Source organism: Candidatus Defluviilinea proxima (assembly GCA_016721115.1).
GTDB classification, from domain to species: Bacteria; Chloroflexota; Anaerolineae; order Anaerolineales; family Villigracilaceae; genus Defluviilinea; species Defluviilinea proxima.
The window spans coordinates 3,594,306-3,709,648 of sequence record JADKIW010000001.1; the positions used below are offsets into that span (position 1 = coordinate 3,594,306).

Sequence of the window (115,343 nt, forward strand, 5' to 3'; positions counted from 1 at the left end):
CTCTGCGGAGAAGTGCGCCATCAATCAGGTCATCATGAACCAATGTTGCGGTGTGGAGCAGTTCTACGGAGGCACCAAGGGTGATAAGTTTCTCCTCGGGAGCACCAAGCATGTTTCCAACGAGCAGGCCAAGGGTCGGTCTGACGCGTTTTCCTCCAGCGGCAAGTAAATGTTCAAGGGCAGAGCGAAGGTCGGGGTGTTGTTCCTCCCCGGCTTGGTCGCGAATCCGTTGTTCTACAAATTTAAGTTGGTCTTGTACTGATGTAAAGAATGTAACCGTGGTCAAACGTCAGCCTCCCCAACCGAACAGGGCGTTGGCATTGTCACTTGTAATTTGGGCGACCTGTTCGCGGGTTGTCATGTGGATTTCTGCAATTTTATCAGCAATATGCGCCACTAATGCAGGCTCGTTGCGCTTGCCGCGATGTGGGACCGGGGTAAGAAAAGGGGAATCGGTTTCGATGAGAATCCGCTCCAGCGGAAGTTGTCGGATGACTTGACGCTTTTCCTCAGCATTTTTATACGTTACCGGGCCCGTGACGCCGATATAAAAATTGAGTTGTATTGCCTTTTGTGCGGTTTCAAGATTGCCATTGAAGGAGTGAAGCACACCGGGTTTTTCTTTTAAAGGATGATTTTGCGCATTGAGTTCCTGATGCCATTCACTAAGTATTGATAATAGGTCAACCGATGCCTGACCAAACCACGTGTCATTTTCTTCACGCATGTGGATGATAACGGGCAGATTGACTTCCTGTGCAAGTTTAAGTTGTTGTCGCAATACTTCGCGTTGTCTCTCTTGCTTTTCAGGTTCTTTGACCCAGTAATAGTCGAGCCCAATCTCACCGATCGCTAAAACTTTATTGTTTGGGGTTGCTAGATTTCGAAGTTCAGAAATTGACAAATCATTCCATTTATCCAGATCGGTGGGGTGGAAGCCGACTGCCGCAAAGAGGTTGGGGTGTGATTTGGCAAGTTTGATGGCGGCCTTGCAGGATTCCAATTCAAGCGAAGGAATCATTATTCGTTGCACGCCAGTTTCAAGGGCGCGTTGAATTACCGCATCGCGGTCTTCATCAAATTTGTTGAAATCAAGGTGGCAGTGCGTGTCTGTAAGCATAATCGGACAAAGATTGTGAAAATTATAACAGAGAATGATCTGCAGAGACCATTGTGCGAGTCTATGCAACAATGAATGATGGTGATTACGAAATAATAGTCCCTCCGATGGGGAGGGACTATTGTGATTTATGTCTTTCTGAATCTGACGTGGGGATTTATTTTATCCCTGCAACCTTTAAGCCATCATCTAAAATTGCTTTGACCTTATCTTTGTGCATGGTCTCGCAATACACGCGCATGATCGGCTCGGTACCGCTAAAGCGGATGAGCAACCAACCACCATCTTCGAGTTTGAATTGGAAACCGTCCACTGTGACAAGCTCGGTGACTTTCAAGCCACCGAGTGTTTGAGGCTTGGCGTCCAGAATCATCTGCTCGCGAGTTTGGCGGTCACCGCTGAACGGTGTATCCACGCGGTCGTAGAAGTGTTCGCCAACTTTATCGAACAACATCTTCAAGAGTTCGGTCGGTTTCTTGCCGGTTTGGACCATAAAATCGAGGAAGTACAGCCCAGCGAGAATGCCATCACGTTCTGGAACATTGCCACGGAAGGCATAACCACCACTTTCCTCACCACCGATGAGCGCATCAGTTTCCATCATTTTGGGCGCAACGAATTTGAAGCCCACACCGGTTTCATGGACGGGCACATCGTAGAGTTTGCCGAGTTTGTTGAGCATTGTGGTTGTTGAAAGTGTCTTCACAATGGCACCACGCTCACCGCGTGCTTCAAGCAGATACAACGCCAGCAACGCATATACCCGCAACTGATTGATGAATTCGCCGTTCTCATCGCCAATACCACAGCGGTCTGCATCACCGTCGGTGATGAGCAACACGTCTGCTTTGTTGTCAACGGTGGCTTTCAAACCAACGTCAATGTTCGGGCGGATCGGCTCGGGGCGTTTCATTTCAGGGAACGAAGGATTCCGTTCGTTGTGGATCTCAATGATCTTGGTCTTGCCGCCGCCGATCAGGTTTGTGAACCATCCCGCGCCGTTGCCCCACATCGCATCCACCATTACGGTAAAGCCAGCGTCCTTGATCTTTTGTACATCTACCAATTTCAGGATGTTCGCCGTATATCCTTCCGATGCATCGAAGTAGACGACTTTCTTATCTCGTAACGCATTCTGGAAATCCACACGCTTCACTGCCTCGACCGAGTCTGGGATCAGCGCTTCGATCCTTTTCAAACCTTCAGGGTCTATCGCGCCACCATTCGAGTCGCGGACTTTGAATCCGTTATCAGTGGGTGGGTTGTGTGATGCAGTAATGTTGACAGCACCACAAGCTTTTTTGTCAACAACAGCAAACGCAATGACGGGGGTTGGTGTTGCTCCATCGGTGAGATACACATTCAAGCCGTTGGCAACTAATACTTCAGCAGTTGCCGCAGCAAAATTCTCTGAATGAAAACGCTTGTCATGTCCCACCACGACCCATCTCCCGGCATATCCCTTTTCGACCAAATAGGATGCGAAGCCTTGTGCGGCACGTCGAAGATTTTCGAAGGTATAGTCATCAGCGATCACGCCGCGCCAGCCGTCTGTACCAAATTTAATTTTGAATGCCATGATTCAAACTCCTGTTAATAGATGATGATGTGATTATACCCAGTGCCATGATAAAAAGAACCCCGAACTTTCACTCGGGGTTTTGATCCTTATTCTTCAGTCAGCCACTTTTTGGCGAGGTCGATATCGTCAAAATATTTTAATTGTTGGCCTGTCAACGAAATGAGCAGGTCCGCAAGTTTGCGCTTCATGCCAGTGACGCCCAATACTGCCGTTTTGTGAACATGCGCCTTGGTGGCGGAAGATGCCGCATTCATGGACGGGAGTAATTCACTGCCGATATTTGTATCGCGCATATCGGTCAAGATGAGCACAGAGTCTTTCGGCTGTGCTTTGACGATCTCTTGTACTTCCGCGAGCTCTGCTTTGACAGCGGCGGCGTTAAAGAAAAGTTTGGAGAAATCCTGGTAAAAGATCTTCTTTCCGTTGTGTTCGATCCATTGTGAGCGCATAATACTCTCCTATTTTTTTGCGTCGCTTTGTAGGGCGATGCCAGTAGCGATTGCTCCGACCAGTTCCCATATACCAACACCAAGGAATTTAACTGGGGCCAAACCGGTGATTACGGCCAGCGTAAAAACGGTAAATGTGACACATCGGAACGGAACGGTCCATTTATAGAATTGTTTTACATCATTCAACGCGGCAAGAATGTAATATATGCCCATATTGACAGAAGCCATGGACGAGGCCGTCATAAAGACAAGTGTGTAATCTCCAGCGGCTCTTGCGGTACGGTCTAGCACGGTAAAGCCAAGGAGTGATAAAAGGATCTCGGGGCGGATCAGGCCTAAAATTCCAAGAAGAAGCGCGAGAATACCGAAGATGAGCATTGTCCACCCTGAGGCGTCTTTGATGTTGAGTTTGGCTGTCATGTAGTCTCCTAAGTGTTAAATTATACTCTCAATTAGCGAAGAAGTCTCGACAAATTGATTTGATACGCCTATACTAGCTTCATCTTTTTAACATTGTGAGGCCGATATGACCAAACATCTTGTGGTGGTTGCGGGGAATATAGGTGTGGGAAAAACTTCATTAACCGAGCGTATTGGTTCGAGGTTGGGGTGGTGGACGGGTTACGAGTCTGTTGCCGATAACCCATATTTGGCGGACTTTTATGGCGATATGCGCACCTGGTCTTTCCATTTACAGGTGTTTTTTCTAGGGCACCGTGCTGAGCAATACATGGATGCGGCACGTGATTCACGTTCGGCGATTTTGGACCGCAGTATTTTCGAGGATTTTCATATTTTTGCGCGGGCATTACACCACATGGGTGATCTTGCAGAACGCGATTATCTTGCCTATCGTCGTCTATTCGAGCTGGTTGTGCAATCCATGCCGCGCCCTCATTTGTTGATCTATCTCAAAGCGCCTGTAAATGTTTTGATGGACCGCATTCGCCGCCGCGCGCGTAACATGGAGACTGGCATTTCGCCCGATTATTTATCCCTGCTCGATTCTTTTTATGACGAGTGGTTGGGTTCTTTCGACCTTTGCCCTGTTCTCACGATTAGAAGTGATGATCTGGATTTTGTGCATCAACAAAACCATCTGGATACTGTAATCGAACGTATTCAAGATAAATTGGCCGGTAAAGAGACTGTTGAGTTCTAATTGTGACTCTAGGACTGGTGGGGGCCAAGGTTGATGTATTTATTTAAAGTGATTAGGAGAGAATTTTCATGAGTATTTTGAATCGAGGTGCGGTAGCTTTGCGGGGCAAACCCGCAAAACGCACCCGAATGCAACAAAGAGAAGCGACACTCGGGTGGATGTTCCTTGCCCCGTGGGTCATTGGCTTTGTTTTGTTAAAGGCGTTGCCGATCCTTGCGGCATTTGTTATTTCGTTGACCGATTTTCAGATGTTATCGCCACAAGCAGCAAGGTTTATCGGCCTTACCAATTACCGTCAGTTCTTTAGTGACATCGAGGCAGGAGCGAGTTTGTCTGGCTCGCTCAGCTACTTTCTATTGACGGTTCCTCTGGAATTGGTGTTTGCGCTTTTGCTGGCGGCACTCTTTACCAGTGAACGATTGCTCAATAAACGCCTTTCACGGACGCTGGTCTTTATGACCAGTATTATCCCAGCGACCTCGATTGCCTTTATATTTTTTGGCTCTCAGGGATATTTGAATCGTCTGGTTACGACCCCGTTACATCTTCCTCCCATTGATGGGTTTGGTTTGTTCCTGCCGTTTATGACCTTGTGGAGCATTGGCCCAGGCTTCCTTATCATGTATGGTGCCATGGAAAGCGTACCTAACGAAGTCTATGAAGCGGCTCGTGTGGATGGAGCGGGCCCTTTGGCCCGGTTTATTTACATTACTTTGCCCATGATTTCTCCGGCCATCTTCTTCACATTGGTGATCAACTTGACCGGTGCCTTTGGTGGCGCAGTATTACTGGACCGTGGGTATATTCTCAACTTTAGTCTTTCTCCAATCGAGGGCTATATCAATACTTTGATGTTCACTCGCCTTGACCTTGGATATGCCAGCGCTGTAGCTTGGATAACCTTCATTGTCATGATGACATTGACTGTCTTTCTGTTCCGATCATCGAAGCGCTGGGTGTATTTCCCCGAGGATGATGAAGATGAAAATATTTAAACCTCGCCGCAAAAGCGACATGTCCACGCTCACATTCAAGTTGTGGGACTTTACTGGGACCGCATTACTGAATCTATTCGTGTTCCTGTTTATTCTGCTTTATCTTTCTCCGTTGTCGTTCATGGTGATCGCGTCTCTCACCCCAAGCGAACAATTTTTGGATTCGCGTGCGCCGATCCTGCCTTCTGAACGCGTAAAGTTCAACTACGAGGGCACGGACTTGACCGTATACAAAGTGCCGACTGATGATGGTGTAAAGGAGTGGGCGTTGTATAAGCCTACCCGTACGGTGAGTCAGTTTGTTGACCCGAAAAACCCTGAAGCAGGTTTGATTGAATGGACGGGCAATTGGCGTTCTCTTGAAGCGGTCTATCACTTCAAGCTTGCGTTCAACAACTTCACAGACTTTTTTGCCATAACACCGGTCTGGTTGTATCTCAAGAATACGATGATCATTGCCGTGATCAGTGGAATTGGGGTATTGCTCTCCTCGATTGCTGTGGCATATGGCTTCTCGCGCTTCCGTATTCCGGGCCTCAAATATATTTTCTTCCTCTTGATTGCCACCATTATGATCCCAAGCAACATCACGCTTGTGCCCACGTACTTTCTCTTTAGTGGGAATGCGTTGAATTGGATCGGGACATGGTTGCCATTGATCGTTCCGCATTTCTTTGGGAACGCGATCCTCATCTTTTTACTTCGCCAGAACTTCCGTAGCATTCCCCGTGATTTGGACGAAGCCGCCATGCTGGATGGGGCCAGTCCTTTGCGTATCCTCATTTCGGTTATATTGCCGCAGTCGGTACCTGTGGTGACCACCGTGGGTCTGCTTCACTTCTTCTATGTATGGAACGAGACCCGCTTGATAAGTCTCTACCTTGGCATTGCCCCTGACCTTCAAACTATCTCATTCGGGATACAACGCACACAGACTTATGCCTTCACGCCAGAAGTCCTCATGGTGGGTGCGTTCGCGGCCATGATCGTTCCAGTGGTCGTGTTGTTATTCTCCCAGCGGTTCTTTATGCAAGATATGATCGTTACACAGATCGAGAAATAAACAATGACGAAATCAACTCGTACAATTATTTTTATTTGGCTGGCCTGGGCGCTGATCGTGATCGCTTTTCAGGCATTGGCCGTTGCACGTTTCGTGCCACAATTCCCAGATCGCGCACAGGAATGGACAGAAGAGTCGGCGAACAGGCCGGGCTATCAGACCGGGCATATCTATCTGCTTGAACCATTCATGAACAATCAAGTCGCTTGGGATTCGGAATACTACCTCGCCATTGCCATTGGCGGATACGATAATCCCTACTCTCCGCATCTCACACAAACGGGAGTTGTAACAGGTACGCCTCTGTATCCTGTGCCGGCTGAGTCCGATTTTAGCAAAAGCATTTCTTTGAGCTATGCGTTCTTTCCCTTTTACCCACTGATGATACGGGTCTTTGCCTTTCCGCTTCAGATATTTGGGCTGAATCCCATCGCCACTGCTACGCTGGCCGGGGTCATTGTCTCTGCATTGGGAGCTTTGTTTGGGATGCTGGCGCTGTTCGATATGACCAAAGACAGCCTCGGGGAAGACGGAGCGCTTCGTGCTTCCTTTTATCTGATCATATTTCCGACCGGCTTTTTCCTCACTCAGGTCTATACGGAGGGCCTGTTCGTCGGGCTTGCATTTTCGTGTCTTGCGATGCTCAAACGAAATAATTGGCTGGCGGCGGCAATCCTTGGTGTGCTTGCCACGCTGACACGTGCTGTAGGAGTGACTTTGATCGTGCCTATGATCATCGTGTGGATTCGTACCGGCGAATGGATGGACCTCGACCTTGAGTGGCGGCAGATCTTTCATCAGGGTGTACCTCTGCGTCCGTTCTATAAAGCCTTATTGGCCTTTGCGCCCGTGATCGCTTTCCTGATTTGGAAGTTCTCTCGCTACGGGTTGGCATTTGATTACGTTGAAACGCATTTCTTTGGGCGGGCCTTTGTCGATTTTGGATATGCTTATTATGCTTGGGCAACTGCCTTCAAAGAAATGATCTCAGGGGCGAATCCTCAACATACCGCCTATTACATTACCGAATTCTTGGGTCTCATCATCAGTGTTGTATCCTGCATTGTCTGTATCAAAAAATATCCAGAGATTGGCTGGTTCAGCATGATGGTATTGGTAATCTCGTGGGGTAGTGGGGCGCCACAGGGTATTCATCGGTACATCCTTGCGGCCCCTGCGGTGTTTATTACATTGTCAAGCTGGGGCAAGAATCCCGTCTTTGACCGGGCTTGGACGATCCTAAGCGTTCTCTTGATGGGTTTGCTTGCCATGCTGTACGCTTTCAATATGTGGGTTGCGTAGCATGCACATATTCATCGTGTACAATAAATTATTACTAAGCTAAGAGGCCAAAATTTCGATGTCCGCTAACCTTCTTGCGCGAATTCCGTTTTTTACTGGTTTACCTGATACTGAGTTGGATCGTCTCACCTCTGAGATGGGCGTAGTCAACATCAAGCCGGGGGAAATCCTTTTTCGCGAAGGGGACCCGGGCGAACATCTCTATGTGGTGGTCAAAGGTGACCTTGATATTCTCAAAGCGCCGGATACTCCAGAAGAAATGCTCCTGAATACCATCCATGAAGGGGAATATATCGGTGAGATGAGTCTGGCCACGGGGGCACCTCGAACAGCCAGTGTGCGTGGACGTGGTGAATCTGTGTTGTTGAGCATGAGTCGTCAACAATTCAATGATTTGCTTCACCGTCATCCTCAACTAGCCAGCACACTGGTCAGTGTGTTGAGCCATCGATTGGATAGTACAAACGTTTCGACATTCCGTGACCTCACTGAGAAAAACCGCCAACTTCAAAAAGCATATGATGAACTTAAAGCCGCGCAAGAGCAATTGATCGAAAAAGAACGCCTCGAACGTGAACTGGAAGTTGCCGCCGACATTCAAATGTCGATCCTGCCCGACGTTTTGCCGTCGCCGGATGGATATGATTTCGGAGGCCGAATCCTGCCCGCCCGTCAGGTGGGAGGCGATTTTTATGATGTCTTCAAACTTGGTGAGAATAAGTATGGCATATTGATCGGTGATGTCGCGGATAAGGGAGTCCCCTCTGCTATTTTTATGGCGCGGGCTCATGCGCTCATCATCGCGGAAGCGGACGATGTCATTTCGCCGGGAGATGTTCTTCGCATGGCGAATGAACATATTACTCGTTTTGAAAAGTTCACGCAGTTTGTGACAGCGTTGTTTGGTGTCCTCGATACGAGCACTGGCCATTTTTCGTATGCACGCGCTGGGCACGAACCTCCTTTGTTATTAACATCGGATGGCGAAGTAACACGACTCCCGCATAAACCCGGCATGGCGTTGGGATTATGGGAAGATATTACGCTGGATGAGAATGAGTTGACCCTGCCAAAGGATTCGCTTCTCATCATGTTCACAGATGGCATGACGGATTGTCGTAACCCCAAAGGTGAACCGTTTGGGTTAGACCGAATCAAGACTGCAATGGGGAATCTAAAGAAGATCAACGCGCAGGCTGGTTGTGACGAGCTGTTCGAGAAACTGATGAAATATCAGGATGGTTCGAAACAAGACGATGATGTAACGCTGGTCGCAATTCATACGAAATAATAAAAGAGACCGAGTTCAAAACTCGGTCTCTTGCTTTTATACCTATTATCCTAATGCTTGTTTCAAGTCTTCGATCAGATCTTCTTTGTTCTCAATGCCAACTGATAATCTAATAAGCGATGGGTCTACATCCAGTTGTGAGCCAGCGACGGAGAGATGGGTCATGGCGGCAGGGACTTCGATCAGCGACTCGACGCCCCCCAATGATTCGGCGAGGGTGAATATCTTTGTGGCTTCGACCATTTTGATCGCGGCATCTTTTCCGCCTTTGATAAGGAAGGAGATCATGCCTCCGCCGTTCTTCATTTGTTGCTTGGCTACTTTGTATTGCGGATGACTCTCGTAGAACGGATAGATGAGCTTTTCCACTTTTGGGTGATTGGATAAAAACTCAACGATTGCGGTTGCATTTTCAAAGTGACGATCCATGCGGAGGGGGAGAGTCTTGATGCCGCGCAATACGAGAAATGCATCCATCGGTCCGAGCACGGCGCCGACAGCGTTTTGTAAAAAGTAAAGCTTATCGGCGAGTTCTTTATCCTTAACGACCACAGCACCGCCGACCACATCCGAATGACCGCCGAGATATTTGGTCATCGAGTGGACGACGATATCCGCGCCCAAGTCAAGCGGACGTTGCAGATACGGCGTGGCGAAGGTGTTATCTACGACGAGCAAGGGATTGTTCGGATGTGCGTGGACGATCTCAGCGACGGCGCGAATATCTGTAATGCGGAGCATGGGATTTGTGGGCGTCTCAAGCCACACGAGGCGTGTGGACGGAGTCAAAGCTTCAGCGACAGATTCAGGATCGGTGGTGTCAGCAAACGTAAAGTCGAGAGAGAAGCGGCGGAGAACTTTATCAAAGAGACGGAATGTGCCGCCGTAGACGTCATTCCCGGCCAGTACATGTGAGTCCGAATTTAATAAACGCAGAACGGTATCGGTAGCGGCAAGGCCGGAGGCGAAGGCCAATCCGAACTGTCCGCCTTCGAGCGCGGCGAGACAATCCTGCAATGCCTTGCGCGTGGGATTCATCGTGCGCGAATATTCATATCCCTGACGTGGTTTCCCGACACCATCCTGCATGTACGTGGACGTGAGATACACAGGCGTCATCACAGCGCCGTTGTTGGGGTCTGGTTCCTGACCTGCGTGAATGGCGAGCGTTTCAAATTTCATTCGTGCTCCTTGTAAAGTTTGAGGGGGATGCGTTGTCTGGTAAGAGGTTGTAAATTAGATTATATAATACCCACAGTATAAGAGGAAACATGACAAAAACGATTTTGGCAGTGCTGGCTCACCCTGACGATGAAACATTTGGTTTGGGCGGTACGCTTGCCTTCTATGCACAAAAGGGTTACGACGTATATTACGTTTGCGCCACGCGCGGTGAAGTTGGTTCAGCAGACGAAGAATTTATGAAGGGCTACAAAGACACCGCTGAAATGCGAACTGCTGAGTTGATGCGCGCCGCAAAGATTTTGGGTCTCAAAGAAGTGTTCTTTTTAGGCTATCGCGATTCGGGCATGCCAGGCTCCGCAGATAATAAACATCCTGATGCGCAAGTGGCGCACCCGATCGATGAAGTGGCAGGACGTGTTGTCAAATATATCCGTGAGCTCAAGCCTGAGATCGTTTTGACATTTGACCCGATCGGCGGATATCGACATCCTGATCACATCCATATTCAACGTGCGGCGACGCTCGCCTTTGAAAAAGCGGATGACGCCTCCTTCCACCCCGAGGCTGGTGCGCCTTTCAAACCGCTTGCTCTCTACTATCAGGTTTTTCCTCGTTGGTTTCTCAAATGGACGGTGCGCCTCATGCCGTTGTTCGGCAAGGACCCGCATAAGTTCGGCCGTAACGGTGACATTGACCTGACCGACCTGATCGTAGATTATCCGATCCATGTCCGTATCAATACCCGTTCCGTGAGCGAGATCAAAAGCCATGCCAGCGCACAACATGCCTCACAGGGAGGTGGTCAAATGCGGCGTGGACTTATGGGATTTATCACCAGATTCTTTGGCGAGAGTGAAGACTATATGCGCGCATATCCGCCCGTGAACGGGAGCTTCCGCAGAGGACGTGATCTGTTCGATGGAATATAATCTGTTGTCATGACAGAGATCGAATATTCTCAAGCATCTGAAGCGACTGAATTATGCAAAGCCTGTGGGCTTTGTTGCACGGGACATTTATTTTCCTGGGTTCGATTGAAGGCGGTCGAGTTAACGCCCCTGGAAAAACTGGGGTTAAATGTCATTCGGTCAGACCCACGTCAGCGTGGGTTTACTCAACCCTGCCCGATGTGGAATGGAATTTGTACTATTTATGAATCGCCTCAATATCCACGTGGCTGTGATTCGTATAAGTGCAAACTGCTCAGGGAATTGCTTGATGAAAGCGTTTCACTTCCCAAAGCGTTGCGAGTTGTAAAGCAGGCGAAGGCAAAGATCCAAGTTGTTGAGAACCTGTTGCCTGCTTCATCTCATAGTAGTTTTCGTGATCGATTTGTTGATCAACTTGAGTTCTTGAATAAATCTCGTGAGAATGATACAGAAGAGTCTGAACTTCGAATTCGGGCGGGCGAGTTGTTGGATTGTTTTGAAAACCAGTTTGGGGTAAAAGACCTTCTTGATTTACCAGAAATAGAGTAAGTCTTGCTTTATGCAGGACCTACTCTATTAATTGCATAGATAAAAGTGGGAAAGTTATCTCCTGCAATACCGTCCACTTTTCTTTCAAGCGTCATGCCGATCCGTTTGGCAACATTTTGTGAAGCGATATTGTCAGGGTCCATGAGGCATATGATGCGGGATAAGTTCAGTGTGTTGAATGCGTACGTCAAGATGCCTTTTGCGGCTTCTGTTGCCAGACCTTGATGCCAGAAATTCTTATTCAACAAATAAGCGACCTCGATCTCCAACTTGCCGTCGATCTCCCATGGAAGCAAGCCACAGCGACCTATGAACCTGCCTGTCCTTTTATGAACCGTTGCCCAGAGTCCCAGCTCGGGATGTTCAGGATGCCCGTTGAGAAACCATTCCAGTTCTTCTTTGGTTTCTTCGTAATTCTTTGTGCCATCAGGGAAATAACGACGAATCTCAGGATCTTGATAGAGCTGGAACAACTCATTGAGGTCGTCCGGCACAAGATGCCTGAGAAGGAGACGGTCCGTTTCGAGGATGATTGCCATATCAGAATGATTTGTAGATCTCTTGCTCTATCAGCTTGGAATTGTATTCTGTTCAATGCCTAATATTTTCTGATTTAGAAAATATTAGGAGAAGCTTGGTAGAGTTTACACCTGTTTTATAAAACAAAATAGTGGGAACAAACGTAATATGTTTTTCGTTAATATGCGTAATTGTGAAGAGTGATAGAATCCAATTCGTCTATACCTATGACAACAACTACAACTTCAAATCCTGTTCGACGTTTTGACCTACCGCGAGTTTTTGCGGTATTGTTTAATCCACGCGCTGTGTTCGCAGAGATGACATCTGAATCACGCGCCACCTGGTTAACGCCCATGCTTATTTTGAGTGTCACGGCTATCCTTGCTGTGCTTACAGCTGGCTACTTGAATACCCGCGCCGCAGCGATGGGCGAGATATCACTTCCTCAAGATTGGCAATACTGGACGCCTGAAATGCAGGACAACTACATGCAGGCACAACAGGCTACACAAGGACCTGTGTTCATGTATGTAATGCCATTGATCAGTTCCCTGACCAAATTGTGGTTGGGATGGTTTGTGTTTGCCGGTCTCTTGCACCTTGGCTCAACCCTTTCTGGTGGACGCGGCTCCATGCTAGGTTCATTGAACACTGTTGGATGGGCAAATCTTCCATACGCAATACGTGATATTCTGCGTGTTGCATATATGTTCCTCGCGCAACATTCCATTACCAGCCCAAGCCTTTCGGGGTTTGCCTCCGGTCCGGGCTTTGCCTTCAACATGCTCGCCGGTGTTGATATCTTTTTGTTTTGGGTCATACTTCTTTTGACCATCGGTCTCTCAAACACAGATGGATTGACGAAGGGCAAGTCTCTTGTTATTGTGGCTTTGATCATGTTGCTTATTCTTAGCATAGGGGCTGGGGTGGTTACTCTAGCTGCAAAACTTAGTGGGGCAGGTCTATAGCACTTGAACGTTTTACACTTTTATGACCAAGCCTTTCATTCGTATTTATAACCTGAAGAAACATTACCAGATGGGCGGCACAACAGTCCGTGCTTTGGATGGTGTTGACCTTGAAATTATGCCCAACACTTTTACTGTAGTGATGGGCCCTTCTGGTTCTGGCAAGAGCACATTGCTCTATCTACTCGGAGGTTTGGATCGTGCCACCTCCGGCGAAATTTGGGTGGGGGATCAGTCCATGACAGATATGGATGAAAATTCACTCGCGCTCTTTCGCCGCCGAAGTATGGGATTTGTCTTCCAATCTTTTAATCTCATCCCCAGCATGACTGCATTACAAAACGTAGCCTTCCCCATGCAGTTTGCCGGAGCCAAACCAGCTCAACGCGAAGCACAAGCACGCACTCTCCTCGATCAGGTTGGTCTTGGCGACCGGTCTGACCATCGCCCTACAGAACTTTCCGGCGGACAACAACAACGCGTCGCCATTGCCCGTGCACTGGTCAACAATCCGAGCCTGATCCTCGCTGACGAACCGACCGGCAACCTCGATACATCCAGTGGTGTGATTGTGATGCAAATGCTTGCAGACCTACACGCCTCCGGGCGGACGGTTTTGGTCGTTACACACGATCCTCGCATGGTCCGTTTTGCTACGCAGACAATTTATCTGCTCGATGGACACATTGTCAGCGATGCAGAGTACCAGTCCGCTGCACTGGAAGCATCGTAAAAACAATGACCTCTGAAATTTGGAGAACCATGAATAAAAAATTCTCACGAATTATTTCTTTTTCCACACTCTTTGCTCTGTTGATGGCAGTTGTGCCGTTTAGTCCCGTATATGCGGCTGACCTTCTTTCTATTACACCCAGCGGTGTTATCAACAATGTTGACTCTGTTATCACTGTCTCTGGTACGGGGTTTGATAGTAGCGCGGCAGTTCTTTTGGATGGCGGGGCACTCAGTACGAATTTCCTCAATGACCAAACTCTGACTGCTACAGTCCCCTCTGGGCTTTCTGTTGGAGATCATACGATTACAGTTTCCATGACAGGTGGTTTGGCCAATAATTCAGCTACATTAAGTGTGACTGCTCCTGTTCCTACTTTAACACCTGAGCCTCCCACAGCCACGCCGACTCTGGCGCCTTTCAATCGCCCCCAATTTGTAGTTGTGTCTTCAAAGGTGAACGGTGGATTGCAGACCGGTAACAATGTCACTTTAAAGGTGGTGGTTGAAAATGTTGGACAGGCTACGGCTTATAGCGCACAAGCAGCATATACGTCTGCCGACCTCGTGCCTACAAAAACGGGCGGTGTTGTGGCGCTTGGCAATGTCCCATTTGATGATCAAAAAGACGTCAGTCAGACGTTTTACGTTTCGGCGGAAATTTATGGCAAAGGAATTATTGTCACAGATTTGACAGTGACCTATTACGATGAAAAAGGATCATCCTACGCGGATAAGTTCACGATCTCCATTCCGGTCAATGGTACTGTGTATAGTGGTGTAGCCGCCGCTACTTCAACGCCCACGGGAGTTAAAAGCTCACAGTTGGTGATCACAGAATACTCAAGTAGTGTGGATCCACTTCAGCCGGGTGAACAATTTGCCCTGAAGCTGACCGTTCAGAACTTGGGTAACGTCAAAGCACAGCGTATCACCATGATCGTTGGTGGTGGTTCCAGCGGCACAAGCGGAGGGACTCCTCAGCCGGGTGGCGTTTCTGGTGGTAGCGGCGATTTCGCTAATTTTGCGCCGGTGGGGTCGTCCAATGTGCAGTCGCTTGGTGATCTTGCGGCAGGCGATAAGATCCAAGTGGCGCAGAATTTAATTGTCAATGTATCTACCAACCCGGGCGCTTACCCTGTGAAGATCACGTTTTCTTATTTAAATGATAAGAGCGAAGTGATCAATGATGAGCAAGTCATTACATTATTGATCTATAGTTTGCCCAATGTGGACGTGAGTTTTTATCGCCCGCCAGACCCGTTCTATACAGGACAACCCGGTGCATTGCCGATCCAGGTTGTGAATTTGGCGAAACGGACTGCTGTGTTGGGGAACATTAAGTTGTCAGCGAGTAGCGGGCTGATCGAAAACGGAAGCAGCCTTGTCGGGCAACTGGATGCGGGCGGTTATTTTACGCTTGACTCGATGTTTACCCCGGAGCAAGTCGGTTCGCAGAGTCTTGATGTAGTCATCGAATATGTAGATGATTTCAATCAGCCACGTACGATCACAAAGAAATTGGAAGTTGAAGTGGAAGAAGCTTTTATCGAGCCTACACCTGATCCATCCATGAACGGTGGCGGTGGCGGAGGAGGGGCGGGCGGGGAAAAAAAAAAAAAAAGGGGGGGGGGGGGGGGGGGGGGGGGGGGGCGGGGGGGGGGGGGGGGGGGGGGGGGGGGGGGGGGGGGGGGGGGGGGGGGGGGGGGGGGGGGGGGGGGGGGGGGGGGGGGGGGGGGGGGGGGGGGAAGGGAAGAAAAGAGGGGGGGGGGGGGGGGGGGGGGGGGGCGGGGGGGGGGATTTTGGGTTTGGGGGGGGGGGGGGGGGGGGGGGGGGGGGGGGGGGGGGGGGGGGGGGGGGGGGAGGGGGGAAAAGAGGGGGGGAAAGAAAAGAAAAGGGAGGGGGAGGGGGGGGGCGGTGGGCAAGGACAGATTCTGCTCACGAATTTCGCATTGAACGATCTTCGCGCAATTCCCGGTGTTGAGGCTGTTATCCCGCGGGAATACTTAATGACGGGTATCTTACTCAAATATCAGAAGCTTGAAGGTTCGATGAGTATCACAGGTGTGGCAGTGAAGGACCTCAGCGAACTGGGCTTGGAAGCCATTGAAGGTTCTACTGCCTTGGGGCGTGGCGCGATTGTTGTTGGCCCGATGGTCGCCAGTAATTTTTACGATCCTCGTCTCAGGCCCGGACAGGAACCTCCGCCTCCACCTCAACTGTTCGATCAACAGGTTCAAATGATTGCATCCAAGTGGGATGCACAGGGAACGGAGATACGTAAGAACTTTAGCGTGCGTGTGACGGGTGTCCTCAAGGAAACGCGCGGCGAGTCAGACTGGACCATTTACATGCCTCTCGATCAAGTTAAGTCACTGAACGAGTGGGCGCAGAATCGCCGCATCAACTACAACAAGGAAAGTTACGGCCAAGTTATTGTAAAAGTAACCAACGTGGATGAAGTGATCGATATTACCGATCAGATCACAGAGATGGGATTTCAGGCATACACGCCACAATCTTTTGTTCAAGGAATCAATAACTTCTTTGTAGTCTTGCAAGTCATCTTTGGTGGCGTTGGTGCGATTGCCTTGTTGGTTGCCGCCATCGGCATTGCGAACACCATGGCCATGTCTATTCTGGAACGCACGCGCGAGATCGGTTTAATGAAAGCCGTCGGTGCAACCAATCGTGATGTGCTCGCCATCTTTTTAGGGGAAGCTTCAGGCATTGGCTTTCTTGGTGGCCTCGGTGGTGTGCTCATCGGTTGGCTCGCCGGACAGGGCATCAACGTCCTGGCGATTGTATACCTTGCCAATCAAGCTACACAGCAGGGTGGTGCGCCTCCCAGCGTAGCCGTGTACACGCCGTTATGGCTCCCATTATTTGCACTTCTCTTTTCTACTTTGATTGGAATGCTTTCAGGGCTGTATCCCGCTCTGCGTGCCGCGACAATGATTCCTGTGCTGGCTCTCAAATACGAGTAGCGCCTCTTTCTTCCCCCATATCTGCCGCCTCTTTCAAAGACCTTTCCACATCTGACGCTTGACTATTTAGAACGAGTGTTCTAAAATTGGATTGTTGTTATCTAATTTAGTCCAAGAGGAGAATACAATGTCCAAGCGAAATATTGTCCATGTTGAAATACCATCTGTGAATGTGGAGGCGGCAGGGAAGTTTTATCAGGGATTGTTTGGTTGGAAACTTAATCCCATGCCTGAGATGAACTACACGATGTGGGAAGATGGCAGCGGCTCTGGCGGCGGCTTTCCGCAGGTATCGGACGTGAACCCTGCAGGGCAGGTGCTGGTCTATATCGATAGCGACAATATCGAAACCGACCTGAAGAATGTAGAGAAACTTGGAGGGAAAGTTCTCTACAAGAAGACCGAGATCCCTGGGATGGGGTGGTTTGCTATCTTTCAAGATCCCACCGGCAATGTACTGGGACTTTACACAAGCATGAATCCTGATGCCACCACATAGGCGGCAAAATGGTCGGAACAACATATGCCACTTACCTCGACCTGTCCGATCAGGTCGTATGTATCGATAAAGGCAAATACAACCGCATGCGTGCCACCATTCTCAAACACCTCGTTGTGTATGGCCCGATGGCTTTGATCGAATTATATGCAGTTGTAGAGAGACGCCTTTATAGAAGTTTCCAAGATTCGATTTCACATTACTTCAACATTGTTGAACTCGATCTCGAAACGTGTGGAGAGATTCGACGTGTTCCTAATTCTGAACGAGAATTTGTCGAAATTTCGTAGAACGATCAAATCGTCAAACATCGGGATAGGAAGAGAGCCTATCCCGATGTTGCGTTAAAATGAGGGTATGTCTCTTCACCCTGATTTCGTCAACGAACTACGCAAACATTTCACGGGGCATATTCGCCTCGACACCGCCTCTAAAATTTTATACAGCACCGACGCCTCGATGTACCAGATCGAGCCGCTTGGTGTTGCTATTTCCAAAACGCAAGATGACCTGCAATCGGCTGTAGAACTGGCCGCCAAATATAAAGTCCCTATTTTGCCGCGTGGTGCAGGTTCATCGTTGGGCGGGCAGGCGATCGGGCAAGCTCTGATTTTGGATTGCTCACGTTGGTTGGATTCCATCCTAAATATTGATCCTAACTCTCGAACCGCTATTGTCGAACCAGGCGTCGTTCTCGCGGACCTGAACTCTGCGGCCGCCAAACATGACTTGATGTTTGGCCCCGACCCTGCCTCTGCTGAACGCGCGACGATGGGTGGCGTGATCGGTAACAATGCCACAGGTGCACATTCCATTCTTTACGGCATGAGCGCGGACCATTTGCTTTCGGCTGATGTCATCCTTGCAGACGGTACGCTGGAAACATGGGATGAAAGTATCAGATCAAAACTTGCTTCAACAGTAGAGACTATTCGAGAGAAATACGTTGATTTAGTTAAACAACATTACCCTAAAACATGGCGCAATTCCGCTGGCTATCGTTTGAATTATCTTCTGCCTTGGAGCCCAGTTGCACCTCCTCGCTGGATAGGAGATACCTATCCAGCGAACTTGAAACCTGGCACTTGGAACCTGGCACCCTTGCTTGCTGGTTCTGAAGGGACTCTCGCCGTGATGCGCCACGCGAAGGTCAACCTTGTGCCGAAGCCGAAGCATACAATATTGGGTGTGTTGGCATATCAAAGCATCGCAGATGCTTGTGACGATGTGCCTCGCTTGTTGACATTTGAACCAAGTGCTATCGAATTAATTCCGCGTATGATCTTGCAGTTGGCGAGAAGCGTCCCTGCATATGCGAGGCAGATGGGGTGGATCTTTGGCGATCCTGCCGCAGTGTTGGTTGTTGAGTTTAGTGGTGACCAACCATCGGCTTTGAAAGATGCGGTTCGTCGCATTGGCGCTGTATTGGCAATTGCGGAATCCAAAGAAGAACAGACCAAAGTGTGGAACATCCGTAAGATGGGCTTGGGGATATTGGATTCGCGTCCGCAAGCGGCAAGGCCTGTAGCATTCATTGAAGATTGCGCGATCCCTGTGGAGAGGTTGGGTGAGTTTGTGCGCGAAGTAGAGAGGATCATGTCTGCGCACAGCACAGAGGGCGGCATCTACGCTCATGCTTCTGCGGGGTGCCTGCACATTCGTCCTGTTTTGAATTTGCAAAGTGGCGAAGGTGTGCGCGCCATGCGAAGCATTAGCGAGCAAGTCTTCAAGTTGACGATGAGCCTCGGCGGTTCCATGAGCAGTGAGCATGGTGATGGGATCGTTTCGGGGGAGTGGATCGAGAAGACCTATGGCAAAGAAATGACCGACGCGATGCGTGCGTTGAAGTATGCCGCTGACCCCGACAACTTATTGAACCCGAACAAACTATTCGATGCCCCGCCGATGGATACACATTTACGTTTTGACGAGAGTTATCAAGTGAAGGCATGGAACTCTTCTTTGCATTTCGGTCACGAACGCGGAATAGCTGGCGCGATCGAGCATTGTAATGGGCAGGGTGTGTGCAGAAAAACAAATGGCGTTATGTGTCCATCGTATCAGGCGACGCGCGAGGAGCAGAACTCAACACGTGGACGTGCAAACCTTTTACGAGCAATGATAGCTTTTAGCGATGAACAGTTATCTGTCAGTAGATCGCGCGAAGAATTGATGAATGCAACATATCAGGCGCTTGACCTGTGCCTCGCCTGCAAGGGATGTAAAGCGGAATGTCCGAGCGGCGTGGATATGGCGAAGTTGAAATATGCATTCGAGAATGAGTATTACAAGTCGCATCGCCGTCCGTTGCGGGATTATGCGTTTGGATATTTTGATGTGACTGCCAAATTGGCGGCTTCGATTGCACCGCTATCGAATGCGGTGATGAGTATTCCATTGCTCAAGAATATTTTGGCGAAAGTTTTGGGCGTGACAGAGAAACGTCCGTTCCCGAAGTTTGCAACTCGAAGAGCAAAGACGCTAACCACGGAGCCACGAAGTCACGGAGAAAAAATTATTTTCATGTCTGATGCTTTTGCGCGGTATATCGAACCCGATGTGGAACAGGCCGCATTTGATGTGTTGGCGGCATGCGGATACGATGTGCAGGTCGTGCCTGTGATCGGTGCGGGTGCGGCCTTGCTTTCCAAGGGATTTATCGAAGCGGCAAAACGTCACGCCGGGAAAATGCTGGATGCGCTGAATCAGCTTGATCCGAAGAATGAAGCGGTGATTGTCGGGATCGAACCTCCTGAAGTGTATTGTCTCAAAAATGATTATGTCGATCTGTTGCCGCATCGCAGGGACGAGATCGCCTCACGCACCGCTCGAACCTGGTTACTCGACGAATACCTTTTGCGTTCTGATGGTTTTTCTAATTTGCGTGTAGGCAGGATAGTGCAGAAAAATAATGGAAAAGAGGAAGCTTTGATGGATGTGGTTTCGATACGCCGCAAAGAGCAAGAGCGCGGCTACTCAACCACCAGCAATACGAAAACTCTTTTTCAACCTCACTGTCACCAACGTGCAGAGGGCCTTGCGGACGATGGCCTGCCGAGCGGGACGAATGCGACCGTGGAGTTATTGCGTGCGTGCGGCTATGAGGTGGAGGTGTTGGATACAGGCTGTTGCGGCATGGCAGGGACGTTCGGCTATGAGGCCGAGCATTATGAACTTTCGATGCAGGTGGGGGAGTTGAAGTTGTTTCCATTGCTTGCCCCCTCCCAGCCTCCCCCAAATCCGAAAGAGAGAGTTGATGTAATAGATGATGTATCGATTTCGGATTTGGGGGAGGTGCCCGTTAGGGCGGTGGGGGTTGTGGCCTCGGGTGCGGCGTGCAGGATGCAGATCGAGCAGGGAGCGGATGTGAAGGCGGTGCATCCGATCATGTTGGTAAGGGATAGGTTGATGAAATGAAAAAGTGCGGAGGTCAACGACCTCCGCACTTTTTTTATTGCTGGCTATGAACTAGTTACCGCAGGGGGCTACATTGCGCCAGTTGCCTACTATATCATTCACTGTCTGGTTGCCAGTTGCGCCGTAGGTGAGTGTAAGTTGACGGTTGGCAATTTCGCCACAGCCTCCATCCTTTTCTACAAAGTCCCATGAGCCCAGTGCGTACTTATATTCGATCTGGGTTGATTCTTTGCCGGTCAGGGTGATCGTCCAGTGGGTGGCATCGACGTGGGTAAGCACAACACCGCTTGGATCCCATTGTGGCAGGCCGCCATCCAGGCGATCGAGGAAGCCTGCGATATATGCCGAGCGGCCTGTGCCATCTGTCGAGGCAGGGACAGTGACATTGAAGGTCACTGTGACCGTTCTCGGAGTGGCAGTAGCAGTTACAGTGTTCGATGCTGTTGAGTGGTTGAAGCTGGTGTCGATGGCTACGATGTAGTATTCGTAACTTGCATTCTCTACAACAGCCAGATCTGTATAGCTTGTGACCGATGCACCCAATACGGTAGCTAACAACACGCCATCCCGATAGACCTCAAAGCCAGCGAGGTCACCGTCAGTATTCGGGTGTGCGTCCCAAGTGAGGGAGATCGCGGCAGGGCTTGCGCTGGCAACGGTCAACCCAGTAGGCGCGGATGGGGGAGTTGTGTCACTGCTTGCGTTCACGGTCAATTTGCCGGGGTTGGCTGGTGAGTTTCCGGTGGGGATTGGGCCGTTCAAGTCTGCATACAGCCAGTCGCGGCCGTTGGTGGTGGAGTAGCGATAGACGTAATCGAACGTGCCGGTGCTTGTGGGTAGAAGGCTGGCGACAAACTCATCGTTATTGCCAGCGGTTCCATTGAATGTGGTATCCACCCAGATCCAATTGGCATTGTCACTCGGGTTACTACCTTCGGGGCCAAAGCCCAATTGGGCGATCAAGCCGGGCGTGGCGCCGGGTTGATTGGTGATGCCGTCGATCCACACTTGTCCGTAGACGTTTGCCGTGCGGTTGGTGGGGCTGATAGTGTGGGTGAGCGTTGGCGGCCATTGCAAGTTTGCCCAACCGATATTGATGTGAGGCAACGCGGAGACTTCATTGGAGTAGCCGCTTTCGTTTCCAATCGAATCCGAAGCAGTGACTACGTAGTAGTAATTCTTCCCGTTGACTACGCTGGTGTCGGTATAGGATGTGCCCGTGAGATCGGATGCAATAGCAACCCAACCGCCGCCACTGACGGGACTGCGATAGAGGGTGTATTTGCTCGCACCAGCGACTGCGTCCCAGGCGAGGCTTACGGTTTCACTGCCTTCATTCGTGACATGGAGATTGGTCGGCGGGGTCGGGGCTTTGAGGTCGACGAACTTGCTAATGAGCAATACCGCGCTCATCGGGCCGACACTCCCGTTGATACTGCCGTTCGTCACGGTGACCTTGTGCATGCCCGCGTTGCCGACTGTATAGAGCTTGCCTAATTCGATGCCGTTTGGCAGGTAACCAGCCACAGGGATCGTGAAATTCTGTGTACTGTTGTTACGATTGACGATCACGAGCGCGGCTTGTTTGGTGGTTTTGCGGCCATAGGCAATGACCTGTGACGCATCATCAGCCAGCAACATTTTGAAATCGCCGTTGACCAACACGGGCTGGGTCTTGCGGAAGGCGTTCAGTGCCGTGTAATGGAAGAACATCGAATAATCCGGCGAGCCACCTCGATCACCCCACGGATAGGTGCGGCGGTCATCGGGGTCATCATCGCCGGTCATGCCGACTTCATCGCCGTAGAAAACGGTGGGAGCGCCGGGCACGGTGAACTGGATGAACGAAGCAAGCTTTTGGCGGAGCTTCCCTTCGGCAACGCTGGTTGGGTTCAATTCCTTGTTGGCCTTGGTCTCTTCGCCGGGGGTCAACGTCCAGCGCAGGCGTTCGGTGTCGTGGCTATCGAGCAGGTTCATGAGCGAGTAATACGCGGCATCAGGATAATCCTCGCGCATCGATTGCATGCGGGCCGAAAACTCAGACGGGGCAATGATGCGTCCGCTATCGGCAAAGCCTTTTGAGTCGAAGCCTTGCGGCGCAAGCAAACCGATCACTGCATCGCGCAAGCGATAGTTCATAGTGGTATCGGCGCGGTCGCCGCGTACCATACGCAGGAGCGTGCCATCTTTTTGCCAGGTCTCACTGATGATGAAGGCCTGCGGATCGGTGGTCTTTACTTCAGTGCGGAAGCTTTCCCAATAGCCAGCAGGAAAGGATGCATCGCCCATCACATCCATGCGCCAGCCGCTGGAGCCAGCGTTGAGCCAATGGTTGGTGACGCTATCATTGTTGGTGATGAAGTATTGCTGAACCGCGGGTAGGGTCTTGTTGATGACGGGGATCGAATCGAAACCGAACCAGCCGGTGTAGTTGGCTGAGGCGGCACTTCCATCACTGCCCACACAAGTCCCAGTGCCGGGAGTCACATCTTGAAAGTAGAACCAGCTTCGATATGGGGAAAGAGGCGATTCACAGGCTCCAAGAGTGCCGTAGTGGTGGTAACGGTCAAAGAGCGGACTATCCGATGACATGTGATTGAAAACGCCATCTAAAACGATGCGCATGCCACGTTGGTCTGCGTGCTTGACGAGATTCTCCCAATCCTTTTGTGTGCCAAAGTAGGGATCGACCTGATAGTAGTTCTGCGTATCGTACGAGTGATTGGAGCCCGCATCAAAAATGGGATTGAAGTAGAGCGTGTTGACGCCAAGCACTTGCAGGTAATCGAGATATTGATCGACGCCTTTCAGATCGCCGCCGAAGTAATCACGTCCGCGCGGCTGTTCTTTGAGGGGACTATCAGCAGGGGGCGTCGCGTCAAACCTCCAGGGACAGTTGGTCGCAGCATCCGAATAGTTTCGGCAAAAGCCCTCGGGCAATACGTTCCACGGAAGCTTGAGGACCGGGTCATCGTAACGGACATCGTTCGTATGCGGGTTGTTGCTCACGCGTCCGTCGCGGAAGCGATCGGGGAATATCTGATAAATGCTGGCGCTCTTGGCCCAGGCAGGTGCAGTGAAGGCGGGATCATAGAACATGAGCGCATAACTGTTATCCACTACGTTATCGCTGACACTCCCGAGACCGCCATCGAGCGCGGCTGTGTTATCGGCATAGTAATTGGTATCTGTTCCATCGGTGACGATGAAGCGATACCACAAGTTGTTCGGTGAGGCCTGCGTGATAGATGCCTGCCAGAAATCACACGTGGAAGCTTCGAGTCCGCTTTGGTAACAAGAGACATCGGTAGCGGCAGGGTTCATGGGGATGAGTTGCTGGCCACTGGTGTTAAGATCGTAGACGCGCAGTGTGACAGCCGTCACATCGTTGTGGAACGTTCGAAAGCGGATCAGGACGTTCGTCCCGGCAGGAACCGCGCCGCCGGGCGTGCGGTAGAGATTGTCGCGTGAGTCATGGCGCAGGCCGTCCCATTCCACATTGTTATCCAGTTTGGGGCCTGTGCTTGTGACGGTTACGCTGGGGGTATTAGTGGCAGAGTGGAACGAGAAGGTGACGAGGAAACCAGCGCCGGGCACGGTGAACGGAATGTTGTTCCCGCCGCCATCGCCGTAGCTCTCATCCCAGCCTTCATTGATCGCCGCTTTGAATTCGTAATTGCCCGCTGGAATATCGGCCGTGGAGAAGGAATACATGCCATCGCCATCGGGGTCTTGTAACCACGAGTGCAGACAGCTGGGGTCCCAGTCACCGGGGCAACCGATCTCGCTTTGGTAACTGCCCGGGGCTGTGACGATGCGCGAATTCTTGCTATCGGTGGCCCAATGGGATTTGTGATCGTAATAGAACTTGACCGATGTATCTGCGCCAAGGTTGAGCGGGATGTTGGCTCCGCCGGGCGCGGCATTGGCGCCGTAATTCTCATCCCAACTGTTATTGAGCGCAGCTTTGTATTCGTAACTTCCGGCGGGCACTGTCCAGGTGCCTTGCCAGACGTCATCGCTCGCATCATAGGCCAGATGCGAGGTGGCACAAGCGGGGTCCCAATCGCCCGCGCATCCCATCTCCGATTGCAGAGACCCGGCAACCGTGACACTGGCCGGGCTGGGGGTGTGATCTGCAAGAACGGGTAGGGGGGAAACGACCTGGGTCAATACGACGAGCAGGCTGACCCCCATGGAAAAGAAACGACGAACGTGAACAGCAGTGCTATACATAGAGTCTCTCCTCAGGATCTAGTATCGTTGTTACATTCTGTTTCATTGTACAACAAATGGAGGTGGGGTTTCAATGTGCAAAATCTGTAACGAATGTTACCTTGCGAACGAAGAGATTTGGCTGTATCCTTAACCTATCGTCGAGTCGGGAAGCAGGTGATCGTTTGGGAAAAGGACTATGCCCCGAAAAATTTTTGAAGACCAAACCCGCAAGCAAATAATCGACCCGCAGTTGGAACAGGCGGGTTGGTGTTTGCATTCCTTTTCGAGGAAAGAAATTATGGGATGTACAATAAACACTCACCGTAACTACAACGCTGACCAGATTCGCTTTTTGCGCGCGGTGCAAAGTGTGTTCTTGCAGAAGCGCCATCTCGAAACCGCTGATTTGTATGATGCGCCATTGGATATGTTTGGTGCCGATGCGGTGGAGCGGTGGTTTACGGAGAAGGAAGAGGAAGAAGTAGTTGAGTTTGCAAACCGAATGGCAGTTTAATTTCAATAGTTAACAGGAGAAAAGAAAAATGGACTTTTTAAGCAAATATCTAGCGTTGGTCGGGGAGCGCCCAGAGCTATTTCGGAATACGGGCGAGGTGGGTGAAGTTAAAGTTATTACAGACCCCGATCGAATTCGCATTGAGCATGAACGTCTGCGAGAAAAATTCCGCGACACAGGAAAACCTGAAAACTGGATCGACATTGGCGTTTTGGCAGAGGATGAGTGGGAATATGTAGTGCGCGATTTAGTGGAATTTGCGGATGGAAGAATTGGTGGATGGCGGCGAAGTATTAACCGAATTGTTACTCAGGGCGGGATAGGCTCGGTGGTTATGCCTGTTCAAGGTGATAAAGTTATCTTGCTTAAACACTTCCGCCATGAAGACAGGGCATGGTTTTGGGAGTTTCCTAGAGGCTGGGGAACTCCAGGACTTACAGCCGAGGAGAATGCAATAAAGGAACTGAAGGAAGAGATAAGCCTAGCACCTCAAAAGATTCTTCAAGTATGGCGGGAGCCTACTGCCGCTTTCTTTTACGCTGATATGGAAGATGGCGAACCTCGTACTCAGGATGGAGAGCCTGTGCAAAAAATTGAGTTAATTGGACTTAAAGAGCTGGAGGTAAGGATTATGGATGGCGATATAACCGACTGGTTCACAGTACTAGCGTTTCTAATGGCGCAGAAAAGAGGATGCTTTGTTATATAAGCCAAAGAATATTTAGACAGCGATTGGTTTTCGCTGTGGGTGTATGCGTTGGCTTATAACAAATGGATGATGTATGAGTGATACGTCAAAATGGATCGAAAAGGTGTTTGACAATAAGAATTTAATTATCCATTTAATAATTGATTCAATTTTCTTCTTGTTTGGGATACTACTGATTATTTCGGGATTGGTAAAGTTTTTCCCGCCCATAAACCCTTATGGATATACAGTGTCTGGCGGAGCAGGAAATGTCTTATTAATTACGGGGGGTGTTTTAATAATTTTCTCTATAGTTATATACATACTTGGGACTAGGAACACGCAAGAATCTGTTCAACAAATTAAAGGAGGGGTTAGCTATTTATATTTGCGGCAATATTTATCATCCAGAGTTGATGCAAAATTTGATGTCGCTAATAAATCAGATGTTATTCCTACTCCAAAATCTGTAGCAAATATTCCTTATTTATTAAGTGAGACAAGTTCTGAAATTGCGTTATTAAGAATATTGGGTCCACATCTAATTTTATTGCTAGAAGAGGAATCTGACGACAGAATTGCAACAGAGATCGTTGAGATAATAGGGAAAATAAAAATCTCAAATTCGGAAAAAATGTTGATTGACAACTACAAAAGAGATTATCTTGACTTGAAAATAGCCTGTGTTATGGCCTTGGGTGAACTTGGAACAATAAAGTCTAGAAAGTCTCTGGAAAAATGGCTGAAAAATCCATATAAGTTAGATGGTAGATTACTCAATGCAATGAATGTTTCTCTAAAAAAACTTGTTATTCCATATGAATATTTTACGGCTTTAAAAGACCAGCTGTTTGACGGAAAAATTCCGAAAAATATTAGAGAATCATATATTCAATCCGCATTGATAGAGTTAGATACAGATGACGCGATTGATGTAGTTGAAGCTTACCAGCTGTCTAAGATGGAAAGCTTAGATATAAACTTTGCATACCAACAAATAATAGCCAAGAAAGGACGTTAAAACAAATGAGCGCTTATTTTGAAAAACTCACGCCTAGCAAACTTGCTAAAGCCGCTATCGTTCCTCAAGTACTGGATAATCAATGGGTCCCAAATACCCTCCTTGATAGTATGATCAAGGAAGGTAGGTCTTTGAAAGATGTACAAAAGGAACGCTCAAAACATGTCATCAAAGAATGGAGACGCGCTCTAGTTTATGGAGAGCAGGTTGTTGTAAACCGAGCGTTTATGTTTAACAATGAAGTGGTCGTAGATGACTATGATGATTCTGAGAGTCGCGAACAATTGAAAACACTTCTCAATACAAATGTCATAATTCCATACCTTGTGTTTGAGGACTCACCAGATCAAAAGCCTACCTTTGACACAAAAGACAGTCTTTGGAATGCCTGGATAGATATTGTTCATGATACTCATATGTCGTGCGTTAAACTGGATTGGGGCGATCAGAATGATGACTTCAAAAGACTTTCGGGGATATATCATAATTATGTTCAAACCTTGAATACTGAACAGCGGGCTGAACATCTTGCGGGATATTTAAAAATACCTAAAGATGAATTTCCTGAATTCCGCAAACGGCTTAAGGACGTTGCCTCTTATGCATTCAATTTGGCAGATACCCGACTCATTACAAGAAACGACCTATATAAAGAGTTCGTAGTGACTGATGGTACCAATATTGCTGAAGGATATTACAGCAAGAAACCTTATGCAGCAAAAATCAAACAAATCGTTGATCTGAAATATAACGTAAATTTGCCTGATGCAATGGGTAGATATTCCCTTACTCCAGAAGGATCTCCGCCGCGTGCAGCGCTTGGTGACCTTGAGGAAACAATTCAAGCGAACATTATTAGCCCTGAAAATGTAAAAGATATATTACAAGCGTTACGTGGTCTTGCATTTGATCAAATTACGCAAGGGATGTATCTTAAAAACCTTGGTGATCTAAAGTTGGCTGATGTAATCAGGACGCGCGAGACCGAAGAGTGGGAGATGTATAGAAAAGCTATGTTGGATTTGTTGGCAAATCCATTGCAATTTCCTCATTTAAGTGCCGTGTTCTATGCAAAATTTGAAAAACTGAATACAGCCATAACTCGTATTCGCATTGAACGCGAACAAGCAAAATGGGAGCCTTGGGTGAAACTCTTGATCTCGGTTGGGGCAAAAGCAATCGAAATTGCCATTAACCCTGCTGATCCGTCTCAGAAAATATTAACAACACTAGGGACGGGGACACTTTCTACTGGGGTTACACCATTCTTAATGAGATTTACTGTTGGAGCAAGAACTTTCACAGACGCTGATTTGGATGTGAGCCTTGATTTTATGCGCGGCAATGTGCAATCTGGGCGCGAAGTTTGGAACGATATGCTCGGACAGTTGCGATCTACGCCAGGTTTTAAAGAGTTAACCGATGAAATAAAATCTGAAAATGATTCGAACTTAAGTCAACCTGAAGACCTTGGTGTAAATTATTACGGATATTAAGGATTTTGGTAAATACAATGAAATATTCTTCGTTAGCGAGCTCTCACCCTAAATTGTTTGATAATGAAAACGCCTTGATAAAAATAATATCTGATGAAAATGTGATTTCCAACTGGCAGGAACAAAGACGAATCGACTTGCAAAAGCAGGGAGTTTCGCAAGATAGGGCGGATATTGGTATTCTTCTTGAAGATTACAGCCTGTTGGTGTTACGCGATCTTGTGGAATTCCCAGGTGGATATAGAAATGGATATATCCTAATTTATAACCGTGCCTACTTGGAAGGAGGTGCTGCAGGTGTAGTTGTGTTGCCTGAAAAGGATGGAAAACTGCTTCTTTTTCGACACTATCGCCATGCCACCCGCATGTATCATTGGGAAATTCCAAGAGGTTTTGGGGAATCAGGTGTTGACGCAAAATCCCAAGCAATAGTTGAAGTAAAAGAAGAAATCAGTGGAGATGTCTCTGAGATATTTGAGCTTGGAGTTGTTTACAACAACACAGGCCTTGAAGGGAATCCAATTAATCTCTTTTTTGCGCGGATGGCTTCGGTTGGCGAAATGCAATTAGAAGAAGGTATTGAAAAACCAATTTGGGTCTCTGTCCCCGAACTTGAAAAAATGATTGCTGATAGCGAAATCACTGACGGATTCACCATTGCTGCGTACACCAAAGCCAAACTCAAAGGATTGATCTGATTTGCTCACCGACCCTAAACTCCGCAGCCAAGTAGATGCCATCTCAAGCACAAGACTTCGGAGTTCTCTAAGAATTCCGAAGTCTGAATCTCACGAGCCGCCGCTGGATATGTTTGGCGCGGATACGGTGGAATGGTGGGTTACGGAGAAGGAAATTAATGATCTTGTTCAACTGTTGGACAAAATAAAAATATAAGATGGGAGATATATTATGAATAGATGGCACAAGGTTGCATTAATAGTTATTGTAATTGCGCTACTTTCCCCTGTTGCCGTGGTAGAGATTCTTTACGGTGACCAAATGGAGTTTATAAGTTATCAGTTTGCTGGAGATTATTTGAAGTTTATTGGTAGTTTGGTCTCGATTTCTTTTAGTTTTTATCTAGTCAATATTTTCTGGAAAAACAAGGAAAACAATGATGCAATCAACCATGCAAAAAGCATGTTTATTAATTTCACATTTCGAGCGAGCAATATAGCTGATAAAAGTTTAGAACTATTAAATAAATCGTTCAATGAGTCAGAGTATTCCGAGAGTCAAAAAAGAGACAACGAAGTTGCTCGTTTGATAGAAAAAATGCATAAAGTAGGATTGGCTATTGAAAATACGCCTGTTGACAGTAGGGCATTAAAAGATGATGTGTTTATGTCTGTATATATCGACTTGGTTTGGAGAGATTTGTTTTCGGCTGTCGAAAGACTCTCGTTGTTGAAAAACTTTAGGAATAACTATGATGATTTCTTGTCCGCTCTTGTAGAAATAAAAACTATTGCGAAAAAGATTCTGCAATGAATTAAGCTAAACATAACTGGAGGGTATTATGACTGAACTTAGGCGTCTTGGAGAAGTAGTAGATTTCGAATCGGAGTTTGTAGTTGGTGACAAGCGAATTATTCGAGGGCTCGATAATTTAGGCGGAACAATATTATTTCCAGATGAACGGCATGTTATTAAAGATTTTTACATGACCACTACGAATAAAAAGAAGGTCTACATTTCGGATGGGCTTGGAGAGATAGAGATTGGTGATTATGAAGGTTCGATATTAGATAAGCTATTAAAGCCAATAGACCCTGTGCTTTGTATTAAAGGAAGAATGGGGTCTGGTAAGACAACAACCATGAAATACATCATGGAAAATTTTATGGATAGAGTCGTGTGTGAATGCCAGGGATTTGACTATCCACCTAAGAGACTAACGGCTTGGGTGGATTTTAAAGAATTAATCACTGAAATAAAAGCTACAGTTCCAGACTTGATCGACAAAATTTGCACTCAACTTTGGAATAAGTGTGTGTACTATTTAGATGACGACTTTGAGTATCGTCAATTTTGGGACCATTTGCTACAAATAAATGAATTTGGAAGCGATAGCTTTGTTGAGCAAGTTGTTGGGAATATTCACTCTGAATATCCCGATGTGCGAAAAGTTAAAGTGTTTAGCGAAAAAGAAATTAGCAACCGCAAAATCATAAAAGCAAAATTAAAAGACAAAAGTGTTATCTGGTATCTTAGATATCTAATCTTACTTTATCGTTTTATCATTCAAGTTAGGTTTTCGAATCATAGAGAGTGCGCGATCATTATCCTGGACAATGTCGACTCTTTGTCGACTGAACTCCAAAGGAGTTTGGTTAAAATCATTATTGGATGTGCACATTATCATGGACCGTTGTTTGTAATTCTTGTTCGCCCCGAAACTTTTGAACGTCACGGGTTGAATGATATCTTGCGTGACATCATTGTTCATCAAAGTCCTGATCCACATCAAGTGATAATAAGTCGTCTTGAGCGATTCTTAAATGAGCCTGATGCGTATTTTAAAGCAGCGCAAACGCTTACTGATGAAGAAAAAAGATTAGCAACCTCTTATCTGCGAAAGATATACCCAAAATTGAAGAACGGGAGTGCATTTAGAGAATTTATTATTAGCGTTTCAGGGAAAAGCATTAGAAACTCGCTTGTATTAGCGCAAAGTATTTTCCAGTTGACAGCTGGAGAGATGAAAAGAAGAGATTTAACTGTGCATTACTTAATTCGCGCAATCGTTCGATTTGGGTACCCACAATTTCGTGGATATCAAAATCCTAGAGTAGTAAATCCATTTGATGTTGAAGGTGTAACAGATGGTAGATATTTAACTAAGGTGCGTTTGTTAAAATACATAGCTGGTAGAGGGGGAGCATGTCATACACCCACAATTCTTAGCACGTTTGCACCATTTAATACTTTAAATCTTGCTCCTAATCATGATGTCACAGCGAAAGCTTTAGAAGAATTGTTAAGTAATGATTGTCAATTATTAACCTCTAATGGCTATGACGCGTTTCACATTACGCCCGAAAATGATCAAGACGAAATTTCAATTACAGAAATTGGGAGAGGTTATATTGATCACCTTATTCATAATATTCATTTTATACAAGAGGTTATGTTAGACGCTCGGGTTGAATCTGATTTTCGTGTTCCAGGACAGCACACAGATAAACTTGCTGAAAAATTAAGCGTGATGATAAGGTTCTTGGATAAGGTGCATTTATCTGATGTCGCTGAAGTTCAAGCTTTTAATGAAAAAGGTATAGTAAGCTACGCAAAAGTATTTCAGCCTCATTTAATTTCTTTTGAGATAATTCAAAGTGTGTATGAACACACAAAAAGACTTATTGTGTCAATAGAGCAAAATGCCCTAAAAAACATAGTCGAAGAATATGAAGATGTCTTAGATGAGTTTCAAGAACTTCTTTATAAGGCAAAAGCTAATAACAATAGATTATTTGGAGTAACCTATGGTACAAGACCTGAACCAGAGTAGCGAATTTATTTTACGCAGCCTTAATTGTTAACCGACCCTAAACTTCGTTCGCAAGTAGATGCCCTTTGGGATAAGTTCTGGACGGGGGGGGACTGTCTAACCCGCTCGATGCGATTGAGCAGTTTTCGTATTTGTTGTTCTTGGAGCGGCTGGGTGATCGTGAGAATGCGGCTGAGATGCAGGCAAAACACAAGGGGACTTCGGCAGGGCGTATTTTTACAGGAGAGTTGTGAAATCCCTATGGAAGGCAAATATGACTGAAAACAAAATAGAAGCCTTGAAAATGCAATATCAAGCTTTGCTCGCAGAGTATCAGGTGATGCGGCAAAGCGTGCAAGATTATCGGTCCATGCAAGGGCAGTTAGACAGCATTACACTTGCCGCGTTGGGCATTTCCATTCCAATCATACTCACCATCCTTGATCGCTCTTTGCTATATGCGGGCGTTATTTTATTGATCCCTATTCTCTTTTTCGCTGTTGCCTTTACTCAATTGCGATATGAAAGAATGATTACGATTGCCGCCATGTATGTCGATAGCACTTTGCGCCCTCAAATCGAGCAACTCCTTTCCAAGTTATCAAAGGAGAAAGTGTCCGTTTTTCAGTGGGAAGGGTATCTGGCTGGGCAGAACCCGACCAACAACCTGTTTGTTGGATGGGTGGTGCTGTGTCTACGGTCCATTTTGTCTTTTGGCACGGGCCTTGGGGTCATTGGGATCTATGTGTTTATCCGCGTTTCTCAACCCCAGACGATGCAATTGTTTGAAGTGTGGTTGCTCATTATCGATGGGGTCCTATTCGTAGGTGATCTTGTCTTTGCCCTGAGTATTGCCCGCCAGCGCGGCGCCTACAATAAAAAGAACTCCTATGGGAAGTAGTGTCGATGAGTTGTCCCCTGAAGGGGATGCTTCGCAATTTGAGAGTCTGTTGAGTGAGAGTTTTGGAAAATAAATATTGAGAAAAGGGAAGTGAAATGAAATTTCTAAATACAATTTGGCAAGATATACGACAAGGTGAAAATATTGACTCGTATATAGCAATTATTGTGGCTTTGGGTTTGTCTATAGCTAATGTTTTTGGGCTTGCCCCACAAGCTCTGCTTGGATCCATAACCCTTGCTGTATTGGCGTTGTTGGCGATAACCAATTTGGGTAATCGTCATCGTTTGGATATGGTACTAAATCAAAGGGATAGTGAGTTTTTCATGAAAAAACTTCCCGAATCTGTTCAGGGAGATATAGAGAAAGCAAAAGAAACCTGGCTGTTTGGATATAATTTAACTAGGACAATTGTAAATTATTCAACGTTGCTTGACGAAAAATTAGAACGGGGTGAAAAAGTAAAGATACTTTTACTTGACCCAAATGGGAACAGTTTAACTTACGCAAACAAGACGCTTTATTATCCTATGACAGATGAACAACATCGAGAACGTATTCATACTACACTAAGTAACCTGCAACAAATTTCCAGGTCTAATAAATCTAATTTAGAAATTCGTCTTGTCGATTTCCCTTTTGCTTTTGGCGTTTATGCTATGGATATGATGTCGTCAGGTGGAAAAATTTATATCAAGACTTATGAATATAAGACAAAGGCTGATGGTCCTCGAATTTTGCTAACGCCAAGGGATGAGTATTGGTATGAATATTATAAAAATCAAATACTTGCACTGTGGAATGATGCAAAACCTTATGAACCGTAACAGCGGGAACATAACGGCTAAAGCCCCACAAGAAGAGTTTACTCCTTATTGGGGACAGGCGGGTGTAGTGGCGTGGGTCGAGTCCCTGCGGGGGAGGCAGGTCGAGGGGTTATTTGAGTCCCTGTTGAGCGAAAGTTTTGGATGGCAACAATGAATTGGTCAGATATTCTTGGATCGATAATTAGTGGTGTAATAAGTGGTATTACTGTTGGTTTAGTAGTTTTTAGACTTGATTTGATCCGTGCAAAACGTGAGCGGCGCTTAGCAGATTTTCGTATTGTTTCCAGTTGGGAGACATCGAAGCCGAAAATTAGCCTAAGAAATTATGATTTAACTGACGCAAATCTTTCTGACTACGATTTTTCCTCAGCAAATTTTGAGCGTGCGATATTTCAAAAAGCCTATTTACGCCTGACCAAATTTAAAGATGCAGACTTGAAATTTACAGATTTTAGAAATGCAGAAATTGCCGCAACAGATTTTACAAATGCTATCGTTTTCTATTCGAATTTCTCAAAAGCGGTGATACGGTCGCGATCTGACGAAAGCAAAAAAGAATATCCTGATTTTACAAATGCTCATTTTCGGGGTGTCAACTTTCGGAATGCAAAGATATCTGACGCCATATTTCATAATACAATTTTGAAGGACGCCGATTTTTCAGGTGCTGTAGTTAGAAACAGCGATTTCACAGATGCCGATTTGACCGATTCGAAGTGGAAAAAAGTCGGGCGTGTGGAAAACTGTATTTGGAAAGATGTGAAAATTGATGATACAAAAAACTTCCCCAACTGGTTACTAGAAGAGATTCAAGCGCAAAATGTCAAACAGAAAAAGAAAAGACAAAATGAAAAATAATCTATTTACGGGTGTAGTGGCGCGGGTCGAGTCCCTGCGGGGGAGGATGTCCGAGTCCACGCGGCAGGTGGAAGGGTTGTTTGAGAGTCTGTTACATGAGGCATTCAATGCGTAGGGGCGACTCTTCAATGCCATCGGTCGTTATGTCAAGCAAGGAAGTTTTGCTAGACAAGGCGCGAGTCAGTCCCAGGCGAGTCGCCCCTACGGTTGCGTTTGCGGGTGTGGTGGCGCGGCACCACACTGACTGCCCGAAGGGCGTGTCGAAGCGTCGAGGGGTTGTTTGAGTCATTGTTGAGTGAGAGTTTCGCGTGAAAAGACCTGACAGGTCTACGAAGGAATAAAATTTGAGTAAAATCGCATTTACTATCTTCGTATTTGGTTTATATCTCGTGGGACTTGGCATCGTGTTGCTTGTGGTACCCAATCTTTGGCTTGGCATTTTTCAAATCCCTGCCACGCATGATATCTGGATTCGTATCTTGGGAATGCTGCTTTTCTACCTGGGTATCTACTATATCCTGGCGGCGCGCAAGGAAATGACTGATTTCTTCCGCTGGACCGTCTACCTCCGCTCAACGGTTATCCTTTTCCTCATTACCTTTGTCCTGTTGGGTTTCGGTAAACCTATTATTATTCTGATCGGGATAATAGATTTCATGGGCGCCGTTTGGACGTGGTTAGCATTACGAGTCTCAAAATGAGTCGATTTGCGGGCGTGGTGGCGCGGCGCCACACTGACTGCCCGAAGGGCGTGTCGAAGTGGTCGAGTCGCTGTTGGCGGAGAGTTTTGGAGGATAATTAATGGCTACGAAAAAAGAAAATCAAAGAGAAGCGTTACTTGCAGAATTGGAATTGCATAAAATGGAATTCTCTGTGCTTAAACAAGAGGTATTGCAATTAATAGAATCGCAAAGGCAATACCTTAATTTATGTCTTGTGGCAATTGGCGCAGGTCTTGGGTTGTCTTCATATGTTGCCAAGGAGGATTTGCTTATTGTTCTCTTGCTGTTTCCTTTTGTCTTTCACATTCTTTTATGGGAGATGCTAAAAGCATGGAGGTCTATAAACTGGATATCAAGATATTTGTTGGAGACTTTGATTCCACGAATGAATTACATCGTAAATGAAATAGGAAGCTCTGAGAAACAAATTCGGGTACTTGGGTGGGAAGCTCATATCTCCTCTTTTAGTTTTTTAACTAGAGAGGAGCGTGTTTTAGCGGTTTTAGCACCGAGTAGCCATTTCATACCAGTCTTCGCAGTAGGAGTATTGTTGATAGCCTTTTTACTGATTTCAAATTCATATGGACACGTGCTCAGTCGCACTGAATTGGGATTGATCATTGCTAATCTCGTTATGCTTGTCTTTGCATCAATACAAATCATTTCGAATAATCGAAGTGATGCGCGTAAGGCAAAAATCGTGGAATAGAAGATTTTCAGAACATCGTCTTTCAGTCCACAATATGTGAATTTTGATGGAAAGTTTGCGGGCGTGGTGGCGTGACGCCGCACTGACTGCCCGAAGGGCGTGTCGAGGGGTTGTTGAGTGAGGCGTTCAATGCCGTCGGTTGTTATATCAAGCAACAGAGTCTCGCCAGACAAGGCGCCAGGCAATCCCTGGCGAGTCGCCCCTACGGTTGCGTTTTTGAAAGTCTGGGGAAGTCAAAAAAGGTAATCGTCCGCAAGCGGGAGTAAAATGTGCAGTAATGCGTCTGATAGCCGTGAAAGGAGATTCCCATGACTCGCCAGGCAAATATAGAGATCCTATCCACTGGCCTCAAACAGCCTGTACCGTCCTCTTTTTATGTCAGTTGGATCGTTCTCACGTCCTTGTGTGTTCCCATCGCTTATCTCCTTAGCATTATCATTCTGAAAATCATCACCAATATTGTTGGGGATTATGTCTTTGTAAATGGGATACGCCATATTACTGAAGACTATCTGGCGATGTACATTCTCGTCCCAAGTGTGAGCGCATTGACGGGATTGATGCAATACGGGTTGTTGCGCAAGTATCTGGATCATATGGGGTGGTGGATACTTGTCACCGTTGCGGGCTGGTCTCTCGGATTTCTCTTGATCTTGCTCCCCAGTTGGCTGAATTGGACAGACGCGCCTCTGAGCAATCTGGATTTGATCTTTCTCCTGATGGGATTGGGCATTGGTACATCACAATGGCTGTTACTGCGACATCGGTTCACTCGGGCAGGTTGGTGGGTTGCGGCCAATATAGTGGGTTGGGGGTTGCTTGCCTTGGTAACTCCCAATAATGCTTTGGGACAAATCGGCATATTGATCTTGGGCTTTTTACCCGCCTGTGCAACCGCCGTCACGTTGGCGTTTCTTATGAATATGGTCGCGCCAATCGAACCGAAAATGTGATGCTTGAAGAGACTAAATAAGGAAAGCTATGAAAAAATTATTCTTATATGTATTGACACTGCTCTCGGTGATGTCCCTTGCTTGTTCTGCATGGACGCGCCTCCTGCCTACGACATCGACGCCAGAACCAGAACCCAACTTTGAGCCAGTGACGACGCGGTTGTTGATTACCCCCGAGTCCCTGCCCGAGGCGCAAGTCGGTGTGGCGTATGAAGTCGAAATGAAGATCACACAGAATGTGACGCCCGTTGGTGATATGACAATTCAAGAAGGGACGTTACCAGCTGGCTTGGAGTTTATCTTCTTAAATGGGGAAGATGCCGCGCAAATTAAAGGCACCCCAGAAGAGGCGGGCGTGTTTGAAATTACAGTCTTTGCATGGTGCTATGGAACGCAGGTCAGTGGCCAGACGTTGATGAAGAAATACGAAATTGTCGTCAAGGAGTAGTTTGTGCAGGCGTAGCAGTCTACAGACTATCGTCCACTGTCTGCATTAATCATCAAAGATATCTTCGTAATCCATGCGGTCTTTTTCTTTCCAAGACATATCTTTCTTGGTGGGGTGAGGCGCTGATTCGTTGACCTTGAGATCACGCCCGTGGAACTTGGTCCCATGCAGGGCTTCAATGACGGCCCGAGCGGCGTTATCGGGCACTTCTACAAAGCCAAAGCCACGGCTCTTGTAGGTTTTCTTATCCAGCCCGATGCGGGCACTGATCACCTCGCCGAACGGTTTCACCAGCTTGGTCAGGTCCGCGGCGGTGGTGGTAAACGGCAGATTGCCAAAATACAATATTTTGCTCATAGTTGTTGGGTATCCATGCAGGCAGTGTACTCAGTTTACGCCGTATGCGCAAGCCGTTATACTTGTCGCAAAACGAGATCAACCCATTGGGAAATAGAATAGGAGATACGATGGTACAACAATTCAAGAACATGAATGAACTGGTCGAATATCTGGGGACGATGGAACAACGCATAAAATTCCTCGAGGAGGAAAACCATCGATTGCGTTCCGCTCCTGCGCCAACGGCTGGCACAGGCAATGTAGATGAACGTACGATTGCGAAATATGTCGCCACCTTTTTGCCTCTTACGAACATTGTGCATCCTAGCTTTCTCAAGCGGGCCTTCGCAGTATGGGGTCACTATTTTGTGGCGCAACTGATTATTAGCCTGCCGTTTACGATTATCTATTTTTGTTTGGTCGCAACATTACTGAATGGGACCTACCCAAGACCTTAGATGTTACGATCTTCCAGTATAAGCAATGGCCCGTATTTTCTGCTGTAGCCATATCTCAATTGTCAGATCATGTGATATAGGAGTTATATTTTTATGAAGCTCTCGTCTCGTTTTATCAGTTTGGTGCTTGTGTCCATTATGTTGGTAGGATGTGGCGCTCCGCAAGTTTTGCCCACTGCAACTGCCTTGCCGCCTACGAGCACATCTACATCCACACCGCTTCCCACCGCAACACCGACCGATACACCGACGCCTACAGCGGTCCCTCCCACGCCCACGATCATCCCTACCAGTGAAGTCTCTTTGCGTGAACTCGCGTCCCAGCGTGGACTTTTGTTCGGCGCTGGCGTATCGGCGCAACAACTCGCGGAGGACAATTACGGTGCGCTTGTAGCCCGTGAGTTCAATCAGATCACGGCCGATAATGCGATGAAGTTCAAGTCGCTTCACCCGCTTCAGAAGGTCTATGATTTCAAGGTGGCTGACAAACTGATCGCCTTTGCCCAACAAAATAACATGGTGGTTCGTGGTCATACGTTGGTGTGGCACAGTCAACTATCGAGTTGGGTCGAGAACGGGAATTTCACACGCGATGAAATGATCGCCATTCTCAAAGATCATGTGACTACAGTGGTCAGCCATTATCGTGGACAAGTTGAGTATTGGGATGTGGTCAATGAAGCCGTGGCCGACGAAGACGGGTCTCTGCGTGATACGGTCTGGCTCAGAACGATTGGCCCTGAATACATCGACATGGCGTTCCAATTCGCGCACGAAGCCGACCCAAAGGCCAAGCTGTTCTACAACGATTACAACAACGAAGATATGGGTATGAAATCGAATGCCGTCTACGATCTCGTAAAGGGAATGGTGGAACGCGGTGTTCCCATTGATGGCGTTGGATTACAAATGCACCTTATCCTTGAGTCTCCTCCTCAAACGGCAGACGTGATCGAGAACATGAAACGCTTGGACGATCTTGGGTTGGAGGTCAACATCACTGAATTGGATGTCCGTATGAAGGTCCCGGCCAGTGATGCGGATTTGTCCGCTCAGGCAACGGTTTACGGCGATATGATGCAGGCATGCCTGTCCGTTCCCAATTGCAAGGTCTTCACGATCTGGGGTTTCAGCGATCGGCATTCCTGGATCCCAGGGTTTTTCGATGGCTACGGCTCCGCTTTGATCTTTGACGATGCCATGAACCCCAAGCCTGCCTATCTGGCATTGCTGAACGCTCTGATGCAAAAATAAATGACGGACGATGGATCACAATGACGAATGACCCATCGTCCGCATTTCGTTTAGAGACTGTGTATGTCATAAGGGACAAATATGGTAACGAATTTTCTGCTTTGCTTTGTTGGAACTTTCCTTCTTGGGAGTATGGTTTTTCTTGCATTAGCCATTCGCGTTGTGCGGGAAGATACGCGCCTGACCGTGTATCGTCTTGGGCGCAACATTGGCGATAAAGGTCCCGGGTTGGTTTTTCTCACTCCGTTCATCGATAGAGGCGTGATCAAGAAACTGGGAGACCCCGATGAGGCTCCCAGTCGCCAGTATGTGGGCGGTGTCGGAGAAACGATCACATCCGTGTTTCGTGATGGCAAAGTTTTGTTCTCAAGCGGGGAGTGGGATGCCGTCAGTCAGATGCCCATCTCTTCGGGCAAACGTGTGCGTGTGGTTCGAATGATCTTGGAAGTGGAAGAAGAATAGAAGAACTGTCAGCGAGACGCACGGGAATGCAGATATGAATTCTTTTGACAAGGAGATGACAGCATGAACATACGACTGGGTGTGTACGAGATCTTTTCACGTATTGTCCCAGGTGGGTTTTATCTAGCCGCCATCTTGCAACTACTGGTCGTTATGGGAGTACTTCAACTGGATTGGCAATCTGTTGATAATGTCTCGCTCTTGATGTCTCTTGGGTTGGTCGTTGTTTGCTACATCTTGGGAGAAGCCTTTGATATGTTCGCTCTGGCATGGTTTCGACTGTTCAAGAGATCTGGCTATAGCGCTCGCACCTTTGCACTCTTCAAACAAAGGCATCAAGACCGTTGGGAGATCGATTTCAAAGAGAACGATTGGCCTATTCTATTGGCTTTCATTCGTACAAAGAATTTAGAATTGGCTGGTGAGATCGAGCGTCATAACGCCTTGTCCATTATGTTACGGAATGCCAGCCTTGCGCTGTTGCTCATGGCAATTAATAGCTTTATACAATTCCTACTGGTACGAAGCGAAATTTATATCGGGGTTGCATTGATCTTTCTGGTGATATCCCTGCTTATCATTTACGAGTCCATTAAGTTCCGTGGCTGGTTCTATGGCAGTATCTTTGAAACAATGCTTGCTTATCGCATCGATATCGAGGATTCCATCAAGCCGCTGAAAAAGCCTGCGAAACCAAGCAAAGGTAATAAATGAAGAATGCTCAATAAAAAGCTCAGGGGTATCATTCAAATCTTTCGGCCCGAATTGCCTTTTTCTGCTGGTGTCTGTGTTGTTCTCGGCGAAATTGTTGCGCTTGGAAAATTCCCGTCTCTGCGTGAAATGGCCTTGGGATTTATCTGCGGTTTTTTTATCTCGGGTTCCGCCATCGTTTTGAACGATTACTTTGATCTCGAAGTGGACAAGGTCAACGCTCCGACTCGTCCCTTGCCCGCAGGGATTGTCTCACCCTTTGAAGCGATACTCGTCACTGTAATCGCGTCTTTCATCGGGTTGTCTGCTTCTTTTCTAATTAGCGTCCCTGCCTTTGTGCTTTGTCTTCTTTTTTGGCTGATCGGTTTCCTGTACAACTGGAAGTTCAAAGAAGCTGGGTTGCTTGGGAACTTGATGGTAAGCTCATCTGTGGCGATCACCTTTATCCTTGGTGGCATGGCAGTGGGTGACGCATGGAACAAGATCGTCTGGTGTTTTGCGTTGATCGGTTTCTGCATCGACCTTGGCGAGGAAATTGCTGGTGATGCCATGGATATGGAAGGGGATAAGAAGCGTGGCTCAAAGTCCATTGCCCTTATGAAAGGGAAGCGCTTTGCCCTTTCTATCTCAAGTTCGCTTTTTGGCCTTGTGATATTGGTTAGCTTGCTTCCTGTCCTTTTTGGCTGGTTGGGTGTAAGTTATCTGGTGATGATCTCCATCATGGATGTGTTGATCATTGTATTCACGGTTAGGCTCCTGAAAAGTAAAACATCTGCAGAAGGCGTGCAATCCATGCGCGGAATTTATCTAGGTGCACTGATTGGAATGCTCGCGTTTATCATTGGAAATGTTTTCAATAAACTATAGTCTTGGAGAAATTAAATGTCTGATATCAAATACGAAATTGTGCAAAAGATCAGTGTGCTTTCCACATCCGCCTCTGGCTGGGCGAAGGAACTGAACCTGATCAGTTGGAATGATCGTGATCCGAAATATGACCTGCGCGATTGGTCTGCGGATCACGAAAAGATGGGCAAAGGTGTTACGCTCACACGAGAAGAATTGACCGCGTTGCGAGATGTGCTGAATGGGATGGAGTTATGATACCTGATAATAAGTACGGTCCGCTTGAGAAATATTTGCGCAGTCTTCCTATCAGTCAGGAAGAGGTCACGATGGGCTTTGAGTTTATCGAGCAAGTGTTGAATAGTGAATTGCCGCCATCTGCCTATGAGGATCGCTCCTGGTGGGGAAATCAACGACAGGGCACCTATGTCGAAGCCATTGCATGGATGGATGCGGGCTGGATGGTGGATACTGTTGATCTTATAGGGAAACAGGTCCACTTCGTGAGGCAATAGCTGTCGCCTATATTGTGCCATCGGTTACAATACCAATATGGATAAGATAAAACCTGTTGAAAAGATTGCGTCTTTGTATGGGATTTCGCTCGAAAGTGCCAAGTATTTTTTAGGTCGCGTACAGAAGAGCTTTAAAATAGAGAAACCGCCTCATACCCTGATTTGGGAGTTCATCGAGGCGCAGGGCATAGATTACCTCCCTGAGCCCTACGATATTGCCTCCTTGATGTATGAAGGCGGTATTTGGGTTGTCCCCTTGAACTCCCCGCCCCCGCTCCTAGTGGACGAGGAAGAACTGGACTTTGAAGAGGATGAATAGAGCGATAGTTTCAAATTTGTTGTAGAACTTGCAACTTTTCTCACCAAACGCATGGAAAGGGATAAAATAACGCCATGACCACAGAACAAGGCTACTTACTCGTTGTTGAAGATGTGCCAGATATTCTGGAATTGTTGGATGAAACTCTCAAATTCAAGGGCTACCGTGTGGTTACTGCCACCAATGGGGAAGCGGCCATGGAACAGATCGAGAAAGAACGCCCTTCGCTGATCATTACCGACATCCTAATGCCCAAAATGGACGGCTTTAGCCTTGTTCATCGCTTACGCCTTGATCTTGCCACGCGCAATATCCCAGTCATGTTCCTCTCCGCCACGTATATTGCCCCCGAAGATAAGGAATTTGCCCTCACCATCGGCGTGACCCGCTTCATGGAGAAGCCAGTCAACCTCGAAGAGTTCTTCCCATTGGTCGAAGAATTGTTGAAAGAAGGCGCTCCCGATGCGAAGTCGTTGAATGAGATCGAGTTCTATGAGGGATACCGCAAACGTCTTGAGATCAAGCTGAAGCATAAGAACACTCAGATCGCCCGCGATCAGCACTTGCTTGAAACGCTTCAAGAGGCACAAAAGCAGTCCTTCAAGGCATCCATGCACGTCACCCTGCGTGAGAAAGACGAGATCCAGAAATTGCTCGATCAGATCCGTGAAAAGATCGATGAACTTTCTGAGAAGGAAGAACTCTCTGAGAAAAAGGACGAATAGTCTTTATCTCAACGCGTACGCCGCAACACTGAATGCGATTGCTACATTGAACGACTTTTTCTCCCCACGCATTGGGATGTAATAAATTTTGTCACACAGGTCAAGCAGTTCGGGGTCAACACCTGTTACTTCGTTACCAACGATCAATATTTCACGCTGAGTGGAACGGCGTGCAGATGAAGCGCCATTGAGTGAAATGGCCTTTTCGTCCTCCTCCAACGCATACACTTTCCAACCTTCTTTTTTCAAACCTTTGACAAGTTTCACGGCATCCTTGTGATAGGACCATGTGACTGAATCTTCTGCGCCGAGCGATGTCTTGGTCACCGCCTCATTCTCAGGGGTGGGGCTGATGCCACACAAATAAGCATGGTCAAACCCGAATCCATCTGCTGAACGAAAGATCGAACCCACATTCCACGCCGACCGAACATTATCCATGAGGACAGAAAATTCCCTTCTCTTAACGGGAGATGGAGCGGGGCGATCAGGCTCGGGTTCAAGGATCAACTGTCGGGTAAGGATGACGCGTGTGCTTCCCATGCAGATCGGGCAACGTGTGCCGTGAGTATTTCCCTGCACAAGTGGATAGCGAAGTCCGCATGAATCACACACTCTGATTTCAAAGGAGTTATTTGGCATGGCAGGATTATATAATACCTGCTCGTGAAATCAATAATTTGCGATGTGGCAGGAAGGCGTGCTACAATCTACCCATGCATCGAGTGGTCCCTGAGATAATTGTTGAAAATTACAAGGCCGGGCATTTTAGGGGAGAGTTCCCTGCAGTAGGCATGTTCCTTGATCTTTCTGGCTTTTCGGCCATGACCGATACGCTCATGCAACATGGGCAACATGGTGCCGAGGTGCTGGCGGGTTTGATGCACGGTGTGTTTGACCCGCTCGTGGAGAGCATTTTTGAATATGGTGGCAAGATCGTCAGTTTTGCGGGGGATGGCATCATGGCGCTATACCCGATTGATGCGGATGAAAAAACGCTGGCATTGCGTGCGCTTACTTCGGCATGGTTGATCCAGCAACGCATGAAAGAACATCCCGATCGGCAGACGGTGTATGGTAAGTTCACTTTTTCCATCAAGATCGGCTTATCGATTGGTGCAGTATCGTGGGGGATTTTGCGGGCAGAAGATGGCAAGCAGGCCACTTATTATTTTCGTGGCACGGCTGTGGATGGTTCCGCAGATGCCGAGCACAGGGCGAATGCGGGTGAGATCATTCTGACGGATACATTCAGAGAGCTCTTGAATGATGCGTTGGAGACATCGCCTCTCGATTCTTTCCACCGATTTGATGGGCTTCGCGCCAAATTGCCTGATCCTCGCTCGGATATTTTTCTGCCAGTTGACCCTGGCACTTCCAGCATCTTTATGCCGGAAGAAGTGGTGGTTCATGATGTGCGCGGTGAATTTCGCCAGATCGTGAACTTGTTCATGCGCGTTCCAGACCTTCCCGATACCAAACTGGAGCAATTTGTCCGCATCATTTTTGAACTACGTGAGGAATACGGTGGTTTGTTATCGCGCGTGGACTTTGGGGACAAGGGATGTAATGTGTTGATCCTGTGGGGGGCGCCGGTCGCATATGAAAACGATATCGGACGTGCCCTCGATTTTATTCTTGACTTGCAAGCGCGTGTGGATTTTCCCATCACTACCGGTATCACCTATTACATTGCTCACGCCGGGTATCTCGGAAGCGAAAAATGCGAGGAATATACTTGCTATGGATGGGGTGTGAACCTTGCATCCCGTTTTATGATGGGCGCGCCTCTTGGTGCCACCTGGGTGGACGAACGCATTGCGCGCAGACTTTCAACTCGTTTCAATGCGGAATATGTGGGGTCTCAAAAATTCAAAGGCTTTTCGGCGAAACAAAAAGTGTTTGAATTGAAAAGCCGTAGTGACGTCGAAGATGTGATCTATCATGGTGCGCTGGTCGGCCGTGAAGAGGAACTGGAAGCGCTAAAGAAGTTTGCCGAACCCTTGTGGCAAGGGACATTTGCCGGGGTTCTGCTCGTCATGGGAGATGCAGGTATCGGTAAGGGCCGCCTTGTGCATGAATTTCAGTTCTCTGAATTGTTTGAAGTACATAGGGCACTTTGGGCAGTTTGTCAGTCCGATCAGATATTCCGTAAATCCTTCAACCCTTTGCGCCGTTGGTTATTCCGTTATTTTGGATTTTCAACGAGTCATTCCCCTGAACAACGCAAGGATCTGTTCGATGCCAAGATTGGGGCGTTATTGGCTTCGATCCTCATCCAGACCTGCAACAAGAATTGGAACGGACACAATCCTTCCTTGGCGCGCTTGTAGATGTGTACTGGCAAGATTCGCTCCATGCACAACTGGATGCTGAGGGACGCTATAACAACACATTCCTCGCTTTGATCGCCTTTTTCAAAGCTGAGAGTTTACGTCAGCCCGTTGTCCTGTTTTTGGAAGACCTTCAATTTACCGATGAAGATACGAGAAGCTTTTTACCCCGCTTGCGGCGTTCGTTAATGGCTGGGACTGTTTCATATCCGGTCGCTGTGATTGTCTCCTCGCGGCCCGGAGGGGAGCCCCTGGCCAATGACATTATCCATGCTCGCATTGACTTGCGTGGTTTATCGAAAAAAGCGGCGGACGCCCTGACTGAAGATGTTCTGGGTGGCACTGCTTCACCCGAACTGAAAAAGTTTGTTGCGAAAAAGTCCGAGGGGAACCCCTATTTTATCGAGCAGATCGTCCGTTATTTTCAGGAAGAGGATGTGCTTGAGATGAGCAAGGAAGGGTGGAGTCTGATCGGAAAGCCGCGTGATACGATTGTGCCGGGAGATATAAGCGCAGTTTTGATTGCTAGACTCGACCAGTTGACGCGTGCTGTGCGTGAGACGATCCAAACTGCCGCTGTGTTGGGGCGTGAGTTTGAAGTGCAGGTCCTTTCGCAGATGTTGCGAAATGAAGAGTGGGTTTTTGACCATGTCGCAAAGGCAGAGAAAGCGGCAGTCTGGCAAAAGCTTACAGATATTCGCTACCTCTTTTCGCATGGACTTTTACGTGATGCGGCGTATACAATGCAAATGCGTGCCCGGCGTCATGAACTCCACACCCTTGCCATGAGCGCTTTAGAAACACTGTATGCTGACAATTTGAGAGGGCACTATGTCGAATTGGCATACCATGCTGAGTGTGCCGACATTATCCAAAAGGCGCGTACTTATTACACACTTGCCGGGAAAGAAGCGTCGGAGTTGTATCAAAACTCGCAGGCAGTGGATTATTTTTCTCGGGCACTTTTGTTCATATCCACTACTGATCTGGTGACGCGTTACGACTTGGTGTTCGAACGTGCAGGGGTTTACTCTCGTATTGGTAAGCGTGACCTGCAACTAAAAGACATTGAACTTCTCACGAAATGGGCAAGTCAACTGAATGATCGAGATCGTATTGCAAAGGCGATGATGTCTCGTTCGGCGCATGCCTATTTTACAGGGAATTTTTTAGCGGCCATTAATGCCGCAAAACAGGCACAAGATTGTTCCGACGAATTGGCCGATACCGAACAAGCACTGTATACACATGTCGTTTGGGCTGTTTGTCTGCTTCGCATTGGGCAGATGGATGAAGCCATGCAACATGCCAAAGAGGCGCTGAAACGGGACCGACGGGTTGGCAATAAACGAGAGATCAGCCGCATGCTCAGTGCCATGGGTTGGATTGCGTTGGATCAAAATCAACCCACTGAAGCGCATGCTTACTTGGTGGAAGCATTGGAGCTTGCCCGTGAAATTAAAGACCCAGCCTTGGAGGCGCGAGCACTCAATCAACTCGCATTACTGGAAAGTTCAGTTAATGGAAATTATGCTCTTGCCCAGACCTACCTGGATGTTTGCCGTTTACTTGCGCATAAAGTTGGAGATCGGTATATGGAATCAGGGGCTCTCGGCAACCTTGGCTTTGTGATGGGAGCGCAGGGCGATTTAGATCTTGCCCGCTCCTGCCATGAACAGTCTTTGATTCTTGTCCGTGAAAGTGAAGATATTAATCAAGAGGCATTTACTCTTGTAAACTTGAGCGCTATTCATGCCATTCAGGGCGATGTTGATCTGGCATTGCAAACTGCCAGGCGAGCAGTAGAAATATCAAAGGCGATCTCGGAGCGATCTGGACAAGCCTGGGCAGAGTTGTATATGGGGCATGCCTATTTGTTGTTGGGTGATGTTGAAAACGCTCGTGTTGCTTATCAGACTTCTATCACGATTCGTGAAGAGTTAAAGCAACAGTCTCTTTTGATGGAGCCTCTCGCCGGTTTGGTCGAATCCTATCTACAAGAAAATAACTTCGACGCGGCCTCGCAGATTGTGGAACAGATCCTCGCTTTTCTTGAAACAGGTTCAGGTCTGGACGGAACGGATGAACCTTTGAGAATCTATTATGCATGCTATATCCTCCTCAAGAAAAAACAGGATCCACGTGCAACGCAGATCCTGCAAACAGCAAAGAAAATGATAGAGGCTCATCTAGCTCGCTTGCAAGATGAAATTGCACGCAAGCGCTATGTTGAAAACATCCCCTGGCGCCGAGCCATATATAAGCTTTCGGGCTAAGGGGCTTTTCCTACCCCTGGATCGCCATCGGTCATTTCAAAGGTGTCATTGTCAATCTTGCCGGTGTAATAGTATGGATCTCCGTTCCCATCGAAGATCACCAGCCTTCCTTTTCCCATATTCGAAAGGCCAGGAATTGTTATCTTATATCTTTGGTTGATATGTTGTCCATTCTTTTTGATGGAAAAATTATTGAACCAAGTGATCGGGTGCCCATCGTGCATGTGAGTTGGCAAATCATCTATGCTGAGTTTCTCAACCTCGTAGTCGCCATCCTCTTCGATCTCAATATCGACTTCAACCTCATTGTCTTTGTGCTTATTGATTCTGAATTTCTTCCTTAACTTGCCGTCTTTGTGAACTTTCCCAGCAATAACAACTTTTTTTTGATTAGCCATTTTTACTCCTCGCTTCGATATTTGTCATTATAATCCCGAAATGCGAACCATCCTTTTCAACAAACCTTACGGTATCATTTCGCAATTTACTGATGAGGGCACAGGCCATCCAACGTTGAAGCAATTTATCGATGTGCCTGATGTTTACGCCGCTGGTCGCCTCGATCGAGACAGTGAGGGCCTGTTATTACTTACTGATGATGGTTCCCTCATCAAACGTCTGACCGACCCAAAGCATCACATCGAAAAAACTTACTGGGTAATGATCGAAGGCGACCCGACACAGGACAAATTGGCACGTCTCGAACGTGGGATTCAGCTCAAAGATTATAGGACACTCCCTGCCAAAGCCCGCCTCATACCGGACCCGAACCTGCCTCCTCGACCCAAGCCTGTTACGCCACATGGGCCTACTTCATGGATCGAGATCAAACTCCGCGAGGGGAAGAAGCGACAGATCCGACATATGACTGCGGCTGTTGGGTTGCCTACTCTGCGCCTTTTTCGTGTTGCCATTGGTGGGATTTTCCTCGGTGATATGGAAGTTGGTACATGGCGCGACTTAACTCAAACCGAAATGAAGTTGTTGAAACGGTAAAAACTGTATAATCGTCTTGTGAAGCGACGATCAATTTTCCCTATCCTTGCCGTACTTTGGGCGCTCTTGGCCGCAGTCTTATTTCCTTCGTCTTCTCATGCAGAAGTGAATGATGCGCCTCAATATGCTGGCTCTGCATTTGACCTGATTAACGCCGTCAATGCCTTGCGCAGTTCTAATGGTTTGCCAGCGTATAGTATCAGTCCCATTCTGATGTATACCGCTCAATCGCAAGCAGATTTTATGGCCGCTACCGGGGATGTGACTCATACTGGGGCAGGCGGTTCAACTGTGACTAGTCGTTTGCTTGCCGCAGGTTATCCATTGGCTGGCGATTTATCATTAGGTGGCTTTCGTTCAGAGAACATCATTGGTGGATTGGAGAGCATGTCCGCACAGGATGCTGTAACTGCATGGACGGGGGATGCTCCACATCTGACAACGATGCTTTCCTCAGACCTTTCAGAGATCGGTGCCGGTGTAACGGTCACTGGCGGACGAGTATATTATGTGATCGATACGGCGCTCCCCAAGAGTGGTGGGGAAGGGGCGTCAGCGGTGACACCGGTAGTTGTGGATGGAACAGTTGTCCCTGCGATAGGAGGCGCGGTCATTCCCGTTGCGATCAGCACTCCAAATGCAGATGGGGATGTCTTCCATGAAGTGAAGGCTGGTCAAAGTCTCTGGCAGATCGCGATTGACTACAAGGTCAAGATCGATGACATCAAGCGTTTAAATAACTTGTCGAATAATGACATTTACCCCGGTGAAAAGCTTTTGATCAAAGATAATGTTCTCTTGGTGACTGAAACCCCAACTGAAACCATGACCGCCGAAGTGACTACGTCATTCGCGCCGACGGCTACGCTAATACCTGTGACAGTGCCAGCTACATTGACGGCCATTGCTCCGACCCACGTCCCTCAACCTGCTACAAGTAATAATCGCAGTATCACAGGGGCGGTTCTCGGCATTATCGCTTTGGCCTTGGTGGGCGGATGGCTATTTATCTGGCTGGGCGATTCAAAAGAAAAATGATATTTGGCTAAGACGTTGTAAATCAACAACAGGCGATGAGTAACACTCATCGCCTGTTGTTGATTTATCTATATTTGATTTACGGCAATCTGTACCGCAGAATGCGGTTGTTTCCGGCATCTGATACCCAGACAAAGCCGAACGTATCAACCGTCACACCCGAGGCCAGCCCGATCTCTTCCGGCCCGCTCCCGAAATCTCCCCACGTGCGCACGAACTGTCCATCGGATGTAAATTCAATGATGCGATACCCTTCCGGATCGTTGATGAAGACATGTTCGTTCGCATCTACTGCGATGAAGGGTTTATTGTCCAGTGACTGACCGAACCATGCATTGACATCCCATTGGCGTGATGGAAAATAGGCTGTCCCATCTTCTGAAGGAGTGAACGCCTGAATGCGTTGATTCCATGTGTCGGCTACATAGACTGTTCCACTCGGGCCAACCGCTACGCCAACTGGTTCATCGAATTGGCCGGGGTCAAAGCCTGCCGTTCCGAACTCAGTAATGTAATTACCATCCGAGTCGAAGACCACGATCCGTTTATTGCCTGTATCGGCAACAAGTACATGACCGGAGCTGTTAACCGCAATGCCGCGCGGACCCCAGAACGCAGTTGATGCATTGGGAGCTTCCGGTGATGATTGGCCGAGTTCTCCCCACATTTTGATGGGTCGCCCGGTTTTATCAAATTTCTGAATACGGTGATTCCATGTATCGCTCACGTAGACGGAACCATCGGGCCCAACCGCTATGCCCCACGGTTCATTAAAGGTGCTAATGGGCGCAGCACCGGTTGCAATATCAGCAAAAGAGCCCCATTCTTGTAAGACACTTCCATCTGACCCAATGTGCAGAATACGATGGTTGCGTGAGTCAGCGATGTACATATCTCCATCCAGCCCAGCCGCAAGAGCACGTGGAGCGTTCAAGCCGGGAGGAAACTTCTCGCTGTCAAAGATCTGGTCGGCAGGTAGAGCAATCGTACCCTGCTCATACGGGTCCACAGTGGTAGTTGCATCTGATGGGCCTACACCGTAATTCCAGATCTTCGATGCCACATCCTTGCGGATAAAGAGTTTCATCTTATCTGCTGGTTGCCAGGTGGTCAGGGTCATGGTTGAGCTTCCCGTGGCCTGTGCATATTTTGTGTAATCACGGTCAAACCAGATATCGAAGATTCCTTCACGAACGGCTGGATCGGTAATGGCATCCAAAACACGAGTCTGATCGAGATTGAAGTAATCCTGATTTGGCCACCACATGCGGATGTAATCGAACTCATAGAATTCGTTTCCGAGCGCAGGATGGATCTTGTCAAAGTTCTTTTCGTCTACGACAACAGCCACTGCTTCACGTAGGGAGCGGGTGGGAGCATCGAAGGACCGCTGGGCTGTGTAATCGCGCAAGTACCAAACGAACGGCCATGAGACACCAGTGTCTGGTGCGCTTGCGTCATATGCCACAACGGCGTTGAGACCGCCAGCCGTGCGTTCTGAAATTTCGGCCAACTGCGCCATCACTTCTTTGATGCCAGTGGCACCATGTGCGTACACAAGATATTCCGTGGCATTATCATAGTTGATGTAACTTGCACGGAAGGCTGTTCGCCCGGTTTGTATGGCGAGTAAGCCAAAGACAGCCAAAGCCGCGAAACTTACAAAAGGAGTGGTGCGCGGCAGGCGTGCGAGATAGATAACGCCCGCAATGCTTGCCAACAAAGCTCCCAAAGCGGCTGCAAAACGCAAAGTCTCTGGCGTTATGCCTGTAGCAGTCGGAGTGGTAAGTGACATTATGAAGGATGCGCCACTGATCACGCTTGAGAAGATCGTAACGATCACAAGTGCAAACAATGAAACGATTGCAAGACTGATAAAATCATTTTTCATCAAATAAGCAACCAGTGCTCCTGATAGCAACATGGAGATGAACGGGAGCAGGAATGCGGAAGTGGCTTGTAACTGATCCAGATTTGTGCCCTGAAACGGAGGGTTCGCACCGTACAATGCCCATATCGTATCGAACGCCGCCAGAACAAATACAGAGATCACTGCCAGTGATATAACAGGGCGCCACCAGGGTGTTTCACCTTCCAACTTCTCAATGGCCGACTCGATGATCTGCCCAATGGCCCAACCTGTTAGCAAGACCATTGGCCAAGCCATATGATATGTGAGCCATGGCATTCGTTCGCCCGCTATCGTGAATGCGATAACACTTGTGATGACCCAATATACAAGCAGACTAAAGAACACTGCAAAAATATTTACGGTTGCAGGCGTTGACTCGACTGGACTCTCCGCTTCATTCTCAGGGGTGGCTGGGTTCTGTCCGAAAAGCTTTTTCAAGCCCAAGCCAATTGCAACAAGTGTCCCGATAGCCCCAAGATATTCATACATCGGTATTTGCACAAGGATGTAATAATACTCCGGCTGACTTCCACGCTCTACGCCTTGTTGCACAAGCCAATACCCAAGTGAGCCAAGTAGACCTGTGAAGAAACCGGGACCATTGGTGAAGATCGTCGTGTACAAGAGTATGAATGGTCCCCAGAAGACCACAGCGTACTTCCACCAGTCACGACTCCAGAGCAACCCAACAAGGATCGCGACGGCAAAGAAAAGTGCTGTGAGAATTCCAATAGTACGTATTGCTTCTGGTGTCAAAGATGTGACGGAAGCTGCATCGGTTGGAATAGCCACATGTAAAAACTTTTCGAACCACTTAAGGGGAAAGGGTACAAGCATTGGTAGAACGAAAGTCATTACCAAGAGAATCATGTCGAAGCTACGCTCTTTTAGTAGATTTGCCCATCCATACCCGATGATAAGGGCAACACCTGCTACCACCAGAAATATCACTGCAACGGCAAATAGGATCGTCGAAATAGAAGCAGTTGTCGGGGCAGTGGGAAGCGTTGTTTCCGTGTTGGGGTCGGCTGGGGCGGCTGTCTCAGTACTGCTCAGTGTATTGCTGTGGTGGTTGATATACCCAACCCCGGCCCCAATACCAGCGAACAGAATAAAGGCCGCGAGCGCCATAATGAAGATGTTGTAGAGATTTTGCTTATCTTCCCACTTTTGACCTGTGATGCGAATGATGAAGTAAACGCCCAAAAAGATGAGGGCCTGAGCAGTGTAGATGAACGCTGTCTCTTTTGATGTAAAGTGTAGTACGGTAGCGGCCGTGATGAAATACAGATACCGTTTTTCGCCACTTTCTAGATATCTCAATATGGAATACAGCAAAACGATACCTGAAAGACCTACAAATGCTTCGTTTCGAACGTAGCGTCCGTAATACAACATATACGGAGAGATGACCATAAGAACACCGGCTACGATGGCTCCCCAATTGCCGAGATACCTGCGCCAGTACCAAACCATCCATACAGTGGCGATGCTGAACAATACGGCTGGGATGCGGGCCGTGAAATCAGACACACCGAATAGGAAGTAAGTCAACGCTATGATGTGGAATTGGAACGGTCCGTGCATCATGGGCGTATGTTGATAGCCCTGACCTCGATACAAAAGCCACGAGAAATATGTATGAAGGCTTTCGTCGTGACTCATTACACGTGGTTCCAGGTTATAGAATCTCGTGACGATTGCGAGCAACATTACACCTGCAAATAACGCAATTTCATTCGTGATGGCTGGTAGGGCAGAGTGGATGGGTTTTTGAAGCCAGGAAGTTTTTTCAGTGGTCATATAGTTTTTTTACCGTAAGTGGGATGGGGTGACTTATACTTCAATCTCAATGTTCTGACAAGTTTATAGTCTTAAGTTTACATTAACTCTTTACCCGGGTGTATAGGTAATAGTCTCTGTAAATGGAGTGATTGTGAATGTGGGTGGATGGGTAGTGCCAATGGGTGTTTGATTACACAGGAGGATGGTTAGCTCGGTTTGTCCGCTGATGGATCCAGCTTGAAGATTATTGGTGTCTATGATCTCTTGTGGCGATATTGCGAACTGACGTGCGATATTTTCCAAGGTGTCTCCTTGACGGACGTGGTATTGGATGCTTTCACAAATCATCTCTTTTTGCTGTGTACTGGTCAGCTGAAGGGACGGCGTTGGAATGGGAGGGGCGCTAAGAAATATTGAGTTCGACGGGCTGGACATTGGTGATCTAAATTGCCAGATGGCGAAGCCAATAACGATCATTAAAACGCTTGCAATCAAGGAGCGTGTAGCCAGTAAATAGCGTGCACTTTGGATGAAACCTATTTTTCCTTTGATGATACTGGATTGGAGGGGAGGGGCAGGGCGATTCCAGTGTTTCTGCATTGTTGAGCGTAAAATACTTTCAACACTTTCTATTGCATGCGCATGCGCCGTACATTCTGAGCAGGTGCTTAAATGCTGTTCAAGCATTTCCTGTCTGTTAACTGTGAGAGCGTTATCAGCTTTAAGGTGGATGAGGTTGTACGCCTCTTCATGTGAGATCTGCATTTATTCTCCGTACATGGGTTGCAAGACTTTTCTCAAACGTTCCCGCGCGGTGTGCAGTCGGGAGTGAATTGTTCCTTCGTTGATATTGAGCACCTCTGCGATTTCAGCAATGGATAACTCTTGAAAGTACCTTAAGATGACTACAATCCTGTGCATCTCATCCATCTTGTTTAGTTCATTCCATACAACAGCTTCTTTTTCTGTTTGAATTACAGTCTCTTCTGGTGATGATTGTCTCTGCAATTCGTTTCGAAAAAGTAAAGTTGTTGTTGCTTGTAATTTCTCAAGGACTTTTCTCTTACGCAGAAGGCTACGGCTATGATTGAGCGCAATTGTATACAACCACGCATTGAACGATTTTTTTTCCTGGTACGTATGGAGCGACCGCAAAGCAGCTATAAATGTTTCTTGTGTAACCTCGTGTGCGTCTGCTTGATTGCCAACAATGGATAACGCGAACCTGAACACTCCTGCTTCATATTGGTGGATGAGCGTTTCTATGGCGGCATCATTTTGGGCGAGGCATTCTGTGATCAACCACATTACTTCAGCAGAGTTCATATATGCTATATATATTTAACGCGCGAGATGGAAAATATCTTCACCCAATGATGAAACTGATTTATTTTGCGCGTAGTCAATAAATCACAATAATTTTTATACAAGCAATAAATTTTTTCAAAGAAGAGCTGACCCCGCAAGTTGACCGCACCCTGCTTGTATATCTATGCCTCTTCTCATGCGTATCGTACACGGAATCCCCGCCTGCTCCAGCGTTTCTTTGAACAGTATCGCACGCTGACGGTCTGTCGCTTTGCCGTTGTAACCTGCAGTGGGGTTAAGGGGGATGGCATTGACATGACACATCAGGCCTTTGAGCTTCGATGCCAACTTTTTCGCGACCTCTGGCGTGTCATTGACTCCGGAGATCAGCGCCCATTCAAAAGTGACGCGACGTCCAGTTTGGTCAACATAGTATCTGCAAGCGTCAATAACATCTTTCACCTTATGCTTCTTGTTGACCGGCATGATCTGTAAACGCTCATCATCGTCCGCCGCGTGGAGGGAGATGGCAAGGTTGACTTGTCGTCTTTCGTCTGCAAAGCGTATGATCTGTGGAACCAGCCCAACGGTCGAAATCGTGAAGCGACGCGCTCCAAAGTTGTAGCCATCTGCATCGTTGAGACGGTCAATAGCGGCCATGGTGTTATCGTAGTTATGGAAGGGTTCACCCATACCCATAAAGACGACATTCGTCACCGATTCGTTCACGTCTTTCAACATCCGTGCATAGTACATGACCTGGGCCACGATCTCGCCACTCGAGAGATGACGTTTGAATCCCATCTGACCTGTCGCACAAAAGACACATCCCATCGCACAACCGGCCTGCGTGGAGATGCAAAGCGTGCGGCGATTCTTCGCGCCGCGACTTTCGCTATTCGGCGCAGAAGCAGTGATCTGCGGATTATCCGCCGGGTCACCGTAACGCATGAGCACAGCTTCGATCAAATTCCCATCGGGTAATTCGAATAAAGTCTTACGCGTGAAGCCATCGGATGAATCTTGATACACCTTCACCTTGAAAGGAATGAAGGTAGTATGTTCTGTTAATTTCTCTCGCAATGATTTTGGCAAGTTAGAGAATTGTTCGGGGGAGTTGTAAAGGTGTTGATACAGTCCCTGCCAGATCTGTTTGGCGCGGTAGGTGGGTTCATTCCATTCGCCAAGAAGGCTGGTTAAATCTTGCAAATTCAAGTCATATATAAGCATACTGTAATTGTAAAGGATGAACATCAATTGTTGAAGGTTGACTATTTTTTAAGTACAGCCCCTTGCAAACACTGCAAGGGGCTGCTTACCTCATATATATTCAAAATGTTTTATCCAACTAGGCTTGCAAGGTCATCAGCGATCACATCAATCTTTGGCTTCCACGCATCTGCCTGTTCTTTCGTAGATACACCGCTCAGCACCAACGCCGTCGGACATCCCACTCCCTGTCCTGCGGCAATGTCTGTCTCAAGCCTGTCGCCAACAACAAGTGCATCTTCCTTCTTGACGCCCAGTTTTTCAAGGGACAAGTCCATCAAAAACGGAAATGGCTTTCCTGCAATGACGGGTTGGACATCGGTCGCTGTAGTGATGACTGAAACCCATGAGCCTGCCCCAGGGATCTCTCCGCGTGGGGTGGGGAAGGTTTTGTCTGTGTTGGTGACGTAGAAAGGGATACCACTTCTGATGAGCAAGGTCGCTTCGGAAATTTTTTGAAAGTTAACTCCGCGGTCAATACCCATGACAACGGCCTGGGCCTGTGCGGCATTTTCGATAGAGACGATCTCGAATCCCTTTTCTTCCAATGCCATTTGAACACCATCTTCCCCAATGATGAAGATCTTCGTACCAGGAGCAAATTTCTTTGCCACAGCATGGGCCGCGGCTTGTGAGGAGGTGATCACCTGCCAAGGCTCTACATCCACCCCAAACTTTGCCAGTCGCTGTACATATTGTTCAGAGGTCTTTGTACTGTTATTTGTTGCGAATACGAACTTCAACCCGCGTTCCCGTATGCGATTAAAAATTGCGGCCAGATCACCGATCGGTGTGTCGCCCTTCCAGACGACTCCGTCCATGTCAATGATGAGGGCCTTTATATGAGAAGGTATCATGTTGCTCCAAAAATTAAGAGTTTTATACCCAGCGCGGTCGCAAATTGCGCTTTTTCAAAAGCAGGGAAGCCCAACTTGCGACCGTGGGCATATATATTACGGTGGGGCATTATATCGTAATTGAGCGTCCTCCAATTTGCGTCAACAAAAAAGCCTGCCGAGTATTCGGCAGGCTTTAGTAAATCTTTTATCCTATTTGGCGGTCTTTTCAGGAACTTCGAGCACCTGATCGATCAGGCCATAGTCAACAGCCTGTTGTGCTTCGAGGTAGTAATCGCGGTCGCTGTCGCGTTCGATCACCTCAAGCGGCTGACCAGTGTGCTTCGACATGACGCCGAGCAACAAACTCTTCAAGCGCAAGATCTGCTTGGCTTGAATTTCGATGTCCGTTGCCTGTCCTTGTGCGCCACCAAGCGGTTGGTGCATGTGAATGGTCGCATTGGGCAGGGCGTAGCGTCGGCCTTTCGTGCCAGCAGTCAGCAACACGGTCCCGAATGAAGCGGTGACGCCAACGGCCACTGTGCTGATCGGGTTCGAGATCATCTGCATTGTGTCATAGATCGCGAGACCGGCATAAATCTGTCCGCCTGGCGAGTTGATGTACATCTTGATCTCTCGTTCGGGGTCTTCGTGATTCAAATGTAATAGTTGTGCCACGATCACATTCGCCACCTGATCATCAATGCCGGTGCCGAGGAAGATAATGCGTTCTTTCATTAGGCGGGTAAAGACATCGATGGAGCGTTCGCCATAACTGGTTGATTCGATCACATACGGTGTGACATTTTTGAAGTCTGGAATCATAGGTTCTCCTTTAATATTTCGACAATCTTATCCGCCGAGTGTTGGATTTGCGTTAATTCTTTATCAGGGATTTCTACCTGAATTAAGAAGCCGCTTCACCTTCGGACCCTGTGCCTGCTTCGGCCTCGGGAGCTTCTGTTTCAGCTGAAACCTTTTCTGCTTCGAGCTTTGCGGCCGCTTCACGCTCTTCGGGTGATTTGTATTCGCCCACAGCAATGGACTTCAACATATCCAAGGCACGACGTGTAAGGACACGATTGGCAGATTCCATTGCAACGGCCTGAGCCAATTGTTGCTGGCCTTTCTTACCGCCACGGACTTTGTTGATATCAAGGCCTTGCATAACGAGGTTATTCAAAGTCTGGTTGAATTCCATGTCCAATGCAATATTATCTACTTCCAGCTTTTCCAAACGGACAATTTCATCAAGGATAAGAGAGCGCTCAAAGCGTTTCTTGGCTACAGGCTTGACCTCTTCTTCAATGAATTGTTCACGCGTAGTGTTGCGCATCTTGAAATACGTATCAAGATCCATGCCTTGTTGGGAAAGGCGTTGGCCGAGGTCTTCAAGCACATGTTCACCTTCGTGTTCCAACGAATGCTGGTGATACTTGAAGGTGGCGCCTTCCTTGATCTTTTCGATCAAGTCAACAAAATACTTATCGTCATAATCGGCCTTGGAACGAGCTTCCACGTCTTTTTTGACAGCTTCTTTTAATTCATCGAGTGTTTCGCCGGCGCCGACGGTTTTGGCAAGTTCATCATCCAGGGCAGGTAATGTCACCGCGCGAATGGTCTTGACAGTCGCTTCAATCTCAACATCCTTGCCTTTTAGTGTTTCCACATCCCAATCTTCAGGGAATGTATATTTGACAGTCTTTGTATCGCCAGACTTCATTCCTACAAGTTCTTTTGCGAAACCATTGTAGGGCCATTCGGTGTCACGCTCTTCCTTACGGACAAATGCGGCAAAACCTGTGCGGTTCAATTCTTCGGTCTCAGACTTCAAATCGACAAGCACATAGTCGCCTTCCTGCACTTCGCGCTCGACGTTTTCGGTCGTGGCGTACATTTGGCGAAGGTCTTCTAAAGCTTTGTCCACTTCTGCTTGGTCAGGATCAGACCACTCGTACGGCAAACGAATCGAGTGGTAGTCGCCCAGATCCACTTCAGGGGCGAGGGGAACGCGGAAGGTCAACTTCGGCGGTTCAAGGGAGTCAATCGACTCAAGCGAACCAGATGCGCCAGGGTTGACGTCCGCTTCTTTGAGGATGTTGGAGTACTCGGCGTCGATCAGGTAGTCCACGGCCTGTTCGATGATGGCTTGTTCGCCATAATTACGAACAACCATATCGTAAGGAGCCTTACCCGGGCGGAAGCCCGCGATCTTGCCGCGCTCAGAGATCTTGCGCGCCGCACGGCGTTTGAATTGCTCCATCTTTTCTGCATCAACTTCAACCACTAATTTAGCTTCGTGGTTCTCTTCGATTGTTTTTTCGATTTTCAATGTATTTCTCCATATATTTTTTGCCCCGTCTCCTTTGGGAGTGGGCTGATGTGAGGGGTAGTGGGGACGGAGGGGGTCGAACCCTCACGCCTTGCGGCACGGGATCCTAAGTCCCGCGCGTCTGCCAGTTCCGACACGTCCCCGCGTGTATTTTGATTTTATCGCTTTATGCGACACTGAACTGCCGTTGGGCGGGCAAAATTATACCGCAAAGGTATACATTTTCACGGATGTTCCTTTGGTATAATCCCGCACTTGAACCCAATCACTGGAGCACACCATTGAGCCGCTTAATCAAGACAGATACCGTTGGAAAAGACCGAACCCGATTAACAAAGGGTATTGTATTAGCTATTCGCGAACTCGCAAAGCAACAAGATATAACAACAGAAACCAAAGATCTTGCCGCCTTTATCACGCTGGCGTTGCAAACCATATCAGAAGGCATTGACGAGTCTGTGGCCGCGTGGGAAAAGCGCGATTACTGGGTCAAAGCCGACCGCTTTCGCATGGAATGGATGTGGACCGGCCAATATGCTGACAAGATGAAAGTAGCAATCTTTACCAATGACTGGGCGACCATCGCTATGATGATGCCGCAAATTGGACAGAAATTCAGCAAGATCGAAGTTTCAGATAATCACCGCCTGGGCAAGCCGTGGGTGGGTGCATATAAACAATTGACCACCCGACAGTAAAAAACGAGCTTGCGAATTTAACGAAGCATCCCGAAGATATAGTCTTCGGGATGCTTCGTTTGTACATACACGTATGAATTTAGCGAATGATCTTGGAGAGATATGCTTCTGTGTTGTTCAACAACTCAGCTACATTTTCACGAATGTGCTTGCTCAAGTAGTGATTTCCTAAAGTGGAAAGTGGCAGGAAGCGCGCACCTGCAACGACGTGGATACAGTTCGATGCACCACATAAGCAAACGAACGGCGCGTCCATTTCCCATTCAGTGGAAGGATAGAAGAAAGAAAGCTCCTCGCCTTTTTCAATATCCTTGCAAGCATAGACCAGCAAGTGTTCAGTATCGAGGATCACATTGGGATTGCATGAGTGATTCAATGCGGCTAACTTGCCGACATCAGTGTGCTTATCGCGATCGATCTGAACTGTGTAGCGATTCGGTTTGTCTACCACTTTGTCAGTGGGGATCTCGCATATTAACTCACCCTTTGCATATGCTCGTTTAGTGACCAGACTTCTAAATTTATTTTCTGTCTTGATGGTCAGTGTTTCCATTGTAGGCATTACTTTATTCCTTTCTCTTCATATCTAATAATTTTGTATCAGTATAATGATAATGAAGAGAAAAGCAAGTGTTTTCGAATTGTTTTCTAAAATTTTAAGCTTGAACTTTATATATTATTTTTGTTATTTGACGTGAATACATATACAATCGCGTAAAAAATAATTGTATTCGCAGACGTTTCCATGTTTGCCATGCAATATGTGCATCCTGCTTTTGTGTTTGATGTGACACAAACAATGATGAGTGATACAGCTCTGTCAGTAAATTTGCATTGACAATAGTTTTCTCGAACGATCTAACAAATCGAGAGCGCGTTCCAAGTTCAGTTATTGTGTTACTGAGTTTACGTAGAAACTCTGATGACGTCTCTGCATGGATCCATTGACCTGCAAGCGGACGTCCGGCACGATAAAACCTTTGATAGATACGGTCAATGGTGATGGCCGGAGCAAGTCGCAGATACAGCCATCTTTCAACAAGAATAAAATAAAGAAGAACCAAGATCACGACACCTGCAAAGGGAGCAATCCACGTCAGGATTTTTTCAAACCTGAATAATGTCAGCAGACCTAATGCCGATCTTCGAGTGTCTTGGCCTTCTGCTTGAGGTGTTCCACCTCCGGCACGGTCAATTTCGCTGATGGAGGCAGTTGGTTCGAACTCAACCCAGCCGATGCCGGGGAAATAAATTTCCACCCATGAATGTGCGTCCAATTCACGGACAACGTATTGTGCATTCGGAGCGTCATAGTACCCCGGTGCGTACCCAGAGACAAAACGCGCAGGGAGTCCGTTATATCGCGCAAGGACGACCATAGTGGTGGCGTAATAATCGCAATATCCTCTTTTCAGGTCGAATAGAAAATAGTCTGCGACATCGCCTCCTTCTGGCGGGCCAGGGACTTCGAGGTCGTAGGGATAATTTTCACGCAGATAGGCTTCGATTGCTTTCGCTTTATCGTATGGATTCGATATTCCGTTTGTAATATCTCGGGCGAGTGAACGAACACGTCTGGGAATGGACAAAGGCAAAACCAGATAACGGTCACGTATTTCGGGAGGATATTGATCTGGTGCGTTGCGCAATTGTTCAGCAGTTGCTGTAGGGACATATACATCTGCTTGATAGGCTGTTGCCTGACTGATGGCGGCAAACATGTCAGATTGAAGAAGGGCCGTTTGATCAGCAAACAGGTCTGATGGAGGTTTGACGCGCCAATTGACTGAGACAGGAACGTCCGCGTTGAATAAAATCCCACTCCAGAATATTCTGCCTTCCGCCTCAGTCATTTCCACATTCATGTGTACAACGCGATATCCATTGAGGAGACCGGGGATAAGTGGCGTTTTTGCAGGAACAGTTTGAGTGATGACCCCACTCGTTACCCAACCGGAACCAACGTAATTGTCGAAGACAGTACTACGCCAGTAATAACGCGGTGCAGTGATGGCAGCCTGATAGGGGACCGCAGGAAGCTCGCCAGTTTTGATCGTCATTACGACCTTTTCAGAATTTGCGAACCCGCCAGTTAACAAGTGATCGCGTGGCAAAGATGGCCTTTGTACGTTCGATGGTTTGCCTGTGGGTTTTGGCTTTTGCAAGCCAAGCATTTCGGCTGTCTGGTTGGCTCGTATTTCACGGATGGTATCAACGATATCCTGCCACGAAACAGATGGCGTGATGAAGGCCAGCGCGCCAATGGCGATAGTGACGAGTAAGACTGCCTGACTGTTATCGTAACGGATGCTGTCCGAATAATCTATTCGACTCTTTTCCCACTGTTGCGTGTGTTTACGATAATTCCAAACACCCATCAGCATTAACAGCGTGACTACCAACCCCCACAAGCTTTCAACTTTATATTCACTATAAGATGTAACCAGCGTCAACACTACCAGTGAAGGCAAAAGTGCTGTCACTGCAATTCGTCGCTTTGCGAACCATCCCATCCATGCAGAACACAGCCACAGGGTCAATACCCAGATCATACTGCGGATGAGAGAGTCATTGACTTTCAAGCCTTGATCAAGGCCGATCGTCCACGATTGAAAACGGGTCAGCAATGCCAATGATGCTTCTGAAACAACTTTCCACGTTTCGAGGATGGCAGATGTATCGATAAGTTGTTTATATCGAAGTGCGGCATAAACATCCGGGAACGTGGATAAGACCGCACTGCCAAATGCAAGCAATGGCTGAGCGAGACGCGCACCCAATATCCATGTGACTGTAAAACCAAGCGCGGCAATCAGTACCGACGACCTGAGTCCATTGACCTGGGCCTTTCCCAACCCCAAGCCAATGACAAGAGCCGCAAGCCCAATTGCGAAGAAACGATTCGTATCTGTATCCTGCAACGAGACAGAGACACCGTATGTCAGGATCTGTACTGCGACAACCATGAGCATCATGCTCATGGCCTCCGCCTTCAACAGCACTCGCAGGATGCGCCCGATCATTCCAGCCCCTTCCAGTCTGTGACAGGTTTGTTCATGGCAATGGCTTTGCCAGTGGCAGAGACACGCCACTCCCATTCACCTTCATGGCCCGGCCGTGCTTGAGGTTTGTCAAGCATTTCTTTTGGAATGATATGACAGGGAATACCCAATGATTGCAGTACACCAGATACTTCATTGATCTTCGCATTTCCGCCAAATGTATTGACATCGAAAAGGAACACATGTGGCAAAATGCCGCGCCACGTCAACGGCATAAGCGCTTGTATCCATTCGATGTCGGCGCAAGGTGTGACGATCAACAGACTGCAACGACTGCTGAATGCCTTATTTGCCCTGTGCAGGAAATCCTTCAGACCCATATCCGATGGGGATGCAACCGCCAATGATTTCAACAACGAACGTTCTTGATTTTCGTTACGACGTGGTATATGCCAGGCTGGCTCGTTGCCATTGATCGCCAAGCCGACAGGGTGATCCTCGCGCAGTCCTTGCGAGATGAGAGACGATGTCAGTATGACGCCATGCTCCTCGGTTGAATCCCAGCCTGTACCTACCTGCGAGTCTTTATGCAGATCGAGCAGAACCCACCAATCACCGGCATGCGTGCCATCCGATTGGCGGACGTAAAATTTGTTACGGCGTGCGGATGTCTTCCAATGAATGGATTTCATGGGGTCGCCGGGGACCATTTCACGCGTGTGTGAGGCGTTGGTCGTTTCCTCCAGAGAGCGCGGACTGATCTTCCCATCCCCGGCCCATCCGCTAGAGAGAATGTTGAACCGTGGAAGGGAAACAATTGGCGGCATGACTGCCAATGTGGAGGATGTTGTGTCTTCTATTATGACTGTGTAGATGCCAAATGGGTCACCAGTTTCGAGTGTTGTTCCCCCAAGTGTGAATACACCACGTTGTGTGCACTGATTGAGCTTTTTCCACTGGGAAGTGCTCATACGGTCTACGCCCGTGGCGACCGATACACGATGATTGGGAAGTGTGGAATGATCCTGCACAGAGACCCACGTGGCCGGCAGTGCAAAATCGTTTGTCAGTGTGAAGCGCTCTTCCAGCCTGTCGCCGACCTGTGCCCAGCCATAGCGCATTTCTCGTTTGAATTGGAGTGATCTTGCCAGCCCGCGCGCCCACCACCAACAGACCAGCCATATTCCCCCGATGCCGGTGATCAGGATAATCCACACCCGCGAAGGGTCAATGAATTGCATGACCAAAGCGAGAAGACCAATGACAGGAAGCATCTTCGCATTGAGTCGCAATGTGGACTTCATATGCTTATTATATGCGAAACACACCTAGCCAAAAGACTAGTATTGTTTTAGTCATTCTCCTGATGTATTTGAGTTTCATATACGCTACACTCTCATCACTAGGTTCAACGGAACCACCATGTTATAAGGAGACAATATGACGAACCCTCTTACTGATTTTTCGAATGGACTGACCTCTGCTGTGGAAAAAGGCGGCGCAAGCACTATTCTTGTGAATGCCCGCAAACGATACCCAGCAAGTGGCATTGTGTATGCAGAAGACCTTGTGCTCACAGCCGACCATGTTGTGACACGGGAAGAAGACATCAAGGTGATTCTCCCAGATGGGAAGGAACTCAAGGCAACTCTTGCCGGCCGCGACCCTGGTTCTGACCTTGCTTTATTGCGCCTCGCAGAAAACGCATTAACACCTGCGAAGACTTCGAACGATGTCAAAGTTGGTCAACTTGTGTTGGCATTGGGACGCCCCAGTGGGGCAGGGGTACAAGCCTCGTGGGGAATTGTGACCGCCATCAGCGGACCTGCCCGCACGCATCGTGGTGGATTGCTCGATGAATACATCCAAACCGAGACAACCCCGTATCCCGGTTTCTCCGGTGGGCCTCTCATCAACACTGAAGGCGATGTGCTGGGCCTCAACACCTCTGGCCTGACGCATGGCTCTGCCTTGACCATCCCGGCCAAAGTAGCATGGCGGATCGCCGATGCACTCGCCAAACATGGAACCGTCAAACGCGGATATTTGGGAGTCCGCACACAGCCGGTAGCGAATGGATTGCTGGTATTGTGGTTGGAAGAAGGCGGCCCCGCTGAAAAAGGCGGTTTACTGGTCGGCGATATCCTCGTCTCTGTTGGCGGGCAATCGGTCAGCGACCCAGACCATCTGTTCTCTGCGCTTCATAGCGATACGGTTGGAAAATCCGTCGCTGTGGGTGTGTTGCGCGGCGGCAAACCTGAAACGATCAATGTAATGGTAGGCGAACGGAAGTGATCCGCGTTTTGTTGAACGTCTCGTCACCGGCATTGCGCGCAGGGTTGCGCTCTCTGCTTTCATCTGACAAAGCGATCAGGGTGATGAGCGATTCTCTGAATGAAGACGAAGCGGACGTGATGATCACGTCCGCTTCGATGGTCTCTATTGCTGAAAAAGATTCAGCTGCGATCCTCTTCCTAAGCGATGACCAACTCAACGTCGAGGAAATGAAGCGTGCGTATCGCGTGTGGGGAGTTTTGCCGACGGAGTCGTCGGCTGAGGAGTTGATCGCCGCGATCCACGCATTGTCACAGGGACTTATCGTTGGCACGCCGACGCTGTTATTTGAATCAGAAAACGAGCCGCTTGAGCGCGGCCCGTTGACCGAGAGGGAATCCGAAGTCATTGGTTTATTGGCAAGGGGATTGGCAAACAAACAAATCGCGGTGGCGCTGGGGATCAGCGAGCACACCGTGAAATTTCATGTTTCATCGATCTACACAAAATTGAACGTGACCAACCGCACCGAGGCCGTGCGCGAAGGCTTGCGCGGCGGATGGATCGCTTTATAATTTTATGCGGGTTCGAAAATTTCTATGGGGTTTCCTGATGGATCTTCAGCCAAAATTTGTTTCCCGCCGGGGCCGCTGATGATCTCATTGCGAAACGATATGCCTGCGCTTTTCATCGAAGCGACCAACATTTCAATATCTTCCACCTCGATCACAAATCGATTCCAACCTCCTGCCTCAGGCTGACGGCCATCAGGCATGGACCTTGCCGCAGAAGTTTGAGGGCCGCTCAACCATAACTCTAAATCCCCTTTGGCAACGATGGCGAAGGCGGGTCCCATTTGGTTGACAAGCTCAAAGCCAAGGTGCTTGGTATAAAACTCGATGGAGGCCTTGACCTCCTTTACCAGATAACGAATGGTTGCCATGATTGCATCTCCTTTATTTTGTAGGGATCAAGCCATGCCCGCCGATAGGGCTTGTTTCAAATCGTTCGCCAAACCCTGCGATCAGCGGCCTGCCGCGCGAGATTGCATTTTGCACCGAAGGTAACGATAAAGAATTTCGGTGGTTTTCTTGATCTTCCCATACTTCTGTAACCCATAACGCATCAGCGTCGGCCGGGTCTTTTGCTACGATATAGCTCAAGCAACCGGGCATATCAGTAGCGCTTTCCAATAAGATGGACATCAGCGCATCACGTTCGCCGGCGTTCGCTTTTATCTTTCCGATCAATCCGTACATTTTTTAGGATCCCTTTCTAAAACATTACCAGTTGAGTCTCTGCCCGCCTGCCATTCAACAACAGGAATGGAGCGGCGCGTGCGACAACGATGCCCAATTTGCGGAGCGAGGTCAGGTCACTTAATTTTCCTGTTCGCCGTGCGGACAAAATCGCCTCTGCTCCTTTCAACCCGATGCCTGGTACGCGCAACAATTGACTTTTCTCTGCTCGATTAATTTCTATCGGGCGCTCGATAAGATTCATCTGCGCCCATGCCAGCTTGGGGTCGGTGGGGAGGGGGAGATTACCGTTATTTGTGAATGGCATTTCTTCGAGGTCAAATCCATAATCGCGCAACAGAAATGACGCTTGATACAAGCGATGTTCGCGCAATGGATCAACGGCGGCTTTGTTCTCGAGTGGCGTATCGTGGATGGGATGGAACGCAGAGAAGTAGGCACGTTTGAGTCGTACGTTTTTCATCAACCAATCGGTTGTTGTGAGTAATTCCAAGTCACTTTCATCCGCGCCGCCCGCCACGAACTGAGTCACCGTGGATGGGTATTTTCCATTCCAGAATTTGTAGGCGGGTTGTGAACGGCGAATCTCTTCAACCCACTTCAAAGGCTGTAACAACTCTTCGAGAAATGTCTTATGCGGAGCAAGCCTTGCAAGCCGCTCAGTGTTCGGCGCTTCCAAATTGACCGAGACTCGGTCGGCGAGTTGCATGGCGCGTTCCACTTGTCCGCGCTCGGAGCCGGGCATGATCTTGAGATGCATGTACCCGCGATAGCCAAGCCGCTTGCGGAGGATCTCGGCTGTATCGAGAATCTTGTTTTGTGTGTTGGCTCCGCCGGCCGCAATGCCCGAACTGAGGAAGATGCCTTCGGCCATATTGGCTGTGTTCAACTTCATGAACAACTCGGCAAATTCCTGCGGCTTGAACGTGGCGCGGCGGAAGTCACGTCCCGCACGGAAGGGACAGTAATAACAGTCCCGCTCACAAGCGGACGAGAGCAGGGTTTTTAATAATTTGATCTGTTTGCCGTTGGGGAGTTGTGCCGGATGAACGAACGCGGCGTCTTTTTCTTTCGGGGTGAAATAGGTAGGCTTGGCGCCGGTCTGAGCGGAGCCGTTAGGCGAAGTCGAAGACAGCGCTTCGTCTGCGGACGATGCTCCGCTCGTCCTCCGCTCAGCGCGGGTTTCTTCCGCATGTTCCAATTCCATCTGACTGGAAAGCATCTTAAGCGTACCGATTGCGTCCATAAATCGATTATAGAACATATTTTCTGTTTTATCAAGATACTTTTCCGATGTTCAGATGAAAGTTCGGACATTTTCTTTTTGCCGCAGGTCGACGATGTGAGCGGCTAGCGACCGAAGGGTTTCCTGTGCTACTGAATCTGGGGTGGGGGAGCTACAGCAGGGGCGGGTGGTTTGACGATGACAAAACGATTCTTCTTTTTATCGCGGATGGCTTGTTCATATACACCGAGCAGTTTATTTGTCAAATACTCGATGTTGAAGGACAGCGCTTTTTTATACGCCGCCTCCGCGAACTTCTGCATTCTATCTGGATTTGAGAGAAGTTTTATGATCCCGGCGGCCAATGCCTCAGCATTATTCTCAACAAGATAGCCCTGTTGCCCGTGTTTGAGGATATCGCGTGTGCCGCTCGCATCCACTGCTACAACAGGCAGACCAGCCGCCATGGCTTCAAGTGTTGCAAGTCCCTGGGTTTCTGTGATGGACGCAAAGCCAAATAAGTTGGCGGCTTTCATGTAGGAGGGGATTTCGGAAAATGAAAGCGCGCCGGTAAATGTCACCCGTCTGCGAATTCCAAGTTCCTTTGCCAGACCTTCAAGGGTGTTTCTATCCTGCCCATCGCCGATCAAGACAAGGCGGAACTGGGGGAAATCCTTTAGAACCAGGGCAGTAGCCTGCAATAAAAGCGGCCAGTTCTTTTCCGGCGCGAGTCTGCCGACAGAAATCATCACTGTATCGTTTTCCCAATTCCGTTTCTTGCGGATCTTTTCCCCGCTGGCTGTGCGATAGGCTTCAAGATCAATACCTGTAGGAATAACAGTAAAGTTGTTTTTTAAACCATAATCATTGACCAGTATTTCGCGCATACTCTCCGAAGGGATAATGATATGTTGACAACGTCGCATGAAATCCTGCAACCAACGATCCATGGCGTTCTTTATAAAATTCTGGACTGCTTCCATTGGAAAGGGGATGTAGTGTGTGTACTCACGATACTGAGTATGGAAGGTAAATACCAGGGGCAGGTTAAGTTCCTGCGCTTTTGTTGCAGCGGTTTGCCCAAGCAGGAAGGGATGATGCGTGTGGATCACATCCAGTTTGACAGCGGGTAGGAGGTGGTCTATAAAAGAGGAGATGGGGATCACAGCTGAAACATCAACTTCTGTCGGCAGGCTCAGGCTTGGATAGCGAAAGATGAACGGGTCTTTGTCCACATAGTCCGCGTGTTCCTGCGCAAAGATGAATACATTGTGACCCTGGCGGGTAAGTTCATCTCGAAACGAACGTATGGAGCGGACGACCCCGCTGATCACCGGAAGATAGGTGTTCGTGAAATTGGCGATGTGCATGGTTACTCCTTTTCATCCTTGCTAACAGAGGAGACGATATCGGTTTTTGGTTTCATAAAATATTCAAGTACATAATAGGCATACACAACCATGCCGGCATTCCACGAGAGCGGCGACTCAGACTTATACCAGAAGCTGGATAATGGCTTCCCGTCCGGGCCATACACCTCGTGTACCTGTTGATCACGCACAATGACCCCTGCGATGCGTGACAGGATGGCATGTGCCTCCTCGGGGCGTCCCACGCGGGCAAGCGCAATAACATGCCACGCTCCGATCCAAAGCCAGGCGGCATCTGTGTGATAATTTGCCACGCCACCCAGACGGTTTTCAAGCGCGATCAAGTGACGTGGATAAGGTGGGTAAGCGACTTTGGTTGGGACCGGGTTCGCCATACCAGTAATGATCAGCGCATCCACAATGGAGTTTGCCTGCTCCGTGGATGCCAATCCCCAGGCAATTGCCAGTAGATTCCCACTGCTGGTTAATTGGTCGAGCGCGTCACTGGCGGCGAAGTACCCCAATTCAGGACGCCAAAGATGCTGTTGAATTGCGTCTGCGACCCGTTCCGCTTTTTTTGCGTAAAAGGATATTTGATCTTTCAACTCAAAATGTGACGCGGCTTCAGACATCTCCTGCAACGCTTTCCAGTAAATCACATTTGTATACAGTACGCGCCCGTTGCGGGCAATGCTGTCTGCCCAATCTGCGAAGGCTCCCTGAGTGAGCAGGCCATCTGTAATATCCTGGATGGAGGCCTCCGTCCAGGATATGGCTTTGCAGAGAGCCTCCCAGTGCGTTTTTAGAAATTCGTGGTCCTCTGTCTGAAAGCTGTAGTGGATGGCCGCGATCACCATCAGGCATTGACCATCCAACGAGGGGGTACCGTGTCCACTCAGATATTTGGGGCGCAGGGGGATTTCGGTGGATTGTTCTCTTTCAAGAAGGGAGTGCATAAAACGAGTCACCACGCCCATGGAATGTAGTTTGACCGGGAATTGCCCTTCGGGTGTTTGGTGATCGAGAAACGCCTCCAGGGTGTCTTTTACCACCTTGAATTCCTTCAAAGCCAGCAAGCCGTAGGATGCGAAACTAAAATCACGTGCCCAACTCTCGCGGAAGTTGCGATAGCCGGCATCCAGGATCTCTCTTATCTTTCTTTTCCCAAAGCGGCGTATTTCAATTGCTGAACGGAGGTTATCTGCCGCGATGAACAAGGCATGCGCTTCGACTGTATCGAAATCATCGGCTTTGGATAACACGGCACGCGATATGAGCCTTGGCTGTTTGAGGATGGTGCGCATATATTGATACGCGATCAGGGATGCGATCCCTGCGGTTGCCCCAATGACCACGCCCTTGATAAAGCTGGGAAGGTCGACACTTTTTTTAGAATGCATAAATACATTATAGTCTCGTAAGTTAAGTAAACATTTAAGAGCAATGTCACTTGGGCAGAGGAAGCCAACTGGCTATACTGATTGACAATAACTCGTCCGGAACGAAATAATGCGGCCGAGGGACAAAACAGGAGATCTTATGTGTGAATTCTGCACCCAACACGGAGAGGGGAAGAAGTGGTATCTGACGATGGAGAACTATTCCATCGAATTGCTGAATCAGGATAACCGTCGGAAATACGCGGCGGAGTTCCTGAACGGATTCCACAAACGAGTCCCGCCCAGCATCCAGCAATTGGACAAGATCCGCAAGACGCCGTTGATGAAGCTGGCGAAGCCCATCCTGACGATGAACCAAAAAGCGGACCACTACGGACAGGTGGTGCCGATGGAAGATGTGGAAAAGATCTTCGGCATGGTGCAGGGAGCGGTGCGCCTGCCGTGCGTGTGCCGGCGCGTGACCACGGGCAATATGAACGCGCGCTATTGCTACGGCCTGACGTTGGATAAGGAACTGTACAACACGCTCGATGACTCGTTCAGCCTTGAAACGTTGACGAGGGATGAAGCGCTCGACTCAATTCGCAAATTGGACAAGGAAGGACTCGTCCATTCGGTGTGGACGTTCAAGACGCCGTTCATCGGCGGCCTGTGCAACTGCGACCAGGATTGCATGGCCTATCGCATCACGCATGCTCGCAAAGATTACCCCGTGCTGTTCCGCGCGGAATGGGTGGCCGAAGTTTCAGTGGATGCATGCAACGGATGCCGACTGTGTATGCGTCAATGCCAGTATGGGGCGATACGATATTCCTCGAACAACAAGAAAGTGACCATCGACCCGACCGCCTGTTACGGATGCGGCGCCTGCCGCGCCAGTTGCAACAAGGATGCGATCACGCTTTCACCGCGCGAGAGTGTGAGAGGGGCGGCAGGGGTGTGGTAACGTAAAGACCTCGGAGATTTTTAAAATCTCCGAGGTCTGACAGGTTTATAATTTGGATACCCCATCACAGCAGGGGAGAGGTGATAAATGGCAAATGCGGAAAAGGTTGTTGATTATGTTTCAAGTGTACTTTCAAACTTAATTCCGAAACCAGCGGATGCAGTTCTCAAACCGCTTATCAAACCTGTAGGGGACAATCTCAAGGCGTGGCTTGCCGACAAAGAGACACAGAAAGCCTTGCTTAAGGCCGCTGAAGGCGCGGAAAGTGATTTTCGTGAACAGGCAAAAGAGAAATTTGGGAATGACGATCTAACTCAAGTTGTAGCAAGTTTTCCAATCCACAACGGGGATTTGTTTCAAGCCATTCTTCAGAGCCTACCGTTACATTTCAATGAAACATTTTTAGCAAGCCATATCAGCGATGACCTTTCAAAATATTGGTCGGGTGAATTTTCTGCAGATCAAATCAAAGAAGCAGCCGCCCTTTATATTGATTGTCTACGTGTAAGACTCTTGCATGTCAACGGCTTTGCGGATATCGTCACGCGCTTAGCCATTCTTCGCACGGACAGACGAACAGAAGATATTCTGGAGATCGTAAAAGAAATTCTTTCCTTGCTTTCCGAGTTAATGCAAAAAAGAAGTAAGGAAACTATCTTCCGTTCCCTTCACCAACTCCCTCAACCGCCCGCGGACTTTACAGGGCGCGAAGAACTCATCGAGCAACTCACCAGCGATTTCACATCACACAAAGGCGCCACCATCAGCGGGCTGACAGGCATGGGCGGGATCGGCAAAACTGTGCTAGGACTTGAAGTTGCGCACAAAATAGCTGACAACTTTCCCGATGCGCAGATTTTCCTTGACCTGAAAGGCACAACTACACCTTTGAGTGCTTTGGATATTGTCCGCCACGTTATTCTCTCCTTCGAGCCGACCGCAGACTTGCGCGGACTGGATGAAACAAATATGCAGGGCGCGTATCAATCTGTTTTGCATGGCAAGAAAGCTCTACTATTCTTCGACAACGCCCGTTCTGCGGACCAGATCGCGTCCCTGCGCTCGTCAGAGACTTGTGCCATGTTCGTTACTTCGCGTTGGACATTCAGTGTACCAGGCTTGGAAAACCGTCGTGTTGATTTGATGGGGGAGGGTGAAGCTGAAGATTTTTTATTCGAACTATGCCCACGAATCGGCGATAAGGCTGCAGAACTTGCAAAAGCATGCTCTTATTTACCTTTGGCATTGCGTATTGCAGGAAGCTTTTTGAGTGTAAACAGCGATTGGCTCATTGAAAAATACTTGGCCGAACTTAATGACCGCAAAAAACGACTTCAAGTGCTCAAGCAGAGCCACGATGATGCAGAATTAACAGCCGAGCCTGATTTGCTTGCCACATTCGAGTTGAGTTACAACCAGCTCTCAGAAGAAAATCAAAAACACTGGCGTGCATTGGGAATATTTCCGACCACATTTACTCAAAAAGATGCCAAAACTATTTGTAGCTTGGATGAAACTGGAGCAATTAAGTCTCTTAGTTTGTTTAGGCGATACAGTATTCTTGATTATGATGAATTTTCACGACGATACAAAATGCATGATTTGTTTGTAGATTTCGCTTTTGGAAAAATGAATGAGAAAGAATTTTACAACGTTCATATTATGCATGCATTTTATGCTGTCGCTATTTTGCGAGAAGCAAACAGACTTTATTCGCTCGGCGGCAATGGAATATTTGAAGGTTTACAGTTGTTCGACAATGAATTTCAGCAAATTCAATCTGCTCACAGATGGATAGTTGAAAACATGAGTGGAAATCGACTAGTCACAGAACTAGTTATGCATTTTACGAATGATGGTGGCCCCTGTATAAGCTTACGCTTATTGCCTAGGCAAAGAATTGAGTGGTCAGAAGTTAGTGCTCTTGCGGCTCGACACTTGGGGAACCGTGATGCAGAGGCGGCTGAGTTTGTGGCTTTAACTGTTGCCTATGTAGATTCAGGGGATTTTTATAAGGCAATCGAAATAGGTGAGCAAGCATTAAATATCACAAGAAAGCTTGCAAATCCACAAAGCATCGGTCACGCGCTTGGCAATTTAGGGATTGCACATATTGAATTAAATCATGTTGAAAAAGCAATTGCTTACCATGAAGAATCGCTGGCGATTTTCCGCAAAATCAATGATCTTCGCGGTCAAGGTAATGCATTGGGCAATTTAGGAAAGGCATACTCACACATTCAAGAATATCAAAAAGGCCTTGATTGTTATAAACAAGCATTGGTAATTGCAAGCCAGTTAGGTGACCGTCGGATGGAACGTGGTGCATCCAGTGGAATTGGCTGGGCGTCGTTAGCAATGGGAGATCCACATACTGCCCAGATTCATGCGGAAGACGCATTGTCAATCGGTCGCGTACTTCAGGACTATAGCGGTGAAGCTGAAGCGCTTGGCATTTTGGGAAGAGTTAATGTCGCTTTGGGCAATCCTGATGAAGGAGTTGCTTGCTTTAGACAACAGTTTGATGCTTACCAAAAAAGCGAAAATGGAATGGGACAAGTAAAAGCACTCGGTAATATAGCTAAAACTTATTCTGAAATGGGAATTTCTGAAAACGCAATCGTTTCATGGGAAAAACAATATACTATTGCAACTCAGATAAATTACCGCGAAGGAGAGGCTGAGGCTCTTGGCAACATCGCCAGGGAGTATTCAATTCGTGGTAATCACCACATGGTTATAAAGTATTATGAACAAGCTTTGGTGATTATTCGAGAAATAAATGATGTTGATTATGAATGCAAAATATTAGGCTATCTTGGTTTTGCATATCGGAGCGTTGGTAATCCTGAACAGGCGATTGAAAAATACGAACAACAATTGGTAATTTTGCGTAAGATGCAAGATTTTTCAGAAGAAGGTTATGCCCTTGGTGACTTAGGGAGTGCGTACTATGAGGCGGGTAACAAGGAAAAGGGCATTCATATTATGAAACAGGCGTTGGAAATTCTTGAGAAACGTGAATTACCTGAGGCATCTCGTGCGCGGGAAATATTGCGCGAATGGGGTGGTTAGAAGAGTAGGGCAGGGGAGGGATTCGGATGGATGAATGGTGAGCGTGGAATGATGCATTGGGTTCAACGTGCAAACCTTCTAACCTACAACTTTTCCTGCATTCATCTTTCATCATTCTAGCTTCTTCATTTCACAATGGGGGAGGTTCTTTGCCCTCGCTTTAGGCAGGTGTCCTAAAATCTCTCTTATGGTTTCGATAAGTATTATTATCAAAAGCATTGACAAGAACGGTCAAATTCGTATAATGAAGGCCATGACAGCCCCTGAGCCGCAGTCCCTGACGATCTCTGATGCAATGAGCAAGTATTTGGATATGGTGAAGCTCTCTCGCAGTAGGCACACAATGCTTGCGTATAAAAATGCGTTACAGATCTTCCGCAGTGTGCTTGTGGAACGATGGCTGGAACCTGATACCACCCCCATTGCAAAACTCACAGAGGATCTGATCTCACCGCTGGCCGATTATCTGAAGACCTACTCATCTGCCACAGAACGCATGTACCTGCAGGCCGTGAAAGGTTTCTATCTCTACATCGATTCAGAACGCCTGGCAGAGATCAATCAGTCACGTGTGATCGTGCTTATACGACAACGTTCACGACCTGCCGGTGTGCGCCTTCCCCAGTTCCCTGCTGAGGATATTGAACGGCTTTTAGCGCAAGTGGAAAATGTTGTGAACCTGAACATCCCTGTGACCGAGGATGGCGACCTCGAAAACGCTAAACTACGCGCATACCGAGACCGGGCCTTTTTACTCACTTTGGCCGATACAGGCTTCCGCGTTCACGAGGCTTGCAATCTCAGGCGCGGCGATGTTGACTGGAACGAAGGGCGAGCGATCATCATCGGTAAAGGCAACAAACAGGCTGTTGTCCGTTTTACGGCGCGTTCGATGCAAGCCATCAAAGAATATCTATCACAACGCGCCGCACTCGATGGCAATTCGGGAAAACAATTAACGTCCCTGCCCCTCTTTGCCCGTCACGATAAAGGTGCAGGCAAAAAGATCAAGCCCATTACTCCCACCACCGGGCGCAATATCGTCAGCGAACGTGTTGAACAATTTCTAGGCAAAGAGATGGTTGGCAAGATCACCCCGCATTCGTTTCGGCATTACTTCGTCACCTCGGTCCTACGCGGGACTGGCAATCTGAGATACGCACAAGCATTGGCCCGCCATGAAAATATCGAGACAACGAAACGATATACCCACCTGACCGACGATGAATTGGATAAAGCCTACTACGAGGTCTTTGAGAGAAAAACGAAGGATAAATAACTCCGCCTCATTCCAACCTTGGGGCTGTTTTAACAACAAGAAAGTTTGATCTACCCTGCCTCCCCTCCCCCACTAACGTCACCCTGTATTTCCCTGCGACTCGCTTATAATTTCATTCTCTTTGCAAAATGCCAAGACGCCTGCGCTGTCACTTTATAATACTCCAAATGATTTCGTCTGCATCACAGGGAACATCACCAGCGCCCTATCCGTCTTCATTTGCATGTGTGTCTGCAACATGACCATCATGGATCAATAACATCGCCTTACAACAAGTGGAACCTATCTCATGAACTCAAGATTACGTTACGACCGCGCAACCAAGGAAACCGCCGAAAACCTTCAGGTGGTGGCAAAGTCTCTGGCTGTGCAAAAGTTGACCAAGCTGTCACTGCCTCAAATGGAAGCTGTCGTTGATCTTGTCGCAAAGGTCATCCCTGCCGGGAATGTACCCGGTATGATCTTAAGCGGTCTCACAAACATCTCGGGGAAAAATGTCCAACCGCAAAAGGCACGCCAGGATATCAATGTTCTCTTCAAAGAAGTATCTGTCTTTGCAGAGAAAGCCAAGTATGGCGCTCTTTTTGTCGGTCCCGCCGCGATCATCTGGGGATATCAAAACTTATTGAAACTTGCCGGCAAAGATCCCGAGTCCGCGTTCCCGGAGGGTGTTTGGCAATTCTATGTAGATTACGCCCTGCGCGAAGATACGGCTCGTCATGCCAACGAAACAAATGGCTTCGATCTCCTTCTTGAAAAAAATAATATTCGCCTGAGCGATGTAGATCGTTTGACTGCCTGGGCAATGGCATCCATCAATGGCTTGCATCAGTATCATTCCCTGCTAGCCAGTGAATGGTTCGAGCGGACCGCTCTCTGGTTATTGCAGGAAGCGACAGGTGATACACATCTCTATCGCATTTGGGATGCCAAGAAACCATATGTCCGTGATGCAGAGGGCGCCAATTATGATTACCCCGGCTATCGCCGCCTCAAATTTGAGCAATACCTGAAAAGCATCACCGATACCCTTTCCCGCCCTGCACGCCTGAACTGGGAACGGGACATGAAGTTTGCGGCCGAGTCGTTACCGGCATATCAAAGGCAGATGTCCATCCTCGCCTACCTCGACCCGAATCCCTTTGGCGAGACGCGCGTCCCGATTTCATTGGAAGAAGCCAACATTGGCATCATTCACAATGGAAATTACTTCCTCCTGCCAGTTTGCGAGCCAGGCACATCTCACCCTGCAGATGTACTCACTGTGCGCGCACAAATTTCCATGATGTTATCCATCTCTCAAAAAGAGACTGCCAATCTGGCCGACGTCGCTCGCATAAAACGGGCAAGCTTATTGTCCCTGCGCAAAAAGCTCAATCCCACGCTTCAAACTGAACTTGAGAAGTTGCGCTACGCTCCGATCCTGCTCAACAGCGATAGCTGTGACCCGTCCATGTTGTTATCTGAGATCAGGCAGGGTGAACGCGGCGTCGGCGACCATGCATTGACCATCTTTGATACGGGTAAAAGTTTTGTATTCGACCAATCCCATATCTTTTTCGATGGAGGCTGGGGCGCAGTACTGGCAGAGATCATGACAAATGAGGCGCTTTCATGGGCGGTATACCTGAATATGCTTGGCCCTGCCATACAAACGAGACCTTCGATCTACACCGAACTCAATCTGGCAATGACCGTTACTGACAAACAACAGATCGCGCAATCGGCACGCATCTCTCCAGAAGCCGGCGCAGAGAATTCCAAGGTCAACACCAAGGCCTGTGTCAACTTCCGTCATTACTTCCAACAGCGCAGTGATTTCCCCGGACTGACCATCAATGACCTTCTTGTGTTGTATCGTGCCATCCATGCCTTCACCTATCAGCCAGGTGCAAGTTTGCGCACAGAGATCGATGCTCTCGGGAAACAAAACTCCGAAGCCGCTGATCAAGTCCGTAAGGTGCTAAAAGACTTTGGCCAAATCAATCCTTCCATTCTCATCCCTGTAGATGCCAGCAAACGCATTCCACGGGACCGTATCTATCCGATGAATATGGAAGTGCCGCTGGTTGAATTGGACTTGTTGAAACTGCATAACGAAATGCTGGGCTTATTAACCGAATTCGAATCGACAAAAGGACGCAACCCAGCACTGTACGAGCGGTTCTATGATCGACAAATTCAATACCTCGCTACATTGGGCGGTTTTGGTACAATACTTGCAAAAGCCAAGGAAATCGCGGTAAAGGGCGAGAGTGCAAGTGTTGGAGCCATCAAATTACTGGCTCATCTCCCCCTCCCTCTCAAGCAATTGCTGGATAAAGTCCCAGCGCGTTATGAGAAGTTGAACAACATTTTGAAAGGAACAGAAGTCCTTTCAAACCTTGGTGCAGTAGCAAAGAACAGTTCACTCACCCGCTTCATCACCGCCAAGGATGATAACGAGCAGAAACAGATGGCTTGGGGTGTGATGACTGATGCAAAGGGTGTGATGCACATCACCCTTCGAGATTTTCGTCCGCATGTGGCTGTGCTTCATGAGATTGGGCGAAAAGATCTTGCGAACCAGATCGCACAGGATTATCTCGATACATATGTGCAAGGCTTGAACCAGTTCGTCAATGAAATCACGAGAATCGCAGTTGCACAACCACGCAGATTGCTGAACAGCTGAACAAAGGAAAATCGAATCCATCGTGAAAAACAATTCCCTGATCGGCCGTAAACTGGCAAACTTTCAGATCAAGAGTCTCCTTGCACGCGGCGGTATGGCCGATGTGTACGTAGGCATTGACACGAAATTGCACCGCCAGGTCGCGATCAAGGTTTTTGAAGTGGCCAACCGTTCTCAGATGGCGCAGGCCAATCGCTTTATTCAAGAAGCGCGTGTAATGGCCAACTGGCGTCACGACAACATCATCCCCATTTACTACGCCGGCGATGAAACTGGTCTCTTCTACTATGTGATGGAACTGATCGAAGGCTATGATCTTGCCGCCATCATGGCCGTCTATGTTGAAAAAGGGGAATTGATGTCCAATGCCGATATTCTACGCATCGGTGATTGTATTGCCAGTGCATTGGACTATGCCCACGCAAAAGGAGTCATCCATCGTGACGTAAAGCCTGCCAATGTGATGATCGCCAATGATGGGCGCGTCGTTCTTGGGGACTTTGGGCTGGCTCTCGACCTAAAGGCCGTTACGCAGGGAGAGGTTTTCGGGAGTCCACACTATATTTCGCCGGAACAGGCTCGTCGGTCGTCTGATGCGGTTCCACAATCCGATCTTTATTCATTGGGAGTGATCCTCTTCGAAATGTTGACTGGTTCAACCCCGTTCAACGATCCATCCCCCGCCAGCCTTGCACTTCAACACATTACAGATGCGCCGCCGTTGCCTCGCAGTATTAACCCAAACCTTTCTGAAAAAGTGGAAGAGGTTCTACTAAAGGCGCTTGAGAAAAATCCGAAAGAGCGTTACCAAAGCGGCAAAAGTTTGATGGACGCGTTACGTAAAGCGCTCTCTACAAAAGCCGCTCCTGCCCCGATCGATGCGCCGCCGCTCCCACCCATCCCTGTCAATGCGCCAACTATTCACCGGAGCAACCTTTCGCTCAACTCTTTCACCAAACGTGGTGACGTGATCACCGCTCTCGAAAAACATTCCACAACCATGCGGCGTGGAATGGCCGAAGATTTGGTGAGCCCCAAACCCAAGAAACGGCGAGGATTTGGGTTGGTCATTCTCCTTGGGCTTTTATTAGCCGCTTTGGCATTAGGAATGGTATTTCGCCCTGAGCTTTTTGCCCCATTAAATTCGCTCCTTGCGAAGATATCACCATCACCGGTCATCGTGCCTACCAATACGATCGTCGTTCAGACCGTGGTCGCACAACCTTCTGTTACTGATACCTTTACCCCAGAGCCGACCGCCACAAACACAACTGCTCCCACAGCAACTCTCACATCGACAGTCACCACCGAACCTACTCTTGAGCCGTCTGCCACGATCACGCAAACCGAGACACCCGCTTCCACAACGACCATAACACCGATACCAGTGACACCGTCGGCATCATCTACACCGCAGATCTATCCCAATGGATATCTGATGACGGCCTTTTACAGCGAGAATAGTTTTTATCTCCTTGATCGAGGTAAAGCATCGCGAAGCCTTTCAGGCTTTGTGTTCGAGCGCGTTAACAATGACGAGACCTTCCAGAATCGTTTCGAAGGCTGGACGTGGGAAACCTTCTACGTCAAAACCATTCAAATGAATCGTTGCGTGAGCTTGGAAGTGGAAAAATCTCCGCTTGCATATTTGAGTCCCGCTGAGTGCACAAACAGGGTTCTGAGCAGATTATCACCCGCGGCAGATGCCAATGAAATCTTCTGGACGCAGAACGACACCAGCCATGAATTTAGAGTGCTTTGGGAGAATCAGGAAATTGCCCGTTGTGAAATTTCTGCAGGCACTTGTGATTTCCGCGTTCCGTAACAATCAAATTTTCTCAGCCGCTTTCAAAACATTTTCTTCGTAGGCAGAGATCAACATCTGCGTAATTTCCCCAGGCATCCCCTGCCCTACCAACACATCATCAATTTGGATAACTGGCACAATCCCACGCGAACTGGATGTGATGAACGCTTCTTTCACATCCGATAGTTGATTCAGTTTCAATGGGCTGTATCGCACCTCAAGCCCTCTGCCCCGCGCCACACGGATCACGGTCCGGCGTGTGACGCCAAGGAGAATGTCACGTTGGGCGGTATAAACGATTCCATGCTGAGCGGAGCGAGGAGCGATTTTTGCGACGGACGTAGTCGAAGCATGCTTCCGAAGTCCCGATGCATTTTCGGGAGCGCGAAGAACATAAAAGAAATTACTCGTCATTCCTTCCAGAATTTTCCCACTCTTTACCAACAAGGCTTCAAAGATCCCGATCTTTGCAATGTGCTTTCGGTCTTCTTCGCTTCGAGCAATGAATGAAGTGGATTTTATACGCGGGTCCTTGCGTTGAGTGGCTGTTGTCTCCACACGGACGCCTTTTTCGTACACTTCGCGCGACAACAACTTAAGTGGTTCAATGGAGATATGGACTTGTCCATCGAAGGTCATCATCACCCTCACGCGGGCTTCGTCAGGACGATAAGGCTCGAGTAACTGAATCAGGTTTCGGCGTAAGAGGGAAGCGTCCAAGTTGGGCAAGCGTTGTAAATGTGCCTTGAGTCCCAAAACGCGAGTGCATCCACCGTAAGTGCGGAACGTCGAATAATACCCATCAGGGAGTTGACGTGTAATGACATCCAATGAAGATTGATCGGAGAAATAGACTTCTTCGACTTTGTCTGACATCATTTTCCATGTGTGTATCATTTTTTTATTATAAGCGAAGCAATCCTATGGATAAGCGAAGTGATTTGAGAAAAATCCTTGACACATTTCGGCTGTGAGGGGTAAACTCGAATTCGTTGTGCAAAGTAAGTCTGCATAGCAAAATCTACTGAAAGGAGCGCACTGCATGAGCATGTTTATCTTCACCAAACTCTTCATCTCACCCGTTGATGCTGGGTTATTACCTATTCGTAGTGCGCCTATTGACCGCTAGGTCAATCACCTTCACTGTCTTCACAGGCTGTGGCGCACCCGCCACAGCCTTTTTGTTTAATTTTTCGGAGAATGCACATGACTACAATTCAACCAACGTATGAACCTGCCATTACCTTCGACTTCCGTAAAGCCCTTGAAGAGAACCGCTTGAAGGGCCTTTGGAAGATGATGGTGGACTACCGTATGCCATACATCGGCGCGACGGCCGCTTTAGCCGTCTCTGCACTGGCAAAGACCTTCACCTATCTGCTTCTGCGCTACTTTGCCGATGATGTGCTGACGGAAGGCAAATATATTGGAAACAGCATGACGCAAACCTTCATTTGGATCGGTGCTGGATTTGTAGGTCTCGCGCTTTTCGAAGGTGGATTCTCGTTTCTTTCCGGACGTTTGGCTGCCTACACAGCCGAGGGAGTTACGAGGCGTCTGAGAGATTTTCTCTTCGACCACATCCAACGGTTGAGCTTCTCCTACCATGCCACCACCCCCACTGGCGACTTGATCGAACGCGTCACATCAGACGTGGATGCCCTACGTCGCTTTTTCAGCGAGCAAGGCATTGGCATGGGACGTATCATCTTGCTGTTCGTGATCAACTTCATCGCGATCTTGAACCTAAACGTGAAACTGGGTTTGATCTCGGTGATTGTGATCCCGTTCATGTTATGGGTGTCGCTGTGGTTTTTCAAGAAGGTGACCAAGGCTTACGAAGAATATCAAGCCCAAGAGGCGATCCTCTCCACCACCCTGCAAGAAAACCTGACCGGTGTACGCGTGGTCAAAGCCTTTGCGCGACAGGACTACGAGAAGAACAAGTTTGAAAAAGATAACTGGGGCAAATACCTGAAAGGCAAGATCTTGCTCCTCATGCACTCAATGTTCTGGCCGCTCTCAGATATTGTATTGGGCTTTCAGATGCTCTTTGGTTTTGTGTTTGCCGCGAATATGGCGATCAACAAAGAGATCACGATCGGCATGTACATTGCATATGTAGGTCTCGTTGTGTGGCTGATCTGGCCCATCCGCAACCTGGGACGCATCATTGTCTCTGCCTCAACAGGGATGGTGTCGTACGGCCGCTTGATGGAAGTCGTCAAGCAGGCGCGTGAACCGCTCCACGATGGGACGCACCAACCGACAGGTCCAGTGAAAGGCGATATTGAGTTTGAAAATGTCTCGTTCATGTACTCGAACGGCGAAAAGGATGCACTCAAGAACATCTCCTTCCACATCAAGCCCGGACAAGCTATTGCATTACTTGGGTCAACGGGCTCAGGAAAAACATCGCTGGTGAATCTGTTGCCTAGATTCCATGAATACACTGGTGGTCGCGTCCTGCTGGATGGCGTGGAGTTGAAGGATTACTCGCGAGCATATTTACGCAAGCAAATCGGCATTGTGGAGCAGGAACCATTCCTGTTCAGCCGCACGATCCGTGAGAACATCACCTATGGCGTTGGGCGAGACGTATCACAAGAGGAAGTGGAACGCGCCGCAAAAGCGGCCGCCGTCCATGATGTGATATTGACCTTCCCTGATGGTTACAACACATTGGTCGGTGAAAAAGGCGTGACGCTCTCCGGCGGGCAGAAGCAACGTGTGACCATTGCGCGAACACTCTTGAAGAATCCGCGTATCTTGATCCTCGATGACTCAACGTCATCTGTGGACACAGAGACCGAAGCAGAGATCCGTGACGCGCTGAATCGGTTGATGGAAAATCGTACAACCTTCATCATCGCACACCGCATCCAATCTGTGATGGACGCCGACCTGATCCTGGTGCTGGATAAAGGGGATGTCGTTCAAACGGGAACGCACGAAGAGTTGCTCTCCCAAGCAGGCGGTATGTACCGCAAGATTTACGACATCCAGACAAAGATCGACGAAGAGCTGGAATTTGAAATTTCTAGTGTGAATTGATTTTGTAGGGACGGGGTTTCCCCGTCCCTACGGAGAATAAACAATGTCTGAAGAACTTATTGAACTCGAAGAAGAAGAGCACACATCACAATTAACCGCGCCCGTTTTCAGGCGCATATTGACTTTGCTCAAACCACACTGGAAGTGGGTGGTGGGCTTTCTCATTACCATCGCATTGACATCTGGCCTGGATGCCTATTTCACATTCTTGAATAAGCAGATCGTCGATACGGGTATCAACCTTGGCGACAAAGACCGCGTGATGCACCTTGCGGTGATCTATGGCATATTCCAGTTACTGCAATCGGGATTTGTGTTCACGTTCATTTATCTAGCCGGTGTGTTGGGAGAGCGCGTGCAATATGATCTGCGCAAGATGCTGTTCAATCACCTGCAAGACCTGTCGCTTTCATATTATGCACAGAATGCGGTTGGTCGTTTGATCGCACGTGTGACATCAGATACTGGCCGCGTGGCAGACCTGCTCACCTGGGGCGTAGTGGATACGACCTGGGCGATCATGAACATCATCACATCGGTCACGTTCATGGCCATCATCAACTGGCGGCTGGCGTTGATCGTATTCACGGTCATCCCGATCATGCTTTTTATTGCAGTGCAATTCCGCAAGAAGATATTGGTCGAGTATCGTGTATCGCGCCGAACAAATTCAAAGATCACCGGTGCGTTCAACGAGAACTTTCAGGGCGTGCGCGTGGTCAAGGCCTTACTGCGCGAGGATGAGAACACCAAAGAGTTCCAGCAGTTGACGACGAAGATGTACAACGCATCCTATCGTGCGGCCTGGCTCTCGGCGCTCTTCCTCCCCACCGTGCAGATCATTGCCGCAGTAGCGTTGGGTGTGATCGTGGGTTATGGAGGCAGGCAGATCCAGATTGGTCTGATGACCATCGGTGGTATCCAAGCTTTTGTCTCATACCTCACATTCATGATGTGGCCCATTCAAGACTTGGCGCGCGTGTATGCCGAAATGCAACACTCCATTGCGTCAGCGGAGAGAATATTCAAATTGGCAGATACCCCGCCCGATGTCCATGATAGACCCGATGCCATCGAGGCGAAAACACTGATGGGTGAGATCGAATTCGATCATGTGGATTTCTATTACGAAGATCGCAAGCCCGTCCTGCAGGATTTCACGCTGAAGGTCAAGCCCGGCGAGATGATCGCATTGGTTGGCCCAACGGGCGGAGGTAAATCCACGATCGTGAATCTCTTGTGCCGATTTTATGAACCGCGCGAAGGGACGATCCGCATCAACGGGCACGACTACATGGACTACACCCTCGCCTCCATCCACAGCCGGATCGGGATCGTGTTACAGACGCCTCATCTCTTCTCTGGCAGTGTCCGCGACAACATCCGCTATGGGCGGCTCGCCGCGAACGATGACGAAGTGATCGAAGCCGCAAAGATCGCGGGCGCGCATGATTTCATTGTGATGCTCGAAAAGGGATATGACCAGAACGTGGGTGAAGGCGGTAACTTGCTCTCGGTTGGACAGAAGCAGTTGATCAGTCTCGCGCGAGCAGTGCTGGCCCGCCCCGAACTGTTCATCATGGACGAGGCCACGTCATCGGTTGATACATTGACCGAGGCGTTAATTCAGCGTGGCATGGAAGCCTTGATGGAAGGTCGTACATCATTTGTCATTGCGCATCGTCTGTCAACGATACGCCGCGCCAACCGCATCATCGTGATCGAAAACGGGAAAATCGCGGAACAAGGCACGCACGCCGAGTTGCTGAAACTGGGCGGACATTACTATCACCTGTACACGCAACAGTTCCGCCATGAGCTGGAAGCACAATATGGATTTGACGAGGCCGTGGGCGTAAAGGTAAAGGAAGAAGAACCCGAAGCGCTGGCCGCAGATTAACCTAATAAAAAACTCGGAGGTCGTAAAGACCTCCGAGTTCCATGAGGCAAGATGAAAACTGAATACTTACCATTTACAGAACAAATAATTCCCGAGGCGGGAAAACTTTTGGCAGATCGGCACGCACGTAATCGCAAAAGCCTGCCATTGTTACCCGCCCGATTTGAAGACCCGCAGGTTGCGGCGAAGGCCGTTGATACGTTATGGCAAAAGAAACTCAAGAACGGATACGCGGCGTTTCGCGACGGGAAGATGATCGCATACCTTATCGGCGAGACGACAACCCTGCCTTGGGGCCGAAGTGGATATGTTTATTTACCCGGGTATGCACTTGCTGAAAATGAAAACCCAGCAATCATGCAAGACTTATACGCCATGCTTGGCGATGACTGGGTGAAAACGGGACACTTCAATCACTATCTATATATCTCTGTTGCGGATAAAAATGTTCTTGATGCTTTGTTCGATCTTGGGTTTGGCAAGGAACGAGTGGATGCCTTGCTCAATCTGGGCAAAGCAGTCACCCCTGAGATAAAAGAAGCGACAGGTATTTCCATCCGAAAAGCAGGAACGGGAGACAATGCCCATCTTGGGAGTCTCTCGGATGTGATCTTCCGTGCATTGGCGAAGGCTCCCTACTGGCATCCGACTGTTCCCGAGGAATGGGGTGAGTTGCACGAGGGTTGGTCTGAGCTTGCTGACGAGAAAGAATGGACAGTTTGGCTGGCACTCGAAAACGAGGAAGCACTTGGAACAGTCGGCTTTACTGCCCAGGCCGAAGCAGATACAGATATGCTTGCTTCACCGCGTACATCCTATTTGAGTGTTGCCGCCACAAAACCACAAGCACGCGGCCGTGGTATCAGCACCACATTAACTTGGCATGGATTGGAACAAACGCGTAAAGATGGATTTGAAATTTGTTACACCAACTGGATCAGCCCCAACCTGTTAGCATCTCGTTTTTGGCCACGCTTTGGTTTCAAGGATGTGGCCTACCGGGTTGCCAAAAAGGTTAGCCCAATGATCGCGTGGGCGAAGTCAGAATGAAAAAGATTTCGGCGTTTTGAATGCAGAAGGTTATGTGATATTCCTTCTGCATGGAAAGTGAATATCATGAACAAGAACAGTTTATTACTGATGTATGACAAAGACCTGCGAATGCGCATCATGTACCCCGAAGCGCGCAGGGAAATTACATGTGACGTGGTGCGGTTTATCCGCCCATCACCTGGCATGAACTTTGTGTCCTTCACGTTCGCAACAGAGACAAAGCTGGCAAATGTCATTGACAGAGAAGTGGACTATCTTTCTCCGATGAACCAGCCGTTTACGTGGAAGGTCTACGATCACGATCGCATTGCAGGTTTGACGGAAAAACTTACGGCCAGCGGATTTACGGGTGATGATGACCCTGCCGCAGTTATGATCCTCGATGTAAATCAAGCGTCAGCGGCAACCCACCCTGTGGATGCGAACATACGCCGTATTACGGACCGCGATGGTCTAAAGGATGTTGTTGATGTTCTGGATAATGTCTACGGCGGGCACAATGCCTGGGTCTATGGCAGGCTGGGATTACATTTACAAGTCCCCGGCTATTTGAGTGTTTACGCGGCATACGTGGACGAGAAGCCTGTTTCGATCGCATGGACCTATTTCCCCCGCGGACGCTTTGCGACTCTGTTCGGCGGCACGACACTGGCCGAATATCGGAGTCGAGGTTTATATACGAACCTGCTGAACACACGCGTTCAAGAAATCCGCGAGCGAGGATATCCCTTTGCCATTGTAGAAACTGGCCCCATGAGTAGACCTATTGTTGTAAAACATGGTTTCCAGCACCTGACCACGGTGTGGGATTACGAATGGAGTGGGAATTAATTCCGCAAGTAACCCAGTAGGGGCAGTCTCAGACTTGCCCCTACTGGGTTACTTTTATTCCTTTATTCCTTTGGCGAACAGCCTCATATACGATCAACGCTGTTGAAACCGAAACGTTCAATGAATTGACCTTGCCCATCATGGGAATCTTCACTTTAATATCTGCGTTCGACATCCAGAAATCGGTAAGCCCCTCATCTTCCGTGCCGACCGCGATGGCGACTGGCTCACACATATTCACATCGGAATACATCACGTCTGCTGATGGAGTGGCGGCGAGAACACGCATCTTTCTGCTCTTCAGCCATTCCAACGCTGATGCATTATCACATTCGACAACTGGTACGCTAAAAACCGCTCCGCGGCTGGCTCGAACAACATTCGGATTCCACACGTCCACGCGTGGGTTACAGACGAGAAGTGCATCTACATGAGCGGCGTCGGCTGTGCGGAGGATAGCGCCGAGATTGCCAGGCTTCTCAACGGATTCAGCCACAATTACCAGTGGAGTCTCATTTCCAGACAGCAAGCTGTCTGATTCTAAAGACAACTTGGGAATCGGAAAGACGGCCAACCAACCATCAGGGTTATCGCGGTAGGACATTTTCTCAAAGACGTGGCGGGAGACAGTCAAATTTTCAGCGGTGGCTACAACCAATTGCGTTGAAACAAGCTCGGGGGCGGAAAGAAGCGTCTGCGGCACATGCCCGGCAGAGAGCGCCAGTTGGATCTCGTCAAAGCCTTCCACAAGCATCAATCCATCCTTCTGACGCTGTTTCTTATCTTCACGAAGTTTGACAATGTGCTTGACGCGCGGGTTTTGGAGGCTGGTGATATCCATTATTTTACGAGGAGCAGACAGGCGGCTTGATGTGTATCGGTCACCGTCAGTAACCGTGGATCGCTTTGTTTGCATATATCGATCGCAACCGGGCAACGCGGGTGGAAGCGACACCCTGATGGAAGGTCAATGGGGTTCGGAGTTTCACCTAGAAGGACCATTCTTTTCTTGCGCATGCGGGGGTTGGGAACAGGGATAACCGAAAGCAACGCCTTTGTATAAGGATGTTGCGGCTTCTTCAACACTTCACGCATGGTGCCGATCTCAACGATACGCCCCAAGTACATGACCGCTACACGGTCTGCGAAGTAGCCGACTGTGCCAAGATCGTGTGTAATGAAGATGACAGAGATGCCGCGTGTGCGCCGCAGGTCGGCCAGCAAGTTGATGATCTCAGCACGGATGGAAACGTCGAGCATTGAGACTGGTTCATCAGCCAGCAAAATATGCGGTTCAAGTACCAGCGCCCCCGCAATAACAACACGTTGACGTTGCCCACCAGAGAGTTGGTGTGGGTAACGGTATAAGTAATCTTCAGCTGGTTTCAAGCCCGAATCTTCCAAAGCTTGTAGAACGCGTGCTCGTCTTTCTTCAGGATTTGCCGCGATACCATGAACGATGAGAGGTTCGGAAACGATCTCTTCTATAGTTTGGGTGGGATTGAGCGATTCATAGGGGTCTTGAAAAACCATTTGAATACGCTGACGGATGGCCTTGCGTTCCTTTGCCGATGCATGGGTAATATCCTTGCCGTCAAAGAAAATATTGCCCGCGGTAGCTTCTTCCAAACCCATCAAGGTGAGCGATAACGTAGATTTTCCGCATCCGCTTTCGCCGACCAGAGCGATCACTTCCCCTCGCCTGAGTTGCAGGTTGAGATCATCCACGGCGTGGACAAAACTTTCCTTGCGTGAGAACCAGCCTGGCCGACCCGCTTGGAAATATTTTTTCAAGTTCTTTACTTCGAGAATATATTCGCTCATGTTATTTACTCTCGATCAAATGACAACTCACGACGTGCCCGCCTATAAGTTCATGTAATTTTGGCGTTTCAGAAGAACAGCGGTCAAAAGCCAGGGGACAACGCGGTGCAAAACGACAGCCCGGTGGCAACGCATCCAATTTGGGGGGCGAACCGGGGATGGATGTCAGTCGTCGCTCAAGCTTGGAAAGATCGGGGAATGCTTTGAGCAGTTCCTGTGTATACGGATGACGCGGCTCGTTATAGATAGTGTCCACTTCTGCGTATTCAGCAGTCATACCACCATACATAACAAGCACCGTATCGCACATCTCTGCCACTACGCCGAGATCATGAGTAACAAAGATCACGGCAAGTCCCAGTTTTTTACGAAGGCCATCCAACAATTCAAGGATCTGCGCCTGTATCATCACATCCAATGCGGTGGTCGGTTCGTCTGCAATGACAATTTCTGGATCACATGAAAGCGCCATGGCGATCATCGCACGTTGCCGCATGCCGCCGGAGTATTGATGCGGAAAATGGTCCTTATGCTCAGCTGAAATGCCGACCAATTCAAGCAATTCCACCACGCGGGCATCCAATATCGCTGGTGGATAAGAAGGCATATGCTTGATGATCGCTTCCTTAATCTGATCACCAACTGTCCGCACAGGGTTGAGCGCATTCATCGCACCCTGAAAGATGACTGAAATATCGCTCCAGCGAACATCCGACATTTCTTCTTCGGTCAACGTCGCAAGGTCTTTTCCTTTAAAAAACACGTGGCCGTTTGAGATCTCGCCCGCGGCAGGCAACAAACGGTTCAACGCCATCATCAACGTTGTCTTGCCGCATCCACTCTCCCCCACCAACCCCATCACTTCGCCCTCATGCAAGCTGAAGCTTACATTGTGAACCGCTTTCGCAACCTTGCCATCATTCACATAATTAACAGACAGATTGCGGACATCGAGCAACAGCGGAGTGTCTTTACGTTTCTTTGATTTAACTTCTGCGGCAGATGAAAGTCCGCCCGATTCATTCTGGACCGTGGGCCTGCCCGGCATTAAGTGATGTGCTTCAAGCCTTGGGTTTAAAACTTGCTCAAGACCATTCCCAAGCAGAGTCAACCCGAGCACAACCCATACAATTCCGAGCCCCGGCGCGAACAATGCCCACCAAGCTCCGGCGCTCATCGCTCCACGTCCGAAAGCAAAGTTAAGCATCTGGCCCCATGATATGGCTGTAGGATCACCCAAGCCAATGAAAGAAAGCGTGGACTCGCTTAATATCGCAGAAGAAATTACAAGAATGCCATTCACAACAAGGATGGGTGTCACAAGGGGCATGATGTGAGTGGTGATAATATGCCAATTCCCGGCACCAATCGCTTTGGCGCGCAATACAAACTTACGCGATTTCACAGCCAACGCTTGTGAACGCACGATACGCGCTGTTGTAGTCCAACCCAAAAGGCCGATCACAAAAATAATATTCAACAGGTTTGGTTTGGTGAGTGCCACGATCACAACGATCAATGGCAGATCAGGGATGACCAACATCGTGTCCGTAAATCGCATCAAAAGGTTTTCAAGTCGCCCACCATAAAAACCAGCCACAACTCCGATGAAACCACCGATCACGATGGAAATAAAAGCCGCAAAGAATCCCACAATGAGTGAGATACGCGCTCCATACATAAAACTGGAGAGCACATCTTTACCAGCATCATCTGTACCAAACCAATGCTGTGCATCAGGCGGATTGTAAATATCACCAGATGAAATTCCCTCATACGACTTGGGATTGTAGGGAGCAATCACATCTGCAAAAATAGCAACAAGTATGATCAAAACAAGCATGATCAATCCCACCACCGCCATGCGATTCTTCGCAAGAGTTTTCCAAAACCCTTGCAAAGGCGATGAAGGGATGAGAGGTTTAATTTCCAATTCCTGTACTGCCATGTTCACTCCGACTGGACGCGCGGATCAAGATAGGAATAAGTAAGGTCAGCGATCAGGTTCGCCAAGATTACACTAATTGCGATCAAAAGAAATGCGCCCTGCAAGACCGGGTAGTCACGCCGAATTACCGCTTCATAAATAGCGCCCCCCAGACCTGGCCATGAATAGACCGCCTCAATTTGAATGGCACCTGCTACGGTAAATCCAAGGTTGATCGCAATAATGGTTACAATGGGAAGCATCGCATTCTTCAGCGCATGATCCTTCAATATCTGAAACTTGCTCAAGCCTTTTGCCTTGGCAGTCAAAATATAATCTTCAGCCAACACATCCAACAGGCTCGAACGCATGACAAGCATATATTCGCCCATGTACACGATGGTGTAGGTAAGTGTGGGCAAGATCATATGCTTGAATACATCACCAAATTGATAAAACAACGAGTAAGAACTTGTGCCGGGGGTTGCTTTACCCCCAATAGGAAAGCCATGATTACTCCCCCAGAACAATAGAATGATTCCCAGCCAAAATGTGGGCAGACTCCAAGCCACCAGACCAGTGATTAACGCGCTATAGTCAATAGCGGTGCGAGCCTTCCATGCGGCAAATACACCGAAAGCAATTCCCACAATAATGGAGAGTATTTGCCCGGCGCCGATCAACAAAATAGTGTTCCATAACCGTTCAACCAAAAGATCAGACACAGGACGATTGCTGTGGAAACTGATTCCCAAATCCCCTATTGTAAGATTGCGAAGATAAATAAAAAATTGCGTCTCAAATGGGTTGACGGAGCAATCCCCAATTTCAAGCGGGTTGATGGAGTTGAAACAATTGATAACAGGTTTGTCCAACCCAAAGCGGACTCGTATCGCTTCCACCGCTTCTTTCTTCATACGCGGGTCTTTTACCCCGGCACGGGCCGGGTCGCCCGGCAGAACACGAAACAGAAAAAAATTCAGGATGAGTACAAACAAGATCGTAAAGAGCGACCAGCCGATCTTTTTGAGAAGGTAGCGATAGCGATTCAAGGATATTCCCTTTGACGGATGCAGTAAATCGGGCGACAGGGGCGGCGCATCACCGCCCCTGTCGCTTTGTTCTGTTTATTTAACAGGTTCGACAACGCTTAGCGATGTCACGTCAGATAGTTCAACTTTGGGCTTATCAAGCACCCAGCCTGTGAAACGGTCTTTGCGGTATGCTTGTACGCTCTGAGCATAATAAGGGATGATGTAGACTACATCATCAAACACGATCTGTTGCATCTTCCAGACGAGTTCTTTCCTCTTATTTAGATCCAGCTCAGATGCCTGTTCGCGGAATAACGTGTCGTAGTCAGGGTTAGAGTACCCAGATTCGTTACTGCCTGTGGGGATTTCGTCTGAGGTCATAACGCCCAAAAGCAGGTTGGGATCAGGGTCAGAGCCCCATCCCCAAATGATGATATCGAAATCATACGCCGGGCAACAAGCGGATGTCAATGCATCTGGGTCTACAGCCTGCGCCTCCACTTTAACACCTGCCTGTCCCCACATTTCGCTCAACAGTTCAGCGGTACGAGGGGCATCAATGCTGTCGCTTGGCCAACTCAGGCGGAAAGTTAGAGATTTTGAACCGTCAGGTAAATCGCGAGTTCCATCTTTGTCAGCATCCACGTATCCAGCATCATCCAGAATCTGATTTGCCTTCGCAATATCATATTCATAATCCTTGATACTGGAGTTGTACCAAAAGCCAAGACCATCAGGAATAAGCGTAGTGCCTGGTGTTCCCAAGCCAAGTAAAACGACATCAATGATCTTCTTCTTATCTGTAGCATGCGCTAGTGCAAGACGGACATTCCGATCTTGTAAAGCAGGATGTCCCGAACAAATGCCATCTGTTGGCGGACAATTTTCTGGTGACACCTGATTAAAGATGATATCGGTCACACCTGGCGAGAAGGGAGCGCCTGTCACTACTTCCACATTCGGGTCAGTGCGGAGAGTTTCCACTGCGGTATTGGGCATTTCAGTGATCATATCCACTTGCCCAGTTTTAATTGCCTGAACCAATGCATCCTGGCTTTCAAATGTCTGGAAGATCAGTTCGTCGATCTTAGGCATATTGCCGAAGTATTCCGAGTTCTTCGCAAGGTGAACAAATTCATTTTGTTTATACTCGACCATCTTGAATGGTCCACTTCCGATCATGGCAACATTCTCAAACTCAACCGCATTCTCTTTTTCCCAAACATGTTTTGGAACAACATAGAGGAAAACCAATTGAGAATCAATATTCGGTATCGCTTCAGAAAGCGTGATCACAACCTCATTATTTGAAGTCGCTTCAACGTTTTCAAAATAAGCTGTGTAGTCGCCCATCCACGGATAGCCCTCTGTGTTGTGGTACAGATCGTAGGAGAATTTTACATCTTCAGCGGTGAGAGGTTGTCCATCATGGAATTTCACACCATCACGGATCTTGTATGTATACACCAACCCATCATCTGAAACTTTGACGCTCTCGGCTAGGCTCAATTTGAACGAACCATCTAACTGAAGCTGATACATTGTATCGAACACCAATCCAAAAATGGTGTATGCCTCCGTTAATACGGCTACGCCGGGATTCAGCGTATCAGGGCTACCCGCCCACCCCACTCTCATTGTCACGGGCTGAGATTGACCAATTGCCCCACATGCAGAAAGCACAAGTGCAACCACGGTCAACAGTACAACGAACGTATATTTAACTTTCATCTTGCTCCTCCTTCGCTTTGGTTTATTGGCGGACATCCCATACTTAAATGGAAACTGCATCGACGGCACGATTAGATCAACCGCGATGCAGAATGCACATCAAACAATTTGTTTCGCTTTTATATGTACTAGGTGGCTCGGTCGTGTACATTAGAAAGATTTTACTTTAGTTTCGAGAATGGGAAAAGGCATTTTCCGTTGCATCATCAAAACCAAGTGGGTGATCTTAAGCGCATCCGACTAGGGTAGGTTAGTGCCTAACTTCGATGCACCTTTTATTTAGTAGTTATGTTTGTTTAGAGTAAGTTTTCTTGTGATTTATTGGCTACACGAAATATTGTTGGGGACAAAAATATCATCCCTTGTCTTGCTACTCTTTTCTTATTATCTTCAATGCGATATCTGCTTTGAATTCTGGTACTGCGATAGCACACTCAGTGTTCGAGCATTCAACTGCAACAGTATCCAGATACTCGCCTGTCCATGTGTTGTACGGTTGGATCGTGTACGACCCAACTGGTAAGCCACTCAAAGTAAGTTCAACGTTAGAACGTAGAGGCATATTAGTTCGCACCTCGTCAATGGGTTTACCTTCGAGTGAAAAATCTTGGACCCAGATCAGGCCGCCACCATTTCCCGCAAATCCCCAAGCACGGACTTGTTCATCACTCGAAGTAATTGGCAACGCAGACGGGTCCCATTTTGCCAACGGCACATCGCCAACAAATTGTGAAAGCCTGCTAATGTCCGCGTACATTTCGGGAGTCATTTCAGCCCATGATCCGCCGCTGTTCCATTCCGCTGGGGTCATGGCGGCACCTGCGCTCAATGCGGCCCAATTCGAGTTGTGGAACAGTTCAGGATAGTATGTGTTGCCCGTCACGCCAAATTCACCGATCCAGTTGGGTTTGTCGGCATTCTTCAACATTAATTGTGTCCATTCGGCCACATGTTGAGCTGCACCTACAGTATCGTTTACGTTACCGTCACCTTGCGCGCCGTTATCGAAATCATAAAGATGCACCTGCGGCATATCCATGACTACATGACCGGTCGGCCAATCGAACTCACCTGAACCGCTAGCAGTTGTTGGATGGCGATACGGATCGTTAGCCACAAAATAATCGTTCACTTTTTTATGCCAGGGATCGGTCTGATCGTAGGCGTTTGTGCCGTTGATCTCGGAGGCGGTTAGCCACATCCCTATTGCAGGACTATATCCCCACCGTGCGATTGTGTAACGATATAAGTTTTCCTGCCAAGCCCAAGGTTCATCAGCGGTGAAAAAGGAATTGATATCGCTCAATTTGCTAAACCCATTGGCACTCCAATTTCCCCTGCCCCATGCATGTGTCTCATCACGGAGTTCAGGATGATCCCAAATAGTGAAGACAAGAACAACACCTTTCTTCTGGGCATCCTTGACAACCAGGTCAATGATGTTCATTGGGCCCATGGAATAATTATTGTACTCATTGATAAATGAATTGCTATAGATCGGCCACCACACCACATAGTTTTCATTAGCGGCCTTCATATCATCAAACAAGCGGACACCTGTATCCGCACTGAAGCCTGCAGACAATAAGCTGAACGCGTCACAGTGACCAACGCCATAAAATGGAGTTCCATCGTGATAGACAAGGTAATGCGGACTGTAAGATGGATCATACGTATTACCGGGAATCACCCAACCATGTAAATCAGAAGGTGAAACGGTAAATTCTCCTTCATTAGGAAGGCTCTGGCCGCGCGCATCTTTGACGGAGATCGAATATTTCCACGTGCCTTCTTGTGATGGGGTGAACCGCATTTTCCATGCACCAGCGCCGTCCCAAAAGCCAGGGACCTTCATGGTTTTACCATCGGGCCCTGTAAACACGCCATCAAGTGCAACTTCCCTTGCATCAAAGGGATTGGAATACTTTGCATCTATACCCAAGGTAAGTTCAACCGATTCGTACTTTCGCACGTCTGTCCGATCCAAAACCGCCGAGAGAACTTTGGGGAGGTCAGGCGGGGCAGTTGGCGATGGCGGGGCAACGGTTGGTTCCACAGTTGCCTGCCCACCACAAGCTGTCAGAATAAATACAACGATCAGAAAAGCAGATAATATGATTCTCTTTTCCATTTCAATCGACTCCAAATACATTATTTGAATTTTCCATTAACTTTGAATCTGTCAGGTACTTGACCATCAAGACAATCTCAAACCCGCCCGCATAAGACATGGTATTAAGAATTTCAAATCCCAATTTCGAATAGAAACGAGGTAATGCGCCATCATTATCTACGCAGTCCAAATATACTTTTTCACAACCGTTAGTTTTTGAGTAATTACAAGCTTCAATCGCACATTCTTCCCCATATCCTTTTCCTTTATGTTGAACAGCGCTCGCCAAGGTAGCCATGCAAAGATAGTTGCCCTGCATTTGATCCCCCCAATCCAAAACGCTTTTATCAAGCAAACAAACCACAGCAGTTAATCCGCCATTAACCCAATAACCAAAAAATCGACCAGCCACCTGCCTTTGAGAGATAACTTCAAAAGGGATTGGCTGAGTCCACTGGCGAATCCCTTGCTGGTTGAGCCAATTTGTTCGGGCGACAATAATATCGTAACCTTCTTGTATTTCAGTTGCTTCAATTTTCCGAAAAATTCCGCTCATTGTTTCTCTCGAATGAAATGCTGTGCTGGTTAAGTATAGCATGCACATAAAATAATTTCGTCCGATGGAATTCCATCGGACGAAATTTGATTACCTGCCAGACCTTTGCTTTTCCCACAAACGACGGTCGTTCTTATCATCTGCATCGAGATAGTGTGGATCGACCTCTTTGATGATCTTGTGCCCGTGCGAAGTCCATAGTTCAGAGGCGAGCTTATGCCCGTTCACATGGACGCCCTGTGTGTGGAAGTACTGACAGACACGCGTAACATCACGCAAAAAGATATTCCACGCGGACGGGTTCGCTTCGGGTGGGACAACTTGTGGAAAATCGATCAGCGTGATGTCGCCGTCCCAGTAGAGGATGTTGTAGGCCGATAAGTCGCCGTGGATTCGCCCATTGGCGAGAAGGAGGTCAACGTTATGAATGACGCGTTCAAAAAGTGGACGCGCTTCTTCGCGGTCGAGAGTCACGGAGTTGAGAGTCGGCGCGGCGTTGGAGAAATCCCCAACATACCCCATGAGGATGGCATTCTTTTCCATCGCATACGGCTTGGGGACATCGGCACCCGCGGCGTGCAGAACTTCAAGTGTTTGGAATTCGTAGGCGATCCACGATTGATGACGAAGACCTTCACCGTAATTCGTGCGCTTCTTCATGGCGTGGAGGTCGCCGTCGTTGTGGATGACACTGCCGCTCGCATCGAGATCGGACCGCCCCGCGCGATATTGCTGATCGTTCTTGAGATTGCGCAACATACGCGGACGATAAATTTTCGCGGCGACAAGCGGCGCGTCTATCGCGGACCCGGACCTGCAGAGGTAGACCGACGCCTCTTTGCCAGCCTTGACCTTGCGGAGGACATCGGAGATCCATTGATGCTCGGCGATATCCACGAGGGAAGCCAGCAACCAAGCTTCTTCAAAGCGTGCGGCTTTGTAGGTAAATTTGAACTCACGCGAGATCTCCTGTGCGCGGACGAATAACTGCGCATCGGCTTCGGTCTTCTTTGATTCGCGTTTGCGGGTTGTGCGTTTTGGAGATGACGAGGTTCCTTCGTCGGATTCGTCGAGTTCTTCGTAAAAGTTTAGAAGTTGATTCTTACTCATTGTGAAAGTACCTTGTGTAGATGTAGAAATTAAAAGAAAAACCGCAGGGCACGCCTGCGGTGGTAGGGCAATCGAACGGGTCAATCCGCGATTACATTTCACCTTTGGGAGGCGCGCTTAAAACAATATAGCTGTTTGACAAGATGGATTTCATTTTTTCGTGCCTCCTTTCAAAGAATAAGATTTCGTAATGATTACGATAATGAGAGTCTATCAGGGGAGACTGGGAGAGTCAAGGTGGTTTTTAATTTATCGAAAATCGAATATAGCCAGAACCGGCAAATGGTCGGAACCGCCATCGTCCTTTATTTTATACATGCGCACAGGTTCCACCTCACCACGAAACCATATGTGATCAATATGCTGAAGCACAACATCTTGTTTCGCATTGGGAAGCTCATTTTTATTCAGCAACCAGCCAACTTTTCTAGCCGCACTCTCCATAGACTGCTCCAATATCCGATATGAACCTGACGTTTCATAACTGTTGCAGTCACAGCCAACGATAACAATTCCATCGTCTTTTTCGAGATCATTCAGCAATATCTTTGCCTGACGGTTCTGATTAGCAGTTCGTTGCATAACGACTTCAGGAATATCCTTGAGTTTTGTCCACCACAAGTTATAGGCCAACAAATGTAAGGACGCGAAAGTCACATTTCGCCCATGTACTTTCGTCTTTACGACTACCGCAGGACGGTCAGCTTGCAAGTCCAAGATATACGAAACATCCAAAGGAGACTTGCTGAAGACAGTTGTAGTCCCGTAGTCGTTTTCTGTTCCAAAAACTGAATAGGGATACTTTCCCGCCAACCGATCTTTCAGCGCATCCATCATTTCAGGCTTCACTTCCTGCAAAGCCACCAAATCGGGCTCGTAAACCAAAACAATATTAGCAACTGCATCGTAATCAAAATTGCTGAATAGCACGTTATATGTCATTACCCGCAACTGCCCATCACTTGAGCCCGATTGTAGGTTTTTTGGGAACACATAGGGACGATACAGCCACACAAAAATCAAGGCTGGAATTAATAATAGGACAATATCTCTATACTTGCGTGAACGAATACTCCAAAATAAAAGTATAGGCACTGGAATGAATAGGTACGGCACAAGGCGGTTAACAAGAACAAGCCACCAATTGGCATCGCCAACAACTAACCATGATACAAACCATGCCATTATCAAAATGACATAGCCTGTCACAAGGATCGAAAATTTAGAGACTGTTTTTTTCACTCTTCAGGTGCAGGGAAAACGTTCTTAAACAAAAATGCATGGGGCGAATTCCCATTCTTCCGTAGGTGATCCAATCGTTCTTTTCCCTCTTCTAGCGTTGGGATATGCCCAGCAGGGACCCACCATAACGCCATGTACGGACCGTCAAATTTCTCGAACCATTTCGTGCGATATTTCATGACTCCCGTGTGTTGACTTCTGTAGGCGTACTCACGCAGGGACTCAATACTCTCCCAAACGGACAGGTTGACAATGATCCTGTCATCATCATAGACCTTTACGTTGGTGGCATCACCTGCTTCGGTTTGGAGACGCCACACAAAGCCGGGGCTTGCATCCGCGAGCGCGTTGATGGCAGGCAGTTGTGCGACAAACTCCGCCATGAGTGGATCATCAATCGGTGCGAGTATTCGTCCGATGTTGATTTGTGCAATGTGATATTTTGGCATTATCAACTCCTAATTATTTTCTAACTTACCAATAAATTCTTCACCCTTTCGTATTAACTCCTCATGGTCTTCAGGGACAGGTAAATCCTTCAAGAACTCAAGAGCATATTCCTTCAGCCGCGTCTGTGCATGCGGTTGGCCTGCTTCGATCCACTTCTCCATATTCCAGCGCGGGAAAATGGGACTGACGTAATATCCGCTTTTGTATTTCTTCAAAGTTGTCGGCGCAGTAACGTAACTCTTGCCCGCGCCGATCTGATCGATCTCACTCAGCCCCACATGTGCATCGTCGAGTTGAAATCCGTTTGCGTAGCGCAGGGCCTGGTCAATGATCTCGTGACAGTAGATAAACGTCAGCGGCGAGACCGCTTTGGAGCCAAGCGTATCTCCAACGAATGGCGCGATGCCACCTTTCGTGAGAGCGAACGTGAGCGTGTTCATCCAATACGTTTCCGCGGCGAGCAAGTCCATGCCCCAGCCGGTGCCGCTTCCCGAAGTCCCACAATGTGGAATGCCATAAAACTCCATCATCTCGGCGCAGGCAAGGTTCATCAAAATGCTTTGCGGATCATAAAAATTCATCAGCGTCTTCATATCAAAATAGACAGGCAACATACCGAGCAACATCGGCGCACCTTCTTTATATAACTGTCCAATCACAAGGCCAGCCAGCAGTTCAGCAAGCAACACAGCGATCGTCCCTGCAGGTGTGATCGGCGTCGTCGCGCCAGACATGCTGTAATTCGAAACGATCACGGGCAATCCACGCTCGATGGCGATCTTCATTTTGTCCACGGTACCCTCGTTCATCACCAGCGGCGAAACAGGGTTGAAATACGGAATGATGAACGGCTTCTCGCCCAGATCGCCATGAAGCAATTCGAACATACGCAACACATCGTCAAACTTATGTTCATCCGAACACAACAACACCATCGGCTTCGTGCCATTCGCAAAATGTTCAAGGCTCCCATACACATCCGTCAGATGCTCGGGCACATCGCGCACAATTCCCACCGTTGAAACCATATCGTAATGCCGCAGTTTATTTCCAAGCCGCACCATGTCACGCATGTGTTTACGCTCGAACAATACAGGCGTATCGGTCTCAGGCTCCTGATAATACAACGCCGTCACACCAATCCCGAATCTGATTTGATCCTCTGCTCCGCCAATTTGGAATTGCGGATTCCCTCTTCGATCAAAGATCTGGATTCTCTTCGGCGCGACTTGGATCGCCCACTCGACCAACTCCTTCGGCATCCGCACGCTTCTTCCCTCAACGTTCGAACTGCCGACTCTTTTCTCCAGCATCGCCAACGCGGACGGCGAATCCACGCGCACGCCGGTAGTTGCAAGTATTTGCAACACATACTGATGGATTTCCTGCTTCTGTTCTTTAGTTAACAGGGTAAGTTGTGGGCGGATGTTATTCATATGTAAGGTCTCCTGGCTCAATTTTATCCGAGCCACCAGCGAATCCACAGTAAAATACCAGCCACCATTTTATAAATGGAAAAGAAAGTATGACGAGGCACCATGTACGGATTCATTCAGAGTAAATTTGTCACAGTCAGCACCGGCAAACTGGTCGCGGTCTCGATTGTTACGTCAATCATAATCACATCACTGCTTACAACCATCCTAAGTCTGGTTACTTTGGGGAAAATGTCATTGGAATTGCTTGTCACAAATTCGATCATTGGCGCCATCGTACCAGCCATTGTCGCTCCCTTTGTCATCAATCTAGTGAAACAATCCGCCAGTTGGGAACAGATCAACCAAGACCTAAAGCAAGAGAACATAGATAGGAAAAGACTTGAAAACGAGGCCCTACAAAAAGCAAAAGGCATGCAGGCCGTCAATGAACTTGCCATTGAATGCGCGGCCGCATCACCAGACGAAGATATATTAAAACTCATCACCGGAAAATTACTAGGGATCACCAATGCACTTGGAGTTGGCATCACGATTTACGACTCGCTTACACGGACATTTACAATTAAAAATGTTACTGTTTCAGGTCAGGTCCTTTCCGCTGCCAATCAACTTGTTGGACATAATCTTTTAGGAATGGTAATTCCCGTCTCCCCAGAGGTGGAAGCTCGCATACTGACAGAAAAAGTTGTTGTATTTTCAGATCTATCAGAGATCTCGTTCGGGGTTGTCTCCAAACCCATGGCACTTATACTTAAGAACACTCTCAGTGTTGGAAACTTCACAGGCATGGCGTTAGCTCATAGAGGAAAACTCATCGGCACAGCAGTCATCGCTCAACGTGAAGGAGAGCCTACACTCGACCTTGAAGTATGCAAAACGCTGGCCCATGTGTCTGCTGTATCGATCGAACGTAAGGCCGTTGAAAATGCTCTGAGAGAGAGTGAAACCAAATTCAGGGCCATCATCGAAAACCTCTCTGAGGGAATCCAGCTTCTGGATGAACAAGGTCTGCTCATTGAATGGAACCCAGCACAGGAGATCCTTACAGGGCTCAAACGGAACGAAGTTCTTGGTAAATCTGTTTGGGATGTCCAATTTCAATTGATGCTTGAGAACCGCCGAACCCCTGAAAATTACGAAAGCACAAAACAACGGATCAAAAATATTCTAACTACAGGCAAGTATTCAAACTTCCATCATCCGTTCGAAACAGTGCTTCAACCCGTCAATAGCGGCCCAAAGTATATTCTCCAAACTCTCTTCCCAATTCACACCGACACAGGCCATCGCATTGGCTCTATTATGAAGGACATAACAATTCGAAAACAAGCGGAACTGGATCGTGATAGATTGATCATGGAATTGAAATCAAAGAATACCGAGCTTGAACAATTTACTTATACGGTTTCCCATGATCTCAAAGCACCCCTCATCACGATCAAGGGATTCTTGGGACTGCTCGAAAAAGATGCCTTGGATGGAAACATCGACCGCATGAAAAAGGATACAAGCCGGATCAACGAAGCCGTGGACAAAATGCAACAGCTACTGAACGAACTTCTCGAGCTCTCGCGCATTGGCAGGATCGTCAACCCTTCACAAGAAGTTCTTTTCGAAGAGCTCGTGAAGGATGCAATGAAATCGGTCCGTGGCAGGTTGGAGGAGTATCACGTTATACCGCAAGTTGAAAAGGACCTGCCTGTTGTGTGGGTCGACCGGACGCGCATGATACAAGTGATACAAAATCTTTTGGATAACGCCGCCAAGTTCATGGGCGATCAAGTCGATCCACAGATCACGATTGGCATGCAAGGCCGCGACAAGGACAACAAGTACATCTTTTACATAAAAGACAATGGCATCGGGATCGAGGCACAACAACTCGAACGAGTATTCGGCTTATTTCAAAAGTTGAGCGTGAACGAAGATGGGACCGGCATCGGCCTCGCCATCGTAAAACGGATCATCGAAGTCCATGGCGGCAGAGTTTGGGCTACGTCAGATGGCGAGGGTCAAGGCACGACTGTTTTCTTCACACTGCCAGCACCGTGACGCTGTCGCGCGCGGAAATACACTGTCAGATATAGGGCAATGCCAAAGTTGAAGAACGATGCGCCGCGCAAGTCAGGAGCAGAGCCGATGGCAAACTTCGGCAATATCCATGCAACCCACGTAGCAAGTTGTGGCACAAAAACCTTGTCGTATAAAACAATTGCAGCCGCACCGAGCACTGCACCGGAAACATCCCCTGCCCCGCCCAGGATCACCATCGCCAACACCATCGAAGAAATATGGAAGGACATCGTCTCAGGGTCAACGTAGGCGAGAGTCCCTGCATAGAGCGCGCCCGCTAATCCAGCCATCGCAGAACTTAACACCAAAGCCAATAAACGCACACGTGAAACGTCAATGCCCACAGAGAGCGAAGCCAGTTCATCTTCACTTGAGGCAAGCCACGCACGTCCCATGCGCGAATCAACGATGTGCTTGGAAAACCACGCCACGAGAAAAACAAACACAAAGACGAGATAAAACTTTATCGTCGGATGAAACAGGTTCAAGTTAAAAAAATGAAGCGCGCCAAAACCGCCGAGACCGCCCACACCGCCGGTCACAGTTGGCAGATTGATGATCACCTGTCGAGCAAGCAATCCCAAAGTCAACGTGGCAACGGCAAGAAAATCGCCACGCAACCGCCGCGCCAACAAACCTTTGATCGCACCAAACGCCCCACCGATCACGACGCCGATCAACAACGTCAGCAAAACATCGCCATGACTCAACAACACCGCACCATATGCGCCAAGACCAAAGCTTGCGGCAAACCCAAAATCAAGGAGACCCGCAATGCCGAGTGCGAGATTCAACCCGAGCGTGAGCAGAATGAACACACCGACGATTCGTAAAATATTTTGACTGCCCGGGAAAAGGATGGGCAATAACGCAAACGCGATGAGAGGGACATACCAACGCATCCACCCAGACTTACGGCTGGTCGCCGTCAAAATCACCGAGTCTCGCGCCGAAACGGATTCTGCCAACAGATCGACAGAAGAAGACAATCCCATTGGGCGCCACACCAAAAGAAAAAGCAGAAGCGCAAGTAACAAGACCGGGGTCCATTGCGCGCTGACGTAGTAATCGCTGAGCGAGGAAACCACGCCGACGAAAAGCCCGCTGAACAATGCGCCAACAGGACTGCCGATGCCGCCCAATAAGGCCGCCGCAAATGCAAGCAACCCACTTTGTGCGCCATGGACTCCGAACGGCCTGCCATAATACAACGCAAAGATAAAAGCGGCCGCACCCGCGAACGCACCGCCGACAGCAAAAGCGCGCGTGATGGTCTGGTTGACATTGACCCCTAGAATTTGTGCGGCTTGTGGATTCTGTGAATACGCACGGAGCGCTCGCCCAGTGCGTGTCTTTTGCAGGAACCACGTGGCCAACAAGACAAACCCCACAGCGATCGCGATAACAAAGACATCAGCAAAACGGATAATGACCTGATAAGGCAAACCCAGTGATTTCACTAAATTGATCTCAGGTAAAAGGTTTGGGATGCCATCTGTGGGCACTTCGGGCAAGCCCGGCACACTGCGATGTTCACCGGGAATCCATGAATGTTGAAACGTGCGCCAAACCAACGCCCCTTGAAATAAGATGAAAGACAAGCCAAGCGTAGCGATCAGAGGCGCGAGGCGGGAACGTCCGCGGAAGGGTTTGAAGCCGAGCTGTTCGACACCTACGCTGAGTACACCACCCAGCAACATGGACATACACAACACAAAGATCAATGTAAGGAAGAGTTGCAAGGGCGGCCACTTTTGCGTAATGCCGATGACATTGACAAGAGTCGTGACCAACGCGGATGTTAACGCGAAGACGTCACCGTGCGCCAAATTCAAGGTGCGGACGGTGCTATAGATCAACGTCACGCCGATGGCATTCAGAGCAAGTAATGCGCCGTTGGACAGACCAAAGATCAAGATTTGAATGAACGTCTCGAAACCATTCGGCGCTTTTGATGTGGACGGAGTGGATACATCAACAACTTGAGGAACTTGTTTTGTCGCCGTCCATGTAACGTTGTAATCACCATTGCAACGAGGATTACGATTTAACCAATGGATAGTGAGATTGCCCGAGACTGCCACATCGGATTCAAAATCCATCGTGGTGATAAGGTCTTCTCCCAATGAAATAGAAAGAGATTGTGAGTCCACCACTGGCTGAACTGACTCTTTGATGTTGGTGTAATCAATATTACTGCACGGAACACCATCATTGCCATTGAAGCTATAGCGAATGTCGGTGATACGTGAACCATGAACAGAAAAGGAAATTTGAAACTCCTTACCTTGTGATGGGTCACTACCAGTTCCAGACCAGCTCCCATCGTAGGGTCCGCTGGCTGTAGGAGTAGATGTTTGTAATGGGGTTGCCGTTTGAACAGGCGCACAGGCAAATAAAAATAAAGCAATAAAGATCAGGAAATATTTTTTCATTTTGTGTTTTTCACATGTTCGTCAAAGAATCCAAGTGTACGCCGCATAAACACGAACCACGGCTCTCCGATGAACGAATGTCCTTCGCCATCGTACTGATACAACTCTGCTTGCTTGCCCGCATCGCGCAAACCCTGCGTTAATTTGATAGACCACTCGGGCGGAGTGCCACCGATGTATTTACCATCCTCCGTCCCATAGTGGATTTGAACGGGCACATCCACATAATTCAGATTATAGAAAGGAGCGATTCTCTTCAGGGTATCCGCATCAGATGCGGCGAAGCGATAGGCTTCCTGTACATTCGCCGGCAGACTCAGTGGAATGATATCGGACGAGTTGCACCCGGCGATCAATTCACCTGTTGCAATGTCACCAAAGCAACCCATGCCCCAGCGATTGATGATGTCGGCGTCGTCCGCGCTGACGGGAGAATAAAGAACAGCGGCCTTCACGCGCTGAGCGGAGCCGCCGTTCGTTGGCGGCGCAGTCGAAGCGTCGTGGGAATTATCGAAACCACCAAGGATGGTCAACACCTTCATTGTGACTCCCCCACCCATGCTGTGTCCCCAAATGCCTACACGCTCCGAGTCGGCTTCGGGAATGGAGGGGACGGCATTGATGAGGTTGATCACGTCAATGACCAGACCTGAATAAAAGAAGCTTGCGCCAATGTCTGATTTACCCCAACTGCGATAATCAGACGCGAGGGTGATGTATCCATGTTCCGCCAGAAACGCGGAGGAACGATCTGTTCCATCGCCTGAATGAAACACGCCGCGGTTGAAGTATCCATGATTCATCACAATGACCGGGAATGGACCTTCACCCTTGGGAATCTGCATCACTCCAGTGATCGTAAGGCCATCGCTGGGATAGTCGATCAAATAGGCAGTGTACGCATCCGTTTCTGTGAGCGTCTCGCGGATGTGAATATCGCCACCTTGATAGTTATGCTGACGAAGTCCTTCGATCGTGAAAGGAAAGATCGCCTCTTCAACTGTCGGGGTGGCGGAGGGGACAAGCGTAAGTGTTGGGACAGGTGAAGGCGTAATCGTTTCGATAACAACCTGTGGAGGGGGTAACGTTGCCGTTGATGTAATTGAAGTTGCTTGTGGCGAAGGCTGACAGGCCACAAGAAAGACCAATAGCCATAAGGAAGTCCGTTTATACATGGGCACGATTGTATCAAGATAAATCGGTGGTTGAGTAGTGGAGCCTTAAGCGCCATGTATCGAAACCACCAGAGTATTTTTAAAATCCCGCTATAATCCAAAACATGACACACGCAGACCTCCTCATTACCAACGCCAAAATTTTTACAGCCGATGAAAAGCAATCAATCGCAGAAGCAATTGCTATTCAGGGAAATCGAATATTGTATGTGGGAGCCAACCCAAAAGCGGAATCGTTTCGCGGACCGAACACACGAGTCGTCGATGCACAGGGGCGAACGGTTCTGCCTGGCTTGATTGATAGTCACTTCCACTTGCTCGCTGGCGCAAAGGAATTGCGATTCGCGCAGTTGCAGAATGTCCGCTCGTTGGAGATGCTGAGGGGTGAATTGCTCAATTTCGCTGAATCAAACTCAAGGTCCGAATGGATCGCGGGGATCGGGCTGGTATACGGCGTATTGCCAGATGGAAACTCGATCACACGTCATCATCTCGATGCGATCATCCCAGATCGTCCAGTATTTTTAGTCGCGTACGATGGTCACACATCATGGGCAAATACAGAGGCGTTACGTCGCGCGGATCTATTGAACGGCCGCGAACTGGGAGACTTTGATAAAGTGGTGATGGGCGAGGATGGTTTGGCAACAGGTGAATTGCTTGAGGCTGCTGGAAGCCTCGTTGAAGATCTGATCCCTGTGCCTACGGAAGGAGAAACTCTCGATCTGCTTGCGCGTGCAGTGAAGATGGCGGCAGGCTACGGCTTGACGAGCGTGCACAACATGAACGATAACATCAAGAATCTGCGTGTGTATCAAATGCTGGAAACGCGCGGCGAAATGTCCTTGCGCGTGTATGTGCCATTTCGAGTAGACCCTGAAATGAAAGTGGATGTGTTGAGCGAAGCAGTGGACATGCGCTCGGCATCTACGAATAAGGTGCGCGGCGGACTGGTTAAATTTTTTATGGACGGTGTCATTGAAACAGGCACTGGCTTACTACTCGATGATTACGAATGCCGCCCGGGTTGGCGTGGCACTTCGCAATTTGAGCCCGAGCATTTCGCCGAACTCGCGCTTGAAGCCGATGCACACGGATTGCAGGTCGCTGTCCATTGCACGGGCGATGGCGCAGTGCGACGCGTGCTCGATACGTACGAACTTGTCCGCAAGCAAAATGGACAGCGCGATAGTCGTCATCGTATCGAACACATTGAATTGGTGGATGACTCAGATGTTGGACGTTTCGCACAACTGGGAGTGATCGCTTCGATGCAACCTTTGCACGCCCCGAAAGAAGTCGGCTCACCCGACCCCTGGCCTGCGCGCGTGGGACCCGAGCGTTATCGCCGCTCCTTTGCCTGGCAAACATTGCGCAACGCTGGCGCACATCTCGCCTTCGGCAGTGACTGGACCGTGGCCGATATGAACCCCATGACGGGCATCCACGCCGCATTGAATCGAACTCCGTGGCAAGAAGGTGACCCAAATCAAGCACAGACTCTCGAAGATGTTTTACTCGGTTACACCCGTGATGCGGCATACGCCGAACACATGGAACACGAAAAGGGACTCTTGAAAGAAGGCTTTCTCGCAGATGTGGTCATGCTTTCAGAAGATATTTTCCAAACACCGAAAGAAGAAATGTTACGCGTGAAAGCTGTGTTGACGATCTGTGATGGACAAGTCACGCACGATAGTCTTGAGTAACATCCAGTATTCCCGCATCGGACACCTCGTCCGCCTGTTGCAATAACTGCACAGCGACATCCTCCTCCACATACGCTTCCCCGCAACTGGGACAAACTCGCGCAGGCACGTTGTTTACAACCAAACGCATCTCCCCGCGCTCAAACTGGACAGTAGTCAGCCCGTCCACAGTCTCAGCCTGCCTGCAAATGAGGCAAATCATAGACACCAGACTTCGGAAGTCTTTTGGAAGACTCCCCGTCTTGGCGCATTAAAGAAGACTTCCGAAGTCTTTATCATTTACGGCTCCTCGCATCTTTCTTCCACTTATTTAGGTCAGGGACATAAACCGTAATGATCGTCGTTTCATTCGTCACCAGATTCTCAGAAATCACCACATGGAACGGACGCTTCCCCTGAAACCCCAATATCAAACGACTCGGTTCAGGCGTTTCTGACGAGTAATCTTCGATGATCTCCCCTGTTTCAACTGCACTCAACACTTTTTTAATAGCAACACGCCGCTCAAACATTCGTTGAACGGCATGGACACGGAAAATGGTTTTAGGATTATTCACTGGAAAGTCATTCTAGCACAAACAAAACCGCAGGGCGGGAAGGACCTGCAGGGATATATAAATCTATTCTAAAATAAGATAAGGTAAGTTTATCAGGGGAGGTTGGGAAAGGTGAGAATCTACTTTACAAAAATTATTTCCAGAATTGCCAATTGAGTTTCTGGATTTCTTTGGCAACTCTTAAATCACGTTCACTAAGTATTGCCTTTGAAATATATTCATCAAAAGTGACTGTTGAATTTTGTTTTGAGATGGTGCTTTTTAGTATTTCAAATTTTGCCCGATATGGTTTGTGAATATAAGTACTCGAATTCGAGCACACAATTGCCAATGTACCCATAGTTGACTTTTCATATTCATTTTTTACTTTATCATCAGCATCTTGCTGCGGAAAAAGGTAATAAGGGTTTACTGGTTGGTCACATTCAATGCGGTAAGTCTTCCCCAAAATTCTGTCATATTCAGAATCGCCTATACAAAACCCCTTAATATTTATTGGCTCAAAATCTTTCGACCAATTCCAAGTCCATTTACAATCCCATAAATTCATTATTACAAATGAACTGCGCACTCTTTCCTTTGCAACTAATTCATGTTTTTTAGAAATTCGAATTTCATCTTCTGAACGTTTAGCCCTACTCTTATAATCAAGTTGAATTACACCCTTTATTCTCTCGACTGCTTTTAAGATTGTTTCTGTTCTCACGAGCACCACAATAACTAAATCTAGGATTCCCACAATCACTGTAGCAACAGCTATATTTCCAATAGTTAGATTTTCCATGATCTATCCCTAGTTTTGCTCCAGTTTTTACATATACCTGATTGTAATTTCGCAATCTTTAAAATAGATTAGCATTGGGCGGGTCGCCCCTACTCCTGAAGTCCTGTTTTAACTCATAATACCCAAAATACCGAACCTGTCAGGTTTATATACTTATCTTTAGATAAGCAATTGTTCTATCTTTCCATCACATCGGGAATCACACGCGGGCCTGAACCAATGGGCTCAATCGCCAACAACACCTTACTGCGTGAGGAATAATAGACTCGATATTCCTAGCTATCCACTAGGGCGTTGAAAGCGTTACGTGACACCCTAAACTTGAGCTTCTTAATCGTGTATGTGTAATAACGTCCATTGCGGGTACGGTGCTCCGTGCGGATGACATATCCCTCCTCATGGGCCACACTTCGTGTTATGAGATCGAAGAAGGTTTGGAATATCTTCCAAACGACGCCTAAAGCTAACAACATCAGGATCACACCAAACACGATTGCCCAAGTTTGATCCTCACCGCTCGTCGGCAAATTGAAATACATCCAAACACCAAAACCTGTAAAAAGCAAAAACATGATTCCCTGCACGGCCACAAATCCGATCAAACGCAGTGATTGACTTCCACTCAACGTGCCCTGACGATTCAATGCAAGATCATCCGTTGTGAATCGATGGGCCTTCGACAACGCATCCAGAAGCAGGTTTTGACCTTGCCCCGCAGTCTCGCTTCTCATCAACGCCTCGGCCTGAATCACCAAACCAGAATTGGGCAAACAATAAAAGCGATACTCCCCCGGAGGTGGCATGGAAACATTGCCACGTACCGTTCGCAAATTGCGAGATTCAGAAACGATCTTATACCGTCGGCCTGTCCACTCCACCTTGCCCAAAACAGTTTCAACCTGACCCATATCAATGTCATCTCTCGCAAATATAAAACTTAGATCAGGAAAAAGGACAACAGCCATAACCAACAATACAATGGCGATAGCACTTACCGCCGCGACTACAGGCCCCACCAATGACGGTCCCAAACCATCGCTGACCATTGCCCAAAAGAAAAAGCCAAATGCCCCACACAAGATCATTAACACAACTACCCAACGGACAATGCCCCACAATTGTTGCCTTACCATCTTCTTTAGTACGAATTGCTGTTCATCTGTCAAACGTCCACGTTGGTTAGACTCGAGATTCTTCTGAGTAGGACTGCCAAAGAAAGTATAAAGGTTGGTTGATGTCATCATAAGCAAGAATTATACAAACAAGTGGCTAAAGAGTCACTCCTGAAAGCCTGTTTTATACAACTCAACCCTCACCGCCCTGCGGGCACCTCCCCTAAATCCGACGATATAAACTTTGGATACGCATGCAAACTTCCCCTCGTCGGATTTGGGGGAGGCTTGGGGGGGGCAAGAATCATTCCTCCCCCCTGTCTTCAACACAACTTTAGGCGGGTACCCTTCGGGCATGATATCGCCCCTACTCTTGGAAACCTGTTTTATAAAGTTCGTAATACATCCCTTGATTCGCCAGCAACTCGGTGTGCGTTCCCTGCTCGACGATCTTACCATCGTGAATGACCACGATCTTATCCGCTAAGAGTTACCGCTTTCAATGAGAAATAACGTGAAATCCAGATCGCCCGGGGATGCATTGTAACGGGTGAGCAAGGCTGCGGCTTCACTGCGATGTTGCGTGCCATGATTGACCACGTGTAGCAAGCAATGCCAGAGGACACGATCACGCAGGGCGCCTTCATCGTTTACATATTGAATATGGTTTTCCACATCTTCATCCGTGAGGCCATCGAGACAAATCCGCATGGATTTTTCTTCTTCCTGGAATTTCTTTTCAAGCAATTCGAGTGTCAGAAAGTCGTCCGGGTTAAGATCCTCATTGAATTTTTTGGATTCAAAAAATCCACGCCAGCCATATTCTGCATCGACGACATGCAGCATGGTGCGACGCAATGGGCCCATGGGAAATTCAGACGGGGTGACAAATTGCTCCTCCGTTACTTTCGTGGCAGCCGCAAGGATTTTTCTATTTGCCCAGTAGTTGTAGTCATAGATAAATCGAATGTCTTGAATATTCATTGTATAAATCCTTTTCTATTTGATTATCAAAATCACAGTCCGATCAATATTAGCACAATGCGTAAAGACGACCCTTCATGGTCATCTATCGTCACGACAGGCAAGGCGACTCTGCAATCCATGAAATTGGTCAGCACTGGGCAGGTCGCCCCTACTCTTGGAATCCAGTTTTATAAAGTTCATAATACATCCCTTGATTCGCCAACAACTCGGTATGCGTTCCCTGCTCGATGATCTTCCCATCGTGAATGACCACGATCTTATCAGCACTCGTGATGGTCGAAAGGCGATGCGCGATCACGAAGGATGTGCGTCCCTGCAACAGAGTCGCCAGTGCGCGTTGAATGATCTGCTCGGTCTGCGTATCCACTGAGGAGGTCGCTTCATCCAAGATCAAAATGCGCGGGTCAGCCAACAACGCACGCGCGAACGAGATCAACTGACGTTGTCCCACGCTCAACGTCGCGCCGCCCTCTTCCACAGCTGAATCGTATCCATTCTTCAAGCCCATGATAAAGTCATGCGCACCCACCGCCTGCGCCGCGGCGATCACTTCTTCATCGCTCGCGTCCAACCGCCCGAACAAAATATTTTCCTTCACCGAACCATTGAATAGGAACGGGTCCTGCAACACCATGCCCATCTGCCGCCGCAGGCTTTGCTGAGTCACTGTCCGCAAGTCAACGCCGTCCACGCGCACACAACCCGAAGTCGGGTCATGGAAGCGCGTCAACAACTTCACGATCGTCGTCTTGCCCGCGCCCGTCTCCCCCACCAACGCCACAGTCTGACCCGCATCCACATTCAGATTAATTCCATCGAGGACAAGAGTCTCATCATCAGAATAATGGAACTGGACATCTTCGAATCGGACTCCGCCGGTGACTGCTTTCATCTCGAGAGCATCTTCCGCATCCCGCACCTCTATCGGCGTATTGAGCAATTCAAGAATGCGTTCGCCGCCCGCCATCGTAGATTGAAGCGTATCGAAGCGTCGACTCAGATCACGGATGGGATCGAAGAGGCGGTCAATGTACAACACGAACGCGATCAACACACCGGGCGTGATCGACTCTCCCAACACCGCCTTGCCGCCAATATACACAACAAGAGCCGTTGCAATCGCGCCAAGCACATCCACAACCGGCGTGAACGCAGAAGCCACCTTCGCCGCATCGAGACTCGTCTCAAGGAAGTAGCGATTGACATACTCCTTGAAATTCTTGAAGTTATGTTCCTGACGCGAAAACGCCTGCACCACTCTCACACCATTGACGTTCTCTGCCAGTACTGAGTTAGTCCATGAGACGGCCGCACGCACCTTGCGATAATTTCTGCGCGCGATGTTGCGGTACAACGAGGTCGCAAGGATCATCAACGGGATGACCGCAAACGTGATCAAGGACAAATGCCAATCGAGCGACAACATCGCAACGAGAGTTCCAATGATCGCCAACAAGTTACGGACAATCGCCAGCACCGCCCAAGTAATGAACTCGCGCAACGTCCCCACATCGTTGATAACGCGCGTAATGACACGTCCCACACTGTAACGGTTATAGAAGCTCAACGACAGCTTCTGCAAATGATCGAACATCGCCGTGCGGACGTCATACAATACGTGCTGTCCCACCCGCGACATGATACGCACACGAAAGAAGTTCGTAATGAGTTGTACACCCGCCACAATAAAATAAGTGACGGCGATCACGCCCAGTGCACGCAGGTCCCGTTTGCCGATGCCATCGTCAATGGCAAGCTTGACGAAGTACGGTCCAGACACCGCCGCAATCGTGACGATAATCATGTAAATCAGTGAAATCAACATCTGCCGCGAATAAGGCTTCACGAATCGCAACAGTCCGCGTGCCACCTTGGGGTCATAGCCCTTATCGTAGGCTTCTTCAGACTTGGTAATGTAATCGGGAGGAATGATTTTTGTTGTCATAAGTTATTTCCGTCCTGAGCGGAGTGAGGAGCGCTCTTTGCGACGAACGCAGTCGAAGGACAATGCTTTATGTAAGCAAATTATTTTCCTTATGCACGCTTCGACTTCGCTACGCTCCGCTCAGCGAGGAGTATTCTTTTTAACTTCTTCTCTTCTTTTTCTTTCTACTTTCACAATTTCATGAATTCCATCAAGGTCGCCACGAATGAGCGCTTGCTTCTTTGCACGACTCCAACCTTTGATCTGCCGTTCCCATCGCAAGGCATCGTAATAATGTTGCGTCTCTTCAGAAGTCCAAACCAACTTCACAGGTCTACGAGAATACGTATACGCGGAAGGTTCAACACCTTCTTGATGTTGCCACAATCTCTTATTAATATCGTCCGTGCTTCCTGTGTAGTAGGAGCCATCAGAACATTCGAGGATGTAGACAAGATAAGGCATAAAAGTCTTCTCCGTCCTGAGCGGAACGAGGAGCGGTCGTTGCGACAAGTGCAGTCGAAGGACATGTTTCAATCAAACTTTAACTCTCCTGGTTACGCACTCTTCGGGTACGATGTCAACGAGGAAACTACAACTCATGCTCCTTCTTTATATCTACTTCCTCTTCCTGTATATCTTCCATCTCCTCTGCAAACTTCACGTGATCCACCAATTGCAGATCATGGATTTCTTTATACAGCCCACCAGCCTTGAGCAGGTCATCGTGTGTGCCGCGTTCGACGATATGGCCTTTATCCATCACGAGGATCATATCTGCGCGGCGCACTGTGCTCAGACGGTGCGCGATCACAAACGTGGTTCGGCCTTCCATCAAGTTATCCAGCGCGGCTTGGATCAACTTTTCAGTTTGTGTGTCCACTGATGACGTCGAATCATCCAAGATCAAAATGCGTGGGTTCATTAACAGCGCACGCGCAATTGCCACACGTTGACGTTGCCCACCAGAAAGCGTCACACCGCGTTCACCGACAATCGTGTCATATCCCTTCGGAAAACCTTCAATGAATTCGTGCGCCTGTGCGGCTTTGGCGGCGGCGATCACTTCATCCATCGTCGCACTGGGGCGACCATACGCGATATTCGCTTTGATCGTATCCGAGAACAGCAATGAGGTCTGCAACACAATGCCGATCTGCCTGCGCAACGTCACCAAGTCCACACTGCGGACGTTGTGCCCATCCACATACACTTCGCCTTCGGTCACATCGTAAAAGCGCGGGATAAGATTTACAAGCGACGTTTTTCCCGAACCCGTTTGCCCGATCAATGCGACAATGCGATTCGGCTCGACCTTCAAGCTGATCCCGTTTAACGAGGCTGTTTTCTCATCTTTATACTTCAACTCCACATCTTTGAATTCCACTTCACCGCGCAAGGTATCAAGCTTAATCGCGTCTTTCGGCGTATGAATCTCTGGATGCGTATCCAACACTTCGAACACACGTTGTGCGCCCGCCGCAGCTTCACCACCCGCATTGACGAGTCCCGTCAACTGCTGAGCTGGTTCGGCCATCATTAAGATGTAAGCGTTGAATGCAACGATCGCGCCAACCGTCAATGTCCCATCCATGACCATTTGCCCACCAAACCAAAGAATGAGGATGGTGCTGATGGAGATCAACCAGTTGGTGGTCGGCATGATCTTCGACCATTCGTCAATGACATGAACCCAGGTCTTGAACACTTCCTTGTTAGCCGATTCAAACCGCTTGGTCTCATATTCTTCACGTGCAAAAGCTCTCACCACCTGCACACCGACAACGTTTTCCTGCAAACGATTTGAAACTTCACCGATGGCCATATCCACATCAAAGAACAACTTGCCGATCTTCGTTCCAAAACTGGAGGTCATTACGATCAACGGGATCATGGGCAACAAAGCGATAACAGCCAGCCGCGCGTTGTCTGTCACCATGATGACCAGAATGCCGACGGACAAAATGACAAACCGCACCAGGTCTGCCACGGAGCCGCCT

General features: G+C 48.3%; 105 protein-coding genes and 1 tRNA gene (2 of these 106 cut by a window edge). 55 read left to right on the top strand and 51 right to left on the bottom strand.

The window, feature by feature from the left end; translation table 11 throughout:
* The 5 genes from IPP66_16635 to IPP66_16655 all read right to left on the bottom strand — a co-directional run.
* On the bottom strand, positions 1-286 hold the 5' portion of the coding sequence (locus tag IPP66_16635; protein MBK9926899.1) for a polyprenyl synthetase family protein. 683 nt of this gene lie to the left of the window's left edge; the window shows 286 of its 969 coding nt (coding positions 1-286); the start codon lies at positions 284-286; the stop codon falls past the left edge of the window.
* A 3-nt stretch (positions 287-289) separates the two neighbouring features.
* Positions 290-1,120: a TatD family hydrolase gene (locus IPP66_16640; GenBank protein MBK9926900.1), complete on the bottom strand. Its 831-nt coding sequence runs from the start codon at positions 1,118-1,120 to the stop codon at positions 290-292.
* A gap of 157 nt (positions 1,121-1,277) precedes the next feature.
* Complete coding sequence (locus tag IPP66_16645; GenBank protein ID MBK9926901.1) at positions 1,278-2,699, bottom strand: phosphoglucomutase/phosphomannomutase family protein; 1,422 nt, start codon at positions 2,697-2,699, stop codon at positions 1,278-1,280.
* A gap of 89 nt (positions 2,700-2,788) precedes the next feature.
* Complete coding sequence (locus IPP66_16650) at positions 2,789-3,151, bottom strand: hypothetical protein (GenBank protein ID MBK9926902.1); 363 nt, start codon at positions 3,149-3,151, stop codon at positions 2,789-2,791.
* Between the two features lie 9 nt (positions 3,152-3,160).
* On the bottom strand, positions 3,161-3,532 hold the full coding sequence (locus IPP66_16655) for a hypothetical protein (GenBank protein MBK9926903.1): 372 nt from the start codon (positions 3,530-3,532) through the stop codon (positions 3,161-3,163).
* Between the two features lie 148 nt (positions 3,533-3,680).
* On the opposite strand from IPP66_16655, the gene IPP66_16660 reads away from it, so the two are divergent.
* From IPP66_16660 to IPP66_16680, 5 genes are all read left to right on the top strand, one after another.
* Positions 3,681-4,316, top strand: a complete 636-nt coding sequence (locus IPP66_16660; GenBank protein MBK9926904.1) for a deoxynucleoside kinase — start codon at positions 3,681-3,683, stop codon at positions 4,314-4,316.
* A 68-nt stretch (positions 4,317-4,384) separates the two neighbouring features.
* Positions 4,385-5,311, top strand: coding sequence for a sugar ABC transporter permease (locus IPP66_16665; protein ID MBK9926905.1), 927 nt, complete (start codon positions 4,385-4,387; stop codon positions 5,309-5,311).
* A complete protein-coding gene (locus IPP66_16670; GenBank protein MBK9926906.1) occupies positions 5,298-6,374 on the top strand; it encodes a carbohydrate ABC transporter permease in 1,077 nt (358 codons plus the stop codon). The genes IPP66_16665 and IPP66_16670 overlap by 14 nt, the downstream gene beginning before the upstream one ends.
* Positions 6,375-6,377: 3 nt before the next feature.
* On the top strand, positions 6,378-7,676 hold the full coding sequence (locus IPP66_16675) for a hypothetical protein (GenBank protein MBK9926907.1): 1,299 nt from the start codon (positions 6,378-6,380) through the stop codon (positions 7,674-7,676).
* Positions 7,677-7,734: 58 nt separating this feature from the next.
* Positions 7,735-8,967: a SpoIIE family protein phosphatase gene (locus IPP66_16680; GenBank protein ID MBK9926908.1), complete on the top strand. Its 1,233-nt coding sequence runs from the start codon at positions 7,735-7,737 to the stop codon at positions 8,965-8,967.
* 45 nt (positions 8,968-9,012) lie between these two features.
* On the opposite strand, the gene IPP66_16685 is transcribed toward IPP66_16680, so the two are convergent.
* Positions 9,013-10,149 carry a cystathionine gamma-synthase gene (locus tag IPP66_16685; protein ID MBK9926909.1) on the bottom strand — a complete coding sequence of 379 codons (1,137 nt, stop codon included), beginning with the start codon at positions 10,147-10,149 and terminating at the stop codon, positions 9,013-9,015.
* 89 nt (positions 10,150-10,238) lie between these two features.
* Between IPP66_16685 and IPP66_16690 the strand changes: the two genes are divergently transcribed.
* Both IPP66_16690 and IPP66_16695 read left to right on the top strand, forming a co-directional pair.
* Positions 10,239-11,081 carry a PIG-L family deacetylase gene (locus tag IPP66_16690; protein ID MBK9926910.1) on the top strand — a complete coding sequence of 281 codons (843 nt, stop codon included), beginning with the start codon at positions 10,239-10,241 and terminating at the stop codon, positions 11,079-11,081.
* A 9-nt stretch (positions 11,082-11,090) separates the two neighbouring features.
* Positions 11,091-11,630 carry a hypothetical protein gene (locus tag IPP66_16695; GenBank protein ID MBK9926911.1) on the top strand — a complete coding sequence of 180 codons (540 nt, stop codon included), beginning with the start codon at positions 11,091-11,093 and terminating at the stop codon, positions 11,628-11,630.
* 8 nt (positions 11,631-11,638) lie between these two features.
* Here IPP66_16695 and IPP66_16700 read toward each other — a convergent pair whose 3' ends face one another.
* Positions 11,639-12,169 (bottom strand): GNAT family N-acetyltransferase, encoded by a 531-nt coding sequence (locus tag IPP66_16700; protein ID MBK9926912.1) that lies wholly within the window; start codon positions 12,167-12,169, stop codon positions 11,639-11,641.
* A gap of 207 nt (positions 12,170-12,376) precedes the next feature.
* Here IPP66_16700 and IPP66_16705 point away from each other — a divergent pair, with 207 nt between their 5' ends.
* From IPP66_16705 to IPP66_16735, 7 genes are all read left to right on the top strand, one after another.
* The gene (locus tag IPP66_16705) at positions 12,377-13,120 is read left to right on the top strand and encodes a YIP1 family protein (protein MBK9926913.1); all 744 of its coding nucleotides are present in this window, start codon (positions 12,377-12,379) and stop codon (positions 13,118-13,120) included.
* A 22-nt stretch (positions 13,121-13,142) separates the two neighbouring features.
* The gene (locus IPP66_16710) at positions 13,143-13,853 is read left to right on the top strand and encodes an ABC transporter ATP-binding protein (GenBank protein MBK9926914.1); all 711 of its coding nucleotides are present in this window, start codon (positions 13,143-13,145) and stop codon (positions 13,851-13,853) included.
* Between the two features lie 29 nt (positions 13,854-13,882).
* The gene (locus IPP66_16715) at positions 13,883-15,808 is read left to right on the top strand and encodes an IPT/TIG domain-containing protein (protein ID MBK9926915.1); all 1,926 of its coding nucleotides are present in this window, start codon (positions 13,883-13,885) and stop codon (positions 15,806-15,808) included.
* Positions 15,805-16,839 carry an ABC transporter permease gene (locus IPP66_16720; GenBank protein MBK9926916.1) on the top strand — a complete coding sequence of 345 codons (1,035 nt, stop codon included), beginning with the start codon at positions 15,805-15,807 and terminating at the stop codon, positions 16,837-16,839. The genes IPP66_16715 and IPP66_16720 overlap by 4 nt, the downstream gene beginning before the upstream one ends.
* A 127-nt stretch (positions 16,840-16,966) precedes the next feature.
* On the top strand, positions 16,967-17,338 hold the full coding sequence (locus IPP66_16725) for a VOC family protein (GenBank protein ID MBK9926917.1): 372 nt from the start codon (positions 16,967-16,969) through the stop codon (positions 17,336-17,338).
* A gap of 8 nt (positions 17,339-17,346) precedes the next feature.
* Positions 17,347-17,628 carry a hypothetical protein gene (locus IPP66_16730; GenBank protein ID MBK9926918.1) on the top strand — a complete coding sequence of 94 codons (282 nt, stop codon included), beginning with the start codon at positions 17,347-17,349 and terminating at the stop codon, positions 17,626-17,628.
* 67 nt (positions 17,629-17,695) lie between these two features.
* A complete protein-coding gene (locus tag IPP66_16735; protein MBK9926919.1) occupies positions 17,696-20,755 on the top strand; it encodes an FAD-binding protein in 3,060 nt (1,019 codons plus the stop codon).
* 51 nt (positions 20,756-20,806) lie between these two features.
* Here the strand turns inward: IPP66_16735 and IPP66_16740 are convergent, their stop codons facing one another.
* Positions 20,807-24,991, bottom strand: coding sequence for an alpha-amylase (locus IPP66_16740; GenBank protein MBK9926920.1), 4,185 nt, complete (start codon positions 24,989-24,991; stop codon positions 20,807-20,809).
* Between the two features lie 178 nt (positions 24,992-25,169).
* On the opposite strand from IPP66_16740, the gene IPP66_16745 reads away from it, so the two are divergent.
* The 14 genes from IPP66_16745 to IPP66_16810 all read left to right on the top strand — a co-directional run bounded on the left by IPP66_16745 (position 25,170) and on the right by IPP66_16810 (position 37,600).
* Positions 25,170-25,487 (top strand): hypothetical protein, encoded by a 318-nt coding sequence (locus IPP66_16745; protein ID MBK9926921.1) that lies wholly within the window; start codon positions 25,170-25,172, stop codon positions 25,485-25,487.
* A 28-nt stretch (positions 25,488-25,515) separates the two neighbouring features.
* Complete coding sequence (locus tag IPP66_16750; protein ID MBK9926922.1) at positions 25,516-26,196, top strand: NUDIX domain-containing protein; 681 nt, start codon at positions 25,516-25,518, stop codon at positions 26,194-26,196.
* Between the two features lie 73 nt (positions 26,197-26,269).
* Positions 26,270-27,196, top strand: a complete 927-nt coding sequence (locus IPP66_16755; GenBank protein ID MBK9926923.1) for a HEAT repeat domain-containing protein — start codon at positions 26,270-26,272, stop codon at positions 27,194-27,196.
* A gap of 5 nt (positions 27,197-27,201) precedes the next feature.
* Positions 27,202-28,692, top strand: a complete 1,491-nt coding sequence (locus IPP66_16760; protein MBK9926924.1) for a hypothetical protein — start codon at positions 27,202-27,204, stop codon at positions 28,690-28,692.
* A gap of 17 nt (positions 28,693-28,709) precedes the next feature.
* The gene (locus IPP66_16765) at positions 28,710-29,390 is read left to right on the top strand and encodes an NUDIX hydrolase (protein MBK9926925.1); all 681 of its coding nucleotides are present in this window, start codon (positions 28,710-28,712) and stop codon (positions 29,388-29,390) included.
* A 211-nt stretch (positions 29,391-29,601) separates the two neighbouring features.
* The gene (locus IPP66_16770) at positions 29,602-30,183 is read left to right on the top strand and encodes a hypothetical protein (GenBank protein ID MBK9926926.1); all 582 of its coding nucleotides are present in this window, start codon (positions 29,602-29,604) and stop codon (positions 30,181-30,183) included.
* Between the two features lie 28 nt (positions 30,184-30,211).
* Positions 30,212-32,203, top strand: a complete 1,992-nt coding sequence (locus tag IPP66_16775; GenBank protein ID MBK9926927.1) for a hypothetical protein — start codon at positions 30,212-30,214, stop codon at positions 32,201-32,203.
* 253 nt (positions 32,204-32,456) lie between these two features.
* On the top strand, positions 32,457-33,083 hold the full coding sequence (locus tag IPP66_16780; protein MBK9926928.1) for a hypothetical protein: 627 nt from the start codon (positions 32,457-32,459) through the stop codon (positions 33,081-33,083).
* A gap of 95 nt (positions 33,084-33,178) precedes the next feature.
* Positions 33,179-33,910, top strand: coding sequence for a hypothetical protein (locus tag IPP66_16785; protein ID MBK9926929.1), 732 nt, complete (start codon positions 33,179-33,181; stop codon positions 33,908-33,910).
* 150 nt (positions 33,911-34,060) lie between these two features.
* Positions 34,061-34,768 (top strand): pentapeptide repeat-containing protein, encoded by a 708-nt coding sequence (locus IPP66_16790; protein ID MBK9926930.1) that lies wholly within the window; start codon positions 34,061-34,063, stop codon positions 34,766-34,768.
* Between the two features lie 344 nt (positions 34,769-35,112).
* Positions 35,113-35,469, top strand: a complete 357-nt coding sequence (locus IPP66_16795) for a hypothetical protein (protein ID MBK9926931.1) — start codon at positions 35,113-35,115, stop codon at positions 35,467-35,469.
* 100 nt (positions 35,470-35,569) lie between these two features.
* Positions 35,570-36,199, top strand: coding sequence for a hypothetical protein (locus IPP66_16800; protein ID MBK9926932.1), 630 nt, complete (start codon positions 35,570-35,572; stop codon positions 36,197-36,199).
* Positions 36,200-36,507: 308 nt separating this feature from the next.
* Entirely contained in the window at positions 36,508-37,152 is a 645-nt protein-coding gene (locus IPP66_16805; protein MBK9926933.1) for a hypothetical protein, read from the top strand.
* 28 nt (positions 37,153-37,180) lie between these two features.
* Positions 37,181-37,600: a hypothetical protein gene (locus IPP66_16810; GenBank protein ID MBK9926934.1), complete on the top strand. Its 420-nt coding sequence runs from the start codon at positions 37,181-37,183 to the stop codon at positions 37,598-37,600.
* A 45-nt stretch (positions 37,601-37,645) separates the two neighbouring features.
* Here IPP66_16810 and IPP66_16815 read toward each other — a convergent pair whose 3' ends face one another.
* Positions 37,646-37,957 carry an RNA-binding protein gene (locus IPP66_16815; protein MBK9926935.1) on the bottom strand — a complete coding sequence of 104 codons (312 nt, stop codon included), beginning with the start codon at positions 37,955-37,957 and terminating at the stop codon, positions 37,646-37,648.
* A 110-nt stretch (positions 37,958-38,067) separates the two neighbouring features.
* Between IPP66_16815 and IPP66_16820 the strand changes: the two genes are divergently transcribed.
* The 9 genes from IPP66_16820 (at position 38,068) to IPP66_16860 (ending at position 43,229) form a co-directional block, all read left to right on the top strand.
* Positions 38,068-38,397 carry a hypothetical protein gene (locus IPP66_16820; protein ID MBK9926936.1) on the top strand — a complete coding sequence of 110 codons (330 nt, stop codon included), beginning with the start codon at positions 38,068-38,070 and terminating at the stop codon, positions 38,395-38,397.
* Between the two features lie 138 nt (positions 38,398-38,535).
* Complete coding sequence (locus IPP66_16825; GenBank protein ID MBK9926937.1) at positions 38,536-39,651, top strand: endo-1,4-beta-xylanase; 1,116 nt, start codon at positions 38,536-38,538, stop codon at positions 39,649-39,651.
* A gap of 81 nt (positions 39,652-39,732) precedes the next feature.
* Positions 39,733-40,113: a hypothetical protein gene (locus tag IPP66_16830; GenBank protein ID MBK9926938.1), complete on the top strand. Its 381-nt coding sequence runs from the start codon at positions 39,733-39,735 to the stop codon at positions 40,111-40,113.
* Positions 40,114-40,176: 63 nt separating this feature from the next.
* Positions 40,177-40,827 carry a hypothetical protein gene (locus IPP66_16835; GenBank protein MBK9926939.1) on the top strand — a complete coding sequence of 217 codons (651 nt, stop codon included), beginning with the start codon at positions 40,177-40,179 and terminating at the stop codon, positions 40,825-40,827.
* Positions 40,828-40,830: 3 nt separating this feature from the next.
* Positions 40,831-41,691, top strand: a complete 861-nt coding sequence (locus IPP66_16840) for a UbiA family prenyltransferase (GenBank protein MBK9926940.1) — start codon at positions 40,831-40,833, stop codon at positions 41,689-41,691.
* Between the two features lie 15 nt (positions 41,692-41,706).
* Positions 41,707-41,928, top strand: a complete 222-nt coding sequence (locus IPP66_16845; protein MBK9926941.1) for a hypothetical protein — start codon at positions 41,707-41,709, stop codon at positions 41,926-41,928.
* Positions 41,925-42,185: a hypothetical protein gene (locus IPP66_16850; GenBank protein ID MBK9926942.1), complete on the top strand. Its 261-nt coding sequence runs from the start codon at positions 41,925-41,927 to the stop codon at positions 42,183-42,185. The genes IPP66_16845 and IPP66_16850 overlap by 4 nt, the downstream gene beginning before the upstream one ends.
* Before the next feature lie 37 nt (positions 42,186-42,222).
* Positions 42,223-42,504 (top strand): hypothetical protein, encoded by a 282-nt coding sequence (locus IPP66_16855; protein MBK9926943.1) that lies wholly within the window; start codon positions 42,223-42,225, stop codon positions 42,502-42,504.
* Positions 42,505-42,578: 74 nt separating this feature from the next.
* Positions 42,579-43,229, top strand: a complete 651-nt coding sequence (locus IPP66_16860; GenBank protein ID MBK9926944.1) for a response regulator — start codon at positions 42,579-42,581, stop codon at positions 43,227-43,229.
* 3 nt (positions 43,230-43,232) lie between these two features.
* Here the strand turns inward: IPP66_16860 and IPP66_16865 are convergent, their stop codons facing one another.
* Complete coding sequence (locus IPP66_16865; GenBank protein MBK9926945.1) at positions 43,233-43,871, bottom strand: RNA methyltransferase; 639 nt, start codon at positions 43,869-43,871, stop codon at positions 43,233-43,235.
* A 74-nt stretch (positions 43,872-43,945) separates the two neighbouring features.
* Between IPP66_16865 and IPP66_16870 the strand changes: the two genes are divergently transcribed.
* Entirely contained in the window at positions 43,946-45,562 is a 1,617-nt protein-coding gene (locus tag IPP66_16870) for an adenylate/guanylate cyclase domain-containing protein (protein ID MBK9926946.1), read from the top strand.
* Complete coding sequence (locus tag IPP66_16875) at positions 45,526-47,838, top strand: tetratricopeptide repeat protein (GenBank protein ID MBK9926947.1); 2,313 nt, start codon at positions 45,526-45,528, stop codon at positions 47,836-47,838. The genes IPP66_16870 and IPP66_16875 overlap by 37 nt, the downstream gene beginning before the upstream one ends.
* Here IPP66_16875 and IPP66_16880 read toward each other — a convergent pair.
* Positions 47,835-48,236, bottom strand: coding sequence for a hypothetical protein (locus tag IPP66_16880; GenBank protein MBK9926948.1), 402 nt, complete (start codon positions 48,234-48,236; stop codon positions 47,835-47,837). The genes IPP66_16875 and IPP66_16880 overlap by 4 nt on opposite strands.
* Before the next feature lie 40 nt (positions 48,237-48,276).
* Between IPP66_16880 and IPP66_16885 the strand changes: the two genes are divergently transcribed.
* Both IPP66_16885 and IPP66_16890 read left to right on the top strand, forming a co-directional pair.
* A complete protein-coding gene (locus IPP66_16885; protein MBK9926949.1) occupies positions 48,277-48,834 on the top strand; it encodes a pseudouridine synthase in 558 nt (185 codons plus the stop codon).
* Between the two features lie 18 nt (positions 48,835-48,852).
* Positions 48,853-49,872 carry a LysM peptidoglycan-binding domain-containing protein gene (locus tag IPP66_16890; GenBank protein ID MBK9926950.1) on the top strand — a complete coding sequence of 340 codons (1,020 nt, stop codon included), beginning with the start codon at positions 48,853-48,855 and terminating at the stop codon, positions 49,870-49,872.
* A gap of 79 nt (positions 49,873-49,951) precedes the next feature.
* On the opposite strand, the gene IPP66_16895 is transcribed toward IPP66_16890, so the two are convergent.
* The 8 genes from IPP66_16895 to IPP66_16930 all read right to left on the bottom strand — a co-directional run bounded on the left by IPP66_16895 (position 49,952) and on the right by IPP66_16930 (position 59,457).
* The gene (locus IPP66_16895; GenBank protein MBK9926951.1) at positions 49,952-53,587 is read right to left on the bottom strand and encodes a TIGR03663 family protein; all 3,636 of its coding nucleotides are present in this window, start codon (positions 53,585-53,587) and stop codon (positions 49,952-49,954) included.
* 90 nt (positions 53,588-53,677) lie between these two features.
* Positions 53,678-54,334, bottom strand: coding sequence for a LysM peptidoglycan-binding domain-containing protein (locus IPP66_16900; GenBank protein MBK9926952.1), 657 nt, complete (start codon positions 54,332-54,334; stop codon positions 53,678-53,680).
* Positions 54,335-54,895: an RNA polymerase sigma factor gene (locus tag IPP66_16905; protein MBK9926953.1), complete on the bottom strand. Its 561-nt coding sequence runs from the start codon at positions 54,893-54,895 to the stop codon at positions 54,335-54,337.
* A gap of 117 nt (positions 54,896-55,012) precedes the next feature.
* Complete coding sequence (rlmN, locus tag IPP66_16910; GenBank protein MBK9926954.1) at positions 55,013-56,107, bottom strand: 23S rRNA (adenine(2503)-C(2))-methyltransferase RlmN; 1,095 nt, start codon at positions 56,105-56,107, stop codon at positions 55,013-55,015.
* A gap of 110 nt (positions 56,108-56,217) precedes the next feature.
* Entirely contained in the window at positions 56,218-57,003 is a 786-nt protein-coding gene (locus tag IPP66_16915; protein MBK9926955.1) for an HAD-IIA family hydrolase, read from the bottom strand.
* A gap of 192 nt (positions 57,004-57,195) precedes the next feature.
* Positions 57,196-57,807 carry an ATP-dependent Clp protease proteolytic subunit gene (locus tag IPP66_16920; GenBank protein ID MBK9926956.1) on the bottom strand — a complete coding sequence of 204 codons (612 nt, stop codon included), beginning with the start codon at positions 57,805-57,807 and terminating at the stop codon, positions 57,196-57,198.
* Positions 57,808-57,889: 82 nt separating this feature from the next.
* Positions 57,890-59,314, bottom strand: coding sequence for a trigger factor (gene tig / locus IPP66_16925; protein ID MBK9926957.1), 1,425 nt, complete (start codon positions 59,312-59,314; stop codon positions 57,890-57,892).
* A 61-nt stretch (positions 59,315-59,375) separates the two neighbouring features.
* Positions 59,376-59,457 (bottom strand) — tRNA-Leu (locus IPP66_16930).
* A 138-nt stretch (positions 59,458-59,595) separates the two neighbouring features.
* Here IPP66_16930 and IPP66_16935 point away from each other — a divergent pair.
* Positions 59,596-60,012 (top strand): hypothetical protein, encoded by a 417-nt coding sequence (locus IPP66_16935; protein ID MBK9926958.1) that lies wholly within the window; start codon positions 59,596-59,598, stop codon positions 60,010-60,012.
* Between the two features lie 79 nt (positions 60,013-60,091).
* Here IPP66_16935 and IPP66_16940 read toward each other — a convergent pair whose 3' ends face one another.
* The 4 genes from IPP66_16940 to IPP66_16955 form a co-directional block, all read right to left on the bottom strand.
* Entirely contained in the window at positions 60,092-60,574 is a 483-nt protein-coding gene (locus tag IPP66_16940) for an SET domain-containing protein-lysine N-methyltransferase (protein MBK9926959.1), read from the bottom strand.
* 94 nt (positions 60,575-60,668) lie between these two features.
* Positions 60,669-63,035 (bottom strand): transglutaminase domain-containing protein, encoded by a 2,367-nt coding sequence (locus IPP66_16945; GenBank protein ID MBK9926960.1) that lies wholly within the window; start codon positions 63,033-63,035, stop codon positions 60,669-60,671.
* Positions 63,032-64,318 carry a DUF58 domain-containing protein gene (locus IPP66_16950; protein ID MBK9926961.1) on the bottom strand — a complete coding sequence of 429 codons (1,287 nt, stop codon included), beginning with the start codon at positions 64,316-64,318 and terminating at the stop codon, positions 63,032-63,034. The genes IPP66_16945 and IPP66_16950 overlap by 4 nt, the downstream gene beginning before the upstream one ends.
* Positions 64,319-64,325: 7 nt before the next feature.
* Positions 64,326-64,397 (bottom strand): cytochrome c oxidase subunit 2A, encoded by a 72-nt coding sequence (locus tag IPP66_16955; protein ID MBK9926962.1) that lies wholly within the window; start codon positions 64,395-64,397, stop codon positions 64,326-64,328.
* A 57-nt stretch (positions 64,398-64,454) separates the two neighbouring features.
* Here IPP66_16955 and IPP66_16960 point away from each other — a divergent pair, with 57 nt between their 5' ends.
* Both IPP66_16960 and IPP66_16965 read left to right on the top strand, forming a co-directional pair.
* The gene (locus IPP66_16960; protein MBK9926963.1) at positions 64,455-65,309 is read left to right on the top strand and encodes a trypsin-like peptidase domain-containing protein; all 855 of its coding nucleotides are present in this window, start codon (positions 64,455-64,457) and stop codon (positions 65,307-65,309) included.
* Positions 65,306-65,863: a response regulator transcription factor gene (locus tag IPP66_16965; GenBank protein ID MBK9926964.1), complete on the top strand. Its 558-nt coding sequence runs from the start codon at positions 65,306-65,308 to the stop codon at positions 65,861-65,863. The genes IPP66_16960 and IPP66_16965 overlap by 4 nt, the downstream gene beginning before the upstream one ends.
* A 2-nt stretch (positions 65,864-65,865) precedes the next feature.
* Here IPP66_16965 and IPP66_16970 read toward each other — a convergent pair whose 3' ends face one another.
* The 5 genes from IPP66_16970 to IPP66_16990 form a co-directional block, all read right to left on the bottom strand.
* Positions 65,866-66,231 (bottom strand): VOC family protein, encoded by a 366-nt coding sequence (locus IPP66_16970; GenBank protein MBK9926965.1) that lies wholly within the window; start codon positions 66,229-66,231, stop codon positions 65,866-65,868.
* A 13-nt stretch (positions 66,232-66,244) separates the two neighbouring features.
* On the bottom strand, positions 66,245-66,547 hold the full coding sequence (locus IPP66_16975) for an antibiotic biosynthesis monooxygenase (protein MBK9926966.1): 303 nt from the start codon (positions 66,545-66,547) through the stop codon (positions 66,245-66,247).
* 16 nt (positions 66,548-66,563) lie between these two features.
* Positions 66,564-67,811 carry a hypothetical protein gene (locus IPP66_16980; GenBank protein ID MBK9926967.1) on the bottom strand — a complete coding sequence of 416 codons (1,248 nt, stop codon included), beginning with the start codon at positions 67,809-67,811 and terminating at the stop codon, positions 66,564-66,566.
* A 110-nt stretch (positions 67,812-67,921) separates the two neighbouring features.
* Positions 67,922-69,142 carry a glycosyltransferase gene (locus IPP66_16985; protein ID MBK9926968.1) on the bottom strand — a complete coding sequence of 407 codons (1,221 nt, stop codon included), beginning with the start codon at positions 69,140-69,142 and terminating at the stop codon, positions 67,922-67,924.
* Between the two features lie 2 nt (positions 69,143-69,144).
* Positions 69,145-70,542, bottom strand: coding sequence for a hypothetical protein (locus IPP66_16990; GenBank protein MBK9926969.1), 1,398 nt, complete (start codon positions 70,540-70,542; stop codon positions 69,145-69,147).
* A gap of 139 nt (positions 70,543-70,681) precedes the next feature.
* Between IPP66_16990 and IPP66_16995 the strand changes: the two genes are divergently transcribed.
* From IPP66_16995 to IPP66_17015, 5 genes are all read left to right on the top strand, one after another.
* Positions 70,682-71,488 (top strand): 4Fe-4S binding protein, encoded by an 807-nt coding sequence (locus IPP66_16995; protein MBK9926970.1) that lies wholly within the window; start codon positions 70,682-70,684, stop codon positions 71,486-71,488.
* Between the two features lie 87 nt (positions 71,489-71,575).
* Positions 71,576-74,563 (top strand): tetratricopeptide repeat protein, encoded by a 2,988-nt coding sequence (locus IPP66_17000; protein MBK9926971.1) that lies wholly within the window; start codon positions 71,576-71,578, stop codon positions 74,561-74,563.
* Between the two features lie 253 nt (positions 74,564-74,816).
* A complete protein-coding gene (locus IPP66_17005) occupies positions 74,817-75,842 on the top strand; it encodes a tyrosine-type recombinase/integrase (protein ID MBK9926972.1) in 1,026 nt (341 codons plus the stop codon).
* Positions 75,843-76,131: 289 nt separating this feature from the next.
* Positions 76,132-78,516: a hypothetical protein gene (locus IPP66_17010; protein ID MBK9926973.1), complete on the top strand. Its 2,385-nt coding sequence runs from the start codon at positions 76,132-76,134 to the stop codon at positions 78,514-78,516.
* Positions 78,517-78,538: 22 nt separating this feature from the next.
* On the top strand, positions 78,539-80,341 hold the full coding sequence (locus tag IPP66_17015; GenBank protein MBK9926974.1) for a serine/threonine protein kinase: 1,803 nt from the start codon (positions 78,539-78,541) through the stop codon (positions 80,339-80,341).
* 3 nt (positions 80,342-80,344) lie between these two features.
* Here the strand turns inward: IPP66_17015 and IPP66_17020 are convergent, their stop codons facing one another.
* Positions 80,345-81,202 carry an aminotransferase class IV gene (locus IPP66_17020; protein MBK9926975.1) on the bottom strand — a complete coding sequence of 286 codons (858 nt, stop codon included), beginning with the start codon at positions 81,200-81,202 and terminating at the stop codon, positions 80,345-80,347.
* Between the two features lie 321 nt (positions 81,203-81,523).
* Between IPP66_17020 and IPP66_17025 the strand changes: the two genes are divergently transcribed.
* The 4 genes from IPP66_17025 to IPP66_17040 all read left to right on the top strand — a co-directional run bounded on the left by IPP66_17025 (position 81,524) and on the right by IPP66_17040 (position 87,161).
* Positions 81,524-83,377 (top strand): ABC transporter ATP-binding protein, encoded by a 1,854-nt coding sequence (locus tag IPP66_17025; GenBank protein MBK9926976.1) that lies wholly within the window; start codon positions 81,524-81,526, stop codon positions 83,375-83,377.
* A 43-nt stretch (positions 83,378-83,420) separates the two neighbouring features.
* Positions 83,421-85,277 carry an ABC transporter ATP-binding protein gene (locus IPP66_17030; GenBank protein MBK9926977.1) on the top strand — a complete coding sequence of 619 codons (1,857 nt, stop codon included), beginning with the start codon at positions 83,421-83,423 and terminating at the stop codon, positions 85,275-85,277.
* A 51-nt stretch (positions 85,278-85,328) separates the two neighbouring features.
* On the top strand, positions 85,329-86,327 hold the full coding sequence (locus IPP66_17035) for a GNAT family N-acetyltransferase (GenBank protein ID MBK9926978.1): 999 nt from the start codon (positions 85,329-85,331) through the stop codon (positions 86,325-86,327).
* Between the two features lie 66 nt (positions 86,328-86,393).
* Positions 86,394-87,161 carry a GNAT family N-acetyltransferase gene (locus IPP66_17040; protein MBK9926979.1) on the top strand — a complete coding sequence of 256 codons (768 nt, stop codon included), beginning with the start codon at positions 86,394-86,396 and terminating at the stop codon, positions 87,159-87,161.
* Positions 87,162-87,201: 40 nt separating this feature from the next.
* Here IPP66_17040 and IPP66_17045 read toward each other — a convergent pair whose 3' ends face one another.
* The 11 genes from IPP66_17045 to IPP66_17095 all read right to left on the bottom strand — a co-directional run bounded on the left by IPP66_17045 (position 87,202) and on the right by IPP66_17095 (position 100,584).
* Positions 87,202-88,002: an RNA methyltransferase gene (locus tag IPP66_17045; protein MBK9926980.1), complete on the bottom strand. Its 801-nt coding sequence runs from the start codon at positions 88,000-88,002 to the stop codon at positions 87,202-87,204.
* Entirely contained in the window at positions 88,002-88,985 is a 984-nt protein-coding gene (locus tag IPP66_17050; protein MBK9926981.1) for an ABC transporter ATP-binding protein, read from the bottom strand. Before IPP66_17050 ends, IPP66_17045 begins: the two co-directional genes overlap by 1 nt.
* 1 nt (position 88,986) lies before the next feature.
* Positions 88,987-90,933 (bottom strand): dipeptide/oligopeptide/nickel ABC transporter permease/ATP-binding protein, encoded by a 1,947-nt coding sequence (locus IPP66_17055; protein ID MBK9926982.1) that lies wholly within the window; start codon positions 90,931-90,933, stop codon positions 88,987-88,989.
* 2 nt (positions 90,934-90,935) lie between these two features.
* Positions 90,936-91,964 carry an ABC transporter permease gene (locus tag IPP66_17060; protein ID MBK9926983.1) on the bottom strand — a complete coding sequence of 343 codons (1,029 nt, stop codon included), beginning with the start codon at positions 91,962-91,964 and terminating at the stop codon, positions 90,936-90,938.
* 75 nt (positions 91,965-92,039) lie between these two features.
* Positions 92,040-93,677 carry an ABC transporter substrate-binding protein gene (locus IPP66_17065; protein ID MBK9926984.1) on the bottom strand — a complete coding sequence of 546 codons (1,638 nt, stop codon included), beginning with the start codon at positions 93,675-93,677 and terminating at the stop codon, positions 92,040-92,042.
* A gap of 370 nt (positions 93,678-94,047) precedes the next feature.
* Positions 94,048-95,808 (bottom strand): DUF5060 domain-containing protein, encoded by a 1,761-nt coding sequence (locus tag IPP66_17070; protein MBK9926985.1) that lies wholly within the window; start codon positions 95,806-95,808, stop codon positions 94,048-94,050.
* Position 95,809: 1 nt separating this feature from the next.
* Positions 95,810-96,346, bottom strand: a complete 537-nt coding sequence (locus IPP66_17075; protein ID MBK9926986.1) for a GNAT family N-acetyltransferase — start codon at positions 96,344-96,346, stop codon at positions 95,810-95,812.
* Between the two features lie 90 nt (positions 96,347-96,436).
* Positions 96,437-97,456 (bottom strand): hypothetical protein, encoded by a 1,020-nt coding sequence (locus IPP66_17080; GenBank protein ID MBK9926987.1) that lies wholly within the window; start codon positions 97,454-97,456, stop codon positions 96,437-96,439.
* A gap of 249 nt (positions 97,457-97,705) precedes the next feature.
* Positions 97,706-98,698, bottom strand: coding sequence for an endonuclease/exonuclease/phosphatase family protein (locus IPP66_17085; GenBank protein MBK9926988.1), 993 nt, complete (start codon positions 98,696-98,698; stop codon positions 97,706-97,708).
* Positions 98,695-99,147 carry a DUF3291 domain-containing protein gene (locus tag IPP66_17090; protein MBK9926989.1) on the bottom strand — a complete coding sequence of 151 codons (453 nt, stop codon included), beginning with the start codon at positions 99,145-99,147 and terminating at the stop codon, positions 98,695-98,697. The genes IPP66_17085 and IPP66_17090 overlap by 4 nt, the downstream gene beginning before the upstream one ends.
* 9 nt (positions 99,148-99,156) lie before the next feature.
* Positions 99,157-100,584: a trimethylamine methyltransferase family protein gene (locus IPP66_17095; protein ID MBK9926990.1), complete on the bottom strand. Its 1,428-nt coding sequence runs from the start codon at positions 100,582-100,584 to the stop codon at positions 99,157-99,159.
* A gap of 102 nt (positions 100,585-100,686) precedes the next feature.
* Between IPP66_17095 and IPP66_17100 the strand changes: the two genes are divergently transcribed.
* Positions 100,687-102,639 carry a PAS domain S-box protein gene (locus IPP66_17100; protein MBK9926991.1) on the top strand — a complete coding sequence of 651 codons (1,953 nt, stop codon included), beginning with the start codon at positions 100,687-100,689 and terminating at the stop codon, positions 102,637-102,639.
* Here IPP66_17100 and IPP66_17105 read toward each other — a convergent pair.
* Positions 102,600-105,095 (bottom strand): hypothetical protein, encoded by a 2,496-nt coding sequence (locus tag IPP66_17105; GenBank protein ID MBK9926992.1) that lies wholly within the window; start codon positions 105,093-105,095, stop codon positions 102,600-102,602. The two genes, IPP66_17100 and IPP66_17105, sit on opposite strands and share 40 nt — an antisense overlap.
* Positions 105,092-106,276, bottom strand: a complete 1,185-nt coding sequence (locus IPP66_17110) for an alpha/beta fold hydrolase (GenBank protein ID MBK9926993.1) — start codon at positions 106,274-106,276, stop codon at positions 105,092-105,094. Before IPP66_17110 ends, IPP66_17105 begins: the two co-directional genes overlap by 4 nt.
* 98 nt (positions 106,277-106,374) lie before the next feature.
* On the opposite strand from IPP66_17110, the gene IPP66_17115 reads away from it, so the two are divergent.
* Positions 106,375-107,979: an amidohydrolase gene (locus IPP66_17115; GenBank protein ID MBK9926994.1), complete on the top strand. Its 1,605-nt coding sequence runs from the start codon at positions 106,375-106,377 to the stop codon at positions 107,977-107,979.
* Here the strand turns inward: IPP66_17115 and IPP66_17120 are convergent.
* From IPP66_17120 to IPP66_17160, 9 genes are all read right to left on the bottom strand, one after another.
* On the bottom strand, positions 107,957-108,181 hold the full coding sequence (locus tag IPP66_17120; protein ID MBK9926995.1) for a type II toxin-antitoxin system MqsA family antitoxin: 225 nt from the start codon (positions 108,179-108,181) through the stop codon (positions 107,957-107,959). The two genes, IPP66_17115 and IPP66_17120, sit on opposite strands and share 23 nt — an antisense overlap.
* Before the next feature lie 73 nt (positions 108,182-108,254).
* On the bottom strand, positions 108,255-108,536 hold the full coding sequence (locus tag IPP66_17125) for a DUF4258 domain-containing protein (GenBank protein MBK9926996.1): 282 nt from the start codon (positions 108,534-108,536) through the stop codon (positions 108,255-108,257).
* Between the two features lie 133 nt (positions 108,537-108,669).
* Positions 108,670-109,320 (bottom strand): hypothetical protein, encoded by a 651-nt coding sequence (locus IPP66_17130; protein MBK9926997.1) that lies wholly within the window; start codon positions 109,318-109,320, stop codon positions 108,670-108,672.
* Positions 109,321-109,595: 275 nt separating this feature from the next.
* Positions 109,596-110,564: a hypothetical protein gene (locus IPP66_17135; protein ID MBK9926998.1), complete on the bottom strand. Its 969-nt coding sequence runs from the start codon at positions 110,562-110,564 to the stop codon at positions 109,596-109,598.
* 235 nt (positions 110,565-110,799) lie between these two features.
* Entirely contained in the window at positions 110,800-110,904 is a 105-nt protein-coding gene (locus IPP66_17140; protein ID MBK9926999.1) for an ABC transporter ATP-binding protein, read from the bottom strand.
* A gap of 11 nt (positions 110,905-110,915) precedes the next feature.
* Positions 110,916-111,416 (bottom strand): DinB family protein, encoded by a 501-nt coding sequence (locus tag IPP66_17145; GenBank protein MBK9927000.1) that lies wholly within the window; start codon positions 111,414-111,416, stop codon positions 110,916-110,918.
* 151 nt (positions 111,417-111,567) lie between these two features.
* Complete coding sequence (locus tag IPP66_17150; protein MBK9927001.1) at positions 111,568-113,364, bottom strand: ABC transporter ATP-binding protein; 1,797 nt, start codon at positions 113,362-113,364, stop codon at positions 111,568-111,570.
* Positions 113,365-113,484: 120 nt separating this feature from the next.
* On the bottom strand, positions 113,485-113,808 hold the full coding sequence (locus IPP66_17155; GenBank protein MBK9927002.1) for a GIY-YIG nuclease family protein: 324 nt from the start codon (positions 113,806-113,808) through the stop codon (positions 113,485-113,487).
* 127 nt (positions 113,809-113,935) lie between these two features.
* Positions 113,936-115,343 carry the 3' portion of an ABC transporter ATP-binding protein gene (locus tag IPP66_17160; protein ID MBK9927003.1) on the bottom strand. Its footprint extends 389 nt past the window's final position, so 1,408 of the gene's 1,797 nt are visible here — the last part of the coding sequence; its start codon lies off the right edge, out of view; the stop codon is at positions 113,936-113,938.

What these genes read in the sequence shown, in the direction of transcription:
- IPP66_17025 (MBK9926976.1), top strand. Translation starts at nt 81,524, where the DNA reads ATGCACATGACTACAATTCAACCAACGTATGAACCTGCCATTACCTTC.
- IPP66_16840 (MBK9926940.1), top strand. Translation starts at nt 40,831, where the DNA reads ATGCTCAATAAAAAGCTCAGGGGTATCATTCAAATCTTTCGGCCCGAA.
- IPP66_16920 (MBK9926956.1), bottom strand. Translation starts at nt 57,807, where the DNA reads ATGATTCCAGACTTCAAAAATGTCACACCGTATGTGATCGAATCAACC.
- IPP66_16845 (MBK9926941.1), top strand. Translation starts at nt 41,707, where the DNA reads ATGTCTGATATCAAATACGAAATTGTGCAAAAGATCAGTGTGCTTTCC.
- IPP66_16850 (MBK9926942.1), top strand. Translation starts at nt 41,925, where the DNA reads ATGATACCTGATAATAAGTACGGTCCGCTTGAGAAATATTTGCGCAGT.
- IPP66_16835 (MBK9926939.1), top strand. Translation starts at nt 40,177, where the DNA reads ATGAACATACGACTGGGTGTGTACGAGATCTTTTCACGTATTGTCCCA.
- IPP66_16730 (MBK9926918.1), top strand. Translation starts at nt 17,347, where the DNA reads ATGGTCGGAACAACATATGCCACTTACCTCGACCTGTCCGATCAGGTC.
- IPP66_17100 (MBK9926991.1), top strand. Translation starts at nt 100,687, where the DNA reads ATGTACGGATTCATTCAGAGTAAATTTGTCACAGTCAGCACCGGCAAA.
- IPP66_17040 (MBK9926979.1), top strand. Translation starts at nt 86,394, where the DNA reads ATGAACAAGAACAGTTTATTACTGATGTATGACAAAGACCTGCGAATG.
- IPP66_16710 (MBK9926914.1), top strand. Translation starts at nt 13,143, where the DNA reads ATGACCAAGCCTTTCATTCGTATTTATAACCTGAAGAAACATTACCAG.
- IPP66_16695 (MBK9926911.1), top strand. Translation starts at nt 11,091, where the DNA reads ATGACAGAGATCGAATATTCTCAAGCATCTGAAGCGACTGAATTATGC.
- IPP66_16995 (MBK9926970.1), top strand. Translation starts at nt 70,682, where the DNA reads ATGTGTGAATTCTGCACCCAACACGGAGAGGGGAAGAAGTGGTATCTG.
- IPP66_16665 (MBK9926905.1), top strand. Translation starts at nt 4,385, where the DNA reads ATGAGTATTTTGAATCGAGGTGCGGTAGCTTTGCGGGGCAAACCCGCA.
- IPP66_16950 (MBK9926961.1), bottom strand. Translation starts at nt 64,318, where the DNA reads ATGAAGTCCACATTGCGACTCAATGCGAAGATGCTTCCTGTCATTGGT.
- IPP66_17005 (MBK9926972.1), top strand. Translation starts at nt 74,817, where the DNA reads ATGACAGCCCCTGAGCCGCAGTCCCTGACGATCTCTGATGCAATGAGC.
- IPP66_16680 (MBK9926908.1), top strand. Translation starts at nt 7,735, where the DNA reads ATGTCCGCTAACCTTCTTGCGCGAATTCCGTTTTTTACTGGTTTACCT.
- IPP66_16830 (MBK9926938.1), top strand. Translation starts at nt 39,733, where the DNA reads ATGGTAACGAATTTTCTGCTTTGCTTTGTTGGAACTTTCCTTCTTGGG.
- IPP66_17010 (MBK9926973.1), top strand. Translation starts at nt 76,132, where the DNA reads ATGAACTCAAGATTACGTTACGACCGCGCAACCAAGGAAACCGCCGAA.
- IPP66_17000 (MBK9926971.1), top strand. Translation starts at nt 71,576, where the DNA reads ATGGCAAATGCGGAAAAGGTTGTTGATTATGTTTCAAGTGTACTTTCA.
- IPP66_16770 (MBK9926926.1), top strand. Translation starts at nt 29,602, where the DNA reads ATGAATAGATGGCACAAGGTTGCATTAATAGTTATTGTAATTGCGCTA.
- IPP66_16790 (MBK9926930.1), top strand. Translation starts at nt 34,061, where the DNA reads ATGAATTGGTCAGATATTCTTGGATCGATAATTAGTGGTGTAATAAGT.
- IPP66_16750 (MBK9926922.1), top strand. Translation starts at nt 25,516, where the DNA reads ATGGACTTTTTAAGCAAATATCTAGCGTTGGTCGGGGAGCGCCCAGAG.
- IPP66_17145 (MBK9927000.1), bottom strand. Translation starts at nt 111,416, where the DNA reads ATGAATATTCAAGACATTCGATTTATCTATGACTACAACTACTGGGCA.
- IPP66_16745 (MBK9926921.1), top strand. Translation starts at nt 25,170, where the DNA reads ATGCCCCGAAAAATTTTTGAAGACCAAACCCGCAAGCAAATAATCGAC.
- IPP66_17050 (MBK9926981.1), bottom strand. Translation starts at nt 88,985, where the DNA reads ATGAGCGAATATATTCTCGAAGTAAAGAACTTGAAAAAATATTTCCAA.
- IPP66_17070 (MBK9926985.1), bottom strand. Translation starts at nt 95,808, where the DNA reads ATGGAAAAGAGAATCATATTATCTGCTTTTCTGATCGTTGTATTTATT.
- IPP66_17030 (MBK9926977.1), top strand. Translation starts at nt 83,421, where the DNA reads ATGTCTGAAGAACTTATTGAACTCGAAGAAGAAGAGCACACATCACAA.
- IPP66_16855 (MBK9926943.1), top strand. Translation starts at nt 42,223, where the DNA reads ATGGATAAGATAAAACCTGTTGAAAAGATTGCGTCTTTGTATGGGATT.
- IPP66_16945 (MBK9926960.1), bottom strand. Translation starts at nt 63,035, where the DNA reads ATGATCGGGCGCATCCTGCGAGTGCTGTTGAAGGCGGAGGCCATGAGC.
- IPP66_16715 (MBK9926915.1), top strand. Translation starts at nt 13,883, where the DNA reads ATGAATAAAAAATTCTCACGAATTATTTCTTTTTCCACACTCTTTGCT.
- IPP66_17075 (MBK9926986.1), bottom strand. Translation starts at nt 96,346, where the DNA reads ATGAGCGGAATTTTTCGGAAAATTGAAGCAACTGAAATACAAGAAGGT.
- IPP66_16860 (MBK9926944.1), top strand. Translation starts at nt 42,579, where the DNA reads ATGACCACAGAACAAGGCTACTTACTCGTTGTTGAAGATGTGCCAGAT.
- IPP66_16725 (MBK9926917.1), top strand. Translation starts at nt 16,967, where the DNA reads ATGTCCAAGCGAAATATTGTCCATGTTGAAATACCATCTGTGAATGTG.
- IPP66_16690 (MBK9926910.1), top strand. Translation starts at nt 10,239, where the DNA reads ATGACAAAAACGATTTTGGCAGTGCTGGCTCACCCTGACGATGAAACA.
- IPP66_16900 (MBK9926952.1), bottom strand. Translation starts at nt 54,334, where the DNA reads ATGCAGATCTCACATGAAGAGGCGTACAACCTCATCCACCTTAAAGCT.
- IPP66_17090 (MBK9926989.1), bottom strand. Translation starts at nt 99,147, where the DNA reads ATGCCAAAATATCACATTGCACAAATCAACATCGGACGAATACTCGCA.
- IPP66_16655 (MBK9926903.1), bottom strand. Translation starts at nt 3,532, where the DNA reads ATGCTCATCTTCGGTATTCTCGCGCTTCTTCTTGGAATTTTAGGCCTG.
- IPP66_16810 (MBK9926934.1), top strand. Translation starts at nt 37,181, where the DNA reads ATGAAAAAATTATTCTTATATGTATTGACACTGCTCTCGGTGATGTCC.
- IPP66_16825 (MBK9926937.1), top strand. Translation starts at nt 38,536, where the DNA reads ATGTTGGTAGGATGTGGCGCTCCGCAAGTTTTGCCCACTGCAACTGCC.
- IPP66_16815 (MBK9926935.1), bottom strand. Translation starts at nt 37,957, where the DNA reads ATGAGCAAAATATTGTATTTTGGCAATCTGCCGTTTACCACCACCGCC.
- IPP66_16700 (MBK9926912.1), bottom strand. Translation starts at nt 12,169, where the DNA reads ATGGCAATCATCCTCGAAACGGACCGTCTCCTTCTCAGGCATCTTGTG.
- IPP66_17035 (MBK9926978.1), top strand. Translation starts at nt 85,329, where the DNA reads ATGAAAACTGAATACTTACCATTTACAGAACAAATAATTCCCGAGGCG.
- IPP66_16960 (MBK9926963.1), top strand. Translation starts at nt 64,455, where the DNA reads ATGACGAACCCTCTTACTGATTTTTCGAATGGACTGACCTCTGCTGTG.
- IPP66_16895 (MBK9926951.1), bottom strand. Translation starts at nt 53,587, where the DNA reads ATGACCACTGAAAAAACTTCCTGGCTTCAAAAACCCATCCACTCTGCC.
- IPP66_17020 (MBK9926975.1), bottom strand. Translation starts at nt 81,202, where the DNA reads ATGATGTCAGACAAAGTCGAAGAAGTCTATTTCTCCGATCAATCTTCA.
- IPP66_17080 (MBK9926987.1), bottom strand. Translation starts at nt 97,456, where the DNA reads ATGAGTAAGAATCAACTTCTAAACTTTTACGAAGAACTCGACGAATCC.
- IPP66_16980 (MBK9926967.1), bottom strand. Translation starts at nt 67,811, where the DNA reads ATGTTCTATAATCGATTTATGGACGCAATCGGTACGCTTAAGATGCTT.
- IPP66_16685 (MBK9926909.1), bottom strand. Translation starts at nt 10,149, where the DNA reads ATGAAATTTGAAACGCTCGCCATTCACGCAGGTCAGGAACCAGACCCC.
- IPP66_17130 (MBK9926997.1), bottom strand. Translation starts at nt 109,320, where the DNA reads ATGGAAAATCTAACTATTGGAAATATAGCTGTTGCTACAGTGATTGTG.
- IPP66_16755 (MBK9926923.1), top strand. Translation starts at nt 26,270, where the DNA reads ATGAGTGATACGTCAAAATGGATCGAAAAGGTGTTTGACAATAAGAAT.
- IPP66_16760 (MBK9926924.1), top strand. Translation starts at nt 27,202, where the DNA reads ATGAGCGCTTATTTTGAAAAACTCACGCCTAGCAAACTTGCTAAAGCC.
- IPP66_16905 (MBK9926953.1), bottom strand. Translation starts at nt 54,895, where the DNA reads ATGAACTCTGCTGAAGTAATGTGGTTGATCACAGAATGCCTCGCCCAA.
- IPP66_16675 (MBK9926907.1), top strand. Translation starts at nt 6,378, where the DNA reads ATGACGAAATCAACTCGTACAATTATTTTTATTTGGCTGGCCTGGGCG.
- IPP66_16660 (MBK9926904.1), top strand. Translation starts at nt 3,681, where the DNA reads ATGACCAAACATCTTGTGGTGGTTGCGGGGAATATAGGTGTGGGAAAA.
- IPP66_16640 (MBK9926900.1), bottom strand. Translation starts at nt 1,120, where the DNA reads ATGCTTACAGACACGCACTGCCACCTTGATTTCAACAAATTTGATGAA.
- IPP66_17065 (MBK9926984.1), bottom strand. Translation starts at nt 93,677, where the DNA reads ATGAAAGTTAAATATACGTTCGTTGTACTGTTGACCGTGGTTGCACTT.
- IPP66_16670 (MBK9926906.1), top strand. Translation starts at nt 5,298, where the DNA reads ATGAAAATATTTAAACCTCGCCGCAAAAGCGACATGTCCACGCTCACA.
- IPP66_16970 (MBK9926965.1), bottom strand. Translation starts at nt 66,231, where the DNA reads ATGGCAACCATTCGTTATCTGGTAAAGGAGGTCAAGGCCTCCATCGAG.
- IPP66_16990 (MBK9926969.1), bottom strand. Translation starts at nt 70,542, where the DNA reads ATGCATTCTAAAAAAAGTGTCGACCTTCCCAGCTTTATCAAGGGCGTG.
- IPP66_17045 (MBK9926980.1), bottom strand. Translation starts at nt 88,002, where the DNA reads ATGGATATCACCAGCCTCCAAAACCCGCGCGTCAAGCACATTGTCAAA.
- IPP66_17120 (MBK9926995.1), bottom strand. Translation starts at nt 108,181, where the DNA reads ATGATTTGCCTCATTTGCAGGCAGGCTGAGACTGTGGACGGGCTGACT.
- IPP66_16940 (MBK9926959.1), bottom strand. Translation starts at nt 60,574, where the DNA reads ATGCCTACAATGGAAACACTGACCATCAAGACAGAAAATAAATTTAGA.
- IPP66_16975 (MBK9926966.1), bottom strand. Translation starts at nt 66,547, where the DNA reads ATGTACGGATTGATCGGAAAGATAAAAGCGAACGCCGGCGAACGTGAT.
- IPP66_16915 (MBK9926955.1), bottom strand. Translation starts at nt 57,003, where the DNA reads ATGATACCTTCTCATATAAAGGCCCTCATCATTGACATGGACGGAGTC.
- IPP66_17115 (MBK9926994.1), top strand. Translation starts at nt 106,375, where the DNA reads ATGACACACGCAGACCTCCTCATTACCAACGCCAAAATTTTTACAGCC.
- IPP66_16735 (MBK9926919.1), top strand. Translation starts at nt 17,696, where the DNA reads ATGTCTCTTCACCCTGATTTCGTCAACGAACTACGCAAACATTTCACG.
- IPP66_17055 (MBK9926982.1), bottom strand. Translation starts at nt 90,933, where the DNA reads ATGGCAGTACAGGAATTGGAAATTAAACCTCTCATCCCTTCATCGCCT.
- IPP66_17150 (MBK9927001.1), bottom strand. Translation starts at nt 113,364, where the DNA reads ATGACAACAAAAATCATTCCTCCCGATTACATTACCAAGTCTGAAGAA.
- IPP66_16765 (MBK9926925.1), top strand. Translation starts at nt 28,710, where the DNA reads ATGAAATATTCTTCGTTAGCGAGCTCTCACCCTAAATTGTTTGATAAT.
- IPP66_16880 (MBK9926948.1), bottom strand. Translation starts at nt 48,236, where the DNA reads ATGGCTAATCAAAAAAAAGTTGTTATTGCTGGGAAAGTTCACAAAGAC.
- IPP66_16705 (MBK9926913.1), top strand. Translation starts at nt 12,377, where the DNA reads ATGACAACAACTACAACTTCAAATCCTGTTCGACGTTTTGACCTACCG.
- IPP66_16645 (MBK9926901.1), bottom strand. Translation starts at nt 2,699, where the DNA reads ATGGCATTCAAAATTAAATTTGGTACAGACGGCTGGCGCGGCGTGATC.
- IPP66_16985 (MBK9926968.1), bottom strand. Translation starts at nt 69,142, where the DNA reads ATGCACATCGCCAATTTCACGAACACCTATCTTCCGGTGATCAGCGGG.
- IPP66_16885 (MBK9926949.1), top strand. Translation starts at nt 48,277, where the DNA reads ATGCGAACCATCCTTTTCAACAAACCTTACGGTATCATTTCGCAATTT.
- IPP66_17135 (MBK9926998.1), bottom strand. Translation starts at nt 110,564, where the DNA reads ATGATGACATCAACCAACCTTTATACTTTCTTTGGCAGTCCTACTCAG.
- IPP66_16780 (MBK9926928.1), top strand. Translation starts at nt 32,457, where the DNA reads ATGACTGAAAACAAAATAGAAGCCTTGAAAATGCAATATCAAGCTTTG.
- IPP66_16865 (MBK9926945.1), bottom strand. Translation starts at nt 43,871, where the DNA reads ATGCCAAATAACTCCTTTGAAATCAGAGTGTGTGATTCATGCGGACTT.
- IPP66_17155 (MBK9927002.1), bottom strand. Translation starts at nt 113,808, where the DNA reads ATGCCTTATCTTGTCTACATCCTCGAATGTTCTGATGGCTCCTACTAC.
- IPP66_16785 (MBK9926929.1), top strand. Translation starts at nt 33,179, where the DNA reads ATGAAATTTCTAAATACAATTTGGCAAGATATACGACAAGGTGAAAAT.
- IPP66_17105 (MBK9926992.1), bottom strand. Translation starts at nt 105,095, where the DNA reads ATGAAAAAATATTTCCTGATCTTTATTGCTTTATTTTTATTTGCCTGT.
- IPP66_16870 (MBK9926946.1), top strand. Translation starts at nt 43,946, where the DNA reads ATGCATCGAGTGGTCCCTGAGATAATTGTTGAAAATTACAAGGCCGGG.
- IPP66_16820 (MBK9926936.1), top strand. Translation starts at nt 38,068, where the DNA reads ATGGTACAACAATTCAAGAACATGAATGAACTGGTCGAATATCTGGGG.
- IPP66_16650 (MBK9926902.1), bottom strand. Translation starts at nt 3,151, where the DNA reads ATGCGCTCACAATGGATCGAACACAACGGAAAGAAGATCTTTTACCAG.
- IPP66_16740 (MBK9926920.1), bottom strand. Translation starts at nt 24,991, where the DNA reads ATGTATAGCACTGCTGTTCACGTTCGTCGTTTCTTTTCCATGGGGGTC.
- IPP66_16800 (MBK9926932.1), top strand. Translation starts at nt 35,570, where the DNA reads ATGGCTACGAAAAAAGAAAATCAAAGAGAAGCGTTACTTGCAGAATTG.
- IPP66_17095 (MBK9926990.1), bottom strand. Translation starts at nt 100,584, where the DNA reads ATGAATAACATCCGCCCACAACTTACCCTGTTAACTAAAGAACAGAAG.
- IPP66_16805 (MBK9926933.1), top strand. Translation starts at nt 36,508, where the DNA reads ATGACTCGCCAGGCAAATATAGAGATCCTATCCACTGGCCTCAAACAG.
- IPP66_16775 (MBK9926927.1), top strand. Translation starts at nt 30,212, where the DNA reads ATGACTGAACTTAGGCGTCTTGGAGAAGTAGTAGATTTCGAATCGGAG.
- rlmN (MBK9926954.1), bottom strand. Translation starts at nt 56,107, where the DNA reads ATGCTTATATATGACTTGAATTTGCAAGATTTAACCAGCCTTCTTGGC.